The organism is Vibrio sp. SALL6, from assembly GCF_002002385.1.
Taxonomy (GTDB): Bacteria; Pseudomonadota; Gammaproteobacteria; order Enterobacterales; family Vibrionaceae; genus Vibrio; species Vibrio parahaemolyticus.
Genome location: NZ_MQVK01000019.1, coordinates 57,672 through 172,415 on the forward strand (window position 1 = coordinate 57,672; position 114,744 = coordinate 172,415).

Below are 114,744 nucleotides of genomic sequence, written 5' to 3' on the forward strand. Positions count from 1 at the left end.
TGAACAAGACAAGAAAGACCTCAATCTCGAATGGCGTGGTAGTTCAAACCAAATCATTCATCGCTTTACAGACATCTAACCAAGTATTCTCCAAACATAAAAAGGGCTCACGCGTGCATAACGGGTGAGCCCTTTTGGTGTGAGTTCGTCAGTGCATTTACAGTTACGCTGTCACCGTTTGGTCATCTTCGACCATATTGTTTATCCAACGTTTAGATTGGATACGATAAGTCGTCAGTACGCCTTTCACAAATTCTTCAGCTAGCAGAGACATCAAGACAAAATGCAAAGGCAACCCGAGTACCATACCAGTGTAATAGGTAAGGGGAATACCAATAGCCCACTGACCGAACGTATCAATAAAAATGCTGTAGCGAATATCCGCACCACTCTTTAGTACGCCGCCAATCCCTACCATGTTAAACACTCTCAAAATCATACCCAGCGCCATGACTAAGCATACGTTGAGTGCCATTTCTGCATCGGTTAATGGGCTCAGCACCAATAGATGATGAATCAAAGGCGAGCTCAACCACACTAGGAAAAACAGTAAGGTGGCTAAGATTGCGCTGGTTAACACATACCACCACGCTGTTTTCTCGACCCGATCATAATGTTTTGCGCCAATATCATTCCCAAGAAGAACGGATGCAGCGACCGCAAATCCCATAAAGGTTGAAATCAGTACACCTTCAATTGGCGATAAGAATGAGATGATCGCAAGTTCTGAAACGCCCAATTGACCATAGATGATGCTGTAAACGATCAGTCCACCAGTCCAGAGCGCATCGTGGACCAACATGGGTAGAGAAACCTTAAAGTATTTTTGACGATACTGCTTTAAACGGCCTTGTGCCCAATCGAATTTGGTCGGAATCAGGTGTGCATAACGTTTGCAGAAAAAGTAAATCAATACCGCAGTTTGGAAAAATCGAGAAACAAAAGTACCGACTGCTGCACCAAATACGCCCCATTGAGGGAATCCAAATAAACCGAAAATCAAAACGGAGTTCAGCACGACATTCACAACAATCGCGGAGATACTAACGTTGGTTGCCAGTTTAGTTTGGCCTACGGAGCGCAATACCGCTTCAATCGGTACCACTATCGCCGTTGCAATGAGACTAAAGCCCGTAACCACAAGATAGTCACGTGCATAAGTGACGTATTCAGGATCGTCTGACATGAAAGAGACGATCTCTTCATCAAAAATCGCATAAAGAACAATAAATGGCAGTGTCACTAAAATGGAAATACACCAAGACTGCGCCAACGTTCTGCGAATTCCCGCCATATTCCCTGAGCCGTAATATTGAGAAGCCAGCACCGTTACCGCACCACACAGGCCAAAAACGACCGCAAGGTTGAAGAAAAAGATGCGGTTTCCGACACCGACCGCAGCTGTTGCGGATTCGCCGAGTAGACTCACCATGAAAATATCCACGACGCCGAGCAACGCAAAAAGCATGGATTGCAGTGAAACAGGGAGGCCAATCGCAATCAGCTTTTGCCAAAATGCTTTATCGATGTATTCGCGTGTTAAGAGCATCGCATTTCTCCTTAAAGATTGATGCGAGTAGTTTATCCCCATGATTTCGCGTTGTATTTTTCAAAGGCATCCAAAACTTTTGCAAAACTCTCAACTAACACCCGCAAATAAATTTTGTCATTGTAAAAACGCGATGACTCACAGTACGAGCCACCGACATGGAAGAAAAGCAAGAGCGCTACACCATCTCAGAGAAAACCTATCAAGAGTTCATTGATCACACGCGAGTGCTTGCACTGGAAGAACGAGGCATTGTGCAGTGTGGGATCGCGACTTGCCGTGACTTCTTTTCCGTTTATCGCAAGAACCAGAAGAAACACATGCTGCTTTATACTGTGCGTGGTAAAGGTTGGTTAGAAAGTGGGGCGTGCCGTTATGAGCTTGAACCCGGATCGCTGGTGGTCGTGCCTGCGGGGATTGAAAATGGGTTTGGAATGGAAGATGAAACGTGGCAAATCGCTTGGGTATTTCTTTCCCAACATAAAGAGTGGTCGATGGTTGGAGAAAACATCAGCTATCAACTAACACCTGCACCGGAAGTGATGTATTCATGTATTCAGACATTGCTTCGTAGCATAAATCTGTCCATTGATTACGGTAGTGCGGTTGGTGCTCACAGCGTAGCGCAACTGGAATTGATGCTGAATATGCCGTCTTCGGAATCTGTTTCTCGCAATCAGCTTAAACTTCGCCGCGTATTTGACCTCGTTCAGCGTCAATTACATAAAGACTGGAGCGTTGAGCAGTTAGCGGCACTCTATCCATGTTCGGAGCCCCATTTACATCGTTTAACGCAGCAACAATTTGGTCGAAGCCCGATGGCACACTTGATGCGCATGCGAATGGAGTATGCCGCGCGTTTACTTCGTTCAACAGAGTGGCCGATTCAACATATTGGTGAGATTGTCGGGTACCCAACCAGCGCAAACTTTAGTACGCGCTTCAAAGCGTGGTCGAGCATGACTCCAAGAGAGTTCAGACAAAATGGAAGAATAGAGCGAGATCCTGAGAAGTGATTCGTACTTTTTGTGAACGATTGGGCGCACAGAACCTCTTGGCTCTCAGAATATTCTCCTCTAATTGATGAAATAAGTGAAAAATCATTTCGCCATTTTTAACGATAGTGTTAACGTGAGGTTCGATACTTGAATTTCAAAGGGTTATGACTTTCATGTTTTCTAATCTACCAACTCCCGTATTAGATCCAATTTTATCTTTATCCGTTGCATACCGTAACGATGAACGTCCAAACAAGGTTGACCTTGGTATTGGCGTATACAAAAACAGCGCAGGCGAAACGCCGATCATGAAAGCCATTCAAATGGCTCAAGATGTCGTTGTTGAAACTCAAAAAACCAAATCTTACGTTGGTCTTGCTGGTTGTGAAGAGTTCAACCAAAGCATGATTGATCTTCTACTGACGGGAACGTCAGCGATGGATCGTGTTGCTGCAATTCAAACGCCAGGAGCAAGTGGTGCACTGCGTATGCTGGGTGACCTAATGAAGGTCGCACAACCAGATACAACGGTTTGGATTTCGAATCCAAGCTATGTGAACCACAAGCCAGTAATGGAAGCTGCTGGGCTTAAAGTTAAGTTCTACCATTATTTTTCGCCAGAAACGAAACAAGTCGACACTGAAAAAATGCTGGATGATCTTGCTAAAGCAGGGCCGACAGATGTGGTTCTACTGCATGGTTGTTGTCACAACCCAACAGGCGCAGACATCGACTTTTCCGCATGGCAAGCTATTACAGAACTTTCTCAAAAGAACGGTTTTACGCCATTTGTTGATATCGCGTATCAAGGTTTTGGTGACGGCTTAGAAGCTGACGCAAAAGGTCTTCGTTACATGGCGGATAATGTCGAAGAGATGTTGATTACAACTTCTTGTTCTAAAAACTTTGGCTTGTACCGCGAACGTACTGGTGCTGCTATTGTTGTGGGTAAGAACACGCAAGACATCACTAACGCGAAAGGCAAATTGTTAACGTTGGCGCGATCTACGTACACGATGCCACCCGATCACGGTGCGGCTTTAGTGAAAACCATTCTGCAAGATGCGAACCTGACTTCTGTCTGGAAGCAAGAGTTGAGCGAAATGCAACAACGTTTGGTCAGCCTTCGTCAAAGTTTGTGTAACGAATTGAGAAACAACCATAATACAGATCAATTTGACTTCATTGAGAGTCACAAAGGCATGTTTACTGTGCTAGGCTTTAGTGAAAACCAGATGGCGCAACTGCGTGAAGATTATGGCATTTATGGTGTTGGCGATGGTCGAATTAACATCGCTGGCTTAACCGAAACTCATATTCCATACGTAGCTGACGCAATTAAGAAAGTATCTCAACCTTAATTGGAGTGTGGATGAATAACTGGAAACTGATTCTGCCGCTTATGATGAGCGGCAGTTTAATTGCTTGTACGTCAACTCAAACGACCACAGAGCCTGTTGAGCCAGAAACACCAAAAGTTGAACAACCGGTGACGGTTGAACCAGAAGTGAAACCAGAGGTTGAACCTAAGCCTGAGGTTAAACCTAAACCGGAAACAAAGCCTGAAAAGAAACCAGAACCAAAAAAAACTGTGAAGGTGCAAAAAACACCTGATGGTATGCTGATTTTGGGTTCAGAAGAGTGGGTTTATGTGCCCGCGATTGACCAGACGTTTAAAGCGAGAGTCGATACCGGTGCAACAACGTCTTCAATCAGTGCGACGGAAATCGTGCCTTTTGAGCGTGATGGTAAAGATTGGGTTCAGTTTAAAATCGACATCAATGGTAAGACGAGCAAAGAGTTCAAAGTGCCTGTTGAGCGTTGGGCTAAGGTGAAGCAGTCATCTTCTGATGAAGTAGATAAACGCGCTGTTGTTGTCGCTTATATTCAAGTCGGCGACTACAAAGAGAAGACGGAGTTTACTCTAGCTGACCGCGATCACATGAAGTTTCCAATTCTCTTAGGCCGAAGCTTCTTCAGAGATATCGCCGTTGTGGATGTGTCTAAAAAGTACATTCAAGACAAACCAACAAAGTCGACCAAAAAGTAAGAGTTTTAATACGACAAAGGCCTCCACAACGGAGGCCTTTTTATCTTACAGAGAAATCAGATTGGTCTGAACACTAGAACGCGAAACGAGCAGACATTACGATCTGCTGACCATAAACACCGTTGTTTTTGAAATCTGCGCCTAAAGACAGCTGTTGTGTCGAGTGGAATCGAGCACCAACGTTGTAAATCGTATTGGCGTTGTCGTTATCCATGATTTGACCAAGACGCGCGTGAAGTTCTAAATTTTGCATAAACCAAATGCGAGTACCGATGTTGACCTCTGTGCGCCACTCATCGCCAACTTTATCGCTGCCGTGTTCTTTGATGTTATGTACCAACATCTGACCGTAAATATCAGCAAATTGACCAGCAGGGCCATTGAAACCAATACCACCAGCAACATCCCAGTCACCACTGAATTCACTGTCAGCGCGCGCAACAAAGTGGGTGTTTTCTGTAAAGTACGTAGTGAACTCGCCACCAAAAGTACCAGGGCTAGTGCCCATGCGAAATTCCATCATGTTGTAGTTGAAATTATTTGCATGTGCGGATAATGGCAAAACAGCACACAAACCAATGGCTGCAACCTTTAGAGCTTTACCTAGCATGGCGTCTCCGGGCAAGATGATTAAAATGAACAAAAAAATGGTCTGCAAAAAGCAGACCAAGAATCGTAAAGCTATCATTTTAAGTGCTTGCCGTCATCTGTTAACAGACACAATTTCTTACATCATGCTGATATAAAGCGAAATTTGTGACTACCTTACATAATGACTAATTGCTCAACCTCGATTTCTGGCTTGTTGCCACCTTCGAACTCACCAAACAGGCGAACTTTGGTGGTTTGGTCAATCGGAGAATTTAGACGAATGTCATCGTCTAACTCGATCATAACTTCACCGGTTCCATCGCTAAAAATGAATGTATCAGCACGAACTTGACGGAGTAAATTACCTTCTACTACTACGTCTTTCTCTGTGAACATATTGGAATCTTTCAATAGCGTATCTAACTTTTCGACGGTAACTGGGCCGCCAAATTGCACGTTAGATGGGGTTTGGCTGGGATCTTTTGCAAGTGCGATAGATGGGGCAATAGTCAATGCTGCAATTGTTGCGATAATTGTTTTTTTCATGATGTTTGATTCCTATGTGTGTTTGTTTTCGATGGTGCTATTAAAACAAACCGAGTTTGAACCAATGATGATTTCAACATTCATATTCCATTCATTTGCTTGAGTCAGGACTGACGATAACGTTATGATTGTTCATCTTCTTTTACTCCTTACAAATGTTCATGAAATCAGCAATTCCATCGTTAATGGTTCAAGGCACCACCTCGGATGCCGGAAAAAGTGTACTTGTGGCAGGTTTATGCCGTGTATTAGCCAGAAAAGGGATAAATGTTGCCCCATTTAAGCCACAAAATATGGCGCTCAATAGTGCCGTAACCAAAGATGGCGGTGAAATTGGACGAGCTCAAGCGGTTCAAGCTCAGGCGTGTAATATTGAGCCAACTGTGCACATGAATCCGGTTTTGATTAAGCCAAATAGCGACACAGGTGCTCAGATAATTCTTCAAGGTAAAGCTTTGTCGAATATGGATGCCGCCAGTTTCCACGACTACAAAAAAGTGGCCATGAACACGGTGTTGGATTCGTTTTCTAAGCTGACTAAAGAGTTTGATTCGATCATGATCGAAGGTGCTGGTAGCCCTGCGGAAATCAACTTGAGAGAAGGCGATATCGCAAACATGGGGTTTGCGGAAGCAGCCGATGTGCCAGTGATTATTGTTGCGGATATTGATCGTGGCGGTGTGTTTGCGCATTTATACGGAACATTGGCGTTACTTTCTGAATCTGAACAGGCGAGAGTAAAAGGGTTTGTCATTAATCGCTTTCGTGGCGATATTCGTTTGCTGCAATCAGGTCTGGATTGGCTAGAAGAAAAAACGGGTAAGCCTGTTTTAGGCGTGTTGCCATATCTGCACGGCTTGAACCTAGAAGCCGAAGACGCCATTACTGCACAGCAGGAGTTGAACTCTGAAGTTAAGTTAAATGTGGTTGTTCCGGTGTTAACGCGCATTAGCAATCATACTGACTTTGATGTTTTACGCTTAAATCCCGACATTAATCTTCGCTATGTTGGGAAAGGTGAGAAGATAGATAAAGCCGATCTCATCATTTTACCGGGAACGAAATCAGTACGAGACGATTTGGCATATCTAAAAAGTCAAGGTTGGGATAAAGACATTCTGCGCCACATTCGTTTAGGTGGAAAAGTAATGGGCATTTGTGGTGGCTACCAGATGCTTGGTAAAACGATTGATGATCCAGACGGTGTAGAAGGTGAACCGGGTTCAAGCGAAGGTTTGGGACTATTGAATGTTCATACCGTGCTGACTGGTAGTAAACAGCTCACCAAGACTGAAGCTGTGCTCAATCTCAATAACCAAAAAGCGAAGGTGAAAGGTTATGAGATTCATGTTGGTAGAAGCCAGGTACTTGACGAACAACCGCTTGAACTCGACAACGGAGAATGTGACGGTGCCATTAGTGAATGTGGTCAAATTATGGGAACCTACTTGCACGGATTTTTTGACGAAGCGAAAGCGCTAAACCTCATTACTGAGTGGGTGAATGGCACTCAGGTCAAACAGCAAGATTTTGAAGCATTGAAAGAACAAGGTATTAACCGTATTGCGGATGCGATAGAACAACACATGAACCTTGACTTTCTGTTTAAATAACTCGTTAACCAAACGCTATCTTTAACCAAACTTTCTCTCGGCTCCTTTTTCAAAAAACGGATCGGGCTGGGAACGCATTCATTTGGCTAGATAGAATTTTCGCTTGCCTTGTACGGAGTCACTTTATGAAAGCATGGAAAACGCATGCTTGCCTAGCGGCAATATTAAGCATTTCTTTCTCAACAAATGCAGCAACGGATCTGAAAGTTTATGCTGCGTCTTCGATGACGAATGCGATTGACGAAATCGCTCAAGATTTTAAAGAAAAGTATGACGTAACAGTTACGCCTGTGTATGGCGGCTCGTCTTCGATCGCACGACAAATTATCAATGGTGCCCCAGCTGATGTGTTTATTTCTGCAAACGCGAAATGGATGGACTACTTGGTTGATGAAGGTATTATAGATGGTGACAATGTCACTAATTTAGTTCGCAATAGTCTCGTTCTTATTGCACCTCAAACGTCAAGCTTAGCCGTATTTAACTTCGCGGATGCAAAAGCTTGGGAAGCGGCGTTAAATGGCAGTCGCCTCGCATTGGGCAACCCTACGTCTGTGCCGGCAGGGATGTACGCGAAAGAATCACTGACTACACTGGGTGTATGGAAAGAGATTCAAACCAAAGTTGCACCAGCAAAAAATGTACGTCTTGCTTTGGCTTTAGTTGAGCGCGGAGAAGCTCCTTTAGGGGTGGTTTATAAGACCGATGCGCAGTTGACTAGCAAAGTGAAAATCGTTGGCGAGTTTGCGAGTGATACGCATGCGGCCATCGTTTATCCAGCGGCGGTAGTGAACGATTCAACGGAATCGAGACAATTCTTCCAGTATTTGAAATCGGAAGACGCGAAGCGAGTTTTTGCTCATTACGGTTTCCAACAATAATGCTGTTTTCAATAATAGGGACAAAGAGTGACAGAACTTGAATACCAAGCCCTAATGTTGAGCTTAAAAGTTGGCGCTTATGCGGTACTTTGGCTTATTCCTTTAGGTGTGTTTCTTGCTTGGTTACTTTCTCGCAAAGAGTTCTTCGGCAAATCTATTTTAGATAGCTTGATTCATTTACCACTGGTGCTTCCACCAGTGGTGATTGGTTATTTGTTGTTGGTCTCGTTAGGGCGACAAGGCTTTTTAGGGCGTTGGCTCTATGAGCATTTAGGTTTGGTGTTTAGCTTTAATTGGAAAGGGGCAGTTGTCGCTTGTATTGTTGTCGCATTGCCTTTGATGGTTCGTTCTGTCCGGTTAAGTTTGGAAAGTGTGGACCCTAAACTGGAACACGCGGCATCCACGTTGGGCGCATCGCCTTTAAAAGTCTTTTTAACCATTACTTTGCCTCTGACGATTCCTGGAATCATCACGGGCACTATGCTGTCGTTTGCCCGCAGTCTGGGTGAGTTTGGCGCAACCATCAGTTTTGTGTCCAATATTCCCGGGGAGACACAAACCATTCCTCTCGCTATGTACAATTTTATTGAAACGCCGGGAGCGGAAATGGAAGCGGCACGCTTGTGTATCATTTCTATTGCACTCGCTTTATCGACGTTGATGATTTCTGAGTGGTTGAATCGTAAAGCAGCGAGTAGATTGGGTGCGAAGCGATGACAATTAAAATTCAATTCAAACAAACGCTTGGCGAAACTAACTTTGATATCGATCTTTCGTTACCACGTAACGAAATAAGTGCATTATTTGGACGTTCTGGAGCTGGTAAAACCACATTAATCAATGTGATTAGTGGGTTGGTGACGCCAAAACAGGGCAGAATTGCAATTGGTGAGCACGTCTTGTTTGACAGTGAACAAGGGATCAATTTACCAACGCATAAACGTAAAATCGGGTATGTATTTCAGGATTCGCGTTTATTTCCTCATTACTCTGTACAGGGCAATCTTTTGTATGGGGTGAAGGAAAAAGATGATGCATATTTTGATGCTGTTACGGACTTGCTCTCCATCAAACCTCTTTTAAAGCGTTTCCCAATCTCACTCTCTGGCGGTGAAAAGCAACGTGTCGCTATTGCTCGTGCACTGTTATCGAAGCCTGATTTGTTGTTGATGGATGAACCTCTCGCATCACTAGATATGCCCAGAAAGCGTGAAGTCATGCCATTTCTGGAAGAGTTGTCAGACAAGGTGAACATTCCCATTATCTATGTAACGCATAGTCTACAAGAGATTTTGAGGCTTGCTCAGCATCTTGCGATTATAGATAAAGGACAAGTAACCACATCTGGCAAACTTGAAGAGGTTTGGGCTTCTCACGCAATGCGACCATGGCAATCATTCTCCGATCAAAGCAGTCTGTTTGAAGGAAAGATCGATGCACACCATTCGCGATATGCGCTGACTCGTGTGAAGCTCGCTCCAAGCGCGTCACTTTGGGTTCAAAAGATTGATGGTGAGCCCGACACGCTAATTCGTTTACAGGTGCGTGCAAATGATGTCTCGATTGCTTTAGAGCAGCCGAAAGCAACGTCAATCCGAAATGTATTGCCTGCCGAAGTTCATTCGATAGAAGCGTTTAACGCGGGAGATGATAAGCAAAGTATTAACGTCTCTTTGCAGTTAGATGATGGATGCTATTTGTGGGCGACTATTACGCCATGGGCGCTTGATGACTTGAACTTGAAAGTGGGTGACAAGGTTTATGCTCAGGTGAAAGGTGTGAGTGTCACGCAGAGAGACGTTGCGCTAGCACCGCATTAAACCTATAAAAGAATTGACTTATTACATGACCAAAAAAGGCCGCGATGCGGCCTTAATTATTTGTATTCTAGCAATTATTTTGCAAATACTTCTTTGAATTCACGCTTAAGAATTGGGTCGCGGCGTGCTTTCTTCAGTTGCTTAACCATGTCTTTAACACAGTTGTGAAGAACGTTATCAAGCAGTTGCGAACGGTACTCTTCTTTATCTTCATCTGTCATGTTTTCTGGCAGATTCAGAGTTGGGAACTCTTCCATTACATTAATACCAGCAAACGCTTGGCCTACTGATACTAGAGCATGGAACTGCTCGAAGTTATCTAGAATGTTTTGCGCGCTTGCAGGCATTTCGTCCCAAGACGCACGTACAGCTTCTTCAGACACTTCATGGATAGAGGTAACCATTTCGAACATTTGCTCTGGAACTTCGTCAAATTCGATAACTTTACGTAGTTCTGGAGAAATGGTTTCTAGATCAATTTTTTTGTTTTCGTTGTTAGTTGCTTCTGACATGGTGTGTCTCTCGTTACAAAAGGCGGGAATAGTAATACCAAATGCATCAAATAGCTACCATAAGAACCATTTGAATTCGTGACAAATCGACAAAAAATATAGCACTTAATTCTTAGCGTAATGCAACAAGTCTATGAGTATGGTATATGTTTAATAAAGACAAATAAAAATGGAACGCGTTATGCAGCCTACAGGGACATCAATGCGTATTCTTCTGGTTGATGATGTTCAACTAGACAGAATGCAGTTGGCTATTCGTCTTAAACAGCTTGGACATATCGTCAAAGCCGTCGGTAGCGGTATAGAAGCTTTAAATACTTACGAGAGCTTTGACCCCGAACTGGTACTGCTTGATATTTCCATGCCTGAAATGAACGGTTTTGAAGTCTCCCTCCATGTTCGAGAAACTTTTCCAGACTGGATTCCTATCATTTTCTTAAGTAGTCATGAAGAACCTGAAATGATTGCGAAAGCGATCGATGCGGGCGGCGATGACTATTTGATTAAGCCAGTTGACAAACTCGTCCTGAACTCCAAACTCATAGCGATGCAGCGTATCGCGCATATGCGTCGAGAACTCAAACAAGCAACAGCCCAACTAGAGCAAGTCAACCAACTTCTCACTCAACAAGCCAACGAGGATGGACTGACCAAGCTTTTCAACCGCCGTTACATTGATCAAAAGTTAGATTCAATGGTGGCGTGGCATGGAAGGCACCATATGCCGATGGCGATGATACTGTTAGATGTCGATTTCTTTAAGCCATTTAATGATAACTATGGACACATAGAAGGTGACCGCTGTTTACAAGCGATTGCCAACCAGCTTAAAGCAACATTCTGTCGTTCTGGTGAATATGTTGGTCGTTATGGCGGAGAAGAGTTTGTGGTTTTACTCAGTAGCACGGACGCGCAAACGGCAGAAAGGGAAGCAGAGCGCATTCAAGAAGCGATGTACTTCCTTGACTATCAGCATGAGTTCTCAAGCGTTGCAAATAGAGTGACGGTGTCACAGGGTGTGTTTGTGTTCCAACCCACTGGAAAAGAGAATCAAGCAGATTTGTATGCCACGGCAGATAGGGCGCTTTATACTTCAAAATCGTTAGGTCGCAATACTTATACAATGGTAAACGCAAGTTGAAACAAACTGTTATCAACAGTTACGCTATAGCTACACTGTCACTTTTGTCCGCGGCTTCACAAGCCGAAACGCTTAATGATTTAATAGTCAAAGAATTTGAGTACAACTTTGCATTGAGTGTGGTTTTAACTGACACCGATGTATTTACATTTGGGTTTCATGATTTCGACCCTAACCAATACTTCAACTTAAGTAACGAAGATATTGGGACGGCAGACTCTTTGGATCTGCGCAAAGAGATCAAAGAATTCACGTTACCTTACAGCTTTGACCTTGCCGAAAACGAAACTGAGAAACTAACGTATCGTTTTAATGGACGCTTTTATCTGTTGGGCATTGATCAAGATGTTTACTTCAATGAAGAACCTATTCCTGATCGAAGTAAAGAGCAGTTTATCGGTGGGTACAACGAGTTTGAAGTGGAAAAGCAGCTCACAGAACACTTTAGCTTAAGTGGTGCGCTAGGGGCTCACCTCATACATTATAAAACGGACTATACCTACCGAAGTGATGCAATTACGGCACTCCAACCTATTTTGGATGGCGCATTGATAAATACCAGTGCTTGGGCTTTGCTCGGACAGCTTAACGCCAAGTTAAAATACCTTGAACAAGAATCATGGGGTAAATGGTATCTCTGGACATCGCCACATTACTTCTATGGAACTGGATGGGGTGAGGCAAATAACGGGAATGTAGGAAAGCCGGAAGGTTGGTATTGGGTAAATGGTGTCAAAGTCTTCTACGACGTCGCTCATATTGGTACGACAGTTCAATCTTTCTATACCAGCTTTAGTCGAATCGATATTGGTGGCGATACGAGCGATCCGCTAAATACCACGAATTATTATGAAGGCAGTATTGGATGGTTGATGACTCCACCGTTTGAGTCCGATTGGATAGACAATATTGGTATCGGTTTAACCATTAATTATGGCAGTGATCTGAAAGGCGGCAGTTTGGTTCTGTTCTTTAATCAGGATTGACGAAACTTGCCGTTGAACTGTCTAAACAAAACGACCGTACTTATTTGAGTGCGGTCGTTGTATTTTTTTATGTGATTAGTTCTGATTCACTCTGGTGCAATTTCGACCTGCTTTTTTAGCTTTATACAATGCCGCATCCGCCAGTTTGATGACTTCAGCAGGTTCTCTTCCGTTTCTACTGTCTGCAGCACCAAAGCTCGCCGTGACGAATACCGATTCTCTTTGCATGTCTTCGGTACCTCGGTTTTGCTGGCCTTGCTTGTGATCGTCAGGGCGAGAGGCTTTGTCACGGAGGATCATTTCATATTCAGCGATAGCTTTACGAGCTTCTTCTATATATTGGCGACAATCTTCAACGTTTTTTCCCTTGAAGACCATGGTGAACTCTTCGCCGCCGAAGCGATAAACCTTTGCACCACCACGTGTTTTCATCAATCTTGAAGCCACCATTTTGAGCACATCATCGCCGATGTCATGCCCGTACGTGTCGTTAAATTTCTTGAAGTGGTCGACATCGAGCATTGCAATTGTGAACTTTCTGCCCATGTGTTTTAGATCTAAATCTAATGCTCTGCGGCTTGGAATCTGCGTTAGGCTGTCAGTAAAAGCAAGTTGGTGACTCGCCGAGGTCGAATAGATGATGATGAGCAGACCAGTAAGCGTAAACATGGTGCTGGAAATGTACTGCACATCAAAGAAGATGAATGTTGCGGAAGCCAAAGCCATTGCAGAATAGGTCATCGCATGGATGATTTTGTTGGTTTTCAGCAGCAGAATACCGAGAAAGCACACAATACCAACACAATACAAAACAAGAATAAACGGCAGCTTAGATACGCTAGGCACAATGAACAAAATGCCGCTGGTCCATTGCTCAAAGCCACCATCAACGTAATATGCCAAGATGATGTAGGACCACAAGATGAACATCACCAGCATCAAAACATAGATGAACATGGCTTTTGAATCGAATCCATCTTTGTTGAACAGAAAGACCGTCAAAAAGGAGACAGGAAGCAGGGTAGCGAGAATAGTGAGTTCTAATAACGCGGTTCCGCTGTTTAGAGGGACTTGCAATCGATGCTGAATAACAAAGTATGCCACCAACATGGATAAGCAGACCATTGACTCTCTGCCTTGCTTAAAGGAGTAGCAAAGCACGAGCGCACAACCTAGCAAGATATAAGGTAGGTTTGCAGCAATACCCCAGTTGGATTGAGTCATCTGAATGATGTTGCCCATACCAACACTCACCATACCTAATAGTGCGATCGGGAATAAAAATCTAAAGCCTGATGACGTCATTAAAGATGAGGACATTTATTAAAAACTGCCTGCAAATAGTTGATTATATCTAGTATGTTACGTTAAGCATTTAATCAATACCGAGTAAGGTGAGTATTTGATTTTCTTGCTTTTTGATTTAAGAAGAATACGTGTATTTGCGCATTTTCCCAAGTATTTTGGCTCGCATCGCAACAAAAAGAGAGAGATTGATTAAATTAAGACCAATCAATGAGTTGTTCAAAACGACCGGCTGCTATACTTGTTCACAATGAACATAGGAGAATCATCAATGCAGATCAGTTCTGACGTACATAACTATATGGAAACCCTCGTTGGTCAAGTGCTAAGTTCAGACCAATACACTTCTCAATTCGATAACGAGCAGTTGGCAGATATTGCCTGTCTCGCGCTGATTCAGCTTAAACCTGTTTATATTCGTCATGATATTGATTTTCTTTCTGCACTACCGGAAAGAAAACTCACTCAGTTCAAGCAAAGCGTGGATGTCGCGGTACACAATGCTGCCGCTATGATTTTAGAAGACAGGCGTAAGAATCGCGATAATGATGTGCCTGTCATTTTCTCTCATACCGGTTATGATGATGACAAAGAGCTGGATTGGTTTGAGAAACCAATCTTAAACGTCAACATTAGGTGATTGGCGTTTGCGCAGAACCGAAACAATAGAGTAATCGTACCCAAGGAGGAATCGTGGGATTCTTTTCACGCTTGTTTGGTGGCAGTGAAAAAACTGCCGAAGTAAAAACGGTAGAGCCTGTCGAATACAAAGGCTTTCTGATCTATCAAGAGAGCATTTCAGAAGGCGGTCAATACAGAATCGCAGGACGCATTGAAAAGTCCTACGATGGAGAAGTCAAAACGCATCGTTTCATTCGCTCTGATTTGCTCGCCTCTGAGGGAGATGCAAACGAGCTGATGTTGAAGAAATCTCAAATGTTTATCGATCAAATGGGCGACAAAATCTTCGATTAACAATTCGCTGCAACTTGATACGAATCATCTTAACGAGGGCCATTAGTGTATATGCTGATGGCTCTTTCTTTTTTTAGCTTAAATGTCTGTTAACTAAGTAGTTACGACGATCTGGTTAGACCTCGGTCTTGTGTGACAAAGCGTTGTTATTTTTCATGGTCAAAGCGAGAATCTTTGATTACTTAGCGTTATATGTAATGAAATTTAGTATTTAAATTACAAAACACTTGAAGTCATAACCCACGTTCGATACAAACAGAATAATAACAGGGCTGTTAGTCAAGGTGTTATTGTGCAAATGGGTGGCCCCAAACACCATCTTTCGTTTGCAATTGTCTTGCGTGGTAAACAGATAGAAATAAAAAAGAATTAGAGTAGAGCACAGCTCTGTTTTGGGACTAATTTATTGATATGTATACAAGGAGTATGCGTTTTGCAAATCGGTGTACCTAGAGAGATACTCGCGGGTGAATCGCGAGTGGCTGCATCGCCGAAGTCGGTTGAGCAGTTAATTAAATTGGGATTCGACGTCGTTATCGAATCTCAAGCGGGGGTGCTAGCAAGTTTCGATGATGCTGCTTATGAAGCTGCTGGAGCGAAAGTCGTTTCTAGTGACGAAGTATGGGCATCTGGTCTTATCTTAAAAGTGAATGCGCCAATCGTAGATGAAGAAAAAGGCATCGACGAAATCGCGTTACTACAAGATGGTGCAACACTTGTTAGCTTTATTTGGCCAGCTCAAAACGCAGAGTTGATGGAACAACTATCAAGTAAGAATATTAACGTTCTTGCTATGGATTCTGTTCCTCGAATCTCTCGTGCACAAGCCTTGGATGCACTTTCTTCAATGGCTAACATTGCCGGTTACCGCGCGGTAGTTGAAGCGGCGCATGAGTTTGGTCGCTTCTTTACCGGTCAAATTACAGCTGCAGGTAAAGTGCCACCAGCGAAAGTTTTGGTTGCTGGTGCAGGTGTAGCGGGTTTGGCTGCAATCGGTGCGGCTGGCAGTCTTGGTGCTATCGTTCGTGCGTTTGACGTTCGTCCAGAAGTAAAAGAACAAGTTGAGTCGATGGGTGCGGAGTTTCTGACCGTGGATTTCCAAGAAGACTCTGGTTCTGGTGACGGCTACGCAAAAGAAATGTCTGATGACTTCAATAAGAAAGCGGCAGAGCTATATGCAGAGCAAGCTAAAGACGTTGATATCATCATCACAACTGCATTAATCCCAGGCAGACCTGCTCCGAAGTTGATCACCAAAGAAATGGTCGATAGCATGAAAGCGGGTAGTGTGATTGTTGACTTGGCAGCCGCTAATGGTGGTAACTGTGAATACACAGTGAAAGACCAAGTTATCATGACAGACAACGGCGTAAAAATTGTTGGTTACACCGACATGGTCGGCCGTTTGCCAACGCAATCTTCCCAGCTTTACGCAACCAACCTTGTAAACCTTCTTAAACTGCTTTGTAAAGAAAAAGACGGCAACATCAATATTGATTTCGAAGATGTGGTTCTTCGTGGTGTTACTGTTATTAAAGAAGGCGAAATCACTTGGCCTGCTCCACCAATTCAAGTATCGGCTCAGCCTCAAGCTAAGCAAGCTCAACCCATTAAGAAAGAGCCAAAAGTTGAAGAACCAACTTCTCCGACTAAAAAGTTGATTGGTCTTGTTGCAGCCGTTGGCGCATTTGCTTGGATTGCATCGGTAGCACCTGCTGCGTTCCTTTCTCACTTTACAGTGTTTGTTCTTGCGTGTGTGGTGGGCTACTACGTGGTTTGGAACGTAACACATGCTCTGCATACGCCACTAATGTCTGTAACGAATGCTATCTCGGGCATTATTGTGGTTGGAGCGTTGTTGCAAATCGGACAAGGAAACGGGGTTGTATCATTCCTATCCTTTATTGCTGTATTGATTGCAAGTATCAATATATTTGGTGGTTTCACCGTAACCAAGCGCATGCTTGAAATGTTCCGCAAAGATAAATAAGGAGTCACAATGTCTGCAGGATTAGTACAAGCAGCTTACATTGTTGCTGCATTATTTTTCATCATGAGTTTGGCGGGGCTGTCTAAGCAAGAGTCCGCACGTAACGGTAACTACTACGGTATCGCGGGTATGGCGATCGCGTTGATCGCAACGATCTTTAGCCCAGATGCTCAAGGTTTTGGTTGGATCATTATCGCGATGGCGATCGGTGGTGCGATCGGTATTTTCTACGCCAAGAAAGTAGAGATGACCGAAATGCCAGAACTGGTTGCTATTCTACATAGCTTTGTAGGTTTGGCGGCGGTACTTGTTGGTTACAATAGCTACTTAGACGCACCAGAAGCTGCAACGCATGCAGAGCATGTTATCCACCTTGTCGAAGTTTTCCTTGGTGTATTCATTGGTGCTGTAACGTTCACAGGTTCTATTGTTGCGTTTGGTAAGTTACGTGGTGTGATTTCATCGTCTCCACTGAACCTTCCTCACAAGCACAAAATGAATTTGGCTGCGATCGTAGTTTCAACGCTTCTAATGATCTACTTCGTAAAAGCAGATGGCAGCATGTTCGCGCTTATCGTGATGACGTTAATTGCGTTCGCATTTGGTTACCACCTAGTCGCATCCATTGGTGGCGCGGATATGCCAGTTGTTGTTTCTATGCTTAACTCGTACTCAGGTTGGGCAGCGGCAGCAGCAGGTTTCATGCTTGCAAACGACCTATTGATTGTAACAGGTGCTTTGGTGGGTTCTTCAGGTGCGATTCTGTCATACATCATGTGTAAAGCGATGAACCGCTCGTTTATCAGTGTTATTGCTGGTGGCTTTGGTCAAGAGATTATCATTTCAAGTGATGAAGAGCAGGGCGAACACCGTGAAACCACTGCTGAAGAAGTGGCTGAAATGCTGAAAAACTCGAAGTCAGTAATCATCACTCCGGGATACGGCATGGCAGTAGCGCAAGCGCAGTACCCGGTGCATGAAATTACTGATGCACTTCGTTCACAAGGTATTGAAGTTCGTTTTGGTATTCACCCTGTCGCGGGTCGTCTGCCTGGTCACATGAACGTGCTACTTGCAGAAGCGAAAGTACCATACGACATCGTTCTGGAAATGGACGAAATCAATGATGATTTCTCAGAAACAGATACGGTTCTGGTTATTGGTGCGAACGACACTGTAAACCCAGCAGCGCTAGAAGATCCGAACAGTCCGATTGCTGGCATGCCTGTATTGGAAGTGTGGAACGCGAAAAACGTCATCGTATTCAAGCGTTCAATGAATACTGGTTACGCGGGCGTTCAGAACCCACTGTTCTTTAAAGAAAACACTTCGATGCTGTTTGGCGACGCAAAAGTCAAAACTAGTGAGATATTAGATCATCTTTAGAAGGGTTGATTTAATACAATAAAGACAAAAGAGAGCTTCGGCTCTCTTTTTTTGTTCTAGTAAGCAATCATTGTTCGATAACCCAGCCATTATCAATTGCGAGTAGCTTTGCCTTGTTTGTTAGTTTGTAGCCATTGATAGTTCGTCTACTCTTGTTGTTAAACCAACTGCAACCTTTAATCATCCCTTGTTCAAAAAGGCTAGCTACGTAAGTTTCTGCGAATATCTTTGAGCACCCCAATGCGTCATGTAGTTGCGAAAATGCAAATCTCTCGTGACCATTTTCATATCGTTCGACCATCCATTTGAGTAATAGCATTTTTTTGTCGATTTGGCTTTCGGCTGGTTTTGACTCTGCCGTTTGATATGGATTACTACCAAGTTCTGGCTTCTTGTACAACGGACTACCATGAATTTCACGCATCAGTTCGTCAATAACAGACTCGAAAGCGTTATCATTTGAAAAGTCATAGTAAAGCTTTGTCTTTAGAAAAGTAGGGACGTGTCTTGTACCTTTTTGTCGAATGATCGGTATGATTTTATTGTCATCAATACTCGTCATTAGAGATGATGTGACAATCATTTTTTCATATCCGACTCCACCAGTACCTTTGTTTGCTTTATCTACATAAGTTTGAGTACACACCATTACTACTCGGTCAACTTCTGCCAACTGAGTTTCCATGAAATGGGGTAAATCGGTACCACCACCAACCCCCCATGCATCTATGCGAGCATCTATACCTGCGTATACCAATCGTGTCGCAAGATCTAGCACCCATTGTTTATGTTCAGCACTGTCATGTGAGTACGACAGAAATACTTTTGGTACCTTTGTGTTCATTTTAATCTCCGTAAAATCGGCTGCATTCAAAAATGAGAACCCATGACTATAGTCTCAATGGCAATAACTTAATTGAGTTTATTATTCACAAAGGTAAGCATCCATCATTACAGTTGCTGCGTTGCCGTTGGCTGTAACCTCAGAGTCTACTATGACTGCTGAGTTTGCTCCGATTCTTACTGCTTCTTCTGCGGCATTGAGCCTTGCTAATTCTATATTCCGATCAACAGTCAAACTCATGACTTCAGTACCAGAAACACTTCCAATAAAACTACATTGTTCTGCCATCGTTTGATTGATCACTCTAACTGGTAAATCTGTACCAGTCGAACTAGATGAACAACCGACAATCAACGCACAAATTAGAGGCGGTAAACAATTTTTAAACATATTAAAGTCCCTGATTGCAATGTGTTTAGTGTCATATTGATTTTAATACAAGTAAAAAAATTTTACATCGGGCACTATGCATAACCGAAAACAATATCAATCTCTCTTAGTCATTTCTTAAACCTAACCTCATTTATTGACTTAGCTATTAAAAATAGTTGTTATCGTTGATGTATATACGCTTATTGTATTAAAGTGTACGATATTCGAATATTTTGGTTTTATAGTCGTAACAATAGAGAGAGAAACAATGAGCTATTCGGTAGACGTATACTACAACGCAAACGAAACAGTACTAGGCTTGGTACAAAAGCACGTAGAAGAGAAATACAACGTTGAAACGACAACGTGTAAAGGTTTTCTGTTCTTGAAAAGCAACGACCGCGAACTATTCAACATAGTAGTGAAAGAACTTGAAGGCGGCGAACACCCGTACGCAAGTTTTGGTCACTACAGCTTTGCAGCAGAAACGACACTAGACTTTGTGAACGGTGAAATCTCTGAAGCAGAGCTTGAAGAAGCACTTGCTCAAGAGTGGGACTTAGAAGCAGAGCAAGCAGGTTTGCAAAAAATGCGCGACCTTGTAGCTGCGAACCCTGAACTTCAAGCAACGCTAGCAGAGATTGCGAAAGAATACGGCGATATGGACGATAACGCAGTCGATGATCAGATTGTGGGTGATGAAGTCGATTTTGAACTCGACGAAGAAGCTACGTATGCGTTTGTAGTCGGAATCACAAAACAAGTAGGTCGTCTAATAGAAAGCGGTGATTTTAACAACAACGAAGCACGTTCAAATCTTCGTGCGGCGATGAAGTTTTTGGTCGAACATAGTCCGTCATACCGTGAAATTTTGAAAGAATCAGGTGCTTCTGAAGAAGAAGTACAAAAGCTAGTAGAGCTAGCAAACTAAGCATTCTTTAATGAACAAAGCAGCCTTCGGGCTGCTTTTTTATGCCTGCTGAAAAATATTTCGAAAATAATGTTTAACACGGTCAGATCTCGGTGGACAATAGCCTCACGACAACGAAATACACATTAACAACTAAGAGAGAAATCGAAATGAATACAGCAGAAATGACACAAACTGAACAACTGATTGAAAATAATACTTCGTACGCGACTCGTGTATACTTTAATAAAGATGAGAGAATGACAGAAGCAGTCAAACAAGCAATTAAAGTCACTTATAACGTTGATAGTATTATTTGTGACGGCAATGTTCTTCTAACAAAAAAAGATGATTATCAAGATTCAGAGTTCAACAATATATTTAATTGCTTACGCGATGAAATTGAAGAAATTGCAATTTCCACGATTGTAGATAACATCACAGATGCAAGTTTGATTCAAAGCGTTTTCAATGAATCACGCAAAGTTTTTCATATGCTGAATATCGTAACTGAGTTGATTGAAATTTCATTCTGCGTTGAATCTGATAAATTCACATATGAATTCAAAGACATCGATATCATCGACTCTTATAGCGAAGACGAACAAAAGCGAATTAATCAACATGTTAGAATGCTATTAAATGATGCAGAACAAGAATTAGATATAGCAGAACGCAAGCTTGATATTCTGTTTAAAGTCGATGCTAAATCTCTACTAGAAGCAATCAGAACAAACGAACTGAATGAAGCACAAGTCGAAGAATGTAAAGCTTTGATTGTATATCACACAATCGACGCAAAGCATCGTAATACATTTTCAGAGCGTTTCGCTAAGTTAGACAAACAGCATCAATCTGATTTACACGAGTTAATTCTAGCGATGTGTAATCTATAATCTCGCGAGACTTGTACTAAGCAGTCGAAAGACTGCCTAGTTGCTTACTAATGACGAAATACAGAGAAAGAACATGAACAAAATCAATGAATATGTGCACGCTTTTTACGAAGTAGAAGACAAGCTACTAATTCGAAGAATTATATTTGATATTGACAGCATAGACGAAGCTGCTCATGTAATTAGACATTATTCAACGAAAGACGATTGCGAATTTCAGCATGGCGATATTGTAAAAGCACTCGAAAAATATATCGAAGAAAGCAACAGATATACAAAGCAACATGTAATTAAAATGCTATTTGACGTGAAAGACAACGAGCTATTTTCAAAAGAGCTGCAACAAAAAACATGTATTAATGACGCTATCGTTACGATGTGCATATTATCAGATCAGCTTGATATCATCGATTACGATACAGAGAATGACGACACTGAAGAGCTTCTGCAAGAATACATTAAAGACGCTGAAGAACTTAAATCTATAGACGAAGAATTAGACAAAATGATAGCAGAAATGGATTTAGAAATTGCTGAATAGTTAGTTCTCAATTAAGACAATAGCCGCGCAAGCGGCTTGTCGCGCTTTGACTGTACAAGTATACAGTATTTGCTATCATGGCAATATCACAAGAGGTATTGACTATGAAATCACGTGAGCACACCAGATCTAAGCAAATTAAAGACGAAGTAGTTGAAATGACATGCGAGAAATGTAGTCGTGGTGTCTTTCGTTATGACGATTCTAGGGAAGTGCTATCACCGTATCAAACCAAGCAATACCCGCACAAATGCTCTAGATGTGGCTATGAAGTCTATATATCGATTCAGTATCCGATCATTAAGTTTGGCAACGAAACATGGGTACTCGCGAAGAATGTCGGTTAAATTTCAGTTTAGTTGGTCATACCTGCTAAATATGTCTGACAATCATTCAAGCTATAACTTGAGAGGTAAACCATATGCTCTATGGTGGATATGAGATCGCTATCAAAGAACTTCAATAAACTGTGTTTTTCGGTATGCCATATATGATAGCTTTTGACTATTCGTGTGTACTACTGGGTGTGTAATGACTTCATTTAAATTTAGGAAAAATGCAAAAATTGGTAACTTAGATGCTGAAACTGATAGTTTTTAGCCCCTTGCTTTTATGAGTCAGACCTCTTTCGTGGTATAGTCAACTTCGACCCATCTAATGAAAACCCAGATTTCACTAAACGTGTTATTGTTGGAAGAACTGGCAGTGGTAAAACAGCTCTTTTAAAACAAATTGTAGAACATGGAAACGTCAAAGTTCATGACACAATAGAGGCTGAAAATACTGTATTCGAACATATTAATAATAACAGGTTCGTCTCAGATTTAGTATCAAACGGTATTGATTTGAGAGTTTTTTATAAGTCTCTTTGGTTACATGTTCTACTTGTAAAGGTAATTCAACAAGTATATCGATCATCATACGAAAGTTTTTTTGATTTCATAAGTGACTTGCGCGGAGGGCATAAGAAGCGATATAAGCCTGATATTGTTAATGAGTATATGGAGTCTTATAAAGATAACTTCTTTAATGACAACATTGTCACTGAAATTACTCAAAAGATGCAGAATGAACTCTCTGGGAAACTATCTCTCGATGTATTAAATTTAGGTGGTAAACACAGACTGAAAACTTACAAAAGATTCAAAGAGAAACATCTAGCTACGTTAGTAGAGAACTAATTCGAAAACAAAAAGAGCTGATCAAAGTAATTAACGAAGAGTTTTCCGAAAATAAGCAGCAGCTTAGGGTAGTTATTAGCATTGATGACCTTGATAAATCGTGGCTTAGTTCAAGTGGTATTCGGTATGATTTCATAAACGCATTGTTGGAAGCGTTTAAAGAACTCTTAGATATCGAGTCAGTAAAAGTTCTAATTTCAATTCGTACTGATATCTTAATGGGTATTTATCATAATAACCTACGGCAAGATGAGAAAGATCAGTCATTGATTTATGCAATTTCATGGAACAAGACTGAAATCAGAGAAATCCTTAACTTGAGAATAAATCAGTTGGTTAAAGACCAATACCGTTCGAGTCAAACAGTTACCTTCTCTGATGTGTTTAATTTTGACATCGATGGTGTAAAAGCTGACGAGTTCATAATCAATAGAACGATGTTGCGACCGAGAGATGCAATCGACTTTGTTAACCTTTGCTTGGCTGAGTGTGACGGAAATGTAGAACTTAATGAAGAAATCGTCCTTGAAGCCGAAGAAAAGTATTTTGCTACTCGCAAGAAGGCGTTGGTAAAAGAATGGAAAAGCATATTCCCTCACATAAAGGATTATCTCGACGCACTATCGTTTGTAAATGTACAAGAGTTTAAAGTCAAAGAGTTGAGTGAAGACATCAAAGATAAATCACTCAACTACTTATTAGAGCGGCCGGTCAAGTCAGTAGACGATGAGCTGCACGACAACCGATTAACCAACTTTGATGAATTAATAAAAGTGTGGTTTACAGTCGGAGTAGTAGGGTTCAGAAAATCGGAAAATATAACCATATATTCATCGTTCGAAAAACATGAATTAGACATTACAGACTTTAACAAGACGTTTCGTATCCACCCTCTGTTCTTTAGAGTCTGATTCTCCCTAAGAATCATGAACCTTTTGAAGGCTACAGGTTGAGAAATAGGATAACTATCAGATTAAATTGTTCTGAATTAGTGAAATTTCACTACTGTAGCCTTGTTGAAAAGCCAAATTGTGTCATGTCTACCGACTACCAGCATCTTGCATTAGCTCTTCCTCATATACTTCAATTGTACTTTTTATAGTTGATATTGCTTGTAATGGCTTTTGATACATAAGTTCGATTGGCATTTGTAGTCCAATTTTAGAGCGGTAATTGTTAAACCATCTAAAGCCGTGATGTAGGTCGTCGCGTAAACTTTGTTCTTCATTAGCAGATAAACGTTCGCAGTCTAGACGTCTTTGCCAAGATGCTAATTCACACCAGTTTGACTTCAATTCGCTAACTAGTGGCATAGTTTCTATCGTATTAGTACTCATATCTAAAACTGTTGAGTGTTCATGCTCTTCTTCAACTTGACGCTCTAGACTTTGCTTTGCTGCTACAAGCTCGTTGTATTCAGCTTCTATTCGTTTTAGTTCGGCAATCATAATATCTTTCTCATCATTTTGTTTCTGTAGGTCAGCTACTTGCTTACGTAATATTAAAAGCTCATCTTCTCTTGGGTCGATGAACGGCTTTGTTGCGAATAGACGGTCAATAGTAACTCGCGTAACTAGGCTCGCATCTGCATTGAACGTGAACGAATCTTTTTCATCGTTATAATCGCCGTTCGAGCAAGTTGCTGCGTATAGCTCACGCGATTCAAAGTCGTACGCAATAGCAATGCTTTTTGAAGGATCGAATGCAAGCAAGTGATTCGAATCAACTGCTACGTATACGTTGTTCAAGCTAATGTTACGCTCAAGTCTTCGTTTCAATGTTTGAGTTTTAGCTTTGTCGCCGCAGTTGAGCAACGAAACAGGGAATGATTCGTAAAAAGTAATGATCGAACTAGCGTGTGTCGTGTTCTTTTTCTTACTGATGAAATCTTGGAATCGAAGTGTGTAGTTATTGCGGTTAACGAATAGTGTTAGCTTTTTCATGTGTTTCCTTTGCGCACAAGTGGCGCTCTAATAGAATATTGAGCAGTTGTGACAGTGAACGTTTATCGCCGCTGTCATGAAATTGTTCTAGTAAGTCGTTGCGCAACTTTGCGCGGACAGTTGATGTATTACTCATTTTTTGCATTCTCTAGTTCTCTCACAATGTTGTAGATGGTCGCAGTTGATATCTTGTAAGTCTTGCTTATCTCAAGCACAGTCATATCACCGTATGTGTATACGTCGTAGATCTCTTGCTTCTGTTCTGGCGTTTTGCGTGGCTTCTTGATTCTCATGTTGTTCTCGTTTCTTGTTTCTACATTTTTATTTATATCGAGCAGAATCAAGGTTCCGGTGATTTTCGCAAAAAAGTTGAAATTATTTTAAAGTCAATGGCGGCATCGTTAAACAAATCATCAATTTACGCAGTTCGTAATTCCACATTCGATGATGTGACATAGCAGTTCGTAAGCAGTTCATGATGCAAAATCGTTAATCAAGCAGCAGTTCGTAAGTAGTTTATAGCAGTTCGTAAGAAGTTCGTAATGCAATTTTAACTAGCTATAGCTATAGTATAAGTCGCAAAATAAATAGCTAATGAAAGGGATGAAAGGAGCGAAGCGAAAAGAAAGTTATTAATAATATTAAGAGACGGCTTAGTAGACCTCTTGGTCGCTTCGCTTTCTCTCAAGTAGATGATGGTACTGGTAGTTCTACTGGTAGGTTCTCGACTGGTCTTCAATTGGGGCTTCGCCCGTCGCACCTGCGGTGCTCCAAAATCCTACCGCTTCGCTTAACTTTCAATTCAAACTAAATCGCTTGTAAGAGCTTCTAAAGCTGCTCTAACTGGCTGTTTGTTGCTGTACAGATTTCGACTTGAGTATCGTTGGTAGATCAGCTTGAAATGCTTCTTGTATGCTCTTCATAGATATTTTTAAAATTATTTCGATAAATCGTACTTGCTAGATTCTTCAAGGGCTTAGAGAGCTTTCTAGACGGTTTTGAACTGGTTTTGTTTACATCTAGCGTTATAACCTCATTTTTACTTTTCTAAATACATTCAGATTCAACAAAAGAGAGAAAATCTGAATGACTAACAATATTGACATTACTGTTCTTGAGAGCATCAAAAACTTAGAAGCAAACTTCGTCGTAACTAAAGTGCTTGATAAAGGCATGAACAAACACAAGAAGCCGATTTACATCGATTCGATTCATAACTGGTGTGTGCTTGATATCTCAACTCCGACTCAGCCGATGAAGTACACGATCATCGACTTGTCTGATTTGCTCAAAGTCGCTAACTGCTTGTGGCGTTACACTCTTTACAAGAACCGTAAACAGGGTTCGAAAAATGAATACGTACAAACGGTTGTTTACGACAAATCAACTGGCAAATCGACTTGTACAACGTTAAGTCGTGTTGTTCTTTTCGGTTACGGTAGCAAGACTAGAATGGTTGCTGATCATTGTCGGTCAAATAAGCTCGATAATCGTCGTAGTTCACTTGAAGCAACTACGCACTCTGAGAACTTGAAACGTGCAGAACGTCGTCCGTGGGAAGGGGCGAATATTAGAAAGCGCGTCCGTGTTTCTACGCCTGACGGTGAATTTGAAAGCTTAACAGCCGCTGCAAAATTCTACGGTGTAACGCCGCAATGTATTTCACGACGTATTAAATTCGGTATGAAAGGATTCAAGAGAGTGGAGGCAGACAATGCAAAAGCTGCTTGAGATCGTTGTATGGGTTTTGTTTGGCGTATGCGTTGCAACGATGACGTACAACGTGCTTGAGAAAGAGAGTTTGAGTAATCGTATTACTGAGATTCAAACAACGCAAAGCGTTATTCAAGAGCAGCAAAACGAAATCCTAAATATACTTGATTAATGTTTAACAGCAGCTATTTGTAGCCGATAATAGACACATCTCGAAAGAGAATGAATTAACTTAATTAACTTTACTTCAACTGAGTTAGTTCTAAATGTGTATATTTCTTTCCATTAAGTTAAGTTCATGCCCCGTTTTGTCAGCGGGGCTTTTTTTATCTATAGATTCCGACGAAACCTTCTCATTACTAACACAGCTACGCTTGTTATGAAAAAGAGTCGAAAAGGTGTAGGTATTCGCTTAATTCATCGGAAGATATGGAACTAAATTGTCCATCACAAACTGTTTCGATGAATTCAAAATGAGTTTGAAAAAAAGAACCATAGGTGCCGACGTGTCTACTCACTAAGTTACCAAACCACATATCATGCTCAAATCTATCGGCTCTATCGTTCAGAAGCGTCAGCTTTTTTACGCAATCGTCTTTGAATCCTTTCCTCAGTTCGGCATCTTCCGAAGATATTAAGCGAATTGGGTACCAAAGGTCTTCGTAAGCTTTGATTATTTCATATGAGTAACTACCAATTCCATCTCCCAAATGTTTTGGTTTGATGCGTCGATTTGGATTTACGTCTCCAGAGACGGGGGTATAGATATCTTGGAGCTCATAAGTCTCCTTCGGAAAGAGCTCATAACCAAAAATGTTTGACATAACCTCGAAAATCGAGACGATAACTGTTTCATCAAGATTCAATAAGGCAGCCTCAACACGAGCACTGATTTGTTCAGCTCTTCTAAATGAAACGTCGTGAGCTGCGCAGAAAAAAGCAAAGACCTCTTGAGCGGATTCCTTACATATCATTGGGTACACTTTTAGATTCTCAAAAGGGACTTGAGAAAACATGTCATATGCTCTCACGAAAGATAGGTAGTCAGGCTCAGATAGCGATAATCGTCGTTGAAAAAACCTACTTAGATACTCTTCAGAGTCAAATTGCTCACCATATACTGCTTTGATAGAACACTCTAACTGGGTGGTATCAGTAGACAACACGAATACCATATTAGGTATATCAAACAGATGTTTCACTACTTCGAGCATTTCAATCGCATATGTCGGTCTACATCGGTCAAGCTCATCGATGAATACATAAACTTTAGGCTTACCTGATATCTTGCAAGCATCTTTCACTAAGTCACCCAGATTAGACTTGAACGTTTGAACAAACTCTTTGTGTTTTTCATGCGTTGCGAACATCTCTTTTCCGAAATCACCAAAATCTGGGGCAGGGGCAGAGTTGTCATCAATAGTACCTTTCACCGATACGCCTATCTCTTTCAGTAGAGACTCGTAATCTTTACCGAGATAGTGTTTACCTAGTGCCATAGTTAATACTGGCAAAAAGTTTTTCGCTAGCTTCCATCCAGCACTGAAAATTTGCTTTTCTTTCTCTGCAAAATCTACCATTCCACTACGCTTTTTAAGCTGGGTTAGTATTTCTGCTGTAACAATTGCTAATGGGTCATTTAGGTAGTCAGACTCCCAAGCGTCTATTTTGACCGAAACGTAGCCTTGTTCACTGAGCTTTGTACACCAGTTATCGACAAAAAACGTCTTACCAGTACCCCATGCGCCATTTAGATTGGCTACATAACCACAAGTACCAGGTCTTGAATTTAGATAATTAGTAAAGGCTTCTGCTTGTTTTTCTCGGACTTCTTTGTACGCGCAATTTGCAAATGCTTGATTTGGAGTAGTGAGGGCGTTCATAAAATGTACTATTTGTCTGTATGCATATGATGCCTATATTAACTCGGTGAATCTTTAGAGCAAGGTTCTAATGTGTTCAGTATCTAAAAATGTGGAGAGAGTAATGCATCGTAACCAATGTAGTTAATCACTCGATTAATTTGGTTACTTAACCCCAAATAAAACATAGTTGCTTATAAGTTTTTATCTTTGACGATAGAGTATGCGTCGTATCATTAAGCTTACATTTTGTAATGATAAAATCGCCAAAATTGAGCTATAAAGCGATGTCTCAAATAGAACAATGACTTTGTAATATCTATAATTTCCCCTTTTTGATAAGGGGTATATTGTGAGGTATATGTCATATTTGTTTGTCATGTTATTAGTGGGCTGCGCAGCGCCGCAACAACAAACAAAGTTCCAGTCTAATGCGACCGTGCAGTGGGTAAGCGGGTTGAATGAACCAGTTTACATTGCACCGACTAAGAAAACCGTTAGTGCAAAGGTACACGATAAACTATATGTGTTCTCACTTGACGAAAAGACTTCTGGTATGAAATGTGTAGTTTATGAGTATGGTAAAATAGCTGCAATGGGGGTCTGTGGGTCTGAAATTACAATAACGAATTCTGACGGTATTGCTACAGATGTTGGACATTTAATAATGGATGATGACGCTCAACACATTAGTTTCGAGGTAGATGAAGCGATCATTGCTCAAGAAGAAGAGAGAAAGCGTTCGAAAGCTATAGAGCTTGCTGAACAAGAGCAGTTAGAGCAATGGGCTCTCAAACAGACAAAACGTCGTATAGAAGCTGAAACACGTGAAATTGAAACTCGTAGTAATAAAGCTGCTGAATCTATAGATGCCTCGAACGATGCGTTGAGATATTTGGGAGAAGGTGTCAAAAACCACGGTGTTAGATAGCCCAGTAATCTTATCTAGCCCCGTACATTTGGGGCTATTCAGGTCTATAGATTCCGACGAATCACTTCTTCATTACTCACGTAGCCATCATCTGGCGACCAACAAACAATGTTATCACCGTTACGGACATCGAAGTGAAACCATCCGATCCCGACTTCTAAGAAAGTGATAAATGGGAATGCGTCTGGGTTCTCTAAAACGTATTTTCGAACTTCGCTTGCTGAATAGTCTCTGAACTTACAGTCAGCAGCTCGACCGTATTTGTGCTGTGAACGACTAGCTTCGAACTTCGGCACTGAACCATAGAAAGAAACGTCGCGTAAACCGCTTTGATTGAACGAACCGCCCCAAGACCAATTGTTGATAGTACATGGCCCTAAACGTTTTCTGAGTGCGTCTAGCGTGCGTAGAAGACGGTCATCGAGCATATAGATAGCTTGTTCGCCGTGTCGTTGATAAGTCTCGCGAGATACGAGTTCTTTGACTGAAAAGTGCTGGCATTTGTACATGATAAGATCTCTTCTTGTAAAAGAAGTACTTATTTATTTGTTCTGGGACTAAATACTCTCATCAACTAACGGAAATCGTATGAGAGTATTAAAGACATCCGAGCGTAACGAGTTTAGGCATGAACTCGTTCGCAAGCAGAACCACAAATGTAAGTTATGTCAGACAGAAGTTACTGGGGAAGATAGTCATCTAGACCATGATCATTTAACGGGATATTGCAGATCGGCTTTGTGTCCTCGGTGCAATCGAGTTCTTGGGGTGATCGAGAGGTGGTCTCGCATTATCAACATGAGCTTGCCGAAGTGGTTAACTCAAATAGTAAAGTACTTGAGTACTGACTATTCAGATAATCCGATCTACCCAAGTCACCCAAACGACATGACGAAGAAGTTCAAGCGATTATCTAAAGCAGATATGATCGAACTTCTTGAAGACATCTATCCAGAAATGGATCTTACAAAATACACAAAAGCGCAGTTAGCCAAGCTATACTACGACTCTTGGAAAATAACATAATTTCTGTAGGCTACTTGTCGGTAGCCTTTTTCATTGCAGCTTGGATACGTTGATCAATATATTCTTCTAGAGCTAGTGATGATGCATCTTCTACTCGTGAATCACGAGCAACTTTTTCACAAACTGCCTCAAACGCAAATCTGCGTCCTTCCGCACCTACTTTAGACTTCATTGCTGCCCATTCGTGCAATGTTGTGACAGGTATACCGCTTTTTTCTGCAACTTCTTTAAGAGTACTTACCCCTACAGATTTGGCGTACTTGCTGGCATTTAACATTAATGTCATCTCCGTAATGTTGATCTAGACATGTTAGCACAAGGGAAAATCCCATTCTATGTATATTCGTGGCAATGCCGAGTCATTGAATTTTAGAGATTTTTCTGAAAATGGTTTTGAAAAGTGGGTCAAAAATTTTTTTTAAAAGATCGTACGGCAGATCTGAAAATTTGGCGTGCGTTTTTAGAACTTTTTAGGAAAGAGAGAGAAGAGTAGGGTAAACCGTATTTAAGCTAGATATATCAAAGGCTCAGGGCGTTTTTGTTTTTCTCGCTGTACTCTTATCTATATGTTTAAAAATAAGGTTTGACGGTAAAATAGGTAAAAAGTACTTATTTTTTACTTCTCGATATCACTTCAGCATAGGCACAGCAATGGTTGAAGCTATTTTTAACCATTTTTTCACCGTTTTTTAATTAGCGATCAAGATCACATTTAATTCATATTGCTACGATATTCGTACATTTTCGGTTGCTCATATTCGGTATTGGCTATTAAAGTTCATTACATCGAAGCGAAACACGCTTTCATTAACTCAACAAAGTGAGCACATTATGAAAAACGTAACTATGAAAGAAATTAAAGAATCTGGCGCAACTTTCGGTCAATTTCTAGGCTTTGACATCTACGGTCGGCTAGAAGCGGATGAAGTAGTTCTGACTGCTACGGTGATGCTTGAAGAAAACAGCGACGCTTCAGTACACGTTGCCGAAGTATCTTGCGACACAATGAAAGAGGCAAAACAGACGTTAAAAGAAGAACTACGCAACATCGAACACAATGCAAACGACATCAAAACGCTTGCTATTGAAAATGACTTTGTAGGTACATACGACGATTTGATCGAGCTTCTGAGCAACGAAGAAGAAAACACAGATACAAAATTGCGCTTGTGTGAGTCACCAGAACTAACCGAAGAACAAATGGCAATGATCGAAAGACAGACAGCTTTCGACAACGTGACAGAATCGAGAGCGAGAGAACTATTTGAACTAGGCACGCCAATTACGATTCGTGAGTCATACGGTGACTTTGGTCTTGAATACTCGCCGAGAGAATACAACGACTTTGAACAAGTCATCGATCTACTAGATTCACCGACTACTGCGTATTTCATGGTTGAGCCAGAAGCACATCAAAAAGCGAAACAATTAGAGCAACGAAATGCCGATGAGCAAGACTATATTGATAACCCACCAACGCCAGAAGAGTTGAAACAGCTTGATCAAGTCGTCGAAACTCTGAAGCAAGAAAACGAAGCGACAGAAACCTTACCAGAAGCTATTAAGAGCGCGATTAACGAGATCGAAGCTATGAGTACTACTGAAGCGCGTTTGAACGCTTACAAATCGTTTTACATCGAAACACACCAGAAACTAATCGAAGCAACTACGCCGAAACGTAGATCACGTGTAAGCAATCTTACCGTAGTAAGTAATGCGATCAAATCAACCGCATCTGCGCAACGAGGTGAAGAAGCTCGCCAACAGATTGAAAAAGATGCAATGAAATACATGGGAATGACTAACATCACGTTTGATCGTCGTGGCAAGTACAAAGATTGGTATATCTCAGCAACAGACGAACACGGCGAAGAAATGTGGCAGCGTCTAGATGCTTTCAAGAAAACATTACAAAAAGTGATGGAATTAGCAAATGAATCGTAAAACATGCGGTTATCGTAGATAAATCGGTTGATTGGCTTCGGTCATGGAGCCTGTTCTTAACTCATCGAAACGAACAACGATTTAAACAACTTGAAAGCGAGAACATTATGAACATCACAGTGGACTCAGTTTACAACACTATCAAAGTTAACATGTCTAACGCTATCGATGTGATCGAATTGACTACAGACTTAGACCACGACGATATCACAAACGAAATCTTGCGAGTTGCTCAAGATAACCAATGGGATACATACGATGTGATCTACTATCACGAAGCTTGGGAAATCGTATCTGGTAACGAATTCAACGCTTACGAAGATGAAGTTGATCTGTCACGCTGCAATACAGCACTAGAAGCAGTTATGGCAGAAGCTAACGCGACAATGAACAACGTATCACAATCAATGGCGCGTGAAGTCGCTGAAGAGCTTGCAACTGAAATCATGCATCTAATCGAAGCAGCTACAGATCTAGACTACGACGGCAAAATCACTATCTCGAATGGTTCAGTTTACGGTTGGGAAGTTCACGACTCAGAAACAGACGAAGGTGTTTGCATCTACAAAAATCTAGAAGGTGAGAAAGGTCTAACGGCAGTTGAGTACTGCATTGACGGCAGCACTTATGCTTCAGCTTGCTTTCACGCCTAACAATTCCATGATTCTAGAAAAATGGGTGGTATTATGAGATACGAAATCAACGTCGCCAAAGCATCAGGTAAAGACTGGACAGGTGAGAAGCCTTTGTACCGTCATTACTTCAGAATCGAAGTGCCTTATGAGAACAGAGAAGAAGTGTACAGGCAGATGCAAGAACACTATCCGTTGCCAGAGTACAGATTGACACTCTCAGAAGTGCGTACAGTCAGCACTACAATCTGGCAAGATTAATCAAAACTAACAACACACATGACCGCCTTATGGCGGTTTTGTCGTTTCTGCGATACTTACAGCGATAAATACTCATATTACTAACAAAGAGATAGCTATATGAGGTTTAACACACTAGAAGAGCTTGAGAGCTTCATTCTCCGCTTGAAAGCATCATACACGAACAAACACGGGCTAGACTTCGAAAACCCGTCTACAGAGCGTTTGAGAGACAAATTAATCGATATCAGATTGCAGCTTATCGCGGCAGAGTTTGAGCAGTCGATTGATCCCACAAATATCGATACCTATCTGTTTACCATCGAATCCCACCGAGCGCAGCGAGGCACAGACGTATGATCGAAGTGCTGAAGCTACACATCCCAGATACACATTCCCTGACTGCATTCTGTGAGCACTTGAGAGCGTTGTCAGTGCGTCACAACGTCGTAGGTAATGCAGTTGTATATGAGTACGACACGAAACAGGCAGAGAGCATCTACAGCGACGGAGAAGAGTGGCTGCTATATCAACCGGACGTTGTACTTGAGCACGTGACAGACTATGAAAGGGAACAGCTATGGCAAGATTAGAAAAGAAGCAACCATGTTGTGCACCTGGCTGTAGTAAGTACAGAGTTGCCAATGGCTACTGTGATGACCACCAGCACCTGCATACCGAAAGAGTAGCTAACAGTTTTGCAGCTAACGCGAAGAGAGTACGCGATAAATTCGGTTACAATCCCTACAGCACTGCACGCTGGCGAGCACTCAGGGAGCACGTGAGGCAACGTGATAAGAGTCTATGCCAAGCATGTCTCGAACAAGGTAGAGTTGTAGCTGGCAACGAGTTCGACCACATCATTGCGGTGATCAACATGACCGAACCTAATGAGCAGTTCTGGGACGCTGATAACATCAGATGTCTGTGCAGCGCGTGTCATGCAATAAAGACAGTGAAAGACCAGAAAGAAGCCCGTCAAGGGTAGCATTCACCGAATGTCCACAAAATCAGGCACTTATACTTAGTGACAATGTAACGCAACCGACGGGGGTCGTTTCAGGTGAGACGATCCCTCTGAGCACTCGCTGTGCCCTTTCCTCGCGAAAAAATGACATTTTCAGAATTATTTTTTTCAGTGTACTGACATTAGTGTGGGATATGTCAGTATGAGCACTGCATTATGTTAGACAATTCTGATATATTGTTTGTGCAAAATACAAAATTATAATTAAGGTTGGGTTGTGTCTGGGATACAAATAGATCGCTTGAAGTCATTACTTGAAGTCAATGAAGTGTGTCGTGCTGAAACGGTTGAAACAGGCTTAAAGTTATTTCACGGTTGGTGGGAAGGCTGTGTTTCTGTTGTCAGTAGTCTTATCGTTATTGATCATGAAATCGTAGCAATTAGCAACGACTGGTCTGAGTGTGATGTAGTAGAAGCGATACGGATCAAATCGAGACTTGTCATATCAGATAAGCTAAAACAAATAGAGTCATATCTATGAAAACGAAAGACGCATAAGCGTCTTTTTTTAGGCCTATCAATTAAGCATCACTGCCATCGGCATATTGTTTTTATCATTCTTGCAATCACACCTTATTGCCAATAGCCCCATTACGGGGCTTTTTTCGTTTTGATCTAAATACTTTCTTTTAATAAGAGAGTAATCATGGCGAAGATAACTAAATCTCCCCAGACTCGCCTTAACATTCTGTACGGTATGCTCGAAGAGTTATACGCACAACTTTCTGAAGAAGGAGTTGTGTACAGTACAACGTCTACACAAGGCGAAACTGTTCCAAAACAAAACCCCGCTTGGAAAGTCTTTCTAGAAATTAACCAAGAAATTCGAATGATCGAAGTAGAGCAGGGCAAGACTGCACTTGGTAAAGAACGTCGCAAGAAACTGGCAGCAGAAGCGAAGAAGCTAGAAGCAGAAGCTAATCAACTAGATGCGCCGAAAGACGAAAAAGTAACTCAATTCTTACTCTCTTAGGTGATCGCGATGAACATCATACTAAGAGAAATTGCAGAGCAAGCGTATACAGACGCTTTCGACTATGCAGAACAGATTCTAACGGGCGAAATTCCCGCTTGTAAGAACGTCATTAACGCAATGAAGCGATTCAAAGCTGATCTTCAGCGTTGTGAAGAACAACCCGATTATATTCGCTTTGACAAGCAGAAGGCACTTGAAGCACTCGCGTTCTTCAGCTCATTGCCGCATGTAAAAGGTGAGTGGTCAGGTAAACGCATTCACTTAATGCCGTTTCATAGCTTCATCATCGTCAATATCTATGGTTTCGAGCTAAAGCGCACTAAAGGTTGGACGCGTCGATTCCGAAAGGCACACCTTTCTGTACCGCGTAAATCAGCTAAATCGACTATGGCAGCAGGTATTGCGCTTAACGAAATGATGCGTGATTCGGGTGCTGAAGTTTATTCAGCGGCACGTACTCGCGACATGGCTCGAATTTGTTGGCGTGATGCGGCAGAAATGATCAACAAGTCGCCGATTCTGAAGCAGTTTTTTACATCGAACAAATCAATCATTGAGCAACGCAATGACAACAGCTTTTACAAACCATTGTCGTCTGATACGAACGTTCTTGATGGTTTGAACACGCAAGCAGCGATCATCGATGAGCTTCACTTACTTGATACAGAAGACATCTACGGTGTCATGGAAACATCAATGGGTGCTCGTCGAGAACCACTACTAGTATCGATCACTACTGCGGGATTCAATCTAAACGGTTTCTGTTATTCATTAGAGAAAGAATATCTTGAACCGCTACTACGTGGCGATACAGAAAACGATTCGTTCTTTGCATTGATGTATGGCATAGACGACGGTGATGACGTATTCGACGAAGCAACTTGGTACAAAGCAAATCCAGCACTCGGTATTTCAAAGTCAATCGATGACCTTAGAGACTTAGCTACTCGTGCGAAGCAGCAAGCAAGCGCACTCGTTCAGTTCAAGACTAAGCACTTAAACATGTGGGTTAGTTCTGGACAATCGTGGCTTGATATGGACGTGTGGAAAGCTGCACCTAAGTCATTACCAGACGAAGAACTGATTCATTACCCTTGTTACGTTGGCATCGACTTAGCACGTGAAACCGACTTTACCGCAATCGTAGCTGTATTCGATATTGGTGATGGTACTTACGACATTAGACCGCACATGTTGTTGCCAGAAGAATCAATTCACAAAGGTTCATCAACATACCAATCGTTACTTGCCAAGTTTGTTGAGAAAGGCGACATCATATTGACTGACGGTAATGTAATGGACGAAGAGACAATCGTTCAAACCGTTCAAAATCTCGCTACTAAATATTCGATAAGAGAAGTTGTATTTGACCCGCAGGGTTCAACTGGTACGCAAGTCAAATTGTATCGTGAAGGTTTTAATGTCATGACTGTTTCGCAGTCAACGAAGACGTTTACACCAGCGATGGTTCGTGCTGAAGCCCTTATTGTTTCTAGACGCTTACGTAACCCACGAAACAGTGCGTTCAACTGGATGATGGGTAACGTTGTTCTGAAGTATCCCGATGCTAAATCTTGCTACCCAGCTAAACCAACCGCAGAAGCAAAAATCGATGCACCAGTAGCAATGCTAATGGGGCTTAATCGTGCCTTGCTGAACGACGACGGCGATATCAACGACTTCATTAACAATCCAATCGTAATTTAGAGGTCAGCATGGGATTTTTCCGTTGGGCTACCAATATGTTCGGGGGTAAATCTACTTCTGTGCAAGGTGGTGGTCAAGTTAACTACCCAGACCAATACCTTCCGTCGCCAAAAGATATTAACGAAGACACGGCATTGCAACTTGCCGTTGTCTATCGCTGTATTGATTTGACTGCGAAAGCTATTGGTGCGATGCCGCTTAATGTCTACGAGACAAAGAACGGTATCAAGTCCCAAGTTAAAAACGACTTGTGGGACTTAATTCAGAATAAACCAAACCCACATATGACGGGACAAGAGTTCAGAGAAACGATGATTCTGAACTTGATGTTACACGGTAACTTCTACGCGCGAATTGCGCGTAACTCAGTCGGCGAACCAGTTGCGTTGTGGGTAATGCCGAGTCAAAGAACGTCACCGAATTTAGATAAGTTCGGCAACATCACTTACTTGGAAACTTATGAAGCTGATGGTTCGTTTGAAGAGCGTACACATAAGTTTAAAGACGTTTTACATATCAAAGGAATGGGTAACGGTCTGACAGGGCTTTCTCCGCTTGCTTATCATCGTTCTTCGCTTGGTACAGCGACTGCACAAGACCAATTTACGGGTGATTTCTATCGCTCAGGTGGAAAACCTGGTGGTGTGTTGTATCGCGACGGCGTTATTCCAGAAGCACAGCGTAAATCGCTAGAGCAGAACATCTTACCGCGCATTAGTTCAAACGGTGATGTAGGCAACCACGGCATTTTGCTGCTTGAAGGCGGGTTTAAATATCAACAGATACAGCTAACGCCCGAAGACATGAACACGCTTGCTTCTCGCAAGTTTCAGTCTGAAGAAGTTGCACGTGTATTCGGTGTGCCATTAGCACTACTGAACATGGGTGAAAACAGCGCAGCGCGTACAGACAAAATCGAAGACGTTTACCGTTCATGGGTAAAAACAGACTTGAAATCACTGATGACCAAAATCGTCAATGCAATTCAGTTCGATGTCATGACTCGTGAAGAGCGCAAGAAGTACACAGTCGAGTTCGAGACTGGCGCAATGTATGACTTTCCGACGTTATCAAAGTCAGTCAACGAATCGGTTCAGAACGGCGTACTTACGCAGAACGAAGCGCGTGAAAAGCTGAATATGCCACGTAAAGACGACCCTGAAGCAGACAAGCTTCGTCAGCAAATGCAAATGGTCGCTTCTGACGGCTCAACTTCAAATCAATCTGAGGAATCAAATGGAAATTAAAGAATTAGCCTTGTCAGAAGTCAAGATGCAGACAACTGGCAAAGATGGCTACCGTTTTAAAGGTTATGCATCTGTATGGGATGGGAAAGATGCGTACAACGATACGATCAAGCGCGGTGCTTATGCTGGCGTTATCGAAGCAGTAAAAGCAGGTACAGCAGAAATGCCGCTTTTGATGTTTGGTCACAAGCACAATGAAATGCCAGTCGGCAAAATCGTTGAAATGAAAGAAGACGATTACGGCTTGCTTATCGAGTGTGAGCTAACAAAAGGGCACTCAGTTGCAGAAGACTTAAAAGCAGCTATCGGTCACGGCACTATCAAAGGTCTATCTATCGGTTATTCGCTATCGAAAGAAGATTACGCAGTGAAAGAAGAAGGTGGTCGAGTGATTACGAACGTGACTTACTTGGGGGAAGTTTCGGTTGTGTCATTCGCAGCAGACCGCAAAGCAAAAATCGACTTGTTAAGCGTGAAAGACGCACTGCAAGAAGTGGATTCGCTGAAGTCTCTAGAAGCGTTTTGCCGTGCTGAGTTCAATTGTTCACGTGAAGTTGCTAAATCATTCGTAGCTCAAGCTAAGAACGTGATTCTTGCTGCAAACGATGAACAAGCAGAGATCGAGCGTAAAAACGCGGCTGAAGAGCAAAAATCAGCAGAAGAAACCGAAATTCTTACAGCACTTCTGTTGAAACATCGCCTTGCCTTAAACAGCGTCTTGCCTCATAGGCGCTGATTTTCCGTCTCTAAATACAAGCAAGAAACAAATCTGAAGCAGGTAGTCAGACCTGCGTATTTTTCCCTGTGTGATGCTGTGGATGCAACTCTGACAATTATTAAATCATATCCAAATTTAATTCAAGATACAAGGGAAAACTATGTCTAAAGAAATCCTAGACGCTATTGGTCAAATGGCGACTAAATCTGAAATCGAAGCAACTGTCGCGCCAGTAGGAGAAGAAGTTGCAGAACTGAAATCACGTCTTCGTGATATCGAAGCTAAAACATCTGCGGGTGATCTACACGGCGCAATTGCTGAAGCTAAATCAATCGGTGAACAGTTCGTAGAATCAGACGAATTCAAAGCTATTCGCGAAGGTAAAGCAACTCGTTCACGTATTGAAGTAAAAGCTGCAACTAACGCTTCTGCACTTACTTGGGACCAACGTTTGCCGGGTGTTGTAGCTGCACCACGTCAAGACCTAAGCATTCTTGACGCGCTACCAACACTAGCAGCAAATTCTCACTCACTACGTTATTTCCGTGAAGTACTTGACGGTGGCAACGCAGACGTTCGTGCAGATGAACTAGCAGCGTTCAAAGAAACTGATTACACGCTTGACGAACAGACTCTTGATATTCAAGAAGTTGGTCACTTCACTAAACTTTCTGGTCCGATGCAAGAAGACAACGCACTTGTTGTTTCTTTAATCAACACTCGTCTACCAGAACAAGTTGCTGAGAAGATTCAAGACCAAATCGTTAGCGGTACTGGTACTGCTGGTCAAGTTAAAGGTCTGACTCACACTGATAACCATATCGTGTTCACGCCTGAAGCGGGTGATAGCTCAATCGAATCTATCCGTAAAGCAATGGCACAAGCTGAAGCTGGTAAGTACAACCCACAAGTACTAATCATGCACCCACTCGACGCAGCAGCTTTCGATCTAGCGAAAGGTACTGATGGCCATTTTGTTGCAGCTTCTGTACGTGATGCAAACGGTGCTCGTATCTGGGGTCTACCAATCGTTAAGTCAACTGGTATCGCTCAAGGTTCATTCATGCTTGTAGATACTCGCTACGTATCTGTAGTTGCGCGCAACAGTATGACTATCGAATCAAGCAAATCAGATGGTACTGACTTCCAATCAAACATCACAACTGTACGTGCTAATCAACGTGTAGGTCTGATGGTTACTCGTAAAGAAGGCGTGATCTACGGTCAACTAGAATCAGCGGCTTAATCACACGTTAACTAACTGAATGCCTCTCCATCGGGAGGGGCGTTTTTGTTTTAAGGAGCACTACATGAAATGCAATTTATCGTTCGCGTGTGAGTTTGGTTCTTTTGATGTCGGTGATGAAGTGGAAGATGTTCGCGTTCTAAGCAAATACCCGAATTACTTTGCTTCTGCGCCAGTACTTGAAACTAAGCCAGAACCAGTAGCACTCGAAACTAAAACACCGAAGAAGAGAACGCGCAAAGCTAAGGCGGAGTAATGATTGAACTTTCAGAGATCAAGCTTCAGTGCCGAATCGAAATCGAAGATACCTACGAAGACCGTTATCTAGAAATGCTATTAAAAGCGGCGCAGTCGTACATCGATACTTTCTTGAATCAGAAAGTGCGCTGGGACGGTTCGACGGGTGATATCCCTTTGTACCATGACATTAAACTTGCAGCATTAATGCTAATTGGTCACTGGTACGAGAATCGCGAAGCTACAACCGCAATCAATCTAAAAGAAGTCCCGCTTGCTACGAACTGTTTACTTGAGCAGTACCGAGTTATCCAAACTGGTTACTTGAGGGATAGCGTATGAGAGCAGGGCGTTTAAGGCACAGAGTCGAGCTTTACGACATTGTAGAAGCACAAGACAAATACGGTGCGCCAACTAATTCAAGAGTCAAAGTAGGTCAGTTTCAAGCTGATGTTGAACACGAAAAAGAAGTCGTCGATGGAACTCTGCTTCGTCGAAACGTCGAAAGCGTTGTTTTCTTTTGCAGATACAACCGACAGATCAAAGGTCGTCGAGACACGATGTATATCGTGTTCGAGGGTGAAGAGTACGAGATTCAATCAGCAATAGACCCTGACTTCATGAAGCGCACGATGATCATCACAGCGAAGAAAGTCAAGGTAGGTCGTTAATGGCAATGACTAACAGCGGTATTGAAGTAAATGCAATACCAATCAACTTCGACCATTTGAACGAAGCACTCAAAGGAATGGCAGATCACGATACTCGTGGCAAAAAGTGGATGAAAGATGCATTCATGAGAGCGGGTACTGAAGCTTTCAAGCCAGTTGTTAGAGCATCCCGCTCATTCGCACCTCGTGGAAGAACAGGCAATACCAAGCGATATCTAACAGCGACTCGTGGTTATTACAACCATGAACCAAAAGTAGGTAAATCAGGGAAGGTAAATAAGAGTAGTCGAAATCAATACATGATCGAGACAACACTTTCACCGAAGTTCGACCAAGCAAACAGATCGAAAACATGGCGCGGTAAGTCATTGCGCTACCCGTTCATAAACGAGGTGGGTGTGCCGTCGCAGAAGTACGGGCGAATGAGTCGAGAACCATATCGAAACTTACACACTGTTCATAGGAAAGCACCGAGAAAAGCAATGGCATTCATGCATCGTGGCTTAGGTACTTCAGCAAATCGAGTCGTCAACATCTGGGCGAAGAGAATGAACTTCTACATCGGAATGTACGCGAAAACGACATACAAATCGTTGCGTGGTGCACGAACAAACTACATCAACACACGAGGCGGCAAAGGCAAGAAATGGCTTTGACATTAGTACACGACAAATTCAAAGCACTGCTTGATACAACGACAGGTGGCAGTGCTTATCCCGTCTATATCCCTCGACATGCTAGTTACCCTGCTTACGCATTCGCTCAAGACGCTTTGAGTAGAGATATAGATTCGCGACTTCGAGTTACATCGATCTCAACACATTCATTCACGGTGTTTGTAGCGCACGAAGAATATGCACAGTGCCATGCAGCGGCACAAGCACTTCTAAATAAGTTAGACCAGCATAGCGACTCAGACTTCGCTCTTGTGTTGGTAGAAGACTGCCAAGACGGTTTTGACCCCGACATGATGGTCTACATGAAAACGCTAACTATCACCATGAAACACAAGGAACAATAACATGGCAGGTTTAACTGACATTTCTCTTGGTAACTTCACCAAGGTTTATTACGAAGATCTTGATTCTGGTAATACAGAAACTGAGATCTCGAACGTGCAATCGTTTAGTCACCCATCCGATGAACGAAACATTATCGACGTACCGCAATACGGACAAACGTATCAACGCAAACTAGCAGGTTCAGCATCAACAGGTGCAGCAGAACTAGTTGTTAACTTCAACCCAGCAGACGCGACTCATCAATACCTACTTGCAGAGTACAAATCAGGTCGTATTCAGACATTCAAAGTTGAAGTTCTTGCGGATGAAGCAGGTACGGCGGGTTCTTTCTACACATTCAAAGGTCAAGTTGCGAGTAAATCAGCTTCTGGTGATTTCGACTCAGTAACAACTATCACTTTCAGTCTCTCAGTAGACGGTGCTCTAGGTGATTGGACTGATAACGCTTAATTAACCACTAAATAATTTCACAGAATATGCAGCCCTTCGTTTCTCTCTTTGCGTTGGGCTGCTCTTTAAAGAGGGATAAAAGATGAGCATTAAAGAACGTTTACTAAAACTCAAAGATCACATTCACACAGTCGAAATCGACGGTGAAAAGTACTACTACAAACACATGACTGCACCGCAACTTGCGATTGCTCAAAGCTGTAAATCAGAACAAATGAACAGTGCTGTTTTTGCACTATGCGCTTGTGAAGAAGACGGTTCACCGATTTTCACAATTGAAGAGCTAGACGAAGTAGAAGAATTGCCTATTAGTTTGGTTAGCAAAGTCGTTGATGCAATCTTCAACGGTAATGAAAAAAAGCCGCAAGACGCTTAATCGAACAACCAGACTACAAATTCATGCTCCAACTGGCAATAGCTACAGGATGGAGTCTCGAATACATTGAACAACTGCCTTTCGAAGTACTTGCCGAGTTCAAAGCACTGAACGCATGGCACCCATTTACTGATGACCGACAAGCACATCAGCTAGGGACAATTGCGTCTCTATTGTCGCATCAAGTCTACAAGAAAGGTTTACAGCCACATGAAATGTTCCCTTATTTGCAGAACGGTGTACCTGACTTCTTAGAAGATGAACGGGTATTCAAAGCACGTCAGTTAGTAAATCAGACCGTCATGATGCCTGATAAAGTTCGCGTTAAAGCGTTAGAAAACATCCGACAGAAAATTCGTGAAGAAATCGACATTGAGCAAGCAAACGAGTTTCCCGACTTGTACGTGGTCAGGGAGTTGAACAAGTTACTAAGGGAGTAACCAATGTCGCAACAATTAAGTCAAGTTAACGTTCGCCTGACGGCGAACAATATTGACTATATCCGAAAGCTAGTCGCAGCCCAAGAAGAGACTAAAAAACAAACGGGCAAAATGAGCAAAGAATTCAATACGATGCAAAAGCGTATTAAATCGGCTGCTCAGGGAATGGGTTATCAGATTCAAGATATTGCAGTTCAGGCTCAAATGGGTACTGACAATCTGATTATCTTAGCTCAACAGGGTCCACAAATCTTATCGCTACTTGGCCCAATGGGTGCGCTTGCTGGCGCAGGTCTTGCTATCGCGTCTGCAATGGGTATGGCTGCCAAAGCAGGTACAGACTTAGACGCAAGCAACGAATCGCTTGTTCGTTCAAGTAAATCTGTCATTGAAAAGCTACGCGAAATGGCTGACGAAGCTCAGTATCTGAATGCTGTTCAAGTTGAATACTTACAGAAGCAAGATAAAGCAACGATCAAATCACTGAACGATCAAATCACGAAACAGAAAGCTGTAAAGGAAACGATTGACCGTCGCGTACAGCAAACTGGTCGTTTGTCTAAAGAAGACCAAAAGCAGTATGAACAAGCTCGTGCTGCAATGAGCGTCTACGAACAAGACTTAAAAGAAGCAGAAAAACGTCATGATAGTTACAACAAAGTACTAAGACGTTCGATTGCTGCAAATGATGACGATATAGATTCGATCAACCGAAAGCACCACGCAATCGAAGACATGATTGATTCGTATCGCTTGCGTTCAGAGATTCAAGATAAATCAGCACGTCAACAAGCGATAGAAAATGCATTGTCTGAAGCTGGTTCTAATATCTTGCCAAAACAGCGCGAGCGACTTGTCCAGTATATCAATACGTTATACGACAAGATCGACAAGCAGAAAGCAGATGCCAAAGCAGTTAAAGATGCAGCAAAGGCAGAAGTTGAGCGTCAAAAGCAGCTTGCCGCAACGCAACGTGAACAAAAGAAAGCAGCAGCAGCTCAGAAGCGATTTAGAGAACAGCAAGCAGCAGAGTTAGTAAAGCAAGAGCAACAACGCTTAGAAGAGCGTAATAAGCGTCTAAATGAAGTAGCGAAGCAGATTGCAGAGCAACGAAAAAGCACGATGACGCCAGAGCAAATTGAACTGGAGAAGTTCAAACAGAACTCTGAGTTACTTCAAAACGAACTGTCTATGACCAAGCAATGGGAATATTCAGAACGTGCTCGTATCAATCAGTTGATGGAACAAGAGCAGCAAAGACATGCTGATTCGATGTCATTGATTAGTCGTCAACAGACAATGAATGACTTGAACAACATGAACACGTTTTTGTCTGGTATGTCTGACATTACGAGCAAGCTTGGCAATATCTCGAAAGAGAACGAAACACTTGCAAAAGTAGCATTCGTTGCCAACCAAGGCATTGCTATCGCGAACACTATTGTCGCAACAGAACTTGCCGCTGCTAAAGCACTTGCTTACACAGAGAACATGACATTACCGCAAGCTCTAGCTTCACAACAAGCAATTCGAGCTATGGGTTATGCATCTGCGGGTATCATCGCAGGTACGACAATCGGTGGGCTAGCTACTGGTCAGTATCACGGCGGCACAGACTCAGTACCTGAAAGCATGAACAACAAGTCGTTTCTTTTACGTGCAGGGGAACGTGTTGTACAGCCGAAAGCTAACCAAGATCTAACTGAGTATCTTGCTAATGCTAAGAACGGTAACAGTGATTCAGTGACCATATCTGCACCAATGACTATCAACGGTAACGTGACAGATAAAGCTTGGTTCGCTACAGAGCTTTCTAAGCACCGCAACTTGATAGCTGCAATGAACGACAAAGTTAAACGCGAACGTCCGAGACGCTAAACGTGGCTAATAAATCTAAGACTCCTTCGGGAGTCTTTTTGTTTCTCACTAAATAAAACAATAAGGGAGAAACAAATGACAACTCTACGTTTACCTGACGAAATCATAATTTCAAACGTGCAAATCAAGCACAACATGCCGAGCTTTAACACCGAATCAATATCTCTGAAAACACGTTCTCGTGATCGTGGATTACATCGTATTGAAGGCTCTTTTGATGTCTCTATTCAAGGGTTGAAAGCACAGAAAGCATGGACAGCATTCATGCTCAAACTACGTGGTCGATATAACACGTTTTATCTCGACTTACCGATGCACTTCAAAGGTGACATTTACAGAAACCCGACTCTAGCAAGCCCAGCAAATATCGGCGCTAACACGATAAACCTTGGTGGTTTGTTTACAGAGATATCAGCGGGCAGTTGTTTCACGATGCTTAATGATCCTAAGACCTATTTCGTAGTCGATGACGTTACGCGAGACGGTGTTGTAGAAATCTATCCCGCTTTGATGAAAGCGCAACTTGATACATCACCTGTTGAGTTCGTAGCACCGAAGATCACGTGTCGCCTAGATGATCAAATACCGACTATCGACTACTCAGAAAACGGCTTACTCGTTGAGACAACTATCAACTTTATAGAGGCAATCTAATGGACATCGTTTTAATTTCACTAGATATGACAGCCGCCCCAGCGGGTAGAGTTCATCGTATGTGTACAGCACCGTTCAACGTAACTTACAACGGTTACGAATATATCGGTATTGGCGACATCATCAATATTGATGATCTTGATTTGACCGCTGACTTAACAAGTATCGGTTTAAGTTTCACGCTAGGTGGTATCGACCCCGCTTACCGTAGAGAAATCGATAACAATGGGTTTAAACGAGCGCCGATTGAAGTGCTGCTTGCGACAGTGGCAGAAGGTACGAACGTAGTACCTGACAACACAGCAATTTTCTATCACAGAGGCACTTGCGATACGCCAAATACGTCAATTGACCACGATACAGGCACGCTTGTTATCAACATCACAACACAGTCAATGCTCGGAAATCTGAAGAAAATCCCCGACTTATGTAGAACAAGTCAAGCAACGCACACAGCAAGACATCCTGGTGATGATTTCTTCAAATTCGTAGCAACTACGGAGCAAGAAGAACTATGGATCTCGTAGCAATCAATACGGTTCTTAGACGTTATCGAAACAAGAAGCTCGTCTATGGCGAGCTTGATTGCAACCTAATGTTTCTTGAAATCTTCGAACCTGAGTTATTCAAAATCATGCAAGGTCGCTACACGACAACGAGAGGTGGCGCTCGTGTAGCGAAGAAAGAAACGGGACATGCCTCAGTCAAATCGTTCGTTATAGCTAGCGATAAATACAAGCAGAAATCATTCAACGCTATATCGGCGGGTGACATCTTGATCAACGGACTTCATGTAGCTATTTGCCTTGGTCATTACACGTTCAATCTCGACGGTGAAGTATTCAAATTAATCGAAACCAGACATTTCAAACACTGTTTGGTTTTTAGTAGGGAGTAACAATGGGACAAGCAGCTATACCATTTGTCGTAGCTACCGCAGTAAGTGCGGGTATCTCGATTTACATGGCATCTCAGTTTGATAACTCGGTCAACGATATAGGTACATCGGTTAATAAATCAGGTACAAGTGCAGCAAGAAACCCTGTTTATGGTACTTGCGTTGCAAATGGCATTCCTGTTTACAACAACGTACAGAACCGTAACCGAGCAAACCTATTAAATGTATTTGCATGTGGTATCGGTGTTACTGGTATTCGACAGTTATACATTGATGATGTCGAAGTACTAGGCAGTGATCTAGTTTCTCGTAGAGAAACCCCCGATGGTGGCACTAATCAGCTACGTTATGGTAGCAGTAGCTTGATCAATGGCTTTGAAAAACAATGTGAGATTCAATTGCGTGCAGGGTTAGACACTGGTGTTCCAATGCAACTAGCGATTGATTACGGCGATGGTGAATGGACCGATGCAATGCGTGGTGATCGCGTGTGTGCAGTCGCTATTCGATCTCGTCGTATTGTCGATGAAGAAGCTGTTCGTATTATGGCTGACCAATTCAAGGTTTCGATGCTTGTAGATGGTCTTCCTCTTTACGACCCGCGATATAATCAAATTGGCGAAAAGCAGTTCTATCATACAGCCCCTGATATTCCAGAAAATCATCGCGAATGTGGCCGTAACCCAGCATTAGCAATTTTAGATTATCTAACCAATGACTACTATGGCATGGGTAAACCGCTTGAATTCTTCGATATCGAATCATTCAAAGCTGCCGCTACTTGGTGTGATGAAAATGACTTTCATATTGATGGTCAGCTAGACAACACGCAAGAGTTCTCAAAGAACATTGATGATATGTTGAAATGTGCGAACTTGAGTCTAACAAACGGCGGCGATTTCATTCAGTTGCGTTATGAAGACGTAGAAATGCCAGTTCAAGATTTTGATGAGCACAACATCATCAATGGCACGCTAGAGATCACTGAACAAAACTCAAGTGACTACGCAAACGTCATAGAAGTTGAGTTTAAGAACACAGAGCTTGATGAAGAAAAAGATGTCTTTACGTTGCCTGAAGATGTAAATAGCGATCCGCAAATCATTGAAGATGGGTTCGTTGAATCGGTAACGCTATCAATGCCACTTGTTCGTTATGCAGGCTCAAAACGCAACGATACTTACTCTCCGATGAAAAAGATTGCTAACCGCGAACTAGCTCGTCGCAAGTATCAGAAACAAATAAGATTTGACGTAGATTTGTATGAAACACCAGTTCGTATCTTTGATATCGTCACAGTGACAGATGAAGAGCTAGGTTGGGAACAAAAAGAGTTTCGTGTTACCGCTATCGAACGTTCGCTATCAAGTGACCGATTCAACATTGCTACGATCTCTCTAACCGAATATGCAGACGAAATCTACTTGGGAACGAGAAATGGTGGGGGTGGTTCGGCGAAGCCAGTTAAGACCGAAGTATGTGCACCTACAAATTTAAACTTCAGCATCGAAGATTACACATCTCGTGGTTACGGAACATTGACTTGGAATCGAACTTGGTTTGAAGCTGATGCCGAGCTTCTTGTTGATTACAAGCGTTCAAGCGAATCTGCATGGACGCGCCTAGGCAGAACGAAAGATAGACTATGGAAAGTAGCTCGCTTGTTCCCAGATAGCTATGACTTCCGTGTCGCAACGCATTCGAATCTGTACGGTACGTCTGATTTTGTTCAAATCGACAATTATATTGTGTCATCGCTAGGTACGTTGCCCAATGTTACTGGCGCGGTAGGCGAGTTCGATGGTCTTGTTTGTGAATTCAAATGGGACGATATGCTTGACCGCCAAGTAGAGGGAGACTTTGAGGATATAAAGCTCGTTCGCGAGGTATTCAGCCATTATAGAGTTTCATTGTTCGACGTGAGTAATGGCGAGAGTCTGATAGATACGTTTACAACTGCTAATAACACGTTTACTTGGACTTATGAACAAAACGTCTCAGCGTCGCTTACACGAAGCTTGAGAGTCAAAGTTGAAATCGTTGCGATAGACGGTTCTATGTCTAACATCACGAGTTCAGCTACAGCAACAGCTATTAACGCTCAGTGTGATGTACCTACTGGATTAAACAATTATGGTCGATTGGGTGCAATTTGGTTCAACTACGACCCGAGCGCAGATTCTGATTGGTCTGGTACTGAAATTCACGTTTCAGAAACAGCAGGTTTTGTACCGTCAAGTCAAACACTAGCAGGTGTGCTTGGCAAACAAACATCATGGACATGGTATTACCCAGAAGGAACGCCAGACAACGAAATCAGGTACATTAAAATAGTTCACTTCGACTCCTTCGGCAGAGATAATATCAAGTTCTCGCCAGAACAAGCGATTCAGAATTATCACATCGATAATGATGCAACGCCTTTTGATGATACCGATTTACAGAATCAAATTGCAGCAAATGATGCAGTACTTGCGGCACATGAAGCTGAGTTAGGACAGCATGATGCACGTATGGATGGTCATGACAGTACATTAGCAAGTCACAACTTGCGTATGAATGATCATGATACGACTCTTGCTGCACATGAGACGACCATGAACAACTTGCAGTCTGATCTAGATGCAGCAGAACAAGCATTCAGCGAGCAGATACCTAATGTTTCAAATGAACTAAGTCAGCTACGCAATGCAGCTAACGCACCAACTTTACCGAGTGGAACACCGATTGATACACGTATCAACATCGTAGCTTCGCCTGATAAGACTGAAACAGCCGCTTGGGGCTTGTTTGCTAGTAATAATGGCAAATCGCAGTTTATTGTTGCAGCAGATGAGTTCATTGTTGCTGGTGGTAATAATGGCAATGCAGCAAACGATGATGTTGCTTTCTATTTCTCGAATGGTCAGTTGTTAATTAACAATGCGACAATCAAGAACTTAACGGCTTCGAACATCGCAGCAAACGCGATTAACTCAAGTCATATCGCAGCAGGTTCTATCGTTGCTAGTGACATAGCTTCAGGTACGATTACATCAACGCAACTTGCCGCAAATAGTGTAACTGCGAGTGAAATCGCAGCAGATGCCGTGACCGCTTCGAAGATTGCTGCGAACGCTATTACATCAAGTCATATTGCAGCAGGCTCGATTGTTGCCAGTGATATAGCTACAGGTACTATTACTGCAACACAACTTGCAGCGAATAGTGTCACTGCTTCAGAAATCGCTACAAATGCGGTAACGGCTAATAAAATCGCAGCGGGTTCTATTACAGCAGCCAAGATTTCATCTGGTGCTATTACTGCAAGTAAAATATCGGCTGATGCAATCAATGGATCACATGTCAGTGCATCAAGCGATATCGTTGTTGGTTCTGGTCATGACATTGTACGTTTGAATGGCTCTGACTCGACTTGGCGTATAGCTGCGGGTAATGCATCTATGTCGTCTTCTCCGTTTAGAGTCGATAAAGACGGTAAGATGTACGCGACTAATGCTGTTGTTTCAGGCTCGGTAACGGCAACGGGTGGTCGTATCAGCGGTTCTTTGTATGTAGGTACTGGAAACAACTCTAGTGATTACACTGTTTGGTACGGAAACAAGCATCCGAATACCAACGGCGAGTCATTCAGAATGGTCAGTGATGGTAAGTATCGTCTTCGTCAATGGTATAACGGACGAACTATTTGGTATCAGAACGATGGCTCAAGTTACTTCTTAGATGTAAACCCAGCCGCAAACACTGCGAAGTTCTACGGAACAGTACAAGCAGAAAAAATTGTCGGCGATATCGTCTCTGCAACAGCTAAAGACATGAATTACCGCAGCAGTAATGCGTCTGTGTCGAGATATTCATGGTTGAATGTTACGCAAGTAACAATAAGTAACTCAAGACCTTATGATCGAACATTGATTATTGAACCGATGAACATCGATTCTATCTTTGTCACGATCTACTCGAATTCAGATGGACAGTACGATGCTATCTATCGTCTGGTTGATGAAAACGGAACCGTTTTCTTCGAAAGTCGAATAGATAATAAGTTTTTCACTGGTAGCACACCACCTTATAAAGCAAGTCCGTCAGTTAGAAGAGTATTTGCTAGTATCCCTGCATATACTCCAGCGGGTGTACTGTACCTTCAGTTTAGATGTACGTCGCGAGATACATTATCAACGCATATTGATTACGACGGTGACAGAAGACTTAATCATAAACTGACTGCTCAGTTGTTCCAAAACAGTAATGAAATCCACTAATTGAAAGACTCCTTCGGGAGTCTTTTTTGTTTCTTCTAAATAAACGTATCAGAGGAGAAACAAGCAAATGGCAAAGATTACTGAACATATCACCGAAACTCGTGGTGATACCATTTTTAGTCCAACGTGGTTCATTCTTGTCGAAGATTTACCGCCAAATGTAACTTATCAAGAAATCGTAACTGGTATTGCTAATGGCACATATACGCCAGTTGACCTAACAGCATACGAAATTAAAGGGCAGGTTCGAGCAACACCCCAAGGTACGGTCGTTCTTGACTTACCGCTAGTCGTTACAGACGACTACAAGCTTTCATTCACGATCCCCGCTGAAATCACCGCAGCATTTACAAACGAAAATCAAAGCTACGGCTACGACATTCAGTTCAAAACAATTGCGGACGGCACAGTAAAAACTTGGATCGCTGGAAAACTAACAATCACAACTGATTACACATACACAGAATAAGGGGGCGACATGCCATCATTTGTCAGTGTGAAGTCTCCGAACTTCGGTTCAGTGGCTCAGATCAACAAAGAAGAAATTACAAACGTTTACAAGCTCGATAATGCTGATATTCAAAGTTACTACAACGAGCAATCGCGAGAATATCGCGACAAAGCACATCTGTGGGCTGAAGAGTCAGAAAACGTTGAAGTTCAACCAAACGAATATTCAGCGAAGCATTACAGCTTGAAATCACGTCAAGCAGCGAATGATGCGTCATTTGCACAAACTAAAGCAGAACAAGCACAAGCATTGTCAGAAAGCGCAGAAGAAGCGGCAGCACTAAGTGAAGTTAATGCATCAACGAGTGAAGCCAATGCCAAATCTAGCGAAACAAGTGCAGCAGAATCGGCTTCAGCAGCGTCACTAAGTGAATCTAATTCAAAAGTTAGCGAACTTGCTGCTAAGGATAGTGAAAATGCTTCAGCCACTAGTGAAGCAAATGCTAAAGCTAGTGAGTCAGCAGCAGCTACAAGCGAAACAAATGCTAAAACAAGTGAACTTGCTGCAAAGTCATCTGCGACTAATGCCGATACGTCTGCATCTGAAGCGAGAGCTGATGCTATTAGAGCAGAAATCGCTGCGGACGCAGCCGCTAGTGCTTTATCACCTAAAGGGGATTGGGATGCCTCGACAGGTCTATTTCCATCGCCAGCAATGTCACCAGAGCGTGCAGATTTTTATCAAATTTCTGTAGCGGGAACGATGACTAACTCGAATGCAGCGCAGCCTGATATCTCAGTCGAAGTTGGTGATCAATTGTATTGGAATCTTGAGAAGGACATCTGGTACAAAATTGATAACACCGATTTGGTTCGCACAGTAGACGGAATGCAGGGTGATGTCGTAATCGACAAATATACAAAAGCAGAAGTCAATGCAATTGAATCGGGATTACAGAATCAAATTGACACAATCACTCCAACATCTATCGGTGCTTTACCTGTAAACGGTACGGCGAACAAAGCTGATAAATGGACTAATGCTCGCAAAATCACTCTAAACGGCGACGCGAGTGGTATGGTATCGATTGATGGTAGTTCAGACGTTACTTTGAATGTCACTGTAGCAAATGATTCACACACTCATGATGACCGCTATTACACAGAAAGTGAAGTAGATGCTATCGAGAGCGTATTGCAAAGCCAGATTGATAATCGTATTGATAAGGATACAACTAGCCTTTCTTCTACAGAAGTAGATGGTTTATTTGCTGCTGGTAAGATTGAGATTGAACGTACCGATTCAAATCTACCGGGTTTAAGTGGTTCACGTTCTATACTGCATTTACCGAATGGTCAAGGTGGGTTTCAGTTAGCAGCTCGTAGTATTGGTTCAGAGATCCATGTGCGTTCTGCGAATGCAGGGGATGGGACTATTGGCCCATGGGAACGAATCTATACAACAGGGTATAAACCTTCACCGTCTGATATTGGTGCTTTGCCTGACAGTGGTACGGCAGTAGCTGCTGATAAATGGTCAACACCTCGAACCATTACAGTAGATGGTGATGTAGATGGTTCAGTTACTATTGATGGTTCATCTAATGAAACAATTACTACAGAAGTAAACCCATACATCGTATGGAAAGTAGGCACAGTTGATATTACTGATGATGATGTACGTAGCGTTTACTTTATTTTAGATGATTACGATGGAAACGGTTTTTCCGGTAAATTAATTAGCCATCGCAGAACGGCAACACTTGTTCATTTAACTTTGATGTACATGCGATCAAGCAAACTACAGCAGGAGATAATGGTTCATATCATGCTACGGGTACTATCGCTCAAGATAGTCTAGAAGTTTCTATTGTACGTGTGATGTATGAAGGTGTTGAGAAGTTGGCATTGAAATTTGCTGATGTTCCTCGGTTCCATAAACCAGCACGTTTCTCTTTCTTCAATGCAGCATCTGGAGCAGAAAGCCATGATGTTATTTGTGTCACTGATGACAAGATTACGTCAGAATCAGCAGTAGTTGTATCCCAGAGTTCATTTAAGAAAACCTATGGTGTTAACAATACCTACTTGTCTGGTTCACTGACTGTAACGGAAGGTATTACATCTAAGGAAATCAAACATCCAGATAACCCGAGTGAACATGGTACTTACCTATATTCATCGGGATATACCTTTGTTACAGCTAATGAAGGCAATATTGAGTTGCGTCCCAAAGGTCTAACGGATTCTTCAAAACGTTGGACTATAGATAGTAGTGGTAGAGTAGTTCAATACCATAATGGCGGTTCTGCTTTTAAATTCCGTGATGGAGTAAATTCAGGTACTGGTACATCTTCTTTTATGGAATGGGAACACGATGATGGTGTTCGTCGTGGTTACTTGGGTTACGGTACAGCTAGCAACAACCACATGACATGGAGTAATAACGAAGGTTCTAATGCTATTACTCTTGCAGATAGTGGACGTATTACTTTTAATCCTGGTTCAGATGATGCTGTAGACATGGAGACTTCTGCTCTGTACTACGGACGCAGTTACTGTAATTCGGCTGCGGGTGGTTCATGGGGACATGGGTCATATGCTGCTACCGCCCTGTTAAATACGAACTCAGGTTTAGCCTATAACGTATTCAAGATGGGTGCTGATGGCCCTAAGATGCAAGCATTAGGTGAAGGTGGTAGTACTGTTCGTTTGTACCCAGAAGGCGGTAGTTCAAACTTTATAGCGTGGCAACCGCATAACATGACCCATTACTATACTGGTAATACTAGTATGAGTTGGGATATGCAGGCGCAAGCTAACAATGTAAATACATCTCTTAGGTTACGAGAATCTAATGGCGTACATGGTACTGAGTTTGGTTACGCAGGCGCATCTAGTACAAATGAGTTTTTTCTTAACATGCGTGAAAATAGCGTAGATAAACGTGCATTTAGTATCTATCGTGACCGTAGTCGTGCAATCTTCAATACTAACCGTTTGGATGTTGAATCTAGTGGTGCTGAGAAGATGCTTCTGTACCGTTCAGACGGTGATGCTAACGTAAACATCCGTTACTCAAGTAACTCAGGTACTGATGTATGGGCAGGTAAGACTACAGATAACTTTGCTATTGGTAATGCTTCTGACCTATCTTCATCAAGTAACCAATGGATGATTATTGGTGCACCAGCCGCTACGTTCCGAGTACCTGTTGTACTAGATGGGGGGTCGCCTTCAGGCAGTCATGCTATTCGTCGTGATTGGGCTGAAGATAACTTGTTCCGTCGTAGTGTACAAAGTGTTACTTCACAGGATTGGAATACTTTATATAAATCTGGACACTCTTCTGTTAACGGTACCTCTGGTTCTAATCGACCAGCTACGACATTAGTAGGCGGTTCATACTCATATGGTTGTCTGTTAGCCATGTCGCATACTAATACGAACAGTGGTGTGAAGACTCAGCTTTACTTCCCACACAACCAGACTTCACCAGACGTATCATCACGTCTACCAGTGTACCGTACAGGTTATACCGGTGATTACGGTAACTGGCGTAATCTGTTAACGCTGCAATATGCTGATAACCGATACACTCAGACCTCTTCTGATGAACGTTTGAAGACTGACATTGAAGAAGTAAAAGGTGCGTTGGACTTAGTGAACCAAATTGGTTCTTACTCATACATCAAAGAAAATGCTGAGATTACTCAGATGATCGATGAAGATGGTGAGTATACAGGTTCAGAAGAACACTATCGTTTTGAGATGGGTTTCATTGCTCAAAAAGTTGAGAAAGTGCTACCTCATCTTGTGAAGGAAGATGCTCGTGGTTACAAAGCTATTAGGTCTGATGACAACACCTTGCTTGCGGTAGCTTACCAAGCTATACGCGAAGTTTCACTTGAGAACCAAGAACTGAAAGAACGTCTAGCAGCTATCGAAGCTAAGCTAGAACTTTAATGACAAAGCTCCTTCGGGAGCTTTTTTGTTATTAATGATCGCGACCTTTTTTGTTTCTAAATAATAGATACAACTAAGAGGTTAAGATATGCATCACTATTCAATCAAGATGTGCCGCGGCGATACCTTTCAGAGTGATTATTTCAAAATCTACGACGATTTAATCCCTGATACGCTTTCCGTTCAAGAGTTAGACGAAGCGGTCGCTAATGGCACTTACAAAATCATCAATGTCTCAGACTTAACGATAACCGGTATGGCTCGTAGTGGCTATGACGGACTAAAGATATTCGACTTAGATATCATCAAAGAGTCAGACCGATTTTACTTCGAAATTACCCCGACAAAAACAACTCCACTCAACGGCGGCTCACAAACACTTGTATACGACATTCAAGTAAAAGACGCAGATGGAATTGTCACTACGCTGATCAACGGAACGATTACAGTAATGCCAGACGCAACTACTGAACACGTTTTATAAGGGGGCGATATGTATGTAGTACGAATTCCTAGGAAACGTTTTTCAGTTATCAGAACAAAACGGCCACGTCTAAGTGTGGTAAGGGGGAAAAATGTCACTTAAGACAGAATGGTTAGCTTGGCTAATCCCTCTCGCAGTTGGTTACGGGGTTTTGCAACAACAAGTTACTGAAGGGGCCGAAGTTCAGAAGAGGCTCGATGTCAAAGTCGAAGCAATAACGACAATACAACAAAACCAGCAAGTTGATTTAACTCGCATTAAATCAAACGTTGATCAACACGATAAAGAAATCGAGTCGATGCGTCCGATCTATATCGATTTGCAGAAAACGCTCGCGAGCTTAGATAAAACACTAGCTCGGCAGCAAGTAAAGATGTCAACCATCGAAGATGACATCAAAGAAATCAAACAAGCAATAGTGAGAGACTAATGGCAATCAATCTTAAAGCGATAGCATCGGCAATGAACATCATCACACCGATTGCTAGTAAATTAAAAACTTGGATTTTCTCTGATGGGAAGTTCAATCTGAAAAGGGCAGCAATCTTGCTATTGTCTGCATGTTTAATTGGTGGTTCGGTTCACTATATGGGATATGAGTAAACCGAACAAATCATCGAATTAGTTGATCAAGCGTCTGACATCATCGGTTACGCTGAGTAAACCGTATAACTTGCAATGTAGCTAATTCATTGAAAAAAAGTGTCCTTTTCCATCAAAGCGAGTATTATTGATATCAATATGCATCCAATTTAACTTATCTTGAAAGTAGGGCACACGTATGCAAGATGATGACTCTAAACTACCACGTAAAGGCTTCAGGGCAGTGAAGGCTAGCGGCGCATCTCTATTATATCCAAGCTATTTTGATTCTATGGGTGGACTCGGTGCTTCAGCGTCAAAATCGCACGAGGCAGCATTCGACGCAATCCCAGAATCATCTGGTGCTTATGATGTATTGAAAGAATTAGCGAAAAATGCAAAAACGGATGAGCAGATACAAAAAGTTATCAACGCAACTGAAAAATGCAGAGAGCAAGACGCCGAAACCACGCAGCACATTGTAAAGGCCAACGGCGATAATAATGAGATGTTCAAATATCTCGCTTACGGCATTACTGGTGCGGCGCTGGTAGCGGGTGGTTATGGCTACTATCTAGCAAACAAGAAAGATGAAGACTGAAACATCAAATTAGTGAACGAGCATTGAGCAAGTTTAATATAGCTTGCTCGTTGTATCGTTTGTAAGCAACAACAGCAGATTTTTTCGCGTAGTTCTTATCTTTGTACTTCAATTCTTCAATTACGACACCAGTACCGGACATATGCTCGGGCTCTTTGAACATCTGCCACTGTGTCGTCGTCACGCCTAATTTCATCACATCACTACGTCGCCAACGAAGCACATCATGTTCATCGAGGTAGTCAGATACCGCTTGTTGCACAATGCCTAAATGGTCGGTTTTTTCCCTGATTGCAATGCGAGTAATAAAAGTCTGATTGATATTGCACGCTGATTTGAATCGCTCTAGTTCACTTTCTAAGCAGTAGACATCTGAAAGTGCGGGATTAGTTAATGTGACCATTTCAAGTGTTTCAGAGTCAACTACGTGAACTTTGCAGTAGACAGTATCGTGTGTGTTATCTTTCACTATATGACGGTATATCTTTTTACCATCTACCATCGTGATTGTTATCAGTTGACCGTCAATATCTATGCGACGTACTAGCTTCTGTACTTGGTCACGTAATTTAATAATCTCTTCGTCGTCTCGCTGTTCTTGAAATTCTGATATCGCAGCTTGCCACTCGGCATAAGACTTGAGATCTACATCTTCAATTACTGCGTGCTTCTTACGTTCAGCCATGATCTCCTGCTCGACTTGCTCTATCTCAAGCTTAGACTTGCGCAATTGCTGCTTAAACTCTGGCGTGAAGAGATCAGGGTCACTCATCAACATCGATTCTTGCTTAGAGTACTTGATACGCATTAAGTCAGCTTTAGATAGCAATTCGTTCAATAGCGTATCGTCAAACTTCTCAGACTCGAATACATGGGTCTGAATAGCATCGAGAACTATACGATCAACAACTCTCAAGCTTATGTAGCTTATGCATGGGTTGAGAATATGTAAGCAGCGATAAAACGCAGGGCTATCTTTTGGAGCAATTCCACCCATAGCGCGACCACAAGAGCAGTAAAGCCGACGAATACCGCCGAGAAGAGTAGGGCGTGCTCTATTACCGTTCGACACGTATTTCTCTTCTTTTCGCAAACTCATTTGATGAAATTCGAGATCGGTGCACACTCTTGGGTAATAGTCTTCCAATTTGTATTCAATATCTTCTAGTTTGACGGAACGCAAGCCAGTTAATGCTTCTTTACGATGAAACGAGGCAACAAGAGAGTATGACCACTCAATGCGTTCACCGTCTTTGTCATACCTTGGATGATTTTCTTCAAGATAACGCATGATTTCACGATTACCTTTACCATCGATGATGAGCTTGACAATATCTTTCGCGGCTTGAAAGTACAGACGGTGGGGTTGTACGACTTTATTATCTAGCTGAATCCAGAATGGGTGTTTACCGACGCCGATATCCCATGCGGTTCCGTTTTCGGGCTTCTCTCCGCGTTGAAATTCTTCTATACGATGCAGAGCGTATCGATTAGTAAGATATGCTTTCTTTGCACTTTCTTCATGTGCAGTATTCAGAGCAAGAGTCTTCAGAATAGCACTGTTTGTACAGGTGATTATCAATGGTTGTGTAGATATTAACACCTGCCCCGACGATGCGGTTGTATAGATTTTCTGAATCTGTCAGTTCTTGACGACTTAGGCGGTCAAGAGCACGCATTACAATAATGTCGCCTTTCTTGATGCGACCTTTTTCGATATCGCGCACAATTTCGCCAAGCTGACCCGATTCTAAGTTTTTGCCTTTGTAAGACGATACGCCTTCATCTATGTAAATTCTGTCTGATACCGTAGTGTGATATTCTTTAGCAATTCGAGATAAAAGTGCCTCGTCACCTTGGAGAGACATGGACAAACCCTCCAATTGCTTCCCGCTGGAAACCCGACAGTATGCATATAACATATTGATATTCCTACTTCCAATGCATCATTTTTCAAACTAATGTATCACACTATTTTACTTTAAGTGATGCTAAAGAAAGCGTAGAGGCGATTTTTAAAGCGTTGTAATCGAAATTGTTTTAAAACTATACAGGGTCAGCACTTGCTGGCCCTTTTTTGTTCCGTTTCAATGTTATAGTAATGCAAATCCTTAAGTTAGCTAATGTCAATTGCTTGTAGATTGATGTATAGTTTTCGCTAATGAAACAAGTAACGGTAACAGTTTGATTAAACAGTTTTTGCTCGGTTTTGCATCAATATTGCCACTATTCTCGGCACCTGCATTATCCGATTCACTACCAGAACGCATAGATACGTTTACAGAGCTATTTAACTATGAAGTGGCTCTTAAATCGTATGATATACGCATTCTGCAATCAAATTACCCTACGAAGTTACTTTCACCTGATTCGTTGCTTCCTCAAACTTCTGACTATCCTTTGAAGGATATTCAGCAGCTCTACAGCTTGGCGAATACATGTCGAGGGAAATTACCTCTCAGCCCTCTAATTACTGAACCTCTAGTATTTACTCGTGCTATTTGTAAGGGAACGCAATTAACGCCGCGTTGGTTCTCGCGTAGTGGATTAATTCACCCGGGTGGCGGTACTTACGCGGCGCGCTATGTTGAAAAGTATCCCGAGTTGCGTCCTAAACTTGCTCAGTACATGCACATTAAAGAGCGTGACAACGAAGAAGGTGACGAGCTACTAGAAAGCTTGCAAAATATGGACGATGACGCCATTAATGCTCTAATTGCAGGAGCAAGTATGTTTATTGAAGGCAAGGAAATGTGGCTTCGTCGTGGAGACCGTTACTTCGTATTTTCCAAAGACGTTTGGCAAGAAAACGTCGCGAATGCGGGTCTTTCTTATACATTAGCGTCACAAAGCAAAAGCTGTTTCGTAAAACGAGGCAACATATGTTGGGATGTAGAAGATCACTCGCAAGTATTGCGGATCAGCATGATCATCCTTGTCATTGCAAACATCTTGCTTGTCATTGGCTGGGCGGTGTACCGTTGGAACAGTAAGCGTGAAGAACTTCGCAGCCGTATGCTGGTCTTACAGATCTTAACGCATGAGCTTCGAACGCCAATTGCTTCACTATCGCTAACCGTCGAAGGATTTAGACGAGAATTTGAGCACTTACCTGAAAGTGTGTATGACGAATTCCGAAGATTATGTGAAGATACTCGCCGATTGCGTCAATTGGCGGAGGCAAGTAAAGATTATTTGCAATCTGATAACCAAATGCTTGCAACAGATTGGGTTCCATCTGTAGCAGAATGGCTAGAATATAAGATTGAAGAAGAATTTGATAACGCTGTGCTTTTCCACATCAACGAAGATGTAGCGGCAAAAGTTAACGTTTACTGGCTTGGAACATGTATCGATAACTTATTGCGAAACGCACTTAAGTATGGCGTTCCACCGGTTGAACTGAATGTTCAAACCAGTGAAGAAAAAATCGTATTCCAAGTCCGAGATGCCGGTGATTTGACTTCTAAAGACTGGGCAAATTTGAGAAAACCGTTCGTAAGTAAGAGCGGGTTAGGACTTGGATTAACAATCGTTGAATCTATGGTAGGCCGCATGGGCGGAAAAATGTCCCTAATGGGACCACCTACAACCTTTATATTGGAGATACCTTGTGAAACAGACACTGCTTCTCGTTGAGGACGATAAAAACTTGGCTGATGGCCTGTTAGTAAGCCTGGAACAAGCAGGATATGAGTGTTTACATGTGGAGCGTATTGCCGACGTCGAACCTCAGTGGAAAAAAGCGGATCTTGTCATCCTAGATCGCCAGCTACCTGACGGTGACTCCGTACAACATCTCCCTGAATGGAAGAAAATTAAAGACGTTCCAGTTATCTTGTTAACGGCTCTTGTTACCGTTAAAGATAAGGTAGCTGGTTTAGACTCTGGTGCAAATGACTATCTTACAAAACCGTTTGCAGAAGCTGAATTGTTCGCGCGTATTCGTGCTCAATTGCGTGCGCCTGACTCTGCTGATCAAGCTAATGCAGATAAAGTGATGACGAAAGATCTGGAGATCGATCGCGCAACACGTGAAGTTATCTTCAAAGGTGATTTGATCACGTTAACTCGTACTGAGTTTGATTTGCTTCTGTTCTTGGCGTCAAACCTAGGCCGCGTTTTTACTCGTGATGAATTACTAGACCATGTATGGGGTTACAACCATTTCCCTACAACACGTACTGTAGATACCCACGTACTTCAACTTCGTCAGAAATTGCCAGGCCTTGAAATCGAAACGCTTCGTGGCGTAGGCTACAAGATGAAAGCATAATCGATAATGAAAACGCTACTCCCTGTAGTTCTCTCGTTAGCGTTAGTGAAACCAGTCCAAGCGATGGACTGGTTTCAAACCAATACGCCACTGACACAAGCTCATCAACACCTGCTTGAAGATGACCTCGCAGGGATGTTCAACTCGTTGGTTGAGTTATGGCAAACAGAGCCAAGCAAAGATCTAACTCCTCATCTCAATGACTTACTCGGTCAATCTCTTTCGAAAAATTGTGGAAAATCACTGACAGGTGTTACCTTGCCTGATTGGATCAGTGGCGTAAACGTGATTCGTCAAACTATCCAAAGTCCGGGGCGCGACACTTTCCGTTTGGTGATCAAACTTAGAGCGACAACAGATATTGAAGACATATCGTTTCGTCGTTGGGTCGATGAGTCTATCTCTGGTGACAGCTCTTTCAGTTATGAAGAGCAAGCTGATGGGACAGAAATTGCAAACGAACGCAGTTTTCTCAAGCGATACAACCTTACAGGTAAACTGGAAGCCGGTTTGTATCACTTGTCCGTTGTATCTAAAGATAAACAAGTTTACCGAACTTGGGTGATACTCGGAGACTCAAACTCCTCCCAATATGTACGCTGGACATCAAAAGAGAACTGGAAAGTAGAAAAGAGTGCACTTCGCAATCCTCATTGCCCATTACCTCAATTAGAAGTCGGTCTGTACGACTATGTGGATGGCCAGTATGAGCAGATGTGGAAGAAAACCTACGAATCTAATTACCCAAACTCACTTGAATTAGCTGGTGTACCAAACGATAGATATGTTTTAGCGGTAAGTATCAACAGTAGACGTTGGCAAGGGGACATAATTGTTGAGCAAGCTCAAACAATCAGCCGTACTTATGATCTTTCTCAGGAAGAATAATTAAAGAAATAACATTTGTGCCGATATAAGTTCAGGAAGAACTAAAAACACAAGTGTAGTATGAAAACCCAATTCAAAATTTTAGCCACCACCATTACAGCATCACTATTTGCGAATGTCGCTTCTGCTGCGACTTATGCTATTGAAGCACGTAGCGATGCAATGGGTGGTGTTGGTACCGTTTCTGCCTCTTATCTGACCGCTCCATTTTTCAACCCTGCGTTGACTGCAATTTACCGCCGCAATGACGACGCGGGTATGATCATTCCAAGTTTCGGTATAAGTTATGACGATCAATATGATCTTATTGACGAAATCGAGCGCATTAGTAAGCTGACCGATGTTGATGAGATCAAAAAATCCATGGACGCTATTGACGGCAAAAAAATGGATTTTGACTTAGGTGGTGTCGTTGCCGTTGGTATTCCAAATAAATTCTTATCAGCAACTGTCTACGGAAAACTCTACACAGAGTCATTTGTTCAACCTAATGTTGATACATCAGGTGTCGATCCACTAACAGACAGCTATGTTCAAGGTGTTTCGATTGGCGTAGCGGAGGCGGGGGTGTCTCTTGCCAAGTACACCAACTTTATGAATCAGCATCTTTCTTTTGGTATCACCCCAAAACTGCAGCGCATCTATACATATTCGTATGCGACCAGCTTTAAAAACTTTGATACCAAAGATCTCCGTGAGCACGAAACTGCTGAAACTATGTTTAACTTAGATGCGGGTGCACTTTGGTTCTTCGGTCCATATCGTTTGGGTATCTCGGCTAAAAACTTGATTGGAAGAGACGTGAAAACCAAATCGTTCCAGTACAACACTGATACGATTCAGTCATACGAATACAGTATGAGACCTGTTTACACAGTAGGTGCGGGTATCGTTGCAGACTACTTTACCATGAGCGTCGACTACGACTTAAATGAAGAGAAACGCTTTTCCTCATTTGATGACAACACCCAAATGATTCGAGCTGGCTTCGAAATAGACATTTTGCGCCAAATGGCACTACGAGGTGGCTATATGAAAAACCTTGCGAGAAGTAATGATGAAGGGACGATTACGGCTGGTATAGGCTTATCGCCATTGAACCTGATTGAATTAGATATTGCTGCGAGATACACAAACGAAAATGCAATGGGCGCATCCATTAATTTCCTTGCGACCTATTAACTGAATCGTTATAGTCGGCTCCTCACATTGAGGAGCCTTTTTTTATGTTTGACGATTTACCACCTATATCGCACAAAGAGCAGCAAGAAGCTGTAGAACGAATTCAAGAATTGATGGCAAAGGGCACAAGTACAGCCGAAGCGATCAAAATCGTGGCAGAGAAGATTCGCGCAGAATACGCAGCCAAACAACAAGACAGTTAATAGAAGAAGCAGGGCACAGACCCTGCTTTTTTTTGCCCCTTTCTTAATCCATTTCCCATCAAACAATTTAAGTCATACCGTTACCGCGTAACACGATCTTCTTAACTACAGCAGTAAAAGAGCTAACCATTTAGACGAAAGCAACAGGTAAAATTTTACCAATTCATCTTTATCCATAAACATGCTTCAGTGGTGATTTTATGGTTGTTTAGGTCAATCTTGGTTAAATCTGATATTAATCAGTGAGTTATCGTAGAATTATTTGCTTTTCCAAGATTGATGAATAATTTGCATGTAATTAAATTACACAGCGGCCATTAAGAGGGATAATTAGCCAGTATAATGTGTTGAATTTTTCATTAAGACACAGTGTCACAAAATCAAATTAGAATTAGGTGCTTATATATACTTCCATATAAAGACAGTAAGTACTTGCAGACGGTGTGTCAGAACTGCTTATCCAGGGATTACATCATTAAAATTGCGGCAGAGTTTTTGATGATCTTTAATCTAGATTTTCAGAGCGCTTAGAGGCAGGAGCCACTACGGACTTAGTTTTACAGCATCGCTTACAAGTCAACTTAAGTTACGGTGTAATGTTTAGTGAGAGGCTTTTGATGTTTTAGGGTATATGTTCGAACAACTGAGCTCTTAGAGATGGGGATTTGGATGTTTTCATTTAGATATCGCGGGTAAGCCGATGTCTAGTGTGTTCGATAAGCTAGACTAAAAGTAGTACCATTCAAAATAGGAGAACGTAATGAGTTATGGACATATTTTGGTTGCGGTAGACCTTACTGATTCCAGCAAAAAAGTCATCGATAAAGCAGTTTCTTTAGCGAAAGATGAAAAAAGTAAGCTTTCCTTAGTCTATGTAGATGTCGATAAGATTATTCTAGAGTTGAAAGAAGAACGAAAGTTGCAGAATGCATTACAAAAGCTTGCTGACGAGTGTGATTATGAAGTCCATGACAATATGGTTGTGATTGGTGATCTTCACATCAAGCTCTCCGGAATTGCGAAGGAAGTAGGGATAGATCTCGTTGTATGTGGCCATCATCATAGCTTGTTGAGTCGTTTCTTTTCTTCTGTCCCTAAGCTTGCGAACGCCATAGAAGCTGATTTGCTAGTCGTGTACTTAGATGATTAAACAATGATGAATAAAAGCCGAACCAAAGGCTAGTTCGGCTTATATCGTTTATCAAGTTAACGAGAATGGCTTTTTGGACAAAACAGAAACGGATTCAGCATTTGAAGCCATGTCAAAATGTACGTTAACTTGGACGCCTTCTCGCTCAAAAGTAACATCGTCAAAATCTGTCATGGCGATTTTGAACCCGTTCTTTGCAAAAAGGCCAGTAACCATGGTGCGCTGTTTAATTTCTAAAGCGGACGCCAGTAATTTATCCATAGCCAATATCCTTGTTTTTTATGGGGGTCACAAACACCATACCGCTCGCAGATTATGAAATCAATTGATTATTGGGCTGTACTAGACTTATGTTTTAGTCAAAGTCAATTAACGCACTATTTAACGTGATATGCATTCATTAGAAGCATTTCCGAGGATATGTTTTACCACGATCTCTGTGACGCAAAGCATCATTCCTCTATTGAGATAATTGAATTGACAATATCGTTAACATAATTTGTTACAAATTAACTTTGTTTTTGAGTGTTATTTGTCATTTTTCGGCAGACCTCAAATGAGTAAGTCCAACTGGATGTGACACCGTAATTATAGTTACTTTTCCCCTAAGATCGCTGTGAGCTCTAACCTTATGAAAGATGAAATTTCGGCCAGCTTTCTCGGTAATGGATTTTGATAGGGGTAGGCGACATACATTGACTTTTCTGTGCTGTATGTATGGGTAACTTTTAAAAGTTCTTGATGACTACTGCCTTTTAACAGGTAGTTGGGTATTACGCCCAATCCCACACCTTGCTCAACAAAGTTTAATAAAATTGATGTATTATCGACCTCTATCACATCACAATAACTTTTTCTTATTTCTTCCTTATTCGAATGATTTTTATATATAAGAAGAGTGCTACTTATTTCATTGCTGTCATTAGAAATTAGAACATCATTATAATTCCCAACTTTATGCGCAATTAAATTATCATCAACAACATCATTTAGTCTTATTGCCATATCAACATTGCTTTCTAATAGATTTATCACCTTATTACTAGACGAAATTTCAAAAATTACCGCAGGGTATCTCTCTTGTAATTTTCTCAAAATACTGCCGAAAATTGATGAAGCTATAGAGTTTGGCATTGTTATCTTGAATTTACCGCTAATATAGTCACTCAGTGATCTGGCTCTATAGTTTAGTTCTTGTAGCTTACTTAATGTTTCAAGAGCCAGAGGACTAATACTTTTCCCATGGTCAGTTAAGACGAGCTTTCGAGTCGTTCTATGCACCAATGTTACGCCTAAAGCAGTTTCAAGCATCGCGAGTTGACGACTGACTTGAGCCTTTGATTTTCCAAGTTCCTTAGCTGCTTCAGTTAAAGAGAGGTGTTTGCATATTGCCGCGAAGTTGATGAGTTCGCTATTGAGCCATTCCATGATTGTTACCTATCTGCAACTCTGAGTCACGTTGTCTTTTTGGAGGCTGAACAGTATAACTTGCATCAACGGAGGGGGAAAATGATATTTAAAAGTTACGAAGAAGTGGTTTCTGAATACCACTTGGAGCAGATTGTTAATAATATAAAAAATGGGATTATTAACGTTTCAGGCAGTGACGATATTAAATCTTTAGTCAACGATAGGAACTGTAAGGTTGACATTATATCAAAAATAACATCTTTGAATAAAAGTAAAGGTAGCATGTTAATTGAAGCGGCTTGCGTTATCCATAATGAAATTACTGTACCCAAAAATATAAATAAAATTATTTTAGTAATCGATGTTGCATTATCAAATTTAAGTACAAATTATGTTGAGGTTTATGAATATGAAAGTAATAAAACAAAATACGAAACAATTATCCTTGCCAGAAATAAGTTTTTCTAAGTTAGTTGTACAAACCATAAATTTTTATACTAGAGTATTTCGCGTGTTGTTTGGTGGTGAGTTAAGGCATCGGTACTCAAGAAAGCAAAACGTACGGGCATCCGAAGAGCTAAGCGACCATATGAAAAGAGACCTTGGTTTGTGATACTAAAGACTTAAGTCATAAATAAAACAACAGCTCAATAAGCCGAACCTTTGGTTATGAGGTTCGGTTTTTACACCTCAAATTTTCATGAAAAAAGTAAATTCTTACACTGACGTATACAAGAGATAGTTGATAAGGTTTGGTTTGGTATAGCCATTCCAAACATTACTTCAATCTGAGGTACCATTGCTGGGTTGAAGTAATTAAGAGCAGTATGGGAAGGAATTGCAAAAAAGTTTAATGGGCTTGGATTATCAGGAATCTCAATGGCTTGCACTGGATTAGCCTTAGTGATTGCAAGTCCACAGGAATCACTATTGCAGTGCGCATTATATGTGTTATGTTAAATTAAGTGTAACCATACGTCAGATTCTTTCTACTTTGCTCTCCTATCTCTTTCAGATTTTAAATTTGAGCTAACTTTAGAGAGCTGATTAAACATAATCAGTATTTACCATAAAATAGCTAATATCGATCTATCAATCTGCGATTGCTTGTTCTTCAATTAGCAAAATTGTTTATTGCAAATAAAAATGGCGTCTAATCATATAGACGCCATTTTTAGTTTATCTGAGATTTTAATGTCAGGAATTTAGCCACCGGCTAGTTTTACTGCCATGCCTTTCTTTTCAAGGTGCGTTTTGATCTTATCTCTTGCGTCCCCTTGAATTTCGATGGTGCCATCTTTGACTGAACCGCCACAACCGCATACTTTTTTAAGCTCTGCAGCGAGCAGTTTCAAAGGCGCATCGTCTAGGTCTAATCCTGAAACGATACAAACGCCTTTGCCTTTACGGCCTTTGGTTTGGCGCTGAATACGAACAATACCGTCGCCTTTAGGACGAGCTACTTTTTCTTCTTCCGGTTTAATGCGTCCGGTTTCTGTTGAATATACCAGGGTCATTCTGTTATTTCTTTTGCTGTTGTGCCTGCGCTTGCATCGCTTTCTGCTTTGCAACTAAATAAGCTTCGATGTGTCGTTGAATAGCAGCTTTGCCACCTTTAATGAGTTTTCCATTAAACATACAGTACCAACCGTTTGGTTCACCAGTGTCGTTTTTAATGGTATAGCCGTTAAAAACTTCTGATTGAACACCACCGGTTGGGTTTGCTCTTTGTCCAAGAGACGCGAATTCTTTCGGGTCAATGATTGATGCTGTGTCACACCACCAATCAATGCTCTTTTTCACCGCCGTCAAACTGCCTTGTAAAACGTGGTTTTTGATTTTAACCTTCCAAATACTGCCATCGGGTCCGCCTGACTGCAGGTTAAAACCTCTATAATTTGAAATTGCCATACCACTGAATCATCTGTTTAATGCGTTAATACAATCATAATTGTTACTGAGCATTATTCAAATATCGCTTGAACAAACCGTGCTCTATTCAACTATTTCTAACACAAAACGTATCGCGTAAACGTTAATCACTTTGCACTATTAATACAATCTTCAAGAAACTCATGGAACTTGTGACCATTGTTTTGAAGCATTTTAGGGAACATTGAAATTGGTGTCATTCCTGGGAATGTATTCACTTCATTCAAGTAAATTTCGTTATCTTCCGTAAGGAAAAAGTCGATGCGAGACAAATGACGAAGGTTCATTTGTTTGAATACGGTTTCTGACGCATGACGAATCTTATCGATCTGTTCTTGAGTCAGGTTCTTCGCTTCTACTTCTGTTAATGAATGGCTTGAGCTGCTGTATTTTTCATCGTATGAGTAAAATGCACCATCGGGTGCGATCACTTCACCTGGCTTAGTGATGTGCAGTTCACCGTTCATTTCATAAGCTGCGACTTCTAACTCACGAGGTTTTACCGCTTTCTCTACAAGTACTTGATCTGAATAACCAAACGCATCGTTTACTGCTTTAGCGATAGCTTGCTTCTCGGTTACACTGTAACACCCAACAGACGAGCCCTGACGTGCAGCTTTAACAAACACTTTTCCCCACTTTTCAAAGGCTTGTTCAGCTTGTCTGTGAGCGTGTTCATCATTGCGAGTTAGGAATAAGTAAGGTGTATTTGGAATGTCTAAAGCGTCGTACCAAAGTTTTGATGTGATTTTATTGAAACTGTTGCTGCTTGCTTCTGGTCCACATCCTAAGTATGGAATACCGGCAATTTCGAATAGTGATTGAATGTCACCAGTCTCGCCAGGAAAGCCGTGAATACAAGGCACAATAAAGTCGATCGTTTGATTGGATTCATTCGAGCACAATTGTTTGGTGTTTAAATCAAGGTAAACCAATTCGCCTTGATCTGTAACCCAACCTTCATTTTTTATTTCTACGCGAGTGACTTTGACGTTCTGAATTAGGTTTAGTTGTTGTTCAACAAAGTTAGCCGACAACAGTGAAATTTCGTGTTCAGAAGAGCCGCCGCCGCATAATAGAAGAATATTTTTAATCATGAATCAATCTTTCCGTGACCTACAAAAGATACTAGTTAATATGATAAACCTTTGAGGTGTAACGTACAGTTATTTTAGTGTGAGGAATTCTGTTCGAATAGGATTTGACCAAAGAAATAAGGGAGCGTATTGCTCCCTTATTTTGGTTTGATTAGTTGAGTTTGTTAAGCGTTGGAAATGATGAGTTCTTAATTGCGTCAATGCTTTTAACAAAAGGCTTCAACTGTTGGAATTGAGTTGGAAGCGTTGAAATCGCTTGTTGAGCTTCGGCGCTTGTTGCGTAGTCACCGTAAAGAACCGAGAACCACTTTGTGCCGTTGACGACTTTGTAATTCTCCCAAATCGGCTGACCGTTTTGAGGCAGTTTGTTTGCAAATTGATCAACTTTAGCTTGGCTACCGACAGCGACTACTTGGATGGTGTAACCGAATCGTTGAATACCTGCTTGCTTCTTGCTCGGTGGGACGATTTTAACGGGTTTTACCTGCTCTTTGGGTGTGAGTTTCACCACTTTTTTCTCTTCAGGCTTTGCCGTCATTTTCACGACTTCAGGCTTAACGTCTTGTTCTACAACTGCACTTTCAGATGCCATTATAGGTTTAGAGACTGCGTCTGATTTGTAGTCTTCTCGGTAGCTTTCGGAGGTGACATCTGTGATGTAAGTTTCCGAAACACAAGCTGAAAGAAGGACTGATAAGCCAATGATTGCGATTTTTTTCATGAAGTAACAAACGCTCTGGATAAATATTACGATAAATCATGCCGATAGCAGGCCCGTTTATCAAGCATCAAATACAATAATCTGCGAATTTGATGTGATGAGTAACACAAACTCTACAAGCACTGTATAGATTTGCTTCAATGTCCGGTTCGTTTATGTTTTCTGGCCTATTTATTCGTTTATGATTGTTGATATCAACGTAGCAGATTGCAAGTAAGTCGCGACAAGCCGCAGGAGTTCACATGAATAAACTACATAAGCTCTTTAAACCTAGTTCTGTAGCGGTAATTGGCGCCTCTCAAAAAGAACTCCGTGCAGGTCAAGTCGTTATGCGGAACCTTCTGCAAAGTGGGTTTGACGGTGCAATCATGCCAGTTACCCCAAGGTATAAAGCGGTATCGGGTGTCATTGCCTATCGCGATGTTGCTTCCCTGCCCTATACGCCGGATATCGCGATTCTCTGTACTAATGCTTCGCGAAATGAACAACTTCTCAAAGAGCTGGATGAGCGTGGTACTCCATTCGCGATAGTAATTTCTGATGATGCACAAACGCTAGATTTGTCATCTCTTAATATTCGGGTTCTTGGACCAAACAGTCTTGGAATTATCTTACCTTGGCATAATTTCAATTGTACGTTTTCGCCTGTCGCAGCAAAGCCGGGAAAGATTGCTTTTATCTCTCAATCGGCTGCCGTTTGTACCACGGTTTTAGATTGGGCTAACGACAAAAATATCGGGTTTTCTTCATTTATCTCGATTGGTCGTGGACAAGATATTGATTTTGCAGATTTGCTCGATTATTTGAGTATGGATGGCAATACCGAAGCAATATTGTTGTATGTAGACTCCATTCAAGATGCACGACGATTTATGTCCGCAGCCCGTGCCGCTTCTCGCAATCGTCGTATATTGGTGTTGAAAGCTGGTCGTTCAAAAGAAATGAATACGTTCGAGCAGCAAGATGGCGATACGCTCGATGTGATTTATGACTCTGCGATACGAAGAACGGGTATGCTGCGTGTTAGCAATACGCATGAGTTATTTGCTGCGGTAGAGACGCTGACGCACTCAGTTCCGTTGCGTGGAGAACGCTTAGCCATCATCACTAACGGTGGAGGCCCTGCCGTCATGGCGGTTGATACACTAGTTGAGCGAGGTGGCAATTTAGCGACTCTGGACGAAGTAACAACCGAACAGCTCAGAGCCATTTTGCCGTCTAACTGGCGGGGTGTTAATCCGATAGATCTTTCCGGAGATGCAACGAAAAAACGCTACGTAGATGCGATCAATGCGGTAATGAATAATGATTGTGCTGATGCGATTTTGATTATGCACAGTCCTTCTGCCGTGTCTGATTCTTATGAAACGGCTTTGGCGGTTATTGAAGCCATCAAGAATCACCCTCGACATAAACATTTTAATGTCCTAACTAACTGGTCTGGGGAACAAACATCTCGAGATGCTCGATTGGCATTCACTCAAGCGGGGATACCTACCTATCGTACGCCGGAAAGTGCGGTCGTTGCTTACATGCACCTCGTTGAATACAGGCGAAATCAGAAACAGTTGATGGAAACGCCAACAACAGCAGAGCCGCTGCACTCAGGTAGCGTAAATTCTGCAAAAGAATGGGTAGATGAACGACTACTGGATAAAAACACAGTCACACTGGATACACACCAAACTAGCCCACTATTTAAGCTCTTTGGCTTTAATGTTTTGCCTACTTGGATAGCATCGGATGAAATCGAAGCTGTTCACATGGCAGAAAATATTGGCTACCCTGTCGCCGTGAAGCTTCGCTCTCCTGATATTCCTCACAAATCAGACGTACACGGCGTGGCGCTTAATTTGAGAAATAGTCGAGAAGTTTCTAACGCTGCACAATCGATTTTAGATACCGTCAAATTCAGTTACCCATCTGCAAACGTACACGGCCTGCTAGTTCAAGGCATGGCGAAGCTTGGCAGCGCGGAAGAGTTGCGAATCAGTATCGCGGTCGACAAGGTATTTGGGCCTGTCATTTTACTTGGTCAAGGTGGATCTGAATGGAACATCGCTCAAGATGCGGTGGCCGCCCTGCCTCCTTTGAATATGACGCTTGCACGCTATTTAGTCGTGGTTGCATTAAAGTCCGGGAAGATCCGTCTTCAGAAACACAAAGATGCGCTCGATATCACTGAGCTGTCAAAATTCTTAGTTCGTATTTCGCAAATGGCGGTTGAGTTACCTGAAATACAAAGACTGGATATCCATCCAGTATTGGTGTCTGGAGATGACTTAACCATACTTGATGCTGATGTGACGCTTTGCAAATATGAAGGTGACGCTCAAAAACGACTGGCTATTCGCCCTTTCCCTGCTGAATTTGTTGAAACTGTGACACTGCGTGATGGTCAACCAATCCTTCTTCGTCCAATTCTTCCTGAAGATGAGCCGCTCCACGCTCAGTTCATCAATAGTGTATCTAAAGAAGATCTCTATAAACGGTTCTTCTCAGAGGTTGGTGAGTTCAATCACGAAGCTTTAGCTAATTTTACTCAAATTGACTACGACCGAGAGATGGCCTTTGTCGCAGTAGCATTCGATAAAAGTGGACCGTCGATCATTGGTGTCGCGCGTGCGCTGATCACGCCAGACAACAGTGATGCTGAATTTGCGATTTTGGTTCGCTCAGATTTGAAAGGAAAAGGATTAGGAAAAATCTTGATGGAGAAGATCATCAGCTATTGCAAAATTAAAGGCACGAAACAAATGTCAGGTATGACGATGCCGACCAATCGAGGGATGCTGATGCTTGCTCAACGTTTGGGGTTTGAAGTTGATGTCCAGTTTGCAGACGGTACGGCAGATATGGTGCTACCTTTAAATTAATGAGTGAGGAGCGTGCTCTCTTTTTACCGCTCAACTTCTTAGATTCAGTAGACTTATCTGAATCTAAGAAGTAAAAAGTGACGCTGTTACTTTAGTTTCCAATTCTTCTTCAGATACTGAATGCACCAAGATTTCGCTTCACCCATGGTGTTTCTTCTCCACGCGAGAATGATATCCATCGGCTGCTCTTCTGTGCCTTCAATTTGCTTAAGTACGCCTTTTTCTATTAACGGTTGCGCGATTTGTCTAGGTAAGGTACCAATCCCTAAGCCTGCGGTTAATGCTTCTACTTTTGCTGTAAAGTTAGTAACAGTGAGTCTAGGTTGCTTTTGAATGATGTTTATCGAAAGTGCTGGCTGTTCGCGAGCGGTGTCTGCAATGGCAATAATTCGGTATTTCTCTCTTGCTGAATCATCAAACTCGCCACTGCGTTTGTGAACGTAATGCTCGGTTGCCGCAACCCAAATCATGGACATCTTGCCAATTTTCTCTGCTTTCACTTCTTGCGGTAACGTATCCAACGAAGGGCACACAAGCAGATCGGCTCTTCCTGTATTCAGAGATTCCCAGCTTCCTGCAAGGATTTCTTCTTGCAGCCTAATGCGTGTCGAGCTTACTTCCGCCAGCGCATCCACCATCGGAAAGAAGTTTGAAACTGGAATGATGCCATCAAACGCAACAGTAATATCCAACTCCCAACCGTTAGCAAGCAAAGTCGCATCATTCACTAACTTTTCACTCGCTTGCAGAATTGCACGCCCTCTTTCCAAAATGAGCTTACCCGCCTCCGTAAAGAGCGCTTTGTGTCCTGAACGGTCAAAAATATTGATGTCGAGATCTTGTTCGAGCTTTTGGATTTGGTAACTCAGTGAAGATGGTGCTCTATCGAGCTCATTTGCCGCTGCCGCAAAGCTGCCTCTGCGATCTATCGCATCCAAGATATGGAGCGCTTCTAAAGTGATAGGGCTCTGCACGATAACTCCCTTTGTGTGATGTGAATCACAGCTGTGATATTTGGATAGATTTGTCAGAAATCGTTTTCAACAATATAACACACTGATAAATAAAGACTAGAAATGCCAAGCATTCAAGAATAAACGACATCAAAATTTGAATATTAAAATGATAATGATAGTAATTGCTATTTAGATCCATTAACATTTGCGCGTTGTTATTGCCTATTATGGATTTAAGGTATTGAAACCAATGTATAATAAATCAATTTTATCAGCCTCTATTCTGATTGCACTATCCCAAGGTGCCTACGCTGAAGACCATTCAACTTTCAATGAAGTGGTCGTGACTGCGACTCGTACTAATAGCCAAATCGAAGACACTGCTGCTTCTGTTGCCATCGTTACTGATAAGAACATCGAAGAAAGTATGGTCACTGGCTTAGATGATCTCTTTGAGTACACGCCAGGAGTCACAGTTAAGACAAACTCGCGTCAAGGTGTCCAGAGTATCAATATTCGAGGTATCGAAGGTAACCGAATTAAGGTTCTTGTTGACGGCGTATCTCAAGGTAACCAGTTCGAATCAGGGAATACGTTCATTAACTCTGCTCGCGTTAACGTGGATACCGACCTAATAAAAGCGGTTGAAATTGTAAAAGGTGCAGCATCGTCTCTGCATGGTTCTGACGCAATTGGTGGCATTGTTGCATTTGAAACCAAAGATCCGGCTGATTTCCTTAAGGGTCGTAACTTTGGGGGCCATGCGAAGTTCAACTACTCTTCCGAAGACAATACATTTAGTGAATCTGTTGCACTAGCGAACAAAACGGGCGATTTGGAATCTCTAGTTGCCTATACGCGTCGCGACGGCAATGAACTGGATAACTTTGGAGATCTAGCAGATGCAAGTACTGAAGCGAACAACTTACTGGTTAAACTTCAGTACCAAGTCAATGATGCACATCGTGTTGAGTTCAATGGGAATTATATTCGCAACAAAGGCAACGGAAAGCAGTCTTACAACGGTTATACGAATGCAACAAGTGAAGATGTAACAGAGCAATATCAAGTTGGTATAAAACATATTTGGGAGATGCAAACGGCCCTGGCGGACTCCCTTACCTGGCAACTAGATTGGCTTAACAAGGAAGAAAACGGCATTACTGATCGTGTTAAAGGCCAGAATATCCAACGTAAAGACTACATCTACGAGGATGAAGGCTACCAGTTTGACTCACAGTTTGACAAATATCTCTCGCTTGGTAGTACAGAGCATTACTTTGTGTACGGTGCATCCTTTAGTGATAAAGACATTAAGAACGTCAACAAAGAGTACAACAGTGCAAGCGCGAACAAAGAAATTTTCTATATTCCTTCTGCGAGCGAGCGTCGTTACGGGCTCTTTTTACAAGACGAGATTACGGTAGGTAACTTTACGATTACTCCGGGCGTACGGTGGGATGCATTTGAAACCGATCCAGGCGACACAAGCAGCAACCCAAGTGGTAACGCGGCTAGCGACTACAAAAAGTTCTCTGATTCTGCATTTACAGGCCGCTTAGGTTCTGTTTATAAGCTTAATGAACAACATCGTTTATTCGCGCAAATCAGCCAAGGTTTCCGTGCTCCAGATTTCCAGGAGTTGTACTACTCTTTCGGTAACCCAATGCATGGCTACATTTTTAAGCCAAATCCTGATTTAAAAGCAGAAGACAGTATTTCGTACGAGTTTGGTTGGCGACATAACAATGACATTTCTAGCAGTGAAGTGTCAGTTTTCTACAGCGACTACGACAACTTCATCGAAAGTAAAACCGTCTCTGGCACTTGGACGCCAGTGACTGACCCTGCGATTCAGCAGTACGTGAATATAGGCAAAGCGACAATTAAAGGTATTGAGTTTTCAAACCAACTTTCGTGGAACAAGTTCATGCCAATCGAAGGCTTTAGCTCTCGTGTAGCAGCGGCGTATACGGAAGGTGAAGATGGAAACAATAATCCACTAAACAGTGTTAACCCTTGGAACCTTGTCGCTGGTTTTAATTACGATTCAGAACAAAACTGGGGAACCACGTTAACCATTAACTACACAGCTTCTAAAGACAAAAGCGACATAAATGACGATAAAGTGTTGCCTATCTCTGCTGCTACGGTTGTAGATATCACCGCGTACTACAAACCTATTAAAGATCTTACGTTGCGAGCAGGTCTGTTCAACGTGACAGATGAAGAGTACTACAATTGGAATGATGTGCGTGACCTTCAGACAGAGAACAAAGATCTGACTCAAGCTGGACGGAACTGGTCAATTACAGCAAAATACGAGTTCTAAAGCCTCCGAAAACACAAAAGCCAGCGTAATGCTGGCTTTTTTAATTGGCTTTCATTTCAAAAATGTTAAGAAAAGTATGAAAAATGAAAGCTTACTGTTTTGCCATCTCTTTCTTCACCATCACTGCTGCTGCAACGATGAATGCGATGATCAGACCAAGCTCCATGAACTACCCCAATAGCTACAAGAAAATTTACGACCTAAATTAAGAGTCATGGGTAGTTTAGCACTTATCTATTTGGTTGCTACCTTTTAACCAGTAATTTACGATTTTTTCCGATTTAGATCAAAAAAGGCGCTGGAATGCGCCTTTTTGTTATTATTGTGTTAAATGAAACTATGCGTCTGGGTAACCTTGTGGGTTATTTGATTGCCAACGCCATGTGTCCCCTGTCATCTCTTCAAGAGTACGTGATGCTTTCCAGCCTAGTTCATTCATTGCTTTTGAAGGATCTGCCCAACATTCTGCAATGTCACCAGGTCGACGTTCAACCAGTTGGTATGGCACATTTTTACCGCATGCGCTTTCAAATGCTTTTACCATTTCAAGAACGCTGTAACCATTACCGGTACCAAGGTTGTAGATGTGCAAACCAGCTTTATTACCGACTTTTTCTAGCGCAGCAACGTGGCCATCTGATAGATCCATTACGTGAATGTAATCACGAACACCAGTACCATCTTTGGTTGGGTAATCACTACCGAAGACAGATAGAAACTCGCGACGACCAACTGCTACTTGAGAAATAAATGGCATTAGGTTGTTCGGAATACCTTGCGGGTCTTCACCTAACTCACCAGTTGGGTGCGAACCAACAGGATTGAAGTAACGAAGAAGTGTGATGCTCCAGTCTGGGTTCGCTTTTTGGAAGTCAGTTAAGCACTCTTCTACCATTAACTTGCTACGACCGTATGGATTAGTCGCACTAGTTGGGAAGTCCTCAGTAATAGGCACTGATGCAGGATCACCATAAACTGTCGCAGATGAGCTAAATACCAGTGATTTCACGCCTGCTTCACGCATTGCGTCCACAAGAACAAGTGTGCCATTTACGTTGTTATCGTAATACTCAAGCGGTTTTTCTACTGATTCTCCGACTGCTTTTAGGCCAGCAAAGTGAATAACGGCTTCAATATTGTGTGCTTTTAGTGCCTCAACAAGCGCAGCCTTATCGCGAATATCCGCTTCGATAAAAGTTGGCTTTACGCCACATACTTTTTCAATGCGCTCTAAGACTGTGGATTTGCTGTTGTATAGGTTATCGAGAATAACTGGTGTCATACCAGCTTCGATCATTTGAATACAAGTGTGACTGCCAATGTAGCCCATACCACCCGTAACAAGTACTTTCATTTTATCAATCCTTCTGACGCGAATCCGATTAGTGTAAAGCTTTAATGCGACAATTTAAACGGTCTCTTGCAATTCGCATCCCATTAATATTGCTTGCCCTTTTCCGGCTTTCTTTGCTTGGTACATTGCGGTATCCGCACTCTTTAAAATACGGGTTGCGTCTCGTTCATTAACGCCAACCAATTTCACCCCAATGCTCACGCCGACTTTTAACTCATTACCTTTGTATTCAATAGGCGCACAGATGCTCTCTAACAATTGCTCGGCGATTCGAGTTACGACTTTTTGATTGGCCGGGTTGACCAGCATAACAAACTCATCGCCAGACAGGCGTGCGATTAAGTCACTGTGCCTAGTCGCCGATGTCAAACGATCTGCGACACGTTTTAAAACTTCATCCCCAGCGTCATGGCCGTATGTGTCGTTGATTTCCTTAAAACCATCTAGATCAAGGTAAAGTACCGCAAATTCATCGCGCTGATAGCCTGACCTTTGGACTAAATCTTCCAGCTCTAAATGGAACTTAGAACGATTTGCTAATCCTGTAAGCGCGTCATGATGTGCGAGATACTCGAGGCGCTCCATCTCTTTTACATTGGAGAGATCGGTAAGAATAATGACCAAGTCGTAGAAACCGTTATCCTCGCACTTCACGATGCGATTTACTCGAGCAAACATTGGCACAAGTAAGCCTAAGTGATTTTGCTCAATCACTTCCCCTTGCCATACGCCATAGTTTTCAATGGACTCAATGATACTCGGCATCATTTCTTGTAATTTTCGCCAACGAATAGTTTGAATGAAAGACTGACCAACTAACTGGTCGATTTCTAAACCCACAAGTTTGGTGACTGCTGGGTTAACCATGGTGATGACGCCTTTGTGATTAAGCACAATAAGGCCGTCTTGACTGGCTTCAAACACTCGACCAGCTACGCGTTGGCGATTCATCGCCTCTTCAATCTCTGTGATGTCTTGAATGGCGAAGAGAAGATAACCGTGGTTAGACAAACGACGAGTCGTTAGGCTTAGCTGCTGTTCGTTATCAATGTTTTGAAGGTGGATATCATCACACTCTAAGCATCGACTAAGAATTTGGCTAAGCTCGTTCGGCATTTTTGTTTTTATCAGATCGCGGATATTCGCATTTTCTAATGCTTCCGGTGTTTTCTGAAATATATGCTGAGTCGCAGCATTACTGTGGATAATGGTGCCAAGGTTGTCGGTAATAACCAACGCATACTGAATGGATTCAATGACTTCTTCTGAAAATGCTCTTTTTTGTTCGAGCGTAGCTAACGAATGCTGGCGTTGTTTTTCCCTTTTTCGGAGTTTGGTCATCATTCGGTTGAATGAGTGAATAACTTCGCCCAGTTCGTCTTTAGAATGATGACGAATTTGTACGTGAGAGGCATTACCAAAAGTAACATCTTGAATTGCACCGTTGAGATCGAGCAACGGTCTTAGAATGATACGATCAATGGTAATGTAGAAAATAATGCCACCAGCCGCCAATATCAGCAGAAGTACGCCGGCATCTTTCAAGAATGAATGTTGCGCATTTATAATTGGAATATGTGACAACGTCACTCGAATTGAACCAATCACATGCCCTTCATGGATGATAGGCTCAAGTACGTACAAAAACTTGGCGGACAACGCATACCCTAATGCATCGAGCTTACTTCTTTCATTTTGATTAGGCACTGGAGCAGACTCCCCACTCCCTTCAAGCACAACAAAAGGTTCATTGGCCCTATCATACAACTTCACTCTAGAAACGTTGGGCTGTTCTAGAAGATCGGCCAGAATAGTTTGTGCTTTTCGCTTGTTCTTTGTTGTGAGCGCATCTTTAATTGAATAAGACACGTTATTGATTAACTTGCGAGTTTGCTCAACCAACTCATGTTTTGACGATTGGTATGCGGTGTACGAGGTATAACCTTTTGAAGCAACAAAGATCGCCGTAATAAAAACCAGAATCGGCCAGATAAGCTTTGCTCGTAATGACATATATATTCCTGTCGCACAACAACAACTAGAAGACAAAAGAGTTGTTATGCAAGCTATCACCCAATAGAAGCCGTAAGACTAACATGACGGCAAAGCAAAATAACGTTAAATTCTCAAAAATTGGATTGAAAAGGACCGAATTACCTTAAAATTCGGATCAAATCAAAGAACGATAACGACGTGCTGGACTCTAATGATCTTTCTCAGCTCGAGTTCTAAGTAAAAATCTCATTCTGGTTGTTTGAAGAATGAACTGAGTCACTGAAGATAAAAGGTTTTTCCTGCATCGTGATGTGATTGCTAAGGTAACTATAAATATATGACATTGAATAAACAGCAACTGACATTAAATTGCGATATGGGCGAGAGCTTTGGTTCTTGGAAGATGGGCGCTGACGATAGCGTGATGCCTCATGTCGATATGGCGAACATTGCTTGTGGCTTTCACGCTTCCGATCCGAACGTGATGCATGACACGATTACCTTAGCGAATCTTCACGATGTTGATATTGGTGCGCATCCCGGTTATCCCGACTTACAAGGTTTTGGTCGACGCAGCCTCAGTATGAGCAGCGATGAAATTACTAACATGGTGATCTATCAAGTAGGCGCGTTGCAGGCATTGTGCCGTGCGCAGTATACCGATATCGGTTATATCAAGCCTCATGGTGCCCTTTACAACGATATGATGAAAAGCGATGCGGTTTTTCGAGCGGTCGTTAAAGCAGCCGCACTGTTTAAAGTACCGTTGATGATCCTTGCATCGCAAGAGAACGAAAAATATTTAGAAATCGCGGACGATTATGATGTGCCATTGTTGTTTGAGGCGTTTGCCGATCGCCTGTATCAGGATGATGGGATGTTGACACCAAGAACGCACCCAAATGCCGTTTTGAAAGATGAGCTAGCGATTTTAGAACAAGTCAGAACATTGGCTGATTCAGGCCGAGTAAAAACCGCGTCAGGCAGTTATATCTTGTTAGAAGCGGACACAATATGCGTCCATGGAGACAATGAAGAGTCGATCGCTTTGATTCAAAAAATTCGTCAAAGCCTCTACTCCGGAGGAAATTAATGCATCAAACAAAGTTCTCGATTGATTTGGTTTCTGAATGCAGCATTTTGATTCGATTTGATGAAACCATTTCTGAAAACTCAATTGGACAGTTAGCGCGAGCAATGAACCAACATCTGTCCCATATTGTCATGAATATCGTTCCTTCCTATCGAACCGTGTTAATTGATTACTTACCGTTCAGAATCAGTGAATTTCAGTTAGTCGACATACTGCACAATATCTTAGTCGCGTTTGACCCAAATAAAGCCGACAAGGCTGAGCCTAACGAAATTTCGATCCCCGTTTATTACTCCGAAGAAACTGCTTTAGATTTGAAGCGTTTTGAAGAACAAGGCATTGATCTCGGAGCGCTTATTAATGCTCATACAAAGCCTGTATATACCGTTTCCGCGATTGGGTTCGCACCTGGCTTCGCCTTTCTTTCTGATGTGGAAGAGAGTATCGCCATGCCTAGGTTAAAAACGCCGAGAACATTTGTGCCATCAGGAAGTGTCGGCATTGCCGATAGTAAGACCGCCGTTTACCCATCAGACAGTCCAGGTGGTTGGAATATCATAGGTCGCTCTCCACTCTCACTCTTTTCGGATACTCCTCCTTTTATTCCTTTTGAAGTTGGTGACAAGGTCACGTTTTATGATGTATCAAAACAGGAATTTCTTGAGTTAGGGGGATCGTTATGAGCGCATCAGGATTATTAGTTGAAAAGTCAGGGCCTTTGTCATTGATTCAAGACTTTGGCCGTTTTGGTCTTGCTCACATCGGGATAACGCAAGGTGGCCCTGTTGATGATTACGCCTACAGTTGGGCTAATCATCTACTTGGAAATAGCGTGAATTGCTCAGCAATCGAGATTACGCTAGGCAATGCTTGTTTTGTCGCCTTACAAGACTGTCACCTGGCAATTTGTGGCGGCGATCTGAATGCATCAGTAGATGGTCACCCTATTGCTAATTGGTCGGATTTTTCGATAAAAAAAGGTCAAAAGCTTCAGTTCGGAATGGCGAAAAATGGCCTTCGCGCCTATCTCGCTGTAAAAGGTGGCTTCAATGTGCCTGAGCACCTTGGGAGCTCATCGACCGTGCTTCGTGAAGCATTAGGTGGACTAGAAGCCAATGGTAACGCTCTAAAAGCTGGAGATGTTCTCCCTTTTGACGCTCATTCATTACCTAACCATAAACCAAGAATCATGACATTTCGTTTCAAGCCAGATTACAACTTGCCAATTACACTACGCGTTATTGAAGGTTATCAATGTGATGATTTCAGTGTTGAAGCTAAAGTAAAATTCTATTCGGGAAGCTTTACGATCTCGCCAGACTCTAATCGAATGGGCTATCGCCTTGAAGGAAATACGGTAAAGCCACCTTATGATGGCATCTTGTCTGAAGGGATCGCGCTAGGCGCCATTCAAATTCCCCATGATGGTAATCCGATTGTATTACTCAATGACCACCAAACCATTGGTGGGTATCCAAAGCTTGGTTGTGTTGCCAGAATAGATTTGCCTAGATTAGCGCAAGCGAAGCCGGGTCAGAAAGTGCGTTTCATCAAGGGTGATAGACAAGGTTTGCAGGATGTGTGGTGTCAGTGGGCTCAGTTCTTTGGCTACTGAGCCCTATTCAGTTTTTGGCTGTTTACATCCCGTAGCGTTCAGCTAGAGCATGCGGATAGCCTCGTTCTTCGGTCAGTTTAATCGCGTATTGTTCGATTTCGTCTTCAGACCAATTAACGGTCACTGGATGTTGCGCTTCTACATTATGTTGAGGCGTGATATCAAACCAATACTGAAGCATTTTTTGAGCAGCCAACAACGTAGAAGACGCTTTCACAACTTCAATTCGAGCGTAGTGATTTTGTTCGAATGAAACATCTGCCGCGCGAAGCACGGGATCTGTGCCTGGAATTTGTTGAGCACCAAACAACGCTTTGCCACCTTTTTCCGCTGTTTTGTAATCAGGGATAAATTGGGCCATGTGTTGTATTGCGTTATGCGTTCTTTCACCCAAAATTTCTTCACGCCACCCACTGCGAATTTTAGACAGTAACGGTATAGGTAGCTCAGGTTGAGCAGAGAGTGCCGTGCTTTCAACTAAGCCATCTTCAAACAACGTGATCTCTTTCGTCATGCCGTGCAGCTGGAAATAGCCATCTCCATAGGGAGTTAACTGCGCCATTCCTTTATCTGTGCCACGGGGGCCGTGGAAAATGACTTCTGGCCATTGCTGGTTACATTCGTTCCATTTGGTCACGTAAGCGGCTTTGAATTCAACTAAACGGTCACGCTTAGCACCAACTGCGTTATCAATAGTTCCCGTCTCGAAACCACATGCGTTGACTAAGTAATCACAAGTAAGCAAACAATTGACGCCATTGTGTTCGTAAGTCAATTGCCAATGATCACCAAGCCAATCTGCCTGATTCAGTGTCGCTTGAGTAATCACGTTTGAATTCGGCAGTTTTGCTAAGGTTAAGTTAGCAATAGCCGCTAAACGGAACACGCTCCAACCATACTCCTGAACGGCAACGACCGGATATTTTAATTGCTCTAAATCAGCGTGCTGAGCAAAAGGAATGCTCCATTCATCAAAGGTGGATGGATGTTCTGGTTGGTTTTGTTTTGCCAGTTCCTGCAATTCTTCTTTCGAATACAGTTTGAAATACTCTTCAGGCTCGCCAAGTACTTTGTTGTGTTCGTCTTTGTCGACCAACGCCTGGTAAGCACTTTTAATCACCTCTAAGCGAGGCAGTAGCGCGAATGGGTCACCCCCATCAGAGTGAGGTACGGCAATAATGGTAGGACGAATATTCAGTGAGTGAGGATACAGTCTGATCGTATCTATAGATTGCGTAAGCAAATCCAAACATTGTTGTTCAGAAATTTCACGATACAAATTACCGCCCGCATGAAGGTGACAAATTGGTGGGCCGTTGACTAACGAGACGCCCTTTTCAATAACAGAGACTTTGAATCCCAACTCTGCAAAATGAATGGCGGCTGTGGCACCGGCTACACCACCACCTACAACGGCGATATGTTTATCTTTATGACTTAGAAACTCAGACTTCATTGCTTCACTAAAAATTTTATAAGGAGAAATCTTTACTAACCGTGATTCTACTCGGGTTTGAGCATGATTAAAATCACAAAAAGTTCATGGGTTTGCGATAACTTTAAAAGTTGCTTTACGGAATAAAAAAATTGCAAAAAAAGTGCTTGACGAAGTGGTTTGATGAGCGAATTTTTAGCCTGTTGTGTATAAGAATCCCACTCTAAGACCCATGGCGTAAAGCTTGCGGAAACACCCCTATTTTTGACCTCTCCAGTTATCCCAAAAGTTATCCACCGTTTTTGTGGATAACTAAAATAAAAATGTCATGGAGTGAGTCCGCGTTAGTTATATAAATGGGTATTAAGTGTTTACTGGCGTTAGCAATCTTTTCAACAAACTCATTACAACAAGTGCCAGTGTAACGAAAGTGGCTAACGGTAAAGCTATCCACAATTCAGGGTGAATTTGAGCATTGAGGTCAAACCCATACTTCATCACTGCTGCAACACAGGCTTCGGCTGCCATAACGGCGACAGAACTTGCTACAAGCGCCATAATTCCGTATTCCGCCCACAAGGTTGTATTAATCCGTTTTTTGCTTGAGCCAAGCGTACGATACAGACGGATTTCTTGCTGACGTTGAGACAAGCTCAAGCGTAACAATGTAAAAATGAGCAATAGCCCTGCAATTACGCCTAACAAAGCAAGAATGGTGATCGCAGAAACGATTTGTTGTATTAGCGCCTGTATTTTCTCTCCCATAGTTCGGATGTCTAACACAGAAACTGTTGGGTGCGCTCTCGACATTGATGTAAGCAGCGATTCGTTTCCTTCATTGATTCGGTAGCTAATTAAATATGAACCCGGAACATTTGCCATCACATCAGAAGAAAAGATGAAATAGAAGTTAGGCTTCATATCTCGCCACTCAACATGGCGAATGGTATCCACCGTCGCATCAAAGTTTTGGCTGTTGATAACAAACCTTAATTTGTCTCCAAGTTGAATACCCAAATCGTGCGCGACATCGGCCTCAACAGAAACACTGTTTGCGTTCGTCCATTTTCCTGAAAGAACGTCATTATATTCTGGTAACTGATCACCCCATGTTAAGTTAAGCTCTCGACGGATTGCGTCAGAGCCTTCCCCTTCATATTCAACGTCTTTAACGTTTTGGCCATTAATCTCTGTGAGTCGTCCTCGAATAATTGGAAATGCTTGTGACCGCGTCACTCCATTTTTATCCAGTGTTTCTAGGTAGTTAGCCAGTTCATAATCGGCAATGTTTAATGCAAATACATTAGGCGCATCCGCAGGCAAAGTCCGTTCCCAATCTGCGAGGATATCGCTACGGACAAGCCAAATAATGGAAAGGAGCATCAAAGAAAGCGACAGCGCACCAAACTGCAGACCGCTGGTAATAGGCGTGCGGTTGATTCGGCTCAGTGCCAACTTCATCGCTGGTTTGGTGGCAAAGCGGGAGAATAACTTCGTCAGTGCGATGCTTAATCCGGCCAACACGACAAATAGTGCTGCAATACCCGCCAGTACAATCCAGACCAAAGTGTTGTTTGCGTACAACGCGAGCAATGGAAGCACAGGGACAAGAACGAGCAGCAGTCGCTTCCAAGATCGTTGAGCTGTGCCCTGCTGTAAAACCTCAAGTGCTGGTGTCTTAATTAACCCAAGTAGCGGGATACCAAGCGCCGGAACGGTGATGAGAATGGCAGAAACCACAGCGACAATAAACGGAGTGACGCCGTAACTCGGTAGTGGGTTTGGCAAGAGATCTTTCAGAGGAATACGTAACAAATATTCCAAGCCGCTACCCAGAATGAGTCCGACAATACTGGCGGTTACCAATAGAATGGCCACTTGAATCAATAACCACTTTTCTATCCAAGGTCTGCTCGCGCCAAGGCTTTTCAGCATTGCGATGGTTTGAGTTCGGCTATTCACGTAGTTTTGGCAAGTAAGAACCAACGTTGTCGCAGCCATAATTATGACGATAGCTACAGTCAATGATAAATACTGTGTAGTGCGATCAAAAACTTCATTGCTGCGACTCGCGGTATCTTGAGTACGCCAGCGATCACTTGGTGACAGCTCTGTCTTATCTTGGAGTTGCTTTAGCGCCGCATTGTCAGCTTTTAGAAACAGTCGATACTGCACTCGACTGCCGACTTGTATCGCGCCTGTTTTTTCTACGTCGCTTTGGTGAATATACGCCGCAGGCATTTGTTGGAATGGATTGAAACTTAAACCCGGCTCCATCAGCACGGCACCTGAAACGGTGAAATCTGCATCACCAATGGTGACATTGTCACCTTTGTTAACTTCTAATTGAGCCATAATACGTTCGTCTAACCAAAGTTGATTAGGCTTCACGCGACCTGACTCACTCCCATCTAAAACCAACTCACCCATTAAAGGGTAACGTTCATCGACACCTCGTACAGAAATAAGCTGCATTCCGTTATCGCTAAAAGCCATGGTCGAAAATCGGGTCATAACGGAGCGCTCAAGTTGCTCTGTCGATTTTAATAGTGAGTCAGATAATGGGTTTGCGGAAACGAACACCGCATCCGCTGTTAATGCATCTTTCCCTTGCTTGACAATCACTTGCTCCATACGAGATGCAAGTGCAGACAATGCAAAAATGCTCGCGATGACCAACACAAGAGCGACGCTGATCGGCCAGAGGTTTCCTTGCCTAATTTCGCCCAAACTCCAACGCACCAAACTTTTATTCGGAGAGTGTTGCTTCAATCCACGTTGATCTGAAGATGTTACTTCACTTGAAGATACTGCTGACATTACATCTCCTCCTTAAGCTCACCCGCCTCCATACGATAAATTCTGTCGCATCGGCTTGCTAAGTTCACATCATGAGTGACCAATATTAATGTCGTACCGTGCTGGCTATTGAGATCGAACAACAGCTCGATGACTTTATCCGCGGTTTGGTAATCAAGGTTCCCTGTCGGTTCATCAGCAAACAGCAATTCTGGCTGAGTCATAAATGCCCTGGCCAACGCAACGCGTTGTTGTTCACCACCAGAAAGTTGACTTGGTAAGTGGTCGAGTCGCTTTTCCAATCCTACGGCGCTTAATAATTCTGTAGCTCGTGCTTCATCTTCGGCTTCTCCGCGTAAAAGACACGGTAAGGTCACATTGCGAAGTGCACTCAAACTTGGGATAAGTAGAAAGCTTTGAAAGACAAATCCTAGAGAATCGGCTCGGATTTTCGCACGAGCTTCGTCATCTAGCTTCGAAAGTTCGTGTCCTAGAAGCGTGATTTCTCCGGAGGTTGGTGTGTCGAGCCCCGCCAACAATGTCATTAGCGTGGATTTGCCTGCACCAGATGTGCCGACAATTGCGATGGTCTCGCCCTTTCTGATGTCAACATTTACATCTTTAAGGATTGTTAATTGTTCTTGATTAGTAGAGACTTGTTTAGAAACCAAATTCGCTTGAACAATAGGTGCTTTGAGTACAGGTGTTTGCATGATTCGTTTACTTTCCTTAGTTCTCTTTTTTTGTCTTTCCGCCGCATCGCAAGCAAGCGAAAAGCTTCTTGTTCTTGGTGATAGCTTGAGTGCGGGCTATCAAATGCCGATTGAGAAGAGTTGGCCTAGCTTACTCCCTGACGCGCTGCTCGAACACGGGCAAGATGTAACAGTTATTAATGGCAGCATCTCCGGAGACACTACTGGCAACGGTTTGGCTCGCCTCCCGCAACTGCTTGACCAACATACACCCGACTTAGTTCTTATCGAGTTGGGCGCCAATGATGGGTTGCGTGGCTTTCCTCCCAAAGTTATTACGTCGAATCTGTCGAAAATGATTAGCATGATCAAAGATTCTGGTGCCAATGTGGTCATGATGCAAATTCGTGTCCCACCTAACTACGGCAAGCGCTACAGCGACATGTTTTACGACATCTATCCCAAATTGGCTGAGCATCAACAAGTTCAGTTAATGCCGTTCTTCTTAGAGCATGTGATCACCAAACCAGAGTGGATGATGGATGATGGCTTACATCCGAAACCTGAAGCGCAACCTTGGATTGCGGAATTCGTTGCTCAAGAATTGGTTAAACATCTCTAATTTTGATGGTCTAGCTCAATAAGTTTTACCTAACTTTACGTTAATCTAACCAGAATTCCACTCACCGAGGTTAGATCACAACAATGCGAATAGAACCGTTAATTCAAGGTGTTGTTGCTCGCTCTGCGCATCCACACGGTTGCCATGCATCCATAAAAGAGCAAATTGAATACGTAAAAAAAGCCCCGCAGATCAAAAGCGGCCCTAAACGAGTTTTAATTATTGGTGCTTCCTCCGGTTTTGGGTTAGCAGCACGTATTGCCCTAACGTTTGGCGGCGCTGAAGCTGACACCATTGGCGTCTCGTTTGAACGAGGTCCATCTGAGAAAGGGGTTGGCAGCGCAGGCTGGTACAACAACATCTTTTTCAAACAAGAAGCAACACATGCAGGACGCACTGCAATCAATATTGTTGGTGATGCATTCTCTGACTCTGTCCGTAATGAAGTTATCGAAGCGATCGAAACCTACTTTGAAGGTGAAGTCGATTTGGTGATTTACAGCCTTGCAGCGGGCGTTCGTCCAAAACCTCATTCAGATACGTTCTGGCGCAGTGTGATTAAGCCTATTGGTGAGTCGGTTACTGGCGCTTCCATCTTACTTGAAAATGATCAATGGGTTGAAACCACGCTCGAGCCTGCCACCGAAGAGGAAGCAGAAGCGACCATTAAGGTCATGGGTGGAGAAGATTGGGAAAGCTGGATTGATACTCTCATCAACACGGAATCCGTCGCTCAAGGTTGTAAAACCATTGCATTCTCATACATGGGCCCAGAAGTGACTCACCCAATCTATCTTGATGGTACTTTAGGCCGAGCCAAAATTGACTTGCACCAAACCAGCCATGCATTGAATCTGAAACTGGCTAACTTCGACGGTGGTGCTTACGCCACGGTGTGTAAAGCGCTGGTAACCAAAGCTAGTGTTTTCATCCCTGCTCTGAGCCCTTACCTTTTAGCTCTGTACCGAGTAATGAAAGAGAAAGGCACGCATGAACGCTGCATCGAACAAATGCAACGTCTGTTCACGACGAAGCTTTACGATCAGCCTAAAGTTCCTGTTGATGGCGAGCGATTGATTCGAATTGATGACTTAGAACTGGATCCGCAAACGCAGGCTGAAGTGAGTCATTTGTTAGAACAAATGAATGCGGAGAACTTTAAAGAGATTGGTGATTACCAAGGCTTTAAAGACGAGTTCATGAAACTAAACGGCTTTAACTTTGACGATGTAGACTACTCGCAAGACATTTCGTTAGAAACCTTGTCGTCACTTAAGCCATAAGTTCGTCAAATTTGTTTCATATTTGAGATGGCTTCCAACAATTTAGGGTCCTGAAAGGTTTTCAGGACTTTTTTTTGTTTCGTCTGTGGGCGACCCTATACTTAAGTAAAACGACTAATGTTATAACAATTACTACTGCATAAATCTTCGATTCACAGGATGTGAAACTACCGGAAAGGAAGGCCTCTATGGGGAGATTTCAAACACTAGATTATGAGATTCCTGAATCCATGCAGCGAAGCTGGCAGGATATTGTCAATCTCCTCGCACAGATTGCAGACGTGCCAACCACGCTTATCATGCGAGTGCATCAAAACCACATCGAAGTAAACACCTCAAGCGACACTCAAGGTAATCCATATAAAGCTGGCGACAAAGAAGATCTTGGACATGGTTTGTACTGTGAACATGTCATTGAAACCAAAAGCCAACTGGTTGTTCCCGATGCCATTGCCGATGAAAAATGGTCGAATAATCCGGACATCAAACTTGGTATGCTTTCCTATTGTGGTTTGCCGTTGTTTTGGCCAAATGGTGAAACGTTTGGAACCATTTGTATGTTGGACTCCAAAGCCAATGAGTACAGCGAAACTTACCGGCAATTGCTCAACACGTTCAAGGACTCAATAGAAGCTCAACTTGCTGTTGTCTACCAACAATACAAACTGTTGAGACTTAACAGCGAACTTAAAAATCGCGTAGAAAACCGAACCACTGACCTCGCCCAACTCAGCTTTTCACTCACTCAAGAAATTGACCGCCGCAAAGCCGCAGAAAGACAAGTTAACTACCAGAAAACCCATGACCAAGGTACCGGATTTCTTAATCGCGCCGCACTGGAAGCGGTGGTTGAAGATACGCTTCAATCCCTAGAACACGGGCATCAGTCTTTAATTGTTATAAATGTGGGCTTTAGTAATGCGCGTAGCATACAAACTCGATACGGCTTTGAAGCGTTTGATGAGATCCTCAAAGAATTTCGTAAGCGCCTTGGGACGAACGATTCAAACTACTTCATTACTGGCCGCCCAAGTTCAAACGACTTAGTGCTTTTGTTATGGGGAGAAGATGCTGATTCGAAACTGCATAATCTGCTCGATAAAATCACTAATATCAGCGTGGGGAACTTCTACATCAACGACACAGAAGTGCATTTGCACTCCTACGTTGGCGTAGTTCAGGCTCATCGCTCGAGCAGCGCCAAACAACTTCTACAAAATGCTTGTTACGCAATGTTGCTATGTAAAGAGTCGGGTGAAGCTTACAGTTACTTCTGTGAGAGCCACACGCATGAGTTGAACAACCATAATCAGCTCGAAAGTTATCTGCTCCAAGCGGTACGCAATGACGATTTGATGTTGTATTTCCAACCAAAAGTGAACCCTCATACGCACAAATGGATAGGTGCAGAAGCGCTATTACGCTGGCGTCACCCCGTTTTAGGCGATGTATCTAACGAAGCGCTCATCCACATGGCTGAGCAAAATGGGCTCATATTTGAAGTTGGCTCATTTGTTCTGCGTACTGCTATCGACAAAGCCAAACAGTGGTCTGAGTTATTCGATAATTTCAAAGTTGCGGTAAATGTCTCTCCTATTCAACTGCAAAACGTGAATTTCGCCGAGCAAGTTGAACACCTTCTCGAAGCGTTCCACCTTCCGGCACGTTTTCTTGAGTTAGAAGTGACGGAAAGTGCGTTAATTGCTGATGAAGTGGTCGCGCGAACAACCCTTAAAAAACTGAATAAACTTGGTGTGACATTGTCACTCGACGATTTTGGTACGGGCTACGCCTCTTTCAGTTATTTGAAGAAGTACCCTTTTGATGCCATAAAAATCGACAAGAGTTTTGTTCAGCAAATGGAAAAATCCGACGATGACCGCGCAATCATTTGTTCCATCATCCATATTGCGAAAAAACTTGAGCTGCAAGTGGTCATTGAAGGGATTGAATCGCCACAACAAGAGCAGTTTTTGATTGGCGAAGGATGCGATATCGGACAAGGCTTTTTGTACGGAAAACCGATGCCTTGTAACGAGTTCGAACAAAGTTTGTTTAATCAGCGTCAAATTGGTGGCCAATACGCCTATTCTTCCTAAGCTCTCCTTTACTCTCTTTGCGGTGGTTTCTATAATCGCCGCCCGCTTCTAATTAAAAGGCCAATATCTTCATGGATCAGTTAACTGCCACGCTTAAGAAAATTGAAAAGCAGAACTACCGTGCTTACCAACAAATCAAAGGTCAGTATGACTTCGCTGATTTCACGTTGTTTATCGATCATGTTCAAGGCGACCCGTATGCTTCTGCGTCACGTTTTCGTGCGACTCGTGCTTGGTCACTAACTGGTCTTGAGTGGCTAAAAGACGAGTCTCCGGCGTTCCAACGCGCGGCTCGCGACTTTATTGCTCGTAGCTTTGAGCAATTTGCTAAACAAGAAAATACCGTATCAATCGCTTTAAATGGTCAAACGGTTTTAGACAGCACAGCGGTGCTATTCACAGAAGAAGGGATTGAACTGCGTTTTCGTGTCAACCTCCCCGCTGAAGGCCGTTCTGTGCTTGGTAAAAAGGCGAACAACATCCTCACGTTCCATCTGCCTAAATTTATTCGACGCGCGACGCTTGAGCGTGAGTTGGATAAAGAAGCAATGGTGAAGCACTGTCAAGTCGTAGAAGATCAAAGCGCACTAAGAGAACAATTAGAAGCACACAATCTTGTTGCGTTTGTTGCGAATGGTAGCGTTCTACCACGTATTGCGGGTAACTGTGATTTGCCGATGAAAGAAGCTGTGGAGTTTACGGCTCCTGAGTCTTTGCAAGTGACTCTGCATGCACCAAACAAAGGTTACGTGACTGGACTTGGCATTCCCAAAGGCATCACTTTGATTGTCGGCGGTGGTTTTCACGGTAAGTCGACCTTACTGAACGCCATTGAACGTTCTATTTACGATCACATTCCTGGCGATGGTCGCGAGTACATCGTAACAGATCAGAAAGCGATGAAGATTCGTGCGGAAGATGGCCGCTGTGTGCATCACTTAAATCTGTCGAACTACATCAACCACTTGCCAATGGGTAAAGATACTGCAGATTTCTCAACGCAAGATGCATCAGGTTCAACATCGCAAGCGGCTTGGTTACAAGAATCTATAGAAGCCGGTGCGACATCACTGCTGATCGATGAAGACACGTCAGCAACTAACTTTATGATTCGTGATGAGCGTATGCAGGCACTTGTGGCAAAAGGTGATGAGCCAATCACACCGCTGGTTGACCGTATCGGTCAATTACGTGATGAACTGGATATCTCTACTATCATCGTTATGGGTGGCTCTGGTGATTACCTAGATGTGGCGAATACCGTTATTCAGATGCATGACTACCAAGCGGTCGACGTGACTGAAAAAGCAAAACAAGTGATTGCTCAGCACCCTACTCAGCGCCATAACGAATCAGAAGAGAGCTTACAAACTTTCCGACCACGCGCACTAAACCGAGTGGCTCTTATGAATATATTGACTGATGGTAAATTCCGCGTAAGTGCAAAAGGCAAAGATTCACTGCGTTTTGGTAAAGAATTTACTGACCTTAGCTCTCTAGAGCAGATTGAGTCTGCTGACGAGGTGAACGCCATTGGTTGGTTGTGGTTCCAACTTGCACAACTGCCTGGTTGGTGTAACAACCCTGCAAAAGAAATTGAAGAGATGTTATCGGGCGAATGGCACGCATCACTGCCTAAACAAGGTGACCTTGCTAAACCACGTACTTTGGATGTAATGGCAGCACTTAACCGTATGCGTAAGTCACAGTTCAAACCTTCACACTAAGTATTTTGTATTTGACGTATCACGACTTATCCAAGTCTGGCTCGTCTAAAACACAAAGGCAGCGATAATCGCTGCCTTTTTTATTTTCAGTCCTAAACCACCTACTACAGTAGGTAGTTATTTACTATTTATCCATTTCGAAGCACGTTCCATGCTTCGCACAACACTCTGAATCTTTCGGCATCGCCATTTTCTCTATCAGGATGCCAGCGTAACGCCAGTTTTCGCCATTGTCGGCGGATTTCAGTACGAGATGCATCACCCGCTAGGTCAAAGAGTTTAAGCGCTTTCGCTTTATCGATGTTATGCTCCGAGGCGCCGCCTACAAAGCGTTGATAACGACTCCAAAACTCATTAAGTAATCGACGAACTTCATCTTCGTTCGCTTCATAATGGCTCCAATCCAAATAGTATTGTCGCAAAGGATCGTTTGGATCGACGCTGTTTCTACTCGCTTCTAATGCTGACATCAACATGATATCCATCGCTTCTACTTGCAACCAACTGTCCGGAAAGAGCGTCTCTTGCAGTTGATACAGCGCATTCATTATCAGAAAGTTTCTTTTGAATAAGTCTTTGTCTGGCGAGGGGTCAAGCTGGTTAATGTAACCGCGTTCACTGAGCTTGCTGGCCAAGGTGTGTACTTTCCAACCAGATGGTTGCTTTTTGAGAATCTCAAGCATTGGCCAAAGCAACGGGTTTTCTATTTCACTCTGACTGCTATCGCATACGCCATATTGATCTTCCATGCGCCCTCGTTTGATTTATAAGCGATTAAAATTGAGCACGTTTCAAAGCTCAACGTCGTTACTTTTGTACCATAAACGAAAAAAGGCCGATAGCGAAAAACCATCGGCCTTTGGAATCAGGATCGCGTTTGATTAAATAACGCCTAGCTCACGTAAGCGTTCCATTAAGTAGCTGTGTGCTGTGTAACGCTCAGAAAGTACTGTATCTGGTTTTGGGTGCAAGAAAAGCGGTAATGAAATGCGCGATTTTTCTTGGCGAGCACCTGTTGGGTTGATAACTCGGTGTGTCGTCGACGGGAAGTAACCACCTGATGCTTCTTGTAGCATGTCACCGATGTTAATGATCAAGTTACCAAAGTCACATGGAACATCGATCCACTCGCCATCTTTGCTCATAACTTGCAGACCAGGCTCGTTCGCCGCTGGCAGTACAGTCAGTAGGTTGATGTCTTCATGAGCGGCTGCGCGAATTGCACCTGGCTCTTCTTCGCCTGTCATTGGCGGGTAATGAAGAACGCGAAGCAACGTTTTGTCGCTGTTATTGATCATTTCTGACAGTGCAATAGAGAACTTCTCTTGTACGTCTTTTGGTGCGTACTCTTCTACCCAACCTAGCAGTTCTTGTGCAAAAGCGTTTGCGCGCTCGTAGTACTCAAGAATCTCTGCTTTCAACTGTTCTGGGATTTGTCCCCAAGGGTAAACATGAAAGTACTCTTTGATGTCTTTTACTTTGTGGCCTTTCGCAACTTCAGAAACCGAAGGTGGGAAATAACCATCTTGCGTTTCTACATTAAATTGGAAATCATTTTTTTCTTCTGAGCAGAAAAACTCGTGCCAGTTTTTGTAAATGGACTCAACCAACTCTTGAGGGATTGGGTGATTCTTTAATACGCCAAATCCTGTTTCGCGTAGTGATGCTACGAACTGTTGAGCAGCGTCGTCAGCAAGATAATCGACAGTTTCCAGTTTCATGACTTTACTTCTTTTTTATTAGACTGAGTCACGGATTCTATGGATGGGCATGTTGTAAATCAAACTTTAATGAAATGTGCACGCGCAAACGTTTTAATGTTGAGCAGTTCGCTAATAATTCAACATGTTTAGTTAATAATTAACCAATAAAAATAAACAATTGCACACCGTTCAATTAAGTGTAATCATTGTTAACGCATTACAAACAGAGATATAAACGGTTTAACTCGATGCTTGTACGCTCTAAAAAATCAATTGAAGGATCAACTAACCCTATGAAAAGCACTTCTACACTATTGGGATTGACGATTTTTTACGCCATCGTTTTTTTATTTTCAGCATTAGAACCTAGCTCGCGTGCTGTCTGGTTTGCTGAAATCATTCCGGCGATTGGTATTCTCATTGCGATTTGGGCGATTTCGATTCGCTACCAGTTCAGCAACACCGCTTACCTTTTGATGTTTATTTGGTTGTGCCTACACACCATTGGCGCGAAATACACCTTCGCTGAAGTGCCGTTTGATTGGTTCAATAACCTAATTGGATCAGAGAGAAACAATTTTGATCGCGTAGCCCACTTTACGATTGGTTTATATGCCTACCCGATCGCTGAGTATTTGATTCGCAACAAAAAATTCAACCCTACTTTTTCATGCTGGTTTGCGTTGTTTGCCATTATGTCTTTGGCTGCAGGCTACGAAATCATTGAGTGGTGGTATGCCGAACTGGCTGGTGGCGATGAAGGCATTGCCTTCCTAGGCTCCCAAGGAGACATTTGGGATGCCCAGAAAGACATGTTGTGTGATACGACGGGTGCCATACTGTCGTTGTTTTTAATGTCGGCTCAACGTCGATTCGCGAAGCCATTCTAAATACGGATTAAAACCATCCACGATAGGAACCTGTACGATTTGAGCAACCTCGTATTCGTGCAGGTTTTCAATTTTTTCTTCCACTAACTCGTAAAGTTCACGTCGTGTTTTGATGATGAGTAACCATTCGTGATCAGTACAAACTTCCCCTTTCCAAACATAATGGCTCTCAATTGGCATCGTCTGAATACACGCCGCTAATTGAGCCTCTAACAAACCTTTGATGATTTCATCGCGATTTTTTTCATTATTGGTGGTACTTAACACCATGCAGCAATCGTTTTGTTGGCTCATTATTTTTCCTACTTCATTGTCACTTTTCCGCCAATCATCTTAAACGCAGGCGTACCTCTGACTAACGTATCTCGTGCAAACTCTTGCCCGCAGCTCGGGCAAAAACAAGGGGTTTGAGTGTAATCTTCTACAATACGTTCTTTAAAGCACTTCACCAAGGCCCCCTTTCCGCCCTTGCGATATTTATATAGCTGCGCTTTGCATTTCGCACAATAAATTTCGACAGTTTTACTCGGTTGCTTTTTATTCGGCTTGGCCATTATCTTCTATCTCTGGCTTGACCCACACATTGCTGAAATCGAACCACCCCAGCGCATTACATTTTGCGTTTTGAAGCGCTCCGCTGTGGTCTTTGTTTACACCAAGCCAGCAATGGAACATTGGAATAACCTGGCAGCTTTTCACTAACTGCCTTCCTAATTCGCGAGCAGGAAAGTCGGCATGAATGCCTGCTCGCCATTGATCGACTAATGTCGCCCATTCTGAAAAATCGTAACCCGCGCTGAATTTTTCGATGTCGCTATAATCAAGTAGCCAGCCCGCTAAGGCATCGTTGCGATTGGTCGCAATACCCATTGCTTTTACCCAAACGTCGACTTCTTCTGGATTTGGCGGCTGCGTATCGTAGCGAATAAACTCGACATCGACACTGTGCGGTTTGAGCAAATGTTTAATTGCTTTGGCAATGACAGGAAACATCGGATGTTTTTTCTGATAAGCGACGGTAATCGATTTACCTTGTTGCGGGACTTCACCAACTGATGTCGGTCTTAAGTCAATCCACCCCGGTTTTAAACCAAATGCTTGCAGTACACCCAGTTCAATCACTTTATCTTGGGGAACGTGCGCGTAGATTTGATGGCTATTTAGTGTTTGGCTTAAAAATTCGGCCCAACGTGGGTCTTTTGCGATCCCTGTGTTTTTGTTAAGCAGCAAGAAGGTACAGCCCGGATCGAGTTCCACTTCATCGGTCGACGCTTGTTTGTTCATTTGTGGCTTGGACAGGCTTGGATACACCATTGATGAGTAGGCTTCATCAATCACCCACACTTCAACTTGGTCCAGCAGTGGACGAAACCCAAAATAGCCATCGAAAGCAGTAAGGATAAGGCGTTTGTCGTCGTTCACTTTTACTTGGAACGGACCTGTACCAATAGGCTTACGGTCAAAATCCTCAGAGCGAAGTGCTTGTGGCAATAAGACTTTGGCTTGAGACTCGCTCAAAGCTAACGGTAAATAGCGATCTGGACGAACAAGCTTAATATCAACGGTCCAAGGTTGTGGTGACGAAACTTGCTGAATGTGAGAGAACAAATTCAATCCACTCAAAGCAAGAATGCTCTCTACAACACAATCTGTCGTGAGTGGTTCGCCATTATGGAAGCGTACGCCACGACGCAAATAGAAACGCCAATGAGTGTCAGAAAGCGCCTCCCACGTATGTGCGAGATCCGGTTGAAGCTGTTCGCTTTCATCAAGACGCGTTAAACCGCTAAAAACTTGTCGCGCGATGTGTTGTTCCGAGCGACGCATTGGCTTTTGCGGATTCAGCATGGCTAACGGTCGGTAATAAGGCAATCTTACGACTTGCTCACCTTGTCGATGCTGCAATCCCAAATAACCTTGAATCACCTGGGTTAAACGTGCGGCGTCATTGTCTAACGCATCGAGCGCCTGTCCAATTTTTCCTTCGTCTAGATAGCGTCTCGCTAAGTTTTCGCTTACGTCACTACGATTGCGTTTAAAGATCAGTTTGGATAGTTTGCCTCGGCCAGCAGCCGGGTGCCATTCTATCCACCCTTCTTCTTCGAGCTTATTGAGAACGATACGCGCATTTCGTCGCGTACAAAACAGAGCGTCGGTAATGTCTTCTAGCTGAACTTCTGTGTCGTTACCGGCAAATTTTTCAAAGAGTGTTTCGAACTGAACACGTAAACGAGGGCTACTCATAAAGAGGAAATACTTGTCTTGATGTCAATAAGTCAAGTTTCCTCATTTTTATGAAAAAGTGCAAATATGAAGGGGTAAATTATTGAATATCGATACCAATTTCTTGTGCGAGTTGGATAAGTTGTTCCTCATTATCCAATTTTATTGACCATTTGCATTCGGCCCCATGGGCTAACACAACATTTGCGCTACGACCAAGAAGTTGAAGTGCATCTGTTTGTGCTTGCAATGTGACCATTGCCTCACCCGTTAGTTTGATGACGATTTCACGCTGCGTCGCGATAATTTTACCTAATGAAAACTCGATAACCATGTTCTGCCTTTGGGTGTATCTCTGCTGATTGATGAAGTCGAATTAAGCCAATTTTGCTTTTTGTTGTTTCACAGCAATCGTTAGACGACTAGTACACACCAAACGATCACGTTCGTCTGTAATTTCAATCTGCCAAACTTGAGTCGAAACACCAAGGTGAATAGGTTTTGCGGTACCGATAACATAACCACTGCGCATTGCTCGTACATGGTTTGCGTTGATATCTAAACCTACGCAGTAGTTACCTTCACTCACGCAAAAGTTTGCGGCAATGGAACCTAATGTTTCTGCTAGTACGACGGATGCACCACCATGCAACATACCCAGCGGTTGGTGAGTAAAACTGCACACTGGCATCGTTGCACTTAATGAGTCATCCGTGAAGTTGGTGTACTCGATTTGTAGGTGCTCCATCATGGTATTTCTTGATGTAGCGTTAAGGATGTCCAAACTGATCGGCTTTTTCCAAATACTCATTTTTCGCTCTTACTGTTTGCAGGTTGAGACTGCTTATTCATATTTATGCCAAGCGCTTAGCATAGTCTCTATTGCTGCGACACTTCAAGACAAAACGCGCTAGCCCTCAACTCTACAATCACACTTACCTCGCCTATGCATCTTGTCATCATTTGGGTATATACTACTGGTTCAAAACAAGAATTAGTGAATATGGAGCCACTTATGAAGGTATGGATTAAAGCCTCTGCTCTCTTGACCTTAGCAGGCTTAACTGCGTGCAGCGCCTCACCAACTGGTCGAAATCAAATACTGATGTTTTCAGATCAAGAAATGTCATCACTTGGTGCAAAATCCTTTGATCAAATGAAGAAGGATATTCCAATCAGTAAAGATAAAAAGACCAACGCTTACGTACAATGCGTAGCTAAGCAGATCACCAATGCCATTCCACCTCAAGCTGGTTTCAAAGATTGGGAGGTCGTGGTGTTTGATAGTGACCAAGTCAATGCGTTTGCGTTGCCAGGCGGAAAAATTGGTGTTTACACTGGCCTTCTCAAGGTAGCGAAAAACCAAGATCAGTTAGCAACGGTTATCGGGCACGAAGTGGCGCACGTTTTAGCAGAACACAGTAACGAGCGGCTGTCTCAAAGCCAATTGGCCAATGCTGGGCTGTCGTTAGCCAATGTGGCAATTGGCGCATCTGAATACAAGCAATATCAACAGCTCACTATGGCCGCGTTAGGTGTTGGTGTGCAGTACGGCATGATTCTCCCTTATGGAAGAACGCAAGAGTCTGAAGCGGATATCGTTGGCTTAGAGTACATGGCGAAAGCTGGATTCAATCCTAATCAAAGCGTCGATCTGTGGAAAAACATGAGTGCAGCATCAGGTGGAGCGCAGCCGCCGGAGTTTTTCTCTACTCACCCTTCTCACAGTACGCGAATCAAAGACTTGCAGGCAACCATCAACAAGTTACCGAAGTACAATGTGAAAGCACCGAAATGTGGTTAGAAAGCGTCTGATACAAAAAAGCTCCTACTTAAGGAGCTTTTTCGTTATCTGTGTGTTGAGAACTTTCGTTAAGCTCCAAGAATTTGCAAAGGTAAGCTGAGTAAGCTGTCACCCAGTCCTGCGAAATACCAAATAATCCCAACAAAACCACCAACGGATGCTAAATACCAAATCAATGAGAACAATTGACCGTAGCGAGTGAGTGGCAACAAGTGGCTGTGATGTCTTGCTCGCCATTCCATGACCACTTCCAGCATCCCCATCATCAGTAAGAATCCGAGCAGCGTTAAACCAAATGAATAGCTGAGCGCAATACCAAGTAGTGCTGTAACAATGCTGCCCGCCAACCCAATCCAAGTATTCATCGAGAAAGTAATACTCTTTAGAACATGGCCACCATCTAACGGTAAGATCGGCAGCAAGTTAAAGAGGTTTAGCAGCGCGTTAAACACAGCAAGACCAGCGAATATCATTTCGCCTGTCATCCAATAAAGCAGAGTAAACACAATGCTTAAAACCAATCCAAAGAAAGGCCCCATGATAGAAATGACGACATCTTGCCAACGCGTGTTTATTTTCTCGTCACTTAAAGCCAAGCCACCTAGAAACGGGATCAAGTAAATGCCCTTGGTTTTCATACCGAAATACTTCATCGCTTTGATATGCCCATATTCGTGGAACATAAGACAAGCGATAAGAGCCAGAGCAAACTCAATAGAAAACAACCATGAATAGGCAGCTAAACTTGCTGACGCCAGCGCAACTTTAATCACTTTCGCGCTTTTGAAGGCTTTCATACCTAAGGAAAAAATACCGATGACACTCAAGCGCTTTTCTGATGGCGGCGCGACCTGTGGCACCTGCCTTTCAATATCTTTTTCGTTTCTTGAACCTTCCGTAATTAGCTCACCGTTAACGGTGGCGCGATAGGTCAGATCAAAAGGTTGCCAATCCAATGTGCAGTCTAATTGGCAAAGCAAAACCTCTTCTCCAGCACTCAGCTTAAATTGATGCGTGTAAGTTTCGGTTTTCTTTTCGCTCGCATCAATTTGAGAAACTAGAGTGTTATCCCAGTACAATTGCTGCCATCCCGCCATCGATCCTTCTAATCTTAACGGGCGACCTAAAAATTCAGTGTGTAGTAATTCCAACGCGATTCCTAATGCGATAACCACAAAGGTCGAATTATGCCTCTTATAACAAGTGACATCAAAGCATGTGAACTCAAGATTTGAAGGTTATTTAATCATAAGATTTGCAAAACAATTCTGGTCGTACCATTTCCACAAAAAATATAACGATAATACATGCCCTTACGAGCAGGCGTTTGACGTATGCATCAAATTTAAAACGCCAAATACGCTCAAACTTTGACAAGTTATTAAACATACAATTAACATTACGTTTACATCACAGTTGTATTTCAATGCAATCACAACTGCTGTTTAGTACCACACAACAATTACAAGGACTTCGGTCCAGCATAATGACACCCTAGGAGGGTCAAGGATGAACAAGAAGCACTGCTCTCTGCTGACAATTTCAATATTGTTTGCGTGTAATGCCCATTCAGCGGGCTTTCAGGTTGCTGAACACTCGGCATCTGGTCTTGGTCGAGCATTCTCAGGTGAAGGGGCTGTAGCAGACAATGCCAGCGTCCTTGCACGTAACCCAGCAGCAATGACTCTTTTCAAAGAAGCTCAGTTTTCTGGCGCACTTTCTATCGTTGATCCTGAAGTCAACGTTTACGATACGCTTCATAAAGAGCAATCTGATGACGTAGCACCACTGCAAGTGGTTCCTGCGGGTTATTACATCAGCCCAATCAATGACAACTGGGCTTGGGGTATCGGTATGTTCACCACTTACGGTGTTGCAACAGATTATCCAGATGATATTTCTGCGGGTGATATGGCTGGCGACACCTCGCTACTTTCAGTAAACATTAATCCCAATGTCGCTTACCGTATTAACGAGTCTTTCAGTGTGGGTGGCGGTATCAACCTAGTGTACGCGGAAGCGGAGCTGACTCGTCACAAAGGCGCACTCGCCCGTATTTTAGGTGGTAATAAGTCCGATAACCTTGTCGGCATGGAAGGCGAAACTTTTGCTTGGGGTTGGAATATTGGCGCTTTGTACGAGCTAAATGAAAACAACCGATTTGGCTTTGGCTACCGTTCTAAAGTTGATCTAGATTTTGACGACGGTGAGTTTAGTAGTTACGACTCAGGTCGAGCTCCATCAGCAAAAGTGGATGGCCGTTTAAAAATCTCTCTGCCTTCAATTATCGAATTATCGGCTTTCCATCAACTGAATGAAGAATGGGCAGTACATTACGGCTGGCAACAGACCGATTGGAGCACATTTAAAGAACTGAAAGCGACGAGTCCTCAATGTAATGATGGAACTGCTGGTCAATGTTTCTACAAACCAGAGAAATATGAAGACAACAACCGTTATTCTATTGGTGCAACTTACACCCTCAATGCGGATTGGACATTCCGTGCAGGCTTTGCATACGACGAACAAGCAGGTGAAGCCACATTGAGCATCCCTGACAGTGACCGTTTTTGGTACAGCGCGGGCCTAACTTACGCAATGAGTGAGCATTTAACTTTCGATGCAGGCTTTGCACTTGTTAAGAGTAAATCAGGGTCTTTCACCGAGACAAATGCTCAGAATGAAGAGATCAAGTTCGACTCTGAAGGTACTGCTTACATCAGCGCGGTACAGATGAACTACACCTTCAAATAATGGGATTACGGAGTAAACCAATGAAACACACGTTTAAATTATCAATGCTTTGTTCTGCAATCCTTCTTGCTGGTTGTGGTGATAATACATCAAGCTCTGGTACTTCTGACAAAGTTCAATTTGAAGATGAAGTCCAAGCACTGCTCGACCGTGGAACATCTATCAGCTTTACGCTTCAAGGGGCGAATGCGGATGTACCTGCGCCCTCTTACTTATTAATGGACACAACAAATGGCACGCTTGGTCTGCCAACTGACGGTGATGACGCCTTAACCAACCCTAGAGCCTCGATGAATACGATGGATGGATGGTCAACGTCTATGCCAATCGTTCTGAACTTTAAAGGCGATGGTTTTGCAACTGGTATGCTGCCGTCTGGTATTAAAGTCATCAAGATTAATCAACGTTTAACCGAGTGGGATGGTAAGTCTAACCCAATCGAAGACGTTCTCGTTCAGAACCAAGACTACGTTGTTCAAGCAAAAGGCAACTCTATATATATCCAGTTCATGGATGCGCTTGATGAGTCAAGCGAGTACATTTTTGCAGTAACACAAGATGTTACTGACGTGAATGGTGAGCCAATCGGTACATCAGCCAGTTACGCGACAGGTAAATCGAAAGAAATCGTTTATGAAACTGGTGCTCTTGCTTCTATTCAAGCGGTGACACAAGCGGTGGAAGGCATTTTTGGTCTAGCGAAAGTCAACCCCGCTGATATTGTCTACTCATCATGGTTCAGCACTCAATCTGTAGGTGACACGTTAGCGGCTGTTAAAGGTGTTACTGCGACAGGTTTTGCTACTGGCGCGAACACGCTAAATACCATTTACAAAAATGATACTAACGAGAATGCTGTCGACCTTTCTACTGCGTACACAATGGTGCTTGGTGAGACACAAGACTTTATGACAGCGTTAGATTCGGACAGTGACTTTAATAAATACGTCAGTGACCTAGATGCAGCGAAAACCGCGATTAAAGGTCTTTACGTGCAATCTGGTGCGAGTGTGAATGTTACTCAGGGTCAAGTAAGACTGCCACACTACCTTGAAAAAGGCGCAAACTGGAACATGCAACCGATGGTGTCTGCGATGCCAAGCCTAGCGAAGCTAAACGCAGCACTTACCGATCCAGCAGAACAAGCAAACATGGTTCAGCAGCTTTCTTCTGGCGTTTTCGCAAGCTCTCCTGTAGACGTTAGCAAGCTGGCAACAGATCCAACAGAGCAGCTAAAACTGGTAGGCTCGAAACTGTACTTAAACGACGGCACACAGCTGGATAGTGAGCGAGTTATTACTCGTTACTCTCCTGTTCCTGAGGTTAAGTCTTTAGAAAATGTCGAGTTCTTACTGTTTACTCCTCAAAATGGTGTAGCGAAAGACGTGGTGATCTACCAACACGGTATCACCTCAGCGAAAGAAAACGCGTATGCATTTGCTTTTAATATGGTGCAGGCTGGCGTAGCTGTTATTGCTATCGATCTTCCAATCCACGGCACACGTAGCCTAGACGAACAACGATCGGCAAATGCGAACGTTCTTGCTTACTTGAACCTTTCTAACCTTGCTGTAGCGCGTGATAACCTTCGTCAAAGCGTGCTGGATGTATTGGGCTTACGTGCTAGTTTAGTAGTATCAGCGCAAGGCGGTCTATTGGCTGGAGGCCCTCTTCAAGGTTTTAACCCAATGACGGGCTCTCAAGTAAAAATGCTAGGTCACTCACTAGGCGGTATTGTTGGTACGTCTGCGGTTGCTGCTGCAAACAACACACTAGGCAGCCCTACTGCTGACGCACTGTATACATTTAGCGCGGCCTCTATTCAGAACTCTGGTGGTCAAATCGGTAATCTATTGTTGGGTTCTTCAGACTTTGGTCCACAAATCAAGCACAACCTTGCTTATGCAGCATCAACGGATTACAAGTCTTACGCTGACGCGCAGTGTGCTCAGTTAGATGACAAAGCATGTTACGAGGTCTTTGAAGGTTTAGCGACGCCGGAACAGCTTGCAGCTCTGAGTGCTGGTTTCTCACAGTTCATCTACGCAGCGCAAACCACGCTTGATACTGTAGATCCATTTACTAATGCCGCAGACCTAGTTGCTTCAGGCACTCTAACTACTCCATTCTTGATGACAGAAGTTGAAGGTGATAAGACGGTACCGAATAACGTTGCGAACGCTCCATTTGCAGGTACAGAGCCGTTAGCCAAGAAATTGGGCTTAACTGAGGTTAATAGCTTAAATACAGCGGTCGCTGCGACGTCAAGCTTTGTTCAATTCAACGCTATTGCTTCACACAGTACGTTTGCGTCGCCATCAGGCACACTTGCCGATGTCAATCATCATGCTGAAATGCAAAAAGAAAACGCAGACTTCTTGATGGACAACGCATTGAGTGATGTTTCGGATACAACAGTACTGAAATAATCGACCATTCATCCATCGAAAAAACCCAGCTTAGGCTGGGTTTTTTATTTTTCGCACTCAAAAGAGTGTTGAATAATTCACACAACAATTCATAACTCAAGGTAATTGACCACTTCTTTTATATTCCAAATATTATTTATTTAGCGATTGTTTTACATCTTTCACCTAATCAGGTTGGAATATTGTAAAATCTCGGCTTTAATTCGCTAACACCCTTTTATTTCTCAGGATAAAGTGGATAATACCGCCACAAAATAACATTACTAAGGTGAGTCCTTATGTCTATCGAAGCTACTCTGCTTGCACGCTGCGAGTCAAAATGTGAACTGTGTTCATCTGAATCTCCATTAACTGCTTACGCTGTACCACCACACGGTAACGTAACAGTTGATACCGCTATCATGGTATGTGACAAATGCCACAGCGAGATCGAAGAACCTAAAGACATTAACCATTGGCGTTGTCTGAACGAAAGCATGTGGAGCCAGGTTCCTGCGGTACAAGTAACTGCATGGCGCCAACTAACTCGCCTAAACTCTGAAAGCTGGGCTCAAGACGCTCTTGACATGATGTACATGGAAGAAGAGCAAAAGAACTGGGCAATGACAGGTATGTCTGCTGATGACAAAACTGTTGACTGCAACGGCACTGAACTTAAGAAAGGTGACGATGTAACAGTAATCAAAGATCTACCAGTTAAAGGTACAAACCAAGTAATTAAGCAAGGTACTGTGATTCGCGGTATCAGCCTTGGTGATGACCCTAAACTGATTTCAGGTAAGGCAAACGGTGGTCAGTCAATGTACGTGATCGCAGAGTACTGCCGTAAGAAGTAATTTTAGTTACTTTTGTATAAAACGGGGTTCCAGTTGGAACCCCGTTTTTGTTTGTGCTTCGGAAGGCCCCCTAACCCATGCGTTTGAATCAGGTCCCTTTGAAACAGCAAATACAAAAATGCCAGCGACTAAGCTGGCATTATTTTTTCACAGTGTTCAGATTAACGGTACATACCGATATCTTTTTGAATGTGAGCTGACAAATCTTCTGCGTAGTAGCTGCGAGGAGCAGAGTTATCTACAAAAAGAATGTCGAGTAAGTGAGCAATCAATCCTTTGAAGTTAACCGCGTAGGTTTTCTTATCCATAGAGGTTGGTAAAGCTACATTTGTCATTTGCATTGCTTGTGCCATGATTGCCTCTCTTTAAAAGCAGTAATATGTTTTGTTGGTTGTATAGTAGTCACTTCCTCACTGTTTAAAAAATGACAAAATTTGACCAACCAAATTAGTTTTTCTAATAAAACAAATCATTCACATTGCTGCGAGCTAGAAATGCTCACTTTTCGCATAAAAATTCAACAACCGCGTACTTTTCTTGAATAACTTGGAGTTACAGGGATAACCCCAAGCTTTTAAGTAACAAATCTTTAACTAATCAATACTAAAAATATCTTTTCAAAAATCCGGTTATCAATATTTTTGATTAGTAATATTAACTCGAGAACGACTGTTTTCTTTGTTCTTATACACCGACGCAACTACCGCGGAAGTCATTACTAGAATCAAGAACGTCAACGACCAAATCGTTGGGATTTCGTATTCTGTTCCGACCAAAAGCATCTTCACACCGATAAACATCATGATCACAGAGAGCGCAGGTTTTAAGTAGACAAACTTGTCCAGCATCGCTTGCAGCACGAAGTACAGCGAGCGTAAGCCTAACAACGCGAATACGTTAGCCGCTAACACCAAGAATGGCTCGCGAGTGACCGCAAAAATAGCCGGAATTGAATCGAGTGCAAACATCACATCCATCACGGCGATCACGCCTACTACAATTAACATTGGCGTCGCAACCCACTTCCCTGCTTGCTTCAAGAACATATGATTACCTTGATAATCATCCGTCACTGGCAGCAATTTACGAATCACTTGCTCTGGGTATGGGTTCACTTCTTCCTCTTCACCTTTGTCGCGAGCAAGCTTAATACCTGTCCAGATTAGGAACGCCGCAAATAGGTAGAGTACCCAATGGTATTGGGCGAGTAGCTGCGCACCGACAGCAATCATAATTGCTCGCAGAACCAACGCGCCAATCACACCCCATAGTAACGCACGCGGACGAAGATGCTCTGGCACTTTGTATTGGGCAAATATGATGGCGAAGACAAATAAGTTATCAACGCTTAATGATTTTTCGAGCAAGTAACCAGTTAGGAATGAAACGGTCGCTTTCTCATTGCTGTAAGCACTATGAGGAGCGTAAACGTCCCAAAAGAAATAGATGGAACCTGCAAAAAGAAACGCGAGTAAGAACCAGAATATGCTCCAAACGATGGCTTTTTGCATCGTAATGGCACCGCCTCGGGTTTGATAGATATCAAGCGCAACCAAAACGAGTGTGAAAAGGCCGAATGCACCATACATTGTCAGTGATTCTTGAAATAGAACAGATTGGCTTAACTGGGTGGTATTTTCGATAAGAGACATGCTTCCTCCCACGCGGAAGGACAGCAGTGTTTGGTGACCTTCCGCAAACAATACAAACCAGCAGTCACATTACCCATGTGTCTGCTAATCAATGAATGCGTTGGTCTCGTTGAAGTGCCAAGATTGAATGTTCAATCAGACACCTTTACTTACCGGATAAGCTATCGCTTAACGAGATGACGATAAGTAAACTTGCGCTAACTACTCCCCAAACGCCGCCATCATACGCCTGATCATTCTGATTTCCAACAAAAATTCCCTATCAATAAAATCAATGCATTTAATCGCCAGCAGTCCATCAAATATATGAATATAAAGAAAAAGGAGCACTGACTAGCGCTCCCTCTTATTACTCTTTGTTCTTTATAGCCCATTTAGTGGCACAAAATACACAAGCATGGACCAAGCGGCTACCCACGCAATGACCACTGCAGCGTCTGCCCAGTCTTTTTTCCACATACTTTCCACCCTCTCACTCGCATGTAGTGTGGAAAGTACTGCAAAATCAATACCAAGAATGATTAACGATTTTGTTGAGAGTAAAGTTTGTGACTTTCGTTCAAACAGTTAGGCTCATCTGTAAGTAGTTCAATAAAGCAATCCGCCATTGATAAGTTACTCACACAACCCTCGCCTTTCATATCAAGCAGGGCTTCATAGCCTTCTTTGCCTTTCATCGTGTAAGCCGAAGACGTGCCACGATACCAAGCGTCATCATCAACCTTTACCCAGCGGTATCCGTCCAATATTTCTAATCGTTGGATTCTCTCACCTTTTGGCGCATCGGCTTGATAGTCAAAGTTCAGATTGTACGTATATGGATAACTGCCTGACCCAGTGCCTTCTACGCCGTTGTTTAGTGCATTATTGATTGCACCTTCTAGAGCTCGGCGAATAACCGCACCTTTCACATCGTAAAACCCGATCGGCACGGCAAAAGGCAATAATCGTCCGGCAACATCTGCCACTGTAATATCACCTGGATTGAGTGAAGTACGAACGCCACCTGCATTATGAATTGCAAATTGAACGTTGTGCCCGCGCTTATTTAAGCTGTGAAGGAAAGAACGAGCGACCGCACCGGCAAGTTCACTTCCGCCTAGCTCATCCGGAATACGGACATGACGCTTTTTGCTTTCCACATGAGCAATCACCTGCGATTGCAAGGCACGCACGCGAGGTATGTATTTATCTCTCAAAATAGCTTGAGTTTCTGGGTGTTTCTTACAGACCACAACATTTGGTTGGCCGTGAATAAAATCACAAGCGGTTTCAAATACGCCTTGGTCCAATTGTTGATTCAACGTTGAATCCCAGAAAATACGGCGCCCTAACAGCAATTCATTTTGACCATTCAACATGGTTGCTTGGCCATTCTCGTCAAACTCAAGCACACAATGGCCCATGGTCAGAGCATGAAAACCGGCTTGCACAACGTAGGTTCCATTTACTTTGATACCATAAGGATCATCTGCACCCAAACCAATCGCAGTAAAATCACCTTGCAAACGGTGGCTATGACCACCCACGATGATACCGATGCCTTCTACTTGCTCTGCAAGTTCTAAGTCGCCCTCGTAACCTAGGTGACTAAGCAAGATAATGTTTTTGATTCCATCATTGTTAATTTGTGCGACTGTCGCTTTCGCGGTTTCAATTGCAGTCATAAATGGCGTATCAGCGTCAGGGTTTGCTATATCGCTCATTTTATCGATGGACAAACCAAAAATAGCGACTTTTACACCGTTAAACTCTTTCACAAGGTATTGCGCACTGCGTGAATCCGGTTGATAGCTCAGTACGTTGTTACAGTCGCTTAGTCGATGCGCTTTGTTTTTTGACTCATTGGACAGATCCCAGTTGCCTGCGAGCAGCGGAAAATTTGTACGCTGACAAAATAGTGCAACTGGTTCATTCCCCATGTCGAGCTCGTGGTTTCCCAATGCCATGGCATCAATATTCAAGGCATTCAACAAATCGGCATTCGCTTTGCCTTTAAATAAGGAAAAATAGAGCGTGCCTTGGAAGCAGTCGCCAGCATGAAGGAACAACATTCCCTGCCCTTGACGCTGTGCATCATCACGTAGCTGTTCAACTCGAGTCGCGATTCGTGAGAATCCGCCCGCACTAACATAAGGTTCTAATATGAGGTCTTTGTTGATTTTGAGTTTTAGCTGTAATGACGTTGGCTCAAAGTAGGAATGAGTGTCATTGATGTGTGCCAGTTTGATTCTTACTGGCTTATGATTTTTATTCATTTTCATCTTCTCTCTTTTCATTCCTTATAATAATAAGAAGTGAATCATGACAGAATCATGAATTTTATGAAACTGTGAATTTTTGATTTCACGTTTACGTGATCACGATGCTGTCTGTCGTTCAATTGAAAGCAACTTACGCTTGTCGCGGTCTCTATTCAATAGGAGGCTCTCGTAATTTTGTGAACTGAGCTTAACTCAAAAATTTCGAATTCATATATGCTTAGGAGTAGCAAAATAACTCTCTATAATTCAAATAATTGCAAGGAGGATTGAGATGAGACTAGAACGCATCGAAATCTCCGGGTTTAGAGGCATCAAACGCCTTTCACTCTCTTTTGATGAACTCACTACCCTCATTGGTGAGAATACGTGGGGTAAATCTTCATTGCTCGACGCCCTATCTATCGCGTTACCAGCCAACGGAAGTCTGTATGAGTTCGAACTGAAAGATTTCCACGTCGACTACTCCATTTCTCACCCTCAGTCTCAACACATCCAAATTATTGTTTGCTTCAAAGCACAAGATAAACATGAAGCAAACGCTGGTCGTTATCGCCGCATCAAACCCGCTTGGTGCACAACAGAAGATGGCGAACATGTCATTTATTATCGAATCAGTGCCTCTCGCGTTGATCATGACATCACGACCAAATACGCGTTTCTTGACCGTGATGGCAAACCGAAACAGATTCACCATTCAGAAAAATTAGCGGTTGAGTTGATGACGTTGCACCCTGTCATTCGACTAAGGGATTCTCGTCGCTTTCCTCGTCCGACACACATTAATGGTGACAGCAAAAACGCGCGTATCGAAAAACGCATCAACAACACCTGTCGACGTTTATTGGCGATGCCGGGTCATGTAAACAAAGGGGAAATACGAAGCAGTCTCGATGCCATGAAAACGTTGGTCGAGCACTATTTTGCGTTTCGTAGCATCAGTAAAGGCAATCCTAGAAAACCGAGAGACGGATTATTCTACACTAGCCCATCTTCTGATAAAGGATTGAGCCAATACCTGAAAGAGACCAACGATAAGCAAAGTCGCTTGCTCTTAATGGGGTTGCTTAATGCATATCTTCAAGCCAAAGGGCCGACGGATTTAAGACGTTGCGCGCGGCCTATTTTGATCATCGAAGATCCAGAAGGTCGTTTACACCCAACGCATTTAGCTCGAGCTTGGTCGTTGCTTCAACTTTTGCCAATGCAAAAAATCTTAACCACGAACAGTGGCAGTTTGCTTGGTTCCGTGCCGCTCTACTCCATCCGTAGGCTTATCCGTCTGTCCGATAAAACGATTGCGAAGAGTCTAAACACGTCTAAGTTTGGTGGTGACGAGCTAAGACGAATTGGGTTCCACATTCGTTTTCATCGCGCTGGTGCTTTGTTTGCGCGTTGCTGGCTATTAGTGGAAGGCGAAACTGAGGTTTGGTTGTTTAATGAATTGGCAAGACAATGTGGATACGATCTCGCCGCTGAAGGGGTTCAGATTGTCGAATTTGCACAATCTGGCTTACGTTCATTAATAAAAGTAGCCAAAGAGTTCGGTATCGATTGGCATGTGGTTACCGATGGTGACCCTGCGGGTAAAAAATACGCCCACACAGTAAGAGCGCAGCTTGGGCATGATCAAGAGCGCCATAGGCTCACTGAACTACCCGATCGGGACATCGAGCATTTTCTTTATAATCATGGTTTCGAGCTTTTCTTTAAGGACATGATCAAAGTCCCTCACGACCATCCAATTCCGGCGAAGAAAGTGGTTAACCGCGTTTTGAAAAAACATGCGAAGCCCGATTTGGCTCTAGCCATTGTGTCTCACTGCGAAGAGAAAGGCATGGAATGTATCCCTGTGTTGTTGCGTTGGACTTTAAAACGCATCGTTACTATGGCAAGCGGGAATACTTAAGCGTTATATATCTATTTACTCATTTCTTTCCATTTAAATAGTCTTTGGGGATAGCACTGCGCTATCCCCTTAAAATTTAGGCAAAAAAAAGCACACTAATTTAGTGTGCTTGTATCAAATATCATTAATTTTGATTAACTGTATTGAGAGGGATAAAGCTCAATACACAGCGGATACAAATTAGATCGGGGGTTCACTACTGTGCTTGCTCAGCGAGCGAAGAAGAAGTAGCGGTTGATTTCGCATGTAACCAAAGTCCTGTTGCTTTCATTAAGTAGCCAAATACGCCACCTAATACAAGCGATGGAACAACAAGTTGCCAATTGCCATCTGCTGCGAATGTCGCGCAAGAACCAATGAAAGTACCAGGAATGTACGCTAGCCAAGCCTGTTTCGCTTGAATACACATGAAAAACGCTACAACAGCTGTGATCACATAACCCAAGATCTCTAAACCTGCGTAAGTGGAGCCATAAATAATTACCATTGCCCAGAATACACCGGTCAAGTTAGTAATTAAGCTTGTCGCTAAACCTTTTAATCCACTCGTTGGAGCAGCGAAGTAGCTTGTACAGCCTAAAAAGCCTGCCCAAGATAAAAGGCCAAGAGAAATGGCAATCCAACCCCAAACGCCGGACAGAATCCCAGTAGTAATAGAGATAGCTAAAAGTGTTGTCATGGTATTCGTACCTGCTCGGCGACTATCGCACCCTTTTGGTTTGATAACTGCCTTCATACATTGAAATCAAGAACCAATACTAGGCACATCGCGCCAGTTTATCGGTGATAATGATCACAACAATATCACCTTTCGTTTCATGTTTTACACAAATTATTTGACGCAACCGATAAATCAACAGATTTAGAAAATAATAAAAAACAGAGATGGACGAATAAAAGAAATAAAAAAGGCTCTGCAATGCAGAGCCCATTAAAATTGATAGTACCTATAAGACGGATGGTTTGCCCTTCATCATGCGCAAACCTTCACGCTTGATGCAATCGACCAACGGGTTTTCGGCCATATCCGCACGCCAAATAAAGGACAATGTGCGCTCCATTTTCAGATCTGGTACGTTTAGCGCGACTAAACGTCCAGCCTCAATGTAACGTTCAACATCCAAATATGGCAAACAAGTTAAGTATTGTCCGTTAGCCACCAAGCTGCGCAACACAGGAACGTGTTCGTACTCACGCCATACATCTAAATCTTCAATCAAATGATGAATGGAGCTATCAAAGGTTTTACGAGTACCTGAGCCATGCTCACGCAACACCCATTTCGCCTGCTCTAATTGAGCTAAACTGACCGAAGGGTTACGAGCAAAAGGATGATGAGAAGCTGCGACTACAGTAAGGTGGTCACGACACCAGATTTCTTGGTGTAAACGGTTATCGTCACAACGTCCTTCAATAATGCCTAAATCGTATTTGTAATCTAACACGCCATCGATAACCCCTTTCGTACTTTGTACGCCTAGCGAGATTCGCATCTCAGGAAAATCGTTATCAATGATACTGATAAGGTCTGGCACCAAGTGTTCTGCTGGTGTTTGGCTCGCACCAAGACGGATCTCTCCGCTTAACAAATGTTGCTCATAGAATCCCATTTCTATCTGCAAGGCATCTTGCAATAAACGCTTTGCTTTTGGCCTTAACCACATCCCCCAATGTGTTAGGGCCATTTGCTTTCCTTGCCTTTCAAATAAAGGCCTGCCAAGCATTTTTTCTAACTGCGCGAGCGACATACTTGTCGCCGATTGTGTCAGAGCCAGTTTGTCTGCGGCCTGGCTTACACTGCCGGTATCTGCAACTGCGTCGAAAACCGCTAATTGCTTAAGAGAGTAGCGCAAAGTGTCCTCCATCATGGGCGAGTATTCCCATACTCTCACAACCTCAAAAACATGCCCCAATAAGCAATAGGGTTCATTTTACTCTGCGTTAAAAACTTATCAAATAATTTGATGAGATTTCTAAATATTATCAATTTTACCTGTACCACTGCCCGCCCTATTCTGGATATGCGGTTCGGGAACACCGCAAAACAAAAACAACAATTCATTTTTGAGCTAATAAATCAAGGAGCTTTTTATGGAACCACAAACTAAGGAGTCATTATGGCGGTGACCAGTTCTCAAACTCACCAGGACTTTTCTCCTAAAGAGATGATGGCTGAGGCGGAGAAATTCGCATTAAGTAAAGCAAACAAAACCAGCAGCATGACACTTGGCCTAGCAATCATGGCCGGCGCGTTTATCGGTTTGGCATTTTTGTTTTACATCACAGTGACAACTGGCAGTGCGAATACAGGTTGGGGTTTAAGCCGCTTAGCCGGTGGTATCGCCTTCAGTATGGGGTTAATCCTTATCGTTATTTGCGGTGGTGAGCTGTTTACCAGTTCGGTGCTTTCCAGCATTTCATGGGCAAACAAACAAATCTCTTTCGGCAAAATGTTGTCGATTTGGGGCAAGGTTTACGTAGGTAACTTCATCGGCGCAATGTTTTTGCTTGCTCTTGTGACTGCGGCAGGTTTGTACCAAATGGATGCAGGCCAATGGGGTTTGAATGCTCTTAATATCGCACAACACAAACTGCACCATACATTGCTTCAAGCCTTTGCTTTGGGCGTTCTATGTAACCTACTGGTTTGTCTTGCAATTTGGTTGACGTTTAGTTCTGCAAACGCAATGACGAAAGCGCTTATGACCATTCTTCCAGTTGCGATGTTCGTCAGCAGTGGCTTTGAGCACTGTGTGGCAAACATGTTTATGGTCCCACTAGGCATCGTTATTGCCAATTTTGCCCCTGAATCATTTTGGGCATCTGTTGGTGTACCGGCTTCCCAATATGCGGATTTAAATGTCGCACACTTTATTAGTGCGAACTTAATTCCAGTAACGTTTGGCAACATCGTCGGTGGCGCGGTACTCGTTGGTTTGGCTAACTGGTGTATCTACCGCCGTCCAGAGTTAAAAGCAGCCAATGTTTCATCTATCACAAATACAACTCAGTTATCGTCAGTTAAGGAAATCACAATGAAAAACGCATCTTTCGTAAAGGACATCATGAATCCAAAACCGGTTACACTCAGCGTGGAAATGCCTGTAGCCGCAGCTCTTGATACTCTATTAGACAACAATCTAACAAGCGCACCAGTGGTGGATCTCCACAATCGTTTAGTTGGTTTCTTCTCTGCACACGACGTGATGGTTGAACTGTGGTGTCAAGATTACATCCCAGTGAAAGATCAAAAAGTGGTTGATTTGATGAGCCGTG

At 42.7% G+C, this 114,744-nt stretch carries 116 protein-coding genes and 2 pseudogenes (2 of these 118 running past the window's edge); 79 read left to right on the forward strand and 39 right to left on the reverse strand.

What is annotated here, in order from left to right; genetic code table 11:
• Positions 1 to 79, forward strand: the 3' portion of a protein-coding gene (nrdG, locus tag BIW15_RS11070; RefSeq protein WP_005394529.1) for an anaerobic ribonucleoside-triphosphate reductase-activating protein. 392 nt of this gene lie to the left of the window's left edge; only the last 79 of its 471 coding nucleotides appear in the window; its start codon lies off the left edge, out of view; its stop codon occupies positions 77 to 79.
• An 84-nt stretch (positions 80 to 163) separates the two neighbouring features.
• Here the strand turns inward: nrdG and BIW15_RS11075 are convergent, their stop codons facing one another.
• Positions 164 to 1,549: an MATE family efflux transporter gene (locus BIW15_RS11075; RefSeq protein WP_005460916.1), complete on the reverse strand. Its 1,386-nt coding sequence runs from the start codon at positions 1,547 to 1,549 to the stop codon at positions 164 to 166.
• A gap of 158 nt (positions 1,550 to 1,707) precedes the next feature.
• Between BIW15_RS11075 and BIW15_RS11080 the strand changes: the two genes are divergently transcribed.
• The 3 genes from BIW15_RS11080 to BIW15_RS11090 all read left to right on the forward strand — a co-directional run bounded on the left by BIW15_RS11080 (position 1,708) and on the right by BIW15_RS11090 (position 4,597).
• Positions 1,708 to 2,565, forward strand: coding sequence for an AraC family transcriptional regulator (locus tag BIW15_RS11080; protein WP_005460898.1), 858 nt, complete (start codon positions 1,708 to 1,710; stop codon positions 2,563 to 2,565).
• 155 nt (positions 2,566 to 2,720) lie between these two features.
• The gene (locus tag BIW15_RS11085; RefSeq protein ID WP_025501139.1) at positions 2,721 to 3,908 is read left to right on the forward strand and encodes an amino acid aminotransferase; all 1,188 of its coding nucleotides are present in this window, start codon (positions 2,721 to 2,723) and stop codon (positions 3,906 to 3,908) included.
• An 11-nt stretch (positions 3,909 to 3,919) separates the two neighbouring features.
• Complete coding sequence (locus BIW15_RS11090; protein ID WP_053313674.1) at positions 3,920 to 4,597, forward strand: ATP-dependent zinc protease; 678 nt, start codon at positions 3,920 to 3,922, stop codon at positions 4,595 to 4,597.
• 73 nt (positions 4,598 to 4,670) lie between these two features.
• Here the strand turns inward: BIW15_RS11090 and BIW15_RS11095 are convergent, their stop codons facing one another.
• Positions 4,671 to 5,207: a hypothetical protein gene (locus BIW15_RS11095; RefSeq protein WP_005460944.1), complete on the reverse strand. Its 537-nt coding sequence runs from the start codon at positions 5,205 to 5,207 to the stop codon at positions 4,671 to 4,673.
• 155 nt (positions 5,208 to 5,362) lie between these two features.
• On the reverse strand, positions 5,363 to 5,734 hold the full coding sequence (locus BIW15_RS11100) for a YgiW/YdeI family stress tolerance OB fold protein (protein ID WP_021484658.1): 372 nt from the start codon (positions 5,732 to 5,734) through the stop codon (positions 5,363 to 5,365).
• A gap of 161 nt (positions 5,735 to 5,895) precedes the next feature.
• Here BIW15_RS11100 and BIW15_RS11105 point away from each other — a divergent pair, with 161 nt between their 5' ends.
• The 4 genes from BIW15_RS11105 to modC all read left to right on the forward strand — a co-directional run bounded on the left by BIW15_RS11105 (position 5,896) and on the right by modC (position 10,048).
• Positions 5,896 to 7,347, forward strand: a complete 1,452-nt coding sequence (locus BIW15_RS11105; RefSeq protein WP_077281100.1) for a cobyric acid synthase — start codon at positions 5,896 to 5,898, stop codon at positions 7,345 to 7,347.
• 125 nt (positions 7,348 to 7,472) lie between these two features.
• On the forward strand, positions 7,473 to 8,228 hold the full coding sequence (gene modA, locus BIW15_RS11110; RefSeq protein WP_077281009.1) for a molybdate ABC transporter substrate-binding protein: 756 nt from the start codon (positions 7,473 to 7,475) through the stop codon (positions 8,226 to 8,228).
• 27 nt (positions 8,229 to 8,255) lie between these two features.
• On the forward strand, positions 8,256 to 8,945 hold the full coding sequence (modB, locus tag BIW15_RS11115) for a molybdate ABC transporter permease subunit (protein ID WP_005460972.1): 690 nt from the start codon (positions 8,256 to 8,258) through the stop codon (positions 8,943 to 8,945).
• Positions 8,942 to 10,048, forward strand: a complete 1,107-nt coding sequence (modC, locus tag BIW15_RS11120; RefSeq protein ID WP_077281010.1) for a molybdenum ABC transporter ATP-binding protein ModC — start codon at positions 8,942 to 8,944, stop codon at positions 10,046 to 10,048. Before modB ends, modC begins: the two co-directional genes overlap by 4 nt.
• A 74-nt stretch (positions 10,049 to 10,122) precedes the next feature.
• Here the strand turns inward: modC and BIW15_RS11125 are convergent, their stop codons facing one another.
• Positions 10,123 to 10,560, reverse strand: coding sequence for a DUF3069 domain-containing protein (locus BIW15_RS11125; protein WP_029802103.1), 438 nt, complete (start codon positions 10,558 to 10,560; stop codon positions 10,123 to 10,125).
• 181 nt (positions 10,561 to 10,741) lie between these two features.
• Between BIW15_RS11125 and BIW15_RS11130 the strand changes: the two genes are divergently transcribed.
• Together BIW15_RS11130 and BIW15_RS11135 are read left to right on the forward strand one after the other, a co-directional pair.
• A complete protein-coding gene (locus BIW15_RS11130; protein WP_005479359.1) occupies positions 10,742 to 11,701 on the forward strand; it encodes a diguanylate cyclase in 960 nt (319 codons plus the stop codon).
• Positions 11,698 to 12,687 carry a Solitary outer membrane autotransporter beta-barrel domain gene (locus BIW15_RS11135; protein WP_077281011.1) on the forward strand — a complete coding sequence of 330 codons (990 nt, stop codon included), beginning with the start codon at positions 11,698 to 11,700 and terminating at the stop codon, positions 12,685 to 12,687. The genes BIW15_RS11130 and BIW15_RS11135 overlap by 4 nt, the downstream gene beginning before the upstream one ends.
• Positions 12,688 to 12,762: 75 nt before the next feature.
• On the opposite strand, the gene BIW15_RS11140 is transcribed toward BIW15_RS11135, so the two are convergent.
• Positions 12,763 to 14,007, reverse strand: a complete 1,245-nt coding sequence (locus BIW15_RS11140; protein ID WP_011106381.1) for a GGDEF domain-containing protein — start codon at positions 14,005 to 14,007, stop codon at positions 12,763 to 12,765.
• 256 nt (positions 14,008 to 14,263) lie between these two features.
• On the opposite strand from BIW15_RS11140, the gene BIW15_RS11145 reads away from it, so the two are divergent.
• From BIW15_RS11145 to pntB, 4 genes are all read left to right on the forward strand, one after another.
• The gene (locus tag BIW15_RS11145) at positions 14,264 to 14,632 is read left to right on the forward strand and encodes a late competence development ComFB family protein (RefSeq protein ID WP_020835311.1); all 369 of its coding nucleotides are present in this window, start codon (positions 14,264 to 14,266) and stop codon (positions 14,630 to 14,632) included.
• Positions 14,633 to 14,685: 53 nt separating this feature from the next.
• Positions 14,686 to 14,967 carry an HlyU family transcriptional regulator gene (locus BIW15_RS11150; RefSeq protein ID WP_005498884.1) on the forward strand — a complete coding sequence of 94 codons (282 nt, stop codon included), beginning with the start codon at positions 14,686 to 14,688 and terminating at the stop codon, positions 14,965 to 14,967.
• A 433-nt stretch (positions 14,968 to 15,400) separates the two neighbouring features.
• Positions 15,401 to 16,957 (forward strand): Re/Si-specific NAD(P)(+) transhydrogenase subunit alpha, encoded by a 1,557-nt coding sequence (locus tag BIW15_RS11155; protein WP_025502005.1) that lies wholly within the window; start codon positions 15,401 to 15,403, stop codon positions 16,955 to 16,957.
• Between the two features lie 9 nt (positions 16,958 to 16,966).
• On the forward strand, positions 16,967 to 18,343 hold the full coding sequence (pntB, locus tag BIW15_RS11160) for a Re/Si-specific NAD(P)(+) transhydrogenase subunit beta (RefSeq protein WP_077281012.1): 1,377 nt from the start codon (positions 16,967 to 16,969) through the stop codon (positions 18,341 to 18,343).
• A 67-nt stretch (positions 18,344 to 18,410) separates the two neighbouring features.
• On the opposite strand, the gene BIW15_RS11165 is transcribed toward pntB, so the two are convergent.
• Together BIW15_RS11165 and BIW15_RS11170 are read right to left on the reverse strand one after the other, a co-directional pair.
• Positions 18,411 to 19,187, reverse strand: coding sequence for a toll/interleukin-1 receptor domain-containing protein (locus tag BIW15_RS11165; RefSeq protein ID WP_077281013.1), 777 nt, complete (start codon positions 19,185 to 19,187; stop codon positions 18,411 to 18,413).
• 81 nt (positions 19,188 to 19,268) lie between these two features.
• The gene (locus tag BIW15_RS11170; protein ID WP_077281014.1) at positions 19,269 to 19,577 is read right to left on the reverse strand and encodes a hypothetical protein; all 309 of its coding nucleotides are present in this window, start codon (positions 19,575 to 19,577) and stop codon (positions 19,269 to 19,271) included.
• A gap of 250 nt (positions 19,578 to 19,827) precedes the next feature.
• Here BIW15_RS11170 and BIW15_RS11175 point away from each other — a divergent pair, with 250 nt between their 5' ends.
• From BIW15_RS11175 to BIW15_RS25210, 4 genes are all read left to right on the forward strand, one after another.
• Positions 19,828 to 20,490 carry a hypothetical protein gene (locus tag BIW15_RS11175; protein WP_077281015.1) on the forward strand — a complete coding sequence of 221 codons (663 nt, stop codon included), beginning with the start codon at positions 19,828 to 19,830 and terminating at the stop codon, positions 20,488 to 20,490.
• A 149-nt stretch (positions 20,491 to 20,639) separates the two neighbouring features.
• Complete coding sequence (locus BIW15_RS11180) at positions 20,640 to 21,365, forward strand: hypothetical protein (RefSeq protein ID WP_077281016.1); 726 nt, start codon at positions 20,640 to 20,642, stop codon at positions 21,363 to 21,365.
• A gap of 73 nt (positions 21,366 to 21,438) precedes the next feature.
• Positions 21,439 to 21,906 (forward strand): hypothetical protein, encoded by a 468-nt coding sequence (locus tag BIW15_RS11185; protein ID WP_077281017.1) that lies wholly within the window; start codon positions 21,439 to 21,441, stop codon positions 21,904 to 21,906.
• Between the two features lie 1,210 nt (positions 21,907 to 23,116).
• The gene (locus tag BIW15_RS25210; RefSeq protein WP_257966906.1) at positions 23,117 to 23,998 is read left to right on the forward strand and encodes a P-loop ATPase, Sll1717 family; all 882 of its coding nucleotides are present in this window, start codon (positions 23,117 to 23,119) and stop codon (positions 23,996 to 23,998) included.
• Positions 23,999 to 24,127: 129 nt separating this feature from the next.
• Here the strand turns inward: BIW15_RS25210 and BIW15_RS11195 are convergent, their stop codons facing one another.
• Complete coding sequence (locus BIW15_RS11195; protein WP_077281018.1) at positions 24,128 to 25,030, reverse strand: hypothetical protein; 903 nt, start codon at positions 25,028 to 25,030, stop codon at positions 24,128 to 24,130.
• A gap of 128 nt (positions 25,031 to 25,158) precedes the next feature.
• The gene (locus tag BIW15_RS25110) at positions 25,159 to 25,323 is read right to left on the reverse strand and encodes a hypothetical protein (protein ID WP_179115272.1); all 165 of its coding nucleotides are present in this window, start codon (positions 25,321 to 25,323) and stop codon (positions 25,159 to 25,161) included.
• A 793-nt stretch (positions 25,324 to 26,116) separates the two neighbouring features.
• Between BIW15_RS25110 and BIW15_RS11200 the strand changes: the two genes are divergently transcribed.
• Both BIW15_RS11200 and BIW15_RS25115 read left to right on the forward strand, forming a co-directional pair.
• The gene (locus BIW15_RS11200) at positions 26,117 to 26,761 is read left to right on the forward strand and encodes a hypothetical protein (protein WP_077281019.1); all 645 of its coding nucleotides are present in this window, start codon (positions 26,117 to 26,119) and stop codon (positions 26,759 to 26,761) included.
• Positions 26,745 to 26,915 carry a hypothetical protein gene (locus BIW15_RS25115; RefSeq protein ID WP_179115273.1) on the forward strand — a complete coding sequence of 57 codons (171 nt, stop codon included), beginning with the start codon at positions 26,745 to 26,747 and terminating at the stop codon, positions 26,913 to 26,915. Before BIW15_RS11200 ends, BIW15_RS25115 begins: the two co-directional genes overlap by 17 nt.
• Positions 26,916 to 27,120: 205 nt before the next feature.
• On the opposite strand, the gene BIW15_RS11205 is transcribed toward BIW15_RS25115, so the two are convergent.
• On the reverse strand, positions 27,121 to 28,626 hold the full coding sequence (locus BIW15_RS11205) for a P-loop NTPase fold protein (protein ID WP_077281020.1): 1,506 nt from the start codon (positions 28,624 to 28,626) through the stop codon (positions 27,121 to 27,123).
• A gap of 340 nt (positions 28,627 to 28,966) precedes the next feature.
• Here BIW15_RS11205 and BIW15_RS11210 point away from each other — a divergent pair, with 340 nt between their 5' ends.
• Entirely contained in the window at positions 28,967 to 29,536 is a 570-nt protein-coding gene (locus BIW15_RS11210; RefSeq protein WP_077281021.1) for a hypothetical protein, read from the forward strand.
• Between the two features lie 44 nt (positions 29,537 to 29,580).
• Here BIW15_RS11210 and BIW15_RS11215 read toward each other — a convergent pair whose 3' ends face one another.
• Positions 29,581 to 30,045: a hypothetical protein gene (locus BIW15_RS11215; RefSeq protein ID WP_077281022.1), complete on the reverse strand. Its 465-nt coding sequence runs from the start codon at positions 30,043 to 30,045 to the stop codon at positions 29,581 to 29,583.
• A gap of 79 nt (positions 30,046 to 30,124) precedes the next feature.
• Here BIW15_RS11215 and BIW15_RS25470 point away from each other — a divergent pair.
• Both BIW15_RS25470 and BIW15_RS25325 read left to right on the forward strand, forming a co-directional pair.
• Positions 30,125 to 30,367 (forward strand): annotated as a pseudogene (locus BIW15_RS25470) (endonuclease domain-containing protein); the annotation flags it as partial.
• 6 nt (positions 30,368 to 30,373) lie between these two features.
• The gene (locus BIW15_RS25325) at positions 30,374 to 30,562 is read left to right on the forward strand and encodes a hypothetical protein (RefSeq protein ID WP_256856988.1); all 189 of its coding nucleotides are present in this window, start codon (positions 30,374 to 30,376) and stop codon (positions 30,560 to 30,562) included.
• Between the two features lie 10 nt (positions 30,563 to 30,572).
• Here BIW15_RS25325 and BIW15_RS11225 read toward each other — a convergent pair whose 3' ends face one another.
• A complete protein-coding gene (locus BIW15_RS11225; protein WP_077281024.1) occupies positions 30,573 to 30,839 on the reverse strand; it encodes a hypothetical protein in 267 nt (88 codons plus the stop codon).
• A 554-nt stretch (positions 30,840 to 31,393) separates the two neighbouring features.
• Here BIW15_RS11225 and BIW15_RS11230 point away from each other — a divergent pair.
• From BIW15_RS11230 to BIW15_RS11380, 31 genes are all read left to right on the forward strand, one after another.
• Positions 31,394 to 32,506 (forward strand): hypothetical protein, encoded by a 1,113-nt coding sequence (locus BIW15_RS11230; RefSeq protein ID WP_077281025.1) that lies wholly within the window; start codon positions 31,394 to 31,396, stop codon positions 32,504 to 32,506.
• A 107-nt stretch (positions 32,507 to 32,613) separates the two neighbouring features.
• Positions 32,614 to 33,159 (forward strand): hypothetical protein, encoded by a 546-nt coding sequence (locus BIW15_RS11235; protein WP_077281026.1) that lies wholly within the window; start codon positions 32,614 to 32,616, stop codon positions 33,157 to 33,159.
• Between the two features lie 33 nt (positions 33,160 to 33,192).
• The gene (locus BIW15_RS11240) at positions 33,193 to 33,399 is read left to right on the forward strand and encodes a hypothetical protein (protein WP_140289651.1); all 207 of its coding nucleotides are present in this window, start codon (positions 33,193 to 33,195) and stop codon (positions 33,397 to 33,399) included.
• Between the two features lie 99 nt (positions 33,400 to 33,498).
• Complete coding sequence (locus tag BIW15_RS11245) at positions 33,499 to 33,738, forward strand: hypothetical protein (protein WP_077281028.1); 240 nt, start codon at positions 33,499 to 33,501, stop codon at positions 33,736 to 33,738.
• Entirely contained in the window at positions 33,735 to 33,971 is a 237-nt protein-coding gene (locus BIW15_RS11250) for a hypothetical protein (protein ID WP_077281029.1), read from the forward strand. Before BIW15_RS11245 ends, BIW15_RS11250 begins: the two co-directional genes overlap by 4 nt.
• Entirely contained in the window at positions 33,959 to 34,366 is a 408-nt protein-coding gene (locus BIW15_RS25475) for an HNH endonuclease (RefSeq protein WP_077281030.1), read from the forward strand. Before BIW15_RS11250 ends, BIW15_RS25475 begins: the two co-directional genes overlap by 13 nt.
• Positions 34,367 to 35,051: 685 nt before the next feature.
• Positions 35,052 to 35,378 (forward strand): P27 family phage terminase small subunit, encoded by a 327-nt coding sequence (locus tag BIW15_RS11265; protein WP_077281032.1) that lies wholly within the window; start codon positions 35,052 to 35,054, stop codon positions 35,376 to 35,378.
• 9 nt (positions 35,379 to 35,387) lie between these two features.
• Complete coding sequence (locus BIW15_RS11270) at positions 35,388 to 37,088, forward strand: terminase large subunit (RefSeq protein WP_077281033.1); 1,701 nt, start codon at positions 35,388 to 35,390, stop codon at positions 37,086 to 37,088.
• An 8-nt stretch (positions 37,089 to 37,096) separates the two neighbouring features.
• Positions 37,097 to 38,335 (forward strand): phage portal protein, encoded by a 1,239-nt coding sequence (locus BIW15_RS11275; protein WP_077281034.1) that lies wholly within the window; start codon positions 37,097 to 37,099, stop codon positions 38,333 to 38,335.
• Entirely contained in the window at positions 38,325 to 39,071 is a 747-nt protein-coding gene (locus tag BIW15_RS11280; RefSeq protein WP_077281035.1) for an HK97 family phage prohead protease, read from the forward strand. The genes BIW15_RS11275 and BIW15_RS11280 overlap by 11 nt, the downstream gene beginning before the upstream one ends.
• A 142-nt stretch (positions 39,072 to 39,213) precedes the next feature.
• Positions 39,214 to 40,299, forward strand: coding sequence for a phage major capsid protein (locus BIW15_RS11285; RefSeq protein ID WP_077281036.1), 1,086 nt, complete (start codon positions 39,214 to 39,216; stop codon positions 40,297 to 40,299).
• A gap of 64 nt (positions 40,300 to 40,363) precedes the next feature.
• Positions 40,364 to 40,555 (forward strand): hypothetical protein, encoded by a 192-nt coding sequence (locus BIW15_RS11290; RefSeq protein ID WP_077281037.1) that lies wholly within the window; start codon positions 40,364 to 40,366, stop codon positions 40,553 to 40,555.
• The gene (locus tag BIW15_RS11295) at positions 40,555 to 40,878 is read left to right on the forward strand and encodes a head-tail connector protein (RefSeq protein WP_077281038.1); all 324 of its coding nucleotides are present in this window, start codon (positions 40,555 to 40,557) and stop codon (positions 40,876 to 40,878) included. Before BIW15_RS11290 ends, BIW15_RS11295 begins: the two co-directional genes overlap by 1 nt.
• On the forward strand, positions 40,875 to 41,207 hold the full coding sequence (locus tag BIW15_RS11300) for a head-tail adaptor protein (protein ID WP_077281039.1): 333 nt from the start codon (positions 40,875 to 40,877) through the stop codon (positions 41,205 to 41,207). Before BIW15_RS11295 ends, BIW15_RS11300 begins: the two co-directional genes overlap by 4 nt.
• Positions 41,207 to 41,863 carry a hypothetical protein gene (locus BIW15_RS11305; protein WP_077281040.1) on the forward strand — a complete coding sequence of 219 codons (657 nt, stop codon included), beginning with the start codon at positions 41,207 to 41,209 and terminating at the stop codon, positions 41,861 to 41,863. Before BIW15_RS11300 ends, BIW15_RS11305 begins: the two co-directional genes overlap by 1 nt.
• On the forward strand, positions 41,860 to 42,228 hold the full coding sequence (locus BIW15_RS11310) for a hypothetical protein (protein ID WP_140289639.1): 369 nt from the start codon (positions 41,860 to 41,862) through the stop codon (positions 42,226 to 42,228). The genes BIW15_RS11305 and BIW15_RS11310 overlap by 4 nt, the downstream gene beginning before the upstream one ends.
• Before the next feature lies 1 nt (position 42,229).
• Entirely contained in the window at positions 42,230 to 42,679 is a 450-nt protein-coding gene (locus BIW15_RS11315; protein ID WP_077281042.1) for a hypothetical protein, read from the forward strand.
• 82 nt (positions 42,680 to 42,761) lie between these two features.
• Positions 42,762 to 43,055, forward strand: coding sequence for a hypothetical protein (locus tag BIW15_RS11320; protein ID WP_077281043.1), 294 nt, complete (start codon positions 42,762 to 42,764; stop codon positions 43,053 to 43,055).
• A 23-nt stretch (positions 43,056 to 43,078) separates the two neighbouring features.
• On the forward strand, positions 43,079 to 43,495 hold the full coding sequence (locus BIW15_RS11325) for a hypothetical protein (protein ID WP_077281044.1): 417 nt from the start codon (positions 43,079 to 43,081) through the stop codon (positions 43,493 to 43,495).
• A 3-nt stretch (positions 43,496 to 43,498) separates the two neighbouring features.
• On the forward strand, positions 43,499 to 45,373 hold the full coding sequence (locus tag BIW15_RS11330; protein WP_077281045.1) for a hypothetical protein: 1,875 nt from the start codon (positions 43,499 to 43,501) through the stop codon (positions 45,371 to 45,373).
• 75 nt (positions 45,374 to 45,448) lie between these two features.
• Positions 45,449 to 46,027: a hypothetical protein gene (locus BIW15_RS11335; RefSeq protein ID WP_077281046.1), complete on the forward strand. Its 579-nt coding sequence runs from the start codon at positions 45,449 to 45,451 to the stop codon at positions 46,025 to 46,027.
• Complete coding sequence (locus tag BIW15_RS11340; protein ID WP_077281047.1) at positions 46,027 to 46,554, forward strand: hypothetical protein; 528 nt, start codon at positions 46,027 to 46,029, stop codon at positions 46,552 to 46,554. Before BIW15_RS11335 ends, BIW15_RS11340 begins: the two co-directional genes overlap by 1 nt.
• Positions 46,542 to 46,925 (forward strand): hypothetical protein, encoded by a 384-nt coding sequence (locus BIW15_RS11345; protein WP_077281048.1) that lies wholly within the window; start codon positions 46,542 to 46,544, stop codon positions 46,923 to 46,925. Before BIW15_RS11340 ends, BIW15_RS11345 begins: the two co-directional genes overlap by 13 nt.
• 2 nt (positions 46,926 to 46,927) lie before the next feature.
• Positions 46,928 to 51,187 (forward strand): hypothetical protein, encoded by a 4,260-nt coding sequence (locus BIW15_RS11350; protein ID WP_077281049.1) that lies wholly within the window; start codon positions 46,928 to 46,930, stop codon positions 51,185 to 51,187.
• A 67-nt stretch (positions 51,188 to 51,254) separates the two neighbouring features.
• Entirely contained in the window at positions 51,255 to 51,656 is a 402-nt protein-coding gene (locus BIW15_RS11355; RefSeq protein WP_077281050.1) for a hypothetical protein, read from the forward strand.
• A 9-nt stretch (positions 51,657 to 51,665) separates the two neighbouring features.
• Positions 51,666 to 53,498 carry a hypothetical protein gene (locus tag BIW15_RS11360; RefSeq protein ID WP_077281051.1) on the forward strand — a complete coding sequence of 611 codons (1,833 nt, stop codon included), beginning with the start codon at positions 51,666 to 51,668 and terminating at the stop codon, positions 53,496 to 53,498.
• Between the two features lie 41 nt (positions 53,499 to 53,539).
• The gene (locus tag BIW15_RS11365) at positions 53,540 to 55,603 is read left to right on the forward strand and encodes a pyocin knob domain-containing S74 family peptidase (RefSeq protein WP_179115274.1); all 2,064 of its coding nucleotides are present in this window, start codon (positions 53,540 to 53,542) and stop codon (positions 55,601 to 55,603) included.
• An 88-nt stretch (positions 55,604 to 55,691) separates the two neighbouring features.
• On the forward strand, positions 55,692 to 56,087 hold the full coding sequence (locus BIW15_RS11370) for a hypothetical protein (RefSeq protein WP_077281053.1): 396 nt from the start codon (positions 55,692 to 55,694) through the stop codon (positions 56,085 to 56,087).
• A gap of 91 nt (positions 56,088 to 56,178) precedes the next feature.
• The gene (locus tag BIW15_RS11375) at positions 56,179 to 56,517 is read left to right on the forward strand and encodes a hypothetical protein (protein ID WP_077281054.1); all 339 of its coding nucleotides are present in this window, start codon (positions 56,179 to 56,181) and stop codon (positions 56,515 to 56,517) included.
• The gene (locus BIW15_RS25120; protein WP_179115275.1) at positions 56,517 to 56,690 is read left to right on the forward strand and encodes a hypothetical protein; all 174 of its coding nucleotides are present in this window, start codon (positions 56,517 to 56,519) and stop codon (positions 56,688 to 56,690) included. Before BIW15_RS11375 ends, BIW15_RS25120 begins: the two co-directional genes overlap by 1 nt.
• 178 nt (positions 56,691 to 56,868) lie before the next feature.
• Positions 56,869 to 57,270 carry a hypothetical protein gene (locus BIW15_RS11380; RefSeq protein ID WP_077281055.1) on the forward strand — a complete coding sequence of 134 codons (402 nt, stop codon included), beginning with the start codon at positions 56,869 to 56,871 and terminating at the stop codon, positions 57,268 to 57,270.
• A 4-nt stretch (positions 57,271 to 57,274) separates the two neighbouring features.
• Here the strand turns inward: BIW15_RS11380 and BIW15_RS11385 are convergent, their stop codons facing one another.
• Together BIW15_RS11385 and BIW15_RS11390 are read right to left on the reverse strand one after the other, a co-directional pair.
• A complete protein-coding gene (locus tag BIW15_RS11385) occupies positions 57,275 to 58,873 on the reverse strand; it encodes a recombinase family protein (RefSeq protein WP_179115276.1) in 1,599 nt (532 codons plus the stop codon).
• Positions 58,791 to 59,138 (reverse strand): recombinase family protein, encoded by a 348-nt coding sequence (locus BIW15_RS11390; protein ID WP_256856989.1) that lies wholly within the window; start codon positions 59,136 to 59,138, stop codon positions 58,791 to 58,793. The genes BIW15_RS11385 and BIW15_RS11390 overlap by 83 nt, the downstream gene beginning before the upstream one ends.
• Before the next feature lie 316 nt (positions 59,139 to 59,454).
• Between BIW15_RS11390 and vxrA the strand changes: the two genes are divergently transcribed.
• From vxrA to BIW15_RS11420, 6 genes are all read left to right on the forward strand, one after another.
• A complete protein-coding gene (gene vxrA / locus BIW15_RS11395; RefSeq protein WP_077281058.1) occupies positions 59,455 to 60,909 on the forward strand; it encodes a sensor histidine kinase VxrA in 1,455 nt (484 codons plus the stop codon).
• Entirely contained in the window at positions 60,884 to 61,546 is a 663-nt protein-coding gene (gene vxrB / locus BIW15_RS11400) for a response regulator transcription factor VxrB (protein ID WP_005479407.1), read from the forward strand. Before vxrA ends, vxrB begins: the two co-directional genes overlap by 26 nt.
• A 6-nt stretch (positions 61,547 to 61,552) precedes the next feature.
• Complete coding sequence (locus BIW15_RS11405) at positions 61,553 to 62,434, forward strand: DUF2861 family protein (protein ID WP_005455351.1); 882 nt, start codon at positions 61,553 to 61,555, stop codon at positions 62,432 to 62,434.
• Between the two features lie 60 nt (positions 62,435 to 62,494).
• Positions 62,495 to 63,616: a conjugal transfer protein TraF gene (locus BIW15_RS11410; protein ID WP_005455289.1), complete on the forward strand. Its 1,122-nt coding sequence runs from the start codon at positions 62,495 to 62,497 to the stop codon at positions 63,614 to 63,616.
• A gap of 44 nt (positions 63,617 to 63,660) precedes the next feature.
• Positions 63,661 to 63,819, forward strand: coding sequence for a YoaH family protein (locus BIW15_RS11415; RefSeq protein ID WP_076664419.1), 159 nt, complete (start codon positions 63,661 to 63,663; stop codon positions 63,817 to 63,819).
• A 760-nt stretch (positions 63,820 to 64,579) separates the two neighbouring features.
• A complete protein-coding gene (locus BIW15_RS11420) occupies positions 64,580 to 64,969 on the forward strand; it encodes a universal stress protein (protein ID WP_023585175.1) in 390 nt (129 codons plus the stop codon).
• A 51-nt stretch (positions 64,970 to 65,020) separates the two neighbouring features.
• On the opposite strand, the gene BIW15_RS11425 is transcribed toward BIW15_RS11420, so the two are convergent.
• Positions 65,021 to 65,230 (reverse strand): hypothetical protein, encoded by a 210-nt coding sequence (locus tag BIW15_RS11425; protein WP_179115277.1) that lies wholly within the window; start codon positions 65,228 to 65,230, stop codon positions 65,021 to 65,023.
• A 333-nt stretch (positions 65,231 to 65,563) separates the two neighbouring features.
• On the reverse strand, positions 65,564 to 66,397 hold the full coding sequence (locus BIW15_RS11430) for a LysR family transcriptional regulator (protein ID WP_062851981.1): 834 nt from the start codon (positions 66,395 to 66,397) through the stop codon (positions 65,564 to 65,566).
• Between the two features lie 81 nt (positions 66,398 to 66,478).
• Between BIW15_RS11430 and BIW15_RS11435 the strand changes: the two genes are divergently transcribed.
• Positions 66,479 to 66,847, forward strand: a complete 369-nt coding sequence (locus BIW15_RS11435) for a hypothetical protein (protein ID WP_021484665.1) — start codon at positions 66,479 to 66,481, stop codon at positions 66,845 to 66,847.
• Between the two features lie 360 nt (positions 66,848 to 67,207).
• A pseudogene (locus BIW15_RS11440) lies at positions 67,208 to 67,339 on the forward strand (DUF3693 domain-containing protein); the annotation flags it as partial.
• Positions 67,340 to 67,584: 245 nt separating this feature from the next.
• Here the strand turns inward: BIW15_RS11440 and yciH are convergent.
• The 4 genes from yciH to BIW15_RS11460 all read right to left on the reverse strand — a co-directional run bounded on the left by yciH (position 67,585) and on the right by BIW15_RS11460 (position 70,129).
• Positions 67,585 to 67,896, reverse strand: a complete 312-nt coding sequence (gene yciH / locus BIW15_RS11445; protein WP_020835292.1) for a stress response translation initiation inhibitor YciH — start codon at positions 67,894 to 67,896, stop codon at positions 67,585 to 67,587.
• Between the two features lie 4 nt (positions 67,897 to 67,900).
• Complete coding sequence (locus BIW15_RS11450) at positions 67,901 to 68,290, reverse strand: DUF3319 domain-containing protein (RefSeq protein WP_005498869.1); 390 nt, start codon at positions 68,288 to 68,290, stop codon at positions 67,901 to 67,903.
• Positions 68,291 to 68,418: 128 nt separating this feature from the next.
• Entirely contained in the window at positions 68,419 to 69,408 is a 990-nt protein-coding gene (locus BIW15_RS11455; RefSeq protein ID WP_020835291.1) for a D-alanine--D-alanine ligase, read from the reverse strand.
• Positions 69,409 to 69,559: 151 nt separating this feature from the next.
• Positions 69,560 to 70,129, reverse strand: a complete 570-nt coding sequence (locus BIW15_RS11460) for an SPOR domain-containing protein (RefSeq protein ID WP_005455347.1) — start codon at positions 70,127 to 70,129, stop codon at positions 69,560 to 69,562.
• Between the two features lie 242 nt (positions 70,130 to 70,371).
• On the opposite strand from BIW15_RS11460, the gene BIW15_RS11465 reads away from it, so the two are divergent.
• Entirely contained in the window at positions 70,372 to 73,005 is a 2,634-nt protein-coding gene (locus BIW15_RS11465; protein ID WP_021484015.1) for a bifunctional acetate--CoA ligase family protein/GNAT family N-acetyltransferase, read from the forward strand.
• Positions 73,006 to 73,091: 86 nt separating this feature from the next.
• Here BIW15_RS11465 and BIW15_RS11470 read toward each other — a convergent pair whose 3' ends face one another.
• Positions 73,092 to 73,979 carry a LysR family transcriptional regulator gene (locus tag BIW15_RS11470; protein WP_077281061.1) on the reverse strand — a complete coding sequence of 296 codons (888 nt, stop codon included), beginning with the start codon at positions 73,977 to 73,979 and terminating at the stop codon, positions 73,092 to 73,094.
• A 232-nt stretch (positions 73,980 to 74,211) separates the two neighbouring features.
• Here BIW15_RS11470 and BIW15_RS11475 point away from each other — a divergent pair, with 232 nt between their 5' ends.
• The gene (locus BIW15_RS11475) at positions 74,212 to 76,293 is read left to right on the forward strand and encodes a TonB-dependent hemoglobin/transferrin/lactoferrin family receptor (RefSeq protein ID WP_046268668.1); all 2,082 of its coding nucleotides are present in this window, start codon (positions 74,212 to 74,214) and stop codon (positions 76,291 to 76,293) included.
• Between the two features lie 83 nt (positions 76,294 to 76,376).
• Positions 76,377 to 76,502 (forward strand): hypothetical protein, encoded by a 126-nt coding sequence (locus BIW15_RS25330; RefSeq protein ID WP_005480852.1) that lies wholly within the window; start codon positions 76,377 to 76,379, stop codon positions 76,500 to 76,502.
• Between the two features lie 128 nt (positions 76,503 to 76,630).
• Here BIW15_RS25330 and galE read toward each other — a convergent pair whose 3' ends face one another.
• Positions 76,631 to 77,647 (reverse strand): UDP-glucose 4-epimerase GalE, encoded by a 1,017-nt coding sequence (gene galE, locus BIW15_RS11485; RefSeq protein WP_025592879.1) that lies wholly within the window; start codon positions 77,645 to 77,647, stop codon positions 76,631 to 76,633.
• A gap of 54 nt (positions 77,648 to 77,701) precedes the next feature.
• Positions 77,702 to 79,660: a diguanylate cyclase domain-containing protein gene (locus BIW15_RS11490; RefSeq protein ID WP_077281062.1), complete on the reverse strand. Its 1,959-nt coding sequence runs from the start codon at positions 79,658 to 79,660 to the stop codon at positions 77,702 to 77,704.
• Positions 79,661 to 79,979: 319 nt separating this feature from the next.
• On the opposite strand from BIW15_RS11490, the gene BIW15_RS11495 reads away from it, so the two are divergent.
• From BIW15_RS11495 to BIW15_RS11505, 3 genes are read left to right on the forward strand one after another with little or no spacing between them, the layout of a single operon-like run.
• On the forward strand, positions 79,980 to 80,735 hold the full coding sequence (locus BIW15_RS11495; RefSeq protein WP_005498854.1) for a 5-oxoprolinase subunit PxpA: 756 nt from the start codon (positions 79,980 to 79,982) through the stop codon (positions 80,733 to 80,735).
• Positions 80,735 to 81,418 (forward strand): allophanate hydrolase subunit 1, encoded by a 684-nt coding sequence (locus tag BIW15_RS11500; RefSeq protein WP_025587589.1) that lies wholly within the window; start codon positions 80,735 to 80,737, stop codon positions 81,416 to 81,418. Before BIW15_RS11495 ends, BIW15_RS11500 begins: the two co-directional genes overlap by 1 nt.
• On the forward strand, positions 81,415 to 82,350 hold the full coding sequence (locus tag BIW15_RS11505) for a biotin-dependent carboxyltransferase family protein (RefSeq protein WP_025587587.1): 936 nt from the start codon (positions 81,415 to 81,417) through the stop codon (positions 82,348 to 82,350). The genes BIW15_RS11500 and BIW15_RS11505 overlap by 4 nt, the downstream gene beginning before the upstream one ends.
• Before the next feature lie 22 nt (positions 82,351 to 82,372).
• On the opposite strand, the gene BIW15_RS11510 is transcribed toward BIW15_RS11505, so the two are convergent.
• From BIW15_RS11510 to BIW15_RS11520, 3 genes are all read right to left on the reverse strand, one after another.
• Complete coding sequence (locus BIW15_RS11510) at positions 82,373 to 83,806, reverse strand: FAD-dependent oxidoreductase (RefSeq protein ID WP_031821939.1); 1,434 nt, start codon at positions 83,804 to 83,806, stop codon at positions 82,373 to 82,375.
• 342 nt (positions 83,807 to 84,148) lie between these two features.
• A complete protein-coding gene (locus BIW15_RS11515) occupies positions 84,149 to 86,605 on the reverse strand; it encodes an ABC transporter permease (RefSeq protein WP_179115278.1) in 2,457 nt (818 codons plus the stop codon).
• Positions 86,605 to 87,297, reverse strand: a complete 693-nt coding sequence (locus tag BIW15_RS11520; protein ID WP_077281063.1) for an ABC transporter ATP-binding protein — start codon at positions 87,295 to 87,297, stop codon at positions 86,605 to 86,607. Before BIW15_RS11520 ends, BIW15_RS11515 begins: the two co-directional genes overlap by 1 nt.
• Between BIW15_RS11520 and BIW15_RS11525 the strand changes: the two genes are divergently transcribed.
• From BIW15_RS11525 to BIW15_RS11540, 4 genes are all read left to right on the forward strand, one after another.
• On the forward strand, positions 87,296 to 87,898 hold the full coding sequence (locus BIW15_RS11525; protein ID WP_005455373.1) for an arylesterase: 603 nt from the start codon (positions 87,296 to 87,298) through the stop codon (positions 87,896 to 87,898). The genes BIW15_RS11520 and BIW15_RS11525 overlap by 2 nt on opposite strands.
• Positions 87,899 to 87,981: 83 nt before the next feature.
• Complete coding sequence (fabV, locus tag BIW15_RS11530; protein WP_005498842.1) at positions 87,982 to 89,181, forward strand: enoyl-ACP reductase FabV; 1,200 nt, start codon at positions 87,982 to 87,984, stop codon at positions 89,179 to 89,181.
• Positions 89,182 to 89,369: 188 nt separating this feature from the next.
• On the forward strand, positions 89,370 to 91,280 hold the full coding sequence (locus tag BIW15_RS11535; protein WP_077281064.1) for a GGDEF and EAL domain-containing protein: 1,911 nt from the start codon (positions 89,370 to 89,372) through the stop codon (positions 91,278 to 91,280).
• Positions 91,281 to 91,351: 71 nt separating this feature from the next.
• Positions 91,352 to 93,007, forward strand: coding sequence for an ABC-ATPase domain-containing protein (locus BIW15_RS11540; protein ID WP_077281065.1), 1,656 nt, complete (start codon positions 91,352 to 91,354; stop codon positions 93,005 to 93,007).
• 128 nt (positions 93,008 to 93,135) lie between these two features.
• Here the strand turns inward: BIW15_RS11540 and BIW15_RS11545 are convergent, their stop codons facing one another.
• Positions 93,136 to 93,756, reverse strand: a complete 621-nt coding sequence (locus BIW15_RS11545; protein WP_024701249.1) for a DNA-J related domain-containing protein — start codon at positions 93,754 to 93,756, stop codon at positions 93,136 to 93,138.
• A gap of 132 nt (positions 93,757 to 93,888) precedes the next feature.
• Entirely contained in the window at positions 93,889 to 94,728 is an 840-nt protein-coding gene (locus BIW15_RS11550) for an isopenicillin N synthase family oxygenase (protein WP_005455357.1), read from the reverse strand.
• Positions 94,729 to 95,003: 275 nt separating this feature from the next.
• Between BIW15_RS11550 and BIW15_RS11555 the strand changes: the two genes are divergently transcribed.
• Entirely contained in the window at positions 95,004 to 95,600 is a 597-nt protein-coding gene (locus BIW15_RS11555) for a DUF2238 domain-containing protein (RefSeq protein WP_077281066.1), read from the forward strand.
• Here BIW15_RS11555 and cutA read toward each other — a convergent pair.
• The 5 genes from cutA to BIW15_RS11580 all read right to left on the reverse strand — a co-directional run bounded on the left by cutA (position 95,562) and on the right by BIW15_RS11580 (position 98,634).
• Positions 95,562 to 95,894, reverse strand: a complete 333-nt coding sequence (gene cutA / locus BIW15_RS11560; protein ID WP_005455382.1) for a divalent-cation tolerance protein CutA — start codon at positions 95,892 to 95,894, stop codon at positions 95,562 to 95,564. The genes BIW15_RS11555 and cutA overlap by 39 nt on opposite strands.
• Positions 95,895 to 95,902: 8 nt before the next feature.
• The gene (locus BIW15_RS11565) at positions 95,903 to 96,154 is read right to left on the reverse strand and encodes a hypothetical protein (protein WP_005479768.1); all 252 of its coding nucleotides are present in this window, start codon (positions 96,152 to 96,154) and stop codon (positions 95,903 to 95,905) included.
• Positions 96,138 to 97,844, reverse strand: a complete 1,707-nt coding sequence (locus tag BIW15_RS11570) for an SgrR family transcriptional regulator (protein WP_024701251.1) — start codon at positions 97,842 to 97,844, stop codon at positions 96,138 to 96,140. The genes BIW15_RS11565 and BIW15_RS11570 overlap by 17 nt, the downstream gene beginning before the upstream one ends.
• Before the next feature lie 79 nt (positions 97,845 to 97,923).
• Entirely contained in the window at positions 97,924 to 98,157 is a 234-nt protein-coding gene (locus BIW15_RS11575) for a DUF3389 domain-containing protein (protein ID WP_020835279.1), read from the reverse strand.
• A 42-nt stretch (positions 98,158 to 98,199) separates the two neighbouring features.
• Positions 98,200 to 98,634 carry a hotdog fold thioesterase gene (locus BIW15_RS11580; protein WP_005455359.1) on the reverse strand — a complete coding sequence of 145 codons (435 nt, stop codon included), beginning with the start codon at positions 98,632 to 98,634 and terminating at the stop codon, positions 98,200 to 98,202.
• A 204-nt stretch (positions 98,635 to 98,838) separates the two neighbouring features.
• On the opposite strand from BIW15_RS11580, the gene BIW15_RS11585 reads away from it, so the two are divergent.
• Positions 98,839 to 99,627 (forward strand): M48 family metallopeptidase, encoded by a 789-nt coding sequence (locus tag BIW15_RS11585; RefSeq protein ID WP_077281067.1) that lies wholly within the window; start codon positions 98,839 to 98,841, stop codon positions 99,625 to 99,627.
• Between the two features lie 68 nt (positions 99,628 to 99,695).
• Here the strand turns inward: BIW15_RS11585 and BIW15_RS11590 are convergent, their stop codons facing one another.
• Entirely contained in the window at positions 99,696 to 100,778 is a 1,083-nt protein-coding gene (locus tag BIW15_RS11590; RefSeq protein ID WP_077281068.1) for a site-2 protease family protein, read from the reverse strand.
• A 358-nt stretch (positions 100,779 to 101,136) separates the two neighbouring features.
• Between BIW15_RS11590 and BIW15_RS11595 the strand changes: the two genes are divergently transcribed.
• From BIW15_RS11595 to BIW15_RS11605, 3 genes are all read left to right on the forward strand, one after another.
• On the forward strand, positions 101,137 to 102,381 hold the full coding sequence (locus tag BIW15_RS11595) for an outer membrane protein transport protein (protein ID WP_077281069.1): 1,245 nt from the start codon (positions 101,137 to 101,139) through the stop codon (positions 102,379 to 102,381).
• A 20-nt stretch (positions 102,382 to 102,401) separates the two neighbouring features.
• Positions 102,402 to 104,810 carry a VolA/Pla-1 family phospholipase gene (locus BIW15_RS11600; protein ID WP_077281070.1) on the forward strand — a complete coding sequence of 803 codons (2,409 nt, stop codon included), beginning with the start codon at positions 102,402 to 102,404 and terminating at the stop codon, positions 104,808 to 104,810.
• Between the two features lie 278 nt (positions 104,811 to 105,088).
• Positions 105,089 to 105,646: a PhnA domain-containing protein gene (locus BIW15_RS11605; protein WP_005455388.1), complete on the forward strand. Its 558-nt coding sequence runs from the start codon at positions 105,089 to 105,091 to the stop codon at positions 105,644 to 105,646.
• Positions 105,647 to 105,807: 161 nt separating this feature from the next.
• Here the strand turns inward: BIW15_RS11605 and BIW15_RS11610 are convergent, their stop codons facing one another.
• The 3 genes from BIW15_RS11610 to BIW15_RS11620 all read right to left on the reverse strand — a co-directional run bounded on the left by BIW15_RS11610 (position 105,808) and on the right by BIW15_RS11620 (position 109,562).
• Positions 105,808 to 105,999 (reverse strand): hypothetical protein, encoded by a 192-nt coding sequence (locus BIW15_RS11610; protein ID WP_005451745.1) that lies wholly within the window; start codon positions 105,997 to 105,999, stop codon positions 105,808 to 105,810.
• 279 nt (positions 106,000 to 106,278) lie between these two features.
• Positions 106,279 to 107,298 carry a TerC family protein gene (locus BIW15_RS11615; RefSeq protein WP_020842108.1) on the reverse strand — a complete coding sequence of 340 codons (1,020 nt, stop codon included), beginning with the start codon at positions 107,296 to 107,298 and terminating at the stop codon, positions 106,279 to 106,281.
• 521 nt (positions 107,299 to 107,819) lie between these two features.
• Positions 107,820 to 109,562, reverse strand: coding sequence for a bifunctional UDP-sugar hydrolase/5'-nucleotidase (locus BIW15_RS11620; protein ID WP_077281071.1), 1,743 nt, complete (start codon positions 109,560 to 109,562; stop codon positions 107,820 to 107,822).
• Positions 109,563 to 109,833: 271 nt separating this feature from the next.
• Here BIW15_RS11620 and BIW15_RS11625 point away from each other — a divergent pair, with 271 nt between their 5' ends.
• The gene (locus BIW15_RS11625; protein ID WP_005498813.1) at positions 109,834 to 111,468 is read left to right on the forward strand and encodes an ATP-dependent endonuclease; all 1,635 of its coding nucleotides are present in this window, start codon (positions 109,834 to 109,836) and stop codon (positions 111,466 to 111,468) included.
• A gap of 196 nt (positions 111,469 to 111,664) precedes the next feature.
• On the opposite strand, the gene BIW15_RS11630 is transcribed toward BIW15_RS11625, so the two are convergent.
• Together BIW15_RS11630 and BIW15_RS11635 are read right to left on the reverse strand one after the other, a co-directional pair.
• Positions 111,665 to 112,147, reverse strand: a complete 483-nt coding sequence (locus BIW15_RS11630) for a DUF1097 domain-containing protein (RefSeq protein WP_005483841.1) — start codon at positions 112,145 to 112,147, stop codon at positions 111,665 to 111,667.
• Between the two features lie 268 nt (positions 112,148 to 112,415).
• On the reverse strand, positions 112,416 to 113,321 hold the full coding sequence (locus BIW15_RS11635) for a LysR substrate-binding domain-containing protein (RefSeq protein WP_005498809.1): 906 nt from the start codon (positions 113,319 to 113,321) through the stop codon (positions 112,416 to 112,418).
• A 264-nt stretch (positions 113,322 to 113,585) separates the two neighbouring features.
• Here BIW15_RS11635 and focA point away from each other — a divergent pair, with 264 nt between their 5' ends.
• On the forward strand, positions 113,586 to 114,744 hold the 5' portion of the coding sequence (gene focA, locus BIW15_RS11640) for a formate transporter FocA (protein WP_025518169.1). The gene runs 293 nt beyond the window's last position; only the first 1,159 of its 1,452 coding nucleotides appear in the window; its start codon is at positions 113,586 to 113,588; its stop codon lies beyond the right edge, outside the window.

What these genes read in the sequence shown, in the direction of transcription:
- BIW15_RS11075 (WP_005460916.1), bottom strand. Translation starts at nt 1,549, where the DNA reads ATGCTCTTAACACGCGAATACATCGATAAAGCATTTTGGCAAAAGCTG.
- BIW15_RS11080 (WP_005460898.1), top strand. Translation starts at nt 1,708, where the DNA reads ATGGAAGAAAAGCAAGAGCGCTACACCATCTCAGAGAAAACCTATCAA.
- BIW15_RS11085 (WP_025501139.1), top strand. Translation starts at nt 2,721, where the DNA reads ATGTTTTCTAATCTACCAACTCCCGTATTAGATCCAATTTTATCTTTA.
- BIW15_RS11090 (WP_053313674.1), top strand. Translation starts at nt 3,920, where the DNA reads ATGAATAACTGGAAACTGATTCTGCCGCTTATGATGAGCGGCAGTTTA.
- BIW15_RS11095 (WP_005460944.1), bottom strand. Translation starts at nt 5,207, where the DNA reads ATGCTAGGTAAAGCTCTAAAGGTTGCAGCCATTGGTTTGTGTGCTGTT.
- BIW15_RS11100 (WP_021484658.1), bottom strand. Translation starts at nt 5,734, where the DNA reads ATGAAAAAAACAATTATCGCAACAATTGCAGCATTGACTATTGCCCCA.
- BIW15_RS11105 (WP_077281100.1), top strand. Translation starts at nt 5,896, where the DNA reads ATGAAATCAGCAATTCCATCGTTAATGGTTCAAGGCACCACCTCGGAT.
- modA (WP_077281009.1), top strand. Translation starts at nt 7,473, where the DNA reads ATGAAAGCATGGAAAACGCATGCTTGCCTAGCGGCAATATTAAGCATT.
- modC (WP_077281010.1), top strand. Translation starts at nt 8,942, where the DNA reads ATGACAATTAAAATTCAATTCAAACAAACGCTTGGCGAAACTAACTTT.
- BIW15_RS11125 (WP_029802103.1), bottom strand. Translation starts at nt 10,560, where the DNA reads ATGTCAGAAGCAACTAACAACGAAAACAAAAAAATTGATCTAGAAACC.
- BIW15_RS11130 (WP_005479359.1), top strand. Translation starts at nt 10,742, where the DNA reads ATGCAGCCTACAGGGACATCAATGCGTATTCTTCTGGTTGATGATGTT.
- BIW15_RS11140 (WP_011106381.1), bottom strand. Translation starts at nt 14,007, where the DNA reads ATGTCCTCATCTTTAATGACGTCATCAGGCTTTAGATTTTTATTCCCG.
- BIW15_RS11145 (WP_020835311.1), top strand. Translation starts at nt 14,264, where the DNA reads ATGCAGATCAGTTCTGACGTACATAACTATATGGAAACCCTCGTTGGT.
- pntB (WP_077281012.1), top strand. Translation starts at nt 16,967, where the DNA reads ATGTCTGCAGGATTAGTACAAGCAGCTTACATTGTTGCTGCATTATTT.
- BIW15_RS11165 (WP_077281013.1), bottom strand. Translation starts at nt 19,187, where the DNA reads ATGAACACAAAGGTACCAAAAGTATTTCTGTCGTACTCACATGACAGT.
- BIW15_RS11170 (WP_077281014.1), bottom strand. Translation starts at nt 19,577, where the DNA reads ATGTTTAAAAATTGTTTACCGCCTCTAATTTGTGCGTTGATTGTCGGT.
- BIW15_RS11175 (WP_077281015.1), top strand. Translation starts at nt 19,828, where the DNA reads ATGAGCTATTCGGTAGACGTATACTACAACGCAAACGAAACAGTACTA.
- BIW15_RS11180 (WP_077281016.1), top strand. Translation starts at nt 20,640, where the DNA reads ATGAATACAGCAGAAATGACACAAACTGAACAACTGATTGAAAATAAT.
- BIW15_RS11185 (WP_077281017.1), top strand. Translation starts at nt 21,439, where the DNA reads ATGAACAAAATCAATGAATATGTGCACGCTTTTTACGAAGTAGAAGAC.
- BIW15_RS11195 (WP_077281018.1), bottom strand. Translation starts at nt 25,030, where the DNA reads ATGAAAAAGCTAACACTATTCGTTAACCGCAATAACTACACACTTCGA.
- BIW15_RS25110 (WP_179115272.1), bottom strand. Translation starts at nt 25,323, where the DNA reads ATGAGAATCAAGAAGCCACGCAAAACGCCAGAACAGAAGCAAGAGATC.
- BIW15_RS11200 (WP_077281019.1), top strand. Translation starts at nt 26,117, where the DNA reads ATGACTAACAATATTGACATTACTGTTCTTGAGAGCATCAAAAACTTA.
- BIW15_RS25115 (WP_179115273.1), top strand. Translation starts at nt 26,745, where the DNA reads ATGCAAAAGCTGCTTGAGATCGTTGTATGGGTTTTGTTTGGCGTATGC.
- BIW15_RS11205 (WP_077281020.1), bottom strand. Translation starts at nt 28,626, where the DNA reads ATGAACGCCCTCACTACTCCAAATCAAGCATTTGCAAATTGCGCGTAC.
- BIW15_RS11210 (WP_077281021.1), top strand. Translation starts at nt 28,967, where the DNA reads ATGTCATATTTGTTTGTCATGTTATTAGTGGGCTGCGCAGCGCCGCAA.
- BIW15_RS11215 (WP_077281022.1), bottom strand. Translation starts at nt 30,045, where the DNA reads ATGTACAAATGCCAGCACTTTTCAGTCAAAGAACTCGTATCTCGCGAG.
- BIW15_RS11225 (WP_077281024.1), bottom strand. Translation starts at nt 30,839, where the DNA reads ATGTTAAATGCCAGCAAGTACGCCAAATCTGTAGGGGTAAGTACTCTT.
- BIW15_RS11230 (WP_077281025.1), top strand. Translation starts at nt 31,394, where the DNA reads ATGAAAAACGTAACTATGAAAGAAATTAAAGAATCTGGCGCAACTTTC.
- BIW15_RS11235 (WP_077281026.1), top strand. Translation starts at nt 32,614, where the DNA reads ATGAACATCACAGTGGACTCAGTTTACAACACTATCAAAGTTAACATG.
- BIW15_RS11240 (WP_140289651.1), top strand. Translation starts at nt 33,193, where the DNA reads ATGAGATACGAAATCAACGTCGCCAAAGCATCAGGTAAAGACTGGACA.
- BIW15_RS11245 (WP_077281028.1), top strand. Translation starts at nt 33,499, where the DNA reads ATGAGGTTTAACACACTAGAAGAGCTTGAGAGCTTCATTCTCCGCTTG.
- BIW15_RS11250 (WP_077281029.1), top strand. Translation starts at nt 33,735, where the DNA reads ATGATCGAAGTGCTGAAGCTACACATCCCAGATACACATTCCCTGACT.
- BIW15_RS25475 (WP_077281030.1), top strand. Translation starts at nt 33,959, where the DNA reads ATGGCAAGATTAGAAAAGAAGCAACCATGTTGTGCACCTGGCTGTAGT.
- BIW15_RS11265 (WP_077281032.1), top strand. Translation starts at nt 35,052, where the DNA reads ATGGCGAAGATAACTAAATCTCCCCAGACTCGCCTTAACATTCTGTAC.
- BIW15_RS11270 (WP_077281033.1), top strand. Translation starts at nt 35,388, where the DNA reads ATGAACATCATACTAAGAGAAATTGCAGAGCAAGCGTATACAGACGCT.
- BIW15_RS11275 (WP_077281034.1), top strand. Translation starts at nt 37,097, where the DNA reads ATGGGATTTTTCCGTTGGGCTACCAATATGTTCGGGGGTAAATCTACT.
- BIW15_RS11280 (WP_077281035.1), top strand. Translation starts at nt 38,325, where the DNA reads ATGGAAATTAAAGAATTAGCCTTGTCAGAAGTCAAGATGCAGACAACT.
- BIW15_RS11285 (WP_077281036.1), top strand. Translation starts at nt 39,214, where the DNA reads ATGTCTAAAGAAATCCTAGACGCTATTGGTCAAATGGCGACTAAATCT.
- BIW15_RS11290 (WP_077281037.1), top strand. Translation starts at nt 40,364, where the DNA reads ATGAAATGCAATTTATCGTTCGCGTGTGAGTTTGGTTCTTTTGATGTC.
- BIW15_RS11295 (WP_077281038.1), top strand. Translation starts at nt 40,555, where the DNA reads ATGATTGAACTTTCAGAGATCAAGCTTCAGTGCCGAATCGAAATCGAA.
- BIW15_RS11300 (WP_077281039.1), top strand. Translation starts at nt 40,875, where the DNA reads ATGAGAGCAGGGCGTTTAAGGCACAGAGTCGAGCTTTACGACATTGTA.
- BIW15_RS11305 (WP_077281040.1), top strand. Translation starts at nt 41,207, where the DNA reads ATGGCAATGACTAACAGCGGTATTGAAGTAAATGCAATACCAATCAAC.
- BIW15_RS11315 (WP_077281042.1), top strand. Translation starts at nt 42,230, where the DNA reads ATGGCAGGTTTAACTGACATTTCTCTTGGTAACTTCACCAAGGTTTAT.
- BIW15_RS11320 (WP_077281043.1), top strand. Translation starts at nt 42,762, where the DNA reads ATGAGCATTAAAGAACGTTTACTAAAACTCAAAGATCACATTCACACA.
- BIW15_RS11325 (WP_077281044.1), top strand. Translation starts at nt 43,079, where the DNA reads ATGCTCCAACTGGCAATAGCTACAGGATGGAGTCTCGAATACATTGAA.
- BIW15_RS11330 (WP_077281045.1), top strand. Translation starts at nt 43,499, where the DNA reads ATGTCGCAACAATTAAGTCAAGTTAACGTTCGCCTGACGGCGAACAAT.
- BIW15_RS11335 (WP_077281046.1), top strand. Translation starts at nt 45,449, where the DNA reads ATGACAACTCTACGTTTACCTGACGAAATCATAATTTCAAACGTGCAA.
- BIW15_RS11340 (WP_077281047.1), top strand. Translation starts at nt 46,027, where the DNA reads ATGGACATCGTTTTAATTTCACTAGATATGACAGCCGCCCCAGCGGGT.
- BIW15_RS11345 (WP_077281048.1), top strand. Translation starts at nt 46,542, where the DNA reads ATGGATCTCGTAGCAATCAATACGGTTCTTAGACGTTATCGAAACAAG.
- BIW15_RS11350 (WP_077281049.1), top strand. Translation starts at nt 46,928, where the DNA reads ATGGGACAAGCAGCTATACCATTTGTCGTAGCTACCGCAGTAAGTGCG.
- BIW15_RS11355 (WP_077281050.1), top strand. Translation starts at nt 51,255, where the DNA reads ATGGCAAAGATTACTGAACATATCACCGAAACTCGTGGTGATACCATT.
- BIW15_RS11360 (WP_077281051.1), top strand. Translation starts at nt 51,666, where the DNA reads ATGCCATCATTTGTCAGTGTGAAGTCTCCGAACTTCGGTTCAGTGGCT.
- BIW15_RS11370 (WP_077281053.1), top strand. Translation starts at nt 55,692, where the DNA reads ATGCATCACTATTCAATCAAGATGTGCCGCGGCGATACCTTTCAGAGT.
- BIW15_RS11375 (WP_077281054.1), top strand. Translation starts at nt 56,179, where the DNA reads ATGTCACTTAAGACAGAATGGTTAGCTTGGCTAATCCCTCTCGCAGTT.
- BIW15_RS25120 (WP_179115275.1), top strand. Translation starts at nt 56,517, where the DNA reads ATGGCAATCAATCTTAAAGCGATAGCATCGGCAATGAACATCATCACA.
- BIW15_RS11380 (WP_077281055.1), top strand. Translation starts at nt 56,869, where the DNA reads ATGCAAGATGATGACTCTAAACTACCACGTAAAGGCTTCAGGGCAGTG.
- BIW15_RS11390 (WP_256856989.1), bottom strand. Translation starts at nt 59,138, where the DNA reads ATGTCTCTCCAAGGTGACGAGGCACTTTTATCTCGAATTGCTAAAGAA.
- BIW15_RS11405 (WP_005455351.1), top strand. Translation starts at nt 61,553, where the DNA reads ATGAAAACGCTACTCCCTGTAGTTCTCTCGTTAGCGTTAGTGAAACCA.
- BIW15_RS11410 (WP_005455289.1), top strand. Translation starts at nt 62,495, where the DNA reads ATGAAAACCCAATTCAAAATTTTAGCCACCACCATTACAGCATCACTA.
- BIW15_RS11415 (WP_076664419.1), top strand. Translation starts at nt 63,661, where the DNA reads ATGTTTGACGATTTACCACCTATATCGCACAAAGAGCAGCAAGAAGCT.
- BIW15_RS11420 (WP_023585175.1), top strand. Translation starts at nt 64,580, where the DNA reads ATGAGTTATGGACATATTTTGGTTGCGGTAGACCTTACTGATTCCAGC.
- BIW15_RS11425 (WP_179115277.1), bottom strand. Translation starts at nt 65,230, where the DNA reads ATGGATAAATTACTGGCGTCCGCTTTAGAAATTAAACAGCGCACCATG.
- BIW15_RS11430 (WP_062851981.1), bottom strand. Translation starts at nt 66,397, where the DNA reads ATGGAATGGCTCAATAGCGAACTCATCAACTTCGCGGCAATATGCAAA.
- BIW15_RS11435 (WP_021484665.1), top strand. Translation starts at nt 66,479, where the DNA reads ATGATATTTAAAAGTTACGAAGAAGTGGTTTCTGAATACCACTTGGAG.
- yciH (WP_020835292.1), bottom strand. Translation starts at nt 67,896, where the DNA reads ATGACCCTGGTATATTCAACAGAAACCGGACGCATTAAACCGGAAGAA.
- BIW15_RS11450 (WP_005498869.1), bottom strand. Translation starts at nt 68,290, where the DNA reads ATGGCAATTTCAAATTATAGAGGTTTTAACCTGCAGTCAGGCGGACCC.
- BIW15_RS11455 (WP_020835291.1), bottom strand. Translation starts at nt 69,408, where the DNA reads ATGATTAAAAATATTCTTCTATTATGCGGCGGCGGCTCTTCTGAACAC.
- BIW15_RS11460 (WP_005455347.1), bottom strand. Translation starts at nt 70,129, where the DNA reads ATGAAAAAAATCGCAATCATTGGCTTATCAGTCCTTCTTTCAGCTTGT.
- BIW15_RS11465 (WP_021484015.1), top strand. Translation starts at nt 70,372, where the DNA reads ATGAATAAACTACATAAGCTCTTTAAACCTAGTTCTGTAGCGGTAATT.
- BIW15_RS11475 (WP_046268668.1), top strand. Translation starts at nt 74,212, where the DNA reads ATGTATAATAAATCAATTTTATCAGCCTCTATTCTGATTGCACTATCC.
- BIW15_RS25330 (WP_005480852.1), top strand. Translation starts at nt 76,377, where the DNA reads ATGAAAGCTTACTGTTTTGCCATCTCTTTCTTCACCATCACTGCTGCT.
- galE (WP_025592879.1), bottom strand. Translation starts at nt 77,647, where the DNA reads ATGAAAGTACTTGTTACGGGTGGTATGGGCTACATTGGCAGTCACACT.
- BIW15_RS11490 (WP_077281062.1), bottom strand. Translation starts at nt 79,660, where the DNA reads ATGTCATTACGAGCAAAGCTTATCTGGCCGATTCTGGTTTTTATTACG.
- BIW15_RS11495 (WP_005498854.1), top strand. Translation starts at nt 79,980, where the DNA reads ATGACATTGAATAAACAGCAACTGACATTAAATTGCGATATGGGCGAG.
- BIW15_RS11500 (WP_025587589.1), top strand. Translation starts at nt 80,735, where the DNA reads ATGCATCAAACAAAGTTCTCGATTGATTTGGTTTCTGAATGCAGCATT.
- BIW15_RS11505 (WP_025587587.1), top strand. Translation starts at nt 81,415, where the DNA reads ATGAGCGCATCAGGATTATTAGTTGAAAAGTCAGGGCCTTTGTCATTG.
- BIW15_RS11510 (WP_031821939.1), bottom strand. Translation starts at nt 83,806, where the DNA reads ATGAAGTCTGAGTTTCTAAGTCATAAAGATAAACATATCGCCGTTGTA.
- BIW15_RS11515 (WP_179115278.1), bottom strand. Translation starts at nt 86,605, where the DNA reads ATGTCAGCAGTATCTTCAAGTGAAGTAACATCTTCAGATCAACGTGGA.
- BIW15_RS11525 (WP_005455373.1), top strand. Translation starts at nt 87,296, where the DNA reads ATGATTCGTTTACTTTCCTTAGTTCTCTTTTTTTGTCTTTCCGCCGCA.
- BIW15_RS11520 (WP_077281063.1), bottom strand. Translation starts at nt 87,297, where the DNA reads ATGCAAACACCTGTACTCAAAGCACCTATTGTTCAAGCGAATTTGGTT.
- fabV (WP_005498842.1), top strand. Translation starts at nt 87,982, where the DNA reads ATGCGAATAGAACCGTTAATTCAAGGTGTTGTTGCTCGCTCTGCGCAT.
- BIW15_RS11535 (WP_077281064.1), top strand. Translation starts at nt 89,370, where the DNA reads ATGGGGAGATTTCAAACACTAGATTATGAGATTCCTGAATCCATGCAG.
- BIW15_RS11540 (WP_077281065.1), top strand. Translation starts at nt 91,352, where the DNA reads ATGGATCAGTTAACTGCCACGCTTAAGAAAATTGAAAAGCAGAACTAC.
- BIW15_RS11545 (WP_024701249.1), bottom strand. Translation starts at nt 93,756, where the DNA reads ATGGAAGATCAATATGGCGTATGCGATAGCAGTCAGAGTGAAATAGAA.
- BIW15_RS11550 (WP_005455357.1), bottom strand. Translation starts at nt 94,728, where the DNA reads ATGAAACTGGAAACTGTCGATTATCTTGCTGACGACGCTGCTCAACAG.
- BIW15_RS11555 (WP_077281066.1), top strand. Translation starts at nt 95,004, where the DNA reads ATGAAAAGCACTTCTACACTATTGGGATTGACGATTTTTTACGCCATC.
- cutA (WP_005455382.1), bottom strand. Translation starts at nt 95,894, where the DNA reads ATGAGCCAACAAAACGATTGCTGCATGGTGTTAAGTACCACCAATAAT.
- BIW15_RS11565 (WP_005479768.1), bottom strand. Translation starts at nt 96,154, where the DNA reads ATGGCCAAGCCGAATAAAAAGCAACCGAGTAAAACTGTCGAAATTTAT.
- BIW15_RS11570 (WP_024701251.1), bottom strand. Translation starts at nt 97,844, where the DNA reads ATGAGTAGCCCTCGTTTACGTGTTCAGTTCGAAACACTCTTTGAAAAA.
- BIW15_RS11575 (WP_020835279.1), bottom strand. Translation starts at nt 98,157, where the DNA reads ATGGTTATCGAGTTTTCATTAGGTAAAATTATCGCGACGCAGCGTGAA.
- BIW15_RS11580 (WP_005455359.1), bottom strand. Translation starts at nt 98,634, where the DNA reads ATGAGTATTTGGAAAAAGCCGATCAGTTTGGACATCCTTAACGCTACA.
- BIW15_RS11585 (WP_077281067.1), top strand. Translation starts at nt 98,839, where the DNA reads ATGAAGGTATGGATTAAAGCCTCTGCTCTCTTGACCTTAGCAGGCTTA.
- BIW15_RS11595 (WP_077281069.1), top strand. Translation starts at nt 101,137, where the DNA reads ATGAACAAGAAGCACTGCTCTCTGCTGACAATTTCAATATTGTTTGCG.
- BIW15_RS11600 (WP_077281070.1), top strand. Translation starts at nt 102,402, where the DNA reads ATGAAACACACGTTTAAATTATCAATGCTTTGTTCTGCAATCCTTCTT.
- BIW15_RS11605 (WP_005455388.1), top strand. Translation starts at nt 105,089, where the DNA reads ATGTCTATCGAAGCTACTCTGCTTGCACGCTGCGAGTCAAAATGTGAA.
- BIW15_RS11610 (WP_005451745.1), bottom strand. Translation starts at nt 105,999, where the DNA reads ATGGCACAAGCAATGCAAATGACAAATGTAGCTTTACCAACCTCTATG.
- BIW15_RS11615 (WP_020842108.1), bottom strand. Translation starts at nt 107,298, where the DNA reads ATGTCTCTTATCGAAAATACCACCCAGTTAAGCCAATCTGTTCTATTT.
- BIW15_RS11620 (WP_077281071.1), bottom strand. Translation starts at nt 109,562, where the DNA reads ATGAAAATGAATAAAAATCATAAGCCAGTAAGAATCAAACTGGCACAC.
- BIW15_RS11625 (WP_005498813.1), top strand. Translation starts at nt 109,834, where the DNA reads ATGAGACTAGAACGCATCGAAATCTCCGGGTTTAGAGGCATCAAACGC.
- BIW15_RS11630 (WP_005483841.1), bottom strand. Translation starts at nt 112,147, where the DNA reads ATGACAACACTTTTAGCTATCTCTATTACTACTGGGATTCTGTCCGGC.